General features: G+C 61.8%; 110 protein-coding genes and 1 pseudogene (2 of these 111 cut by a window edge). 51 read left to right on the top strand and 60 right to left on the bottom strand.

Annotated features, from left to right (window positions below; all coding sequences use genetic code 11):
• Positions 1-113, top strand: the final stretch of a protein-coding gene (locus tag BM413_RS09260; RefSeq protein ID WP_091912599.1) for a DUF3299 domain-containing protein. It extends 448 nt beyond the left edge of the window; 113 of the gene's 561 nt are visible here — the last part of the coding sequence; its start codon lies beyond the left edge, outside the window; it ends in the stop codon at positions 111-113.
• 39 nt (positions 114-152) lie between these two features.
• Here BM413_RS09260 and BM413_RS09255 read toward each other — a convergent pair whose 3' ends face one another.
• The 4 genes from BM413_RS09255 to BM413_RS09240 all read right to left on the bottom strand — a co-directional run bounded on the left by BM413_RS09255 (position 153) and on the right by BM413_RS09240 (position 2,636).
• Positions 153-644, bottom strand: a complete 492-nt coding sequence (locus BM413_RS09255) for an Lrp/AsnC family transcriptional regulator (protein ID WP_091912597.1) — start codon at positions 642-644, stop codon at positions 153-155.
• 108 nt (positions 645-752) lie between these two features.
• Entirely contained in the window at positions 753-1,370 is a 618-nt protein-coding gene (locus BM413_RS09250) for a uracil-DNA glycosylase family protein (protein WP_091912595.1), read from the bottom strand.
• Positions 1,371-1,372: 2 nt separating this feature from the next.
• Positions 1,373-1,984, bottom strand: coding sequence for a glutathione S-transferase (locus BM413_RS09245; RefSeq protein ID WP_091912593.1), 612 nt, complete (start codon positions 1,982-1,984; stop codon positions 1,373-1,375).
• Between the two features lie 43 nt (positions 1,985-2,027).
• Positions 2,028-2,636 carry a thermonuclease family protein gene (locus BM413_RS09240; protein ID WP_091912591.1) on the bottom strand — a complete coding sequence of 203 codons (609 nt, stop codon included), beginning with the start codon at positions 2,634-2,636 and terminating at the stop codon, positions 2,028-2,030.
• Positions 2,637-2,722: 86 nt separating this feature from the next.
• Here BM413_RS09240 and BM413_RS09235 point away from each other — a divergent pair, with 86 nt between their 5' ends.
• Complete coding sequence (locus BM413_RS09235) at positions 2,723-4,252, top strand: sensor histidine kinase (protein WP_091912589.1); 1,530 nt, start codon at positions 2,723-2,725, stop codon at positions 4,250-4,252.
• Between the two features lie 12 nt (positions 4,253-4,264).
• On the opposite strand, the gene BM413_RS09230 is transcribed toward BM413_RS09235, so the two are convergent.
• Complete coding sequence (locus BM413_RS09230; protein ID WP_091912862.1) at positions 4,265-5,254, bottom strand: nicotinate-nucleotide--dimethylbenzimidazole phosphoribosyltransferase; 990 nt, start codon at positions 5,252-5,254, stop codon at positions 4,265-4,267.
• A gap of 133 nt (positions 5,255-5,387) precedes the next feature.
• Here BM413_RS09230 and BM413_RS09225 point away from each other — a divergent pair, with 133 nt between their 5' ends.
• Genes BM413_RS09225 through BM413_RS09215 form a run of 3 tightly spaced genes read left to right on the top strand, consistent with a single transcriptional unit; the run spans position 5,388 to position 6,713 of the window.
• Positions 5,388-5,621 carry a DUF1289 domain-containing protein gene (locus BM413_RS09225; protein ID WP_091912587.1) on the top strand — a complete coding sequence of 78 codons (234 nt, stop codon included), beginning with the start codon at positions 5,388-5,390 and terminating at the stop codon, positions 5,619-5,621.
• A 4-nt stretch (positions 5,622-5,625) separates the two neighbouring features.
• Complete coding sequence (locus BM413_RS09220) at positions 5,626-6,330, top strand: TIGR02281 family clan AA aspartic protease (RefSeq protein ID WP_091912585.1); 705 nt, start codon at positions 5,626-5,628, stop codon at positions 6,328-6,330.
• 29 nt (positions 6,331-6,359) lie between these two features.
• Positions 6,360-6,713, top strand: coding sequence for a VOC family protein (locus BM413_RS09215; RefSeq protein WP_091912583.1), 354 nt, complete (start codon positions 6,360-6,362; stop codon positions 6,711-6,713).
• A 249-nt stretch (positions 6,714-6,962) separates the two neighbouring features.
• On the opposite strand, the gene BM413_RS09210 is transcribed toward BM413_RS09215, so the two are convergent.
• From BM413_RS09210 to BM413_RS09190, 5 genes are all read right to left on the bottom strand, one after another.
• Complete coding sequence (locus BM413_RS09210; protein ID WP_091912581.1) at positions 6,963-7,571, bottom strand: ATP-dependent Clp protease proteolytic subunit; 609 nt, start codon at positions 7,569-7,571, stop codon at positions 6,963-6,965.
• A 21-nt stretch (positions 7,572-7,592) separates the two neighbouring features.
• Positions 7,593-8,024 carry an SRPBCC family protein gene (locus tag BM413_RS09205; RefSeq protein WP_091912579.1) on the bottom strand — a complete coding sequence of 144 codons (432 nt, stop codon included), beginning with the start codon at positions 8,022-8,024 and terminating at the stop codon, positions 7,593-7,595.
• On the bottom strand, positions 8,021-8,335 hold the full coding sequence (locus BM413_RS09200) for an ArsR/SmtB family transcription factor (RefSeq protein ID WP_091912860.1): 315 nt from the start codon (positions 8,333-8,335) through the stop codon (positions 8,021-8,023). Before BM413_RS09200 ends, BM413_RS09205 begins: the two co-directional genes overlap by 4 nt.
• 89 nt (positions 8,336-8,424) lie before the next feature.
• Positions 8,425-9,417: a tRNA dihydrouridine(20/20a) synthase DusA gene (dusA, locus tag BM413_RS09195; protein ID WP_091912577.1), complete on the bottom strand. Its 993-nt coding sequence runs from the start codon at positions 9,415-9,417 to the stop codon at positions 8,425-8,427.
• A gap of 201 nt (positions 9,418-9,618) precedes the next feature.
• Complete coding sequence (locus BM413_RS09190; protein WP_175544288.1) at positions 9,619-10,512, bottom strand: LysR substrate-binding domain-containing protein; 894 nt, start codon at positions 10,510-10,512, stop codon at positions 9,619-9,621.
• A gap of 265 nt (positions 10,513-10,777) precedes the next feature.
• On the opposite strand from BM413_RS09190, the gene BM413_RS09185 reads away from it, so the two are divergent.
• From BM413_RS09185 to BM413_RS09150, 8 genes are all read left to right on the top strand, one after another.
• Positions 10,778-12,433, top strand: coding sequence for an ABC transporter substrate-binding protein (locus BM413_RS09185; protein ID WP_175544287.1), 1,656 nt, complete (start codon positions 10,778-10,780; stop codon positions 12,431-12,433).
• A 39-nt stretch (positions 12,434-12,472) separates the two neighbouring features.
• Positions 12,473-13,486 carry an ABC transporter permease gene (locus tag BM413_RS09180; protein ID WP_091912571.1) on the top strand — a complete coding sequence of 338 codons (1,014 nt, stop codon included), beginning with the start codon at positions 12,473-12,475 and terminating at the stop codon, positions 13,484-13,486.
• On the top strand, positions 13,483-14,361 hold the full coding sequence (locus BM413_RS09175; RefSeq protein WP_091912570.1) for an ABC transporter permease: 879 nt from the start codon (positions 13,483-13,485) through the stop codon (positions 14,359-14,361). Before BM413_RS09180 ends, BM413_RS09175 begins: the two co-directional genes overlap by 4 nt.
• Positions 14,362-14,407: 46 nt before the next feature.
• Positions 14,408-15,088 (top strand): aspartate/glutamate racemase family protein, encoded by a 681-nt coding sequence (locus BM413_RS09170; RefSeq protein WP_091912568.1) that lies wholly within the window; start codon positions 14,408-14,410, stop codon positions 15,086-15,088.
• Between the two features lie 9 nt (positions 15,089-15,097).
• Positions 15,098-16,852 (top strand): ATP-binding cassette domain-containing protein, encoded by a 1,755-nt coding sequence (locus BM413_RS09165; RefSeq protein WP_091912566.1) that lies wholly within the window; start codon positions 15,098-15,100, stop codon positions 16,850-16,852.
• A 112-nt stretch (positions 16,853-16,964) separates the two neighbouring features.
• Positions 16,965-18,956 carry a hydantoinase/oxoprolinase family protein gene (locus BM413_RS09160; RefSeq protein ID WP_210188922.1) on the top strand — a complete coding sequence of 664 codons (1,992 nt, stop codon included), beginning with the start codon at positions 16,965-16,967 and terminating at the stop codon, positions 18,954-18,956.
• Positions 18,953-20,647, top strand: coding sequence for a hydantoinase B/oxoprolinase family protein (locus BM413_RS09155; RefSeq protein ID WP_091912563.1), 1,695 nt, complete (start codon positions 18,953-18,955; stop codon positions 20,645-20,647). Before BM413_RS09160 ends, BM413_RS09155 begins: the two co-directional genes overlap by 4 nt.
• Positions 20,648-20,654: 7 nt before the next feature.
• Positions 20,655-21,824, top strand: a complete 1,170-nt coding sequence (locus BM413_RS09150; protein ID WP_175544286.1) for a M20 family metallopeptidase — start codon at positions 20,655-20,657, stop codon at positions 21,822-21,824.
• A 242-nt stretch (positions 21,825-22,066) separates the two neighbouring features.
• Here BM413_RS09150 and BM413_RS09145 read toward each other — a convergent pair whose 3' ends face one another.
• Complete coding sequence (locus BM413_RS09145; protein ID WP_091912560.1) at positions 22,067-23,392, bottom strand: MFS transporter; 1,326 nt, start codon at positions 23,390-23,392, stop codon at positions 22,067-22,069.
• Between the two features lie 14 nt (positions 23,393-23,406).
• Positions 23,407-24,681, bottom strand: a complete 1,275-nt coding sequence (locus tag BM413_RS09140; RefSeq protein WP_091912558.1) for an ArgE/DapE family deacylase — start codon at positions 24,679-24,681, stop codon at positions 23,407-23,409.
• Positions 24,682-24,705: 24 nt separating this feature from the next.
• Between BM413_RS09140 and BM413_RS09135 the strand changes: the two genes are divergently transcribed.
• Positions 24,706-25,005: a hypothetical protein gene (locus tag BM413_RS09135; RefSeq protein ID WP_139238568.1), complete on the top strand. Its 300-nt coding sequence runs from the start codon at positions 24,706-24,708 to the stop codon at positions 25,003-25,005.
• A 518-nt stretch (positions 25,006-25,523) separates the two neighbouring features.
• Here BM413_RS09135 and BM413_RS09130 read toward each other — a convergent pair.
• Positions 25,524-26,462: a GlxA family transcriptional regulator gene (locus BM413_RS09130; protein ID WP_091912858.1), complete on the bottom strand. Its 939-nt coding sequence runs from the start codon at positions 26,460-26,462 to the stop codon at positions 25,524-25,526.
• 92 nt (positions 26,463-26,554) lie between these two features.
• Between BM413_RS09130 and BM413_RS09125 the strand changes: the two genes are divergently transcribed.
• Positions 26,555-27,241, top strand: coding sequence for a DJ-1/PfpI family protein (locus BM413_RS09125; RefSeq protein ID WP_091912856.1), 687 nt, complete (start codon positions 26,555-26,557; stop codon positions 27,239-27,241).
• A gap of 100 nt (positions 27,242-27,341) precedes the next feature.
• Here the strand turns inward: BM413_RS09125 and BM413_RS33560 are convergent.
• Positions 27,342-27,695: pseudogene (locus BM413_RS33560) on the bottom strand (transketolase); the annotation flags it as partial.
• A 181-nt stretch (positions 27,696-27,876) separates the two neighbouring features.
• On the opposite strand from BM413_RS33560, the gene BM413_RS09115 reads away from it, so the two are divergent.
• Positions 27,877-28,662: an SDR family NAD(P)-dependent oxidoreductase gene (locus BM413_RS09115; RefSeq protein ID WP_091912554.1), complete on the top strand. Its 786-nt coding sequence runs from the start codon at positions 27,877-27,879 to the stop codon at positions 28,660-28,662.
• Between the two features lie 14 nt (positions 28,663-28,676).
• A complete protein-coding gene (locus BM413_RS09110; protein ID WP_091912552.1) occupies positions 28,677-30,068 on the top strand; it encodes an FAD-dependent oxidoreductase in 1,392 nt (463 codons plus the stop codon).
• 7 nt (positions 30,069-30,075) lie between these two features.
• Here BM413_RS09110 and BM413_RS09105 read toward each other — a convergent pair whose 3' ends face one another.
• From BM413_RS09105 to BM413_RS09095, 3 genes are read right to left on the bottom strand one after another with little or no spacing between them, the layout of a single operon-like run.
• A complete protein-coding gene (locus BM413_RS09105) occupies positions 30,076-30,411 on the bottom strand; it encodes a hypothetical protein (RefSeq protein WP_091912550.1) in 336 nt (111 codons plus the stop codon).
• Complete coding sequence (locus BM413_RS09100; RefSeq protein ID WP_091912854.1) at positions 30,411-31,277, bottom strand: DUF6772 family protein; 867 nt, start codon at positions 31,275-31,277, stop codon at positions 30,411-30,413. Before BM413_RS09100 ends, BM413_RS09105 begins: the two co-directional genes overlap by 1 nt.
• 46 nt (positions 31,278-31,323) lie before the next feature.
• Complete coding sequence (locus BM413_RS09095) at positions 31,324-32,469, bottom strand: mandelate racemase/muconate lactonizing enzyme family protein (protein ID WP_091912548.1); 1,146 nt, start codon at positions 32,467-32,469, stop codon at positions 31,324-31,326.
• A 134-nt stretch (positions 32,470-32,603) separates the two neighbouring features.
• On the opposite strand from BM413_RS09095, the gene BM413_RS09090 reads away from it, so the two are divergent.
• From BM413_RS09090 to uxuA, 7 genes are all read left to right on the top strand, one after another.
• Positions 32,604-33,362, top strand: a complete 759-nt coding sequence (locus tag BM413_RS09090) for a FadR/GntR family transcriptional regulator (protein WP_091912546.1) — start codon at positions 32,604-32,606, stop codon at positions 33,360-33,362.
• A complete protein-coding gene (locus BM413_RS09085) occupies positions 33,359-34,150 on the top strand; it encodes an SDR family NAD(P)-dependent oxidoreductase (protein ID WP_091912544.1) in 792 nt (263 codons plus the stop codon). Before BM413_RS09090 ends, BM413_RS09085 begins: the two co-directional genes overlap by 4 nt.
• 77 nt (positions 34,151-34,227) lie before the next feature.
• Positions 34,228-35,475, top strand: a complete 1,248-nt coding sequence (locus BM413_RS09080) for an ABC transporter substrate-binding protein (protein ID WP_091912543.1) — start codon at positions 34,228-34,230, stop codon at positions 35,473-35,475.
• A 13-nt stretch (positions 35,476-35,488) separates the two neighbouring features.
• Positions 35,489-36,415, top strand: coding sequence for a carbohydrate ABC transporter permease (locus BM413_RS09075; protein WP_091912541.1), 927 nt, complete (start codon positions 35,489-35,491; stop codon positions 36,413-36,415).
• Positions 36,412-37,254 (top strand): carbohydrate ABC transporter permease, encoded by an 843-nt coding sequence (locus tag BM413_RS09070; protein ID WP_091912539.1) that lies wholly within the window; start codon positions 36,412-36,414, stop codon positions 37,252-37,254. Before BM413_RS09075 ends, BM413_RS09070 begins: the two co-directional genes overlap by 4 nt.
• Positions 37,255-37,266: 12 nt before the next feature.
• A complete protein-coding gene (ugpC, locus tag BM413_RS09065; protein ID WP_091912537.1) occupies positions 37,267-38,295 on the top strand; it encodes an ABC transporter ATP-binding protein in 1,029 nt (342 codons plus the stop codon).
• Between the two features lie 57 nt (positions 38,296-38,352).
• A complete protein-coding gene (uxuA, locus tag BM413_RS09060; protein ID WP_091912534.1) occupies positions 38,353-39,543 on the top strand; it encodes a mannonate dehydratase in 1,191 nt (396 codons plus the stop codon).
• Between the two features lie 102 nt (positions 39,544-39,645).
• Here the strand turns inward: uxuA and BM413_RS09055 are convergent, their stop codons facing one another.
• From BM413_RS09055 to msuE, 4 genes are all read right to left on the bottom strand, one after another.
• Positions 39,646-40,923, bottom strand: a complete 1,278-nt coding sequence (locus BM413_RS09055; RefSeq protein ID WP_091912852.1) for an MFS transporter — start codon at positions 40,921-40,923, stop codon at positions 39,646-39,648.
• Positions 40,924-41,049: 126 nt separating this feature from the next.
• On the bottom strand, positions 41,050-41,493 hold the full coding sequence (locus BM413_RS09050; RefSeq protein ID WP_091912532.1) for a cupin domain-containing protein: 444 nt from the start codon (positions 41,491-41,493) through the stop codon (positions 41,050-41,052).
• Between the two features lie 38 nt (positions 41,494-41,531).
• Positions 41,532-42,341 (bottom strand): alpha/beta fold hydrolase, encoded by an 810-nt coding sequence (locus BM413_RS09045; RefSeq protein WP_091912530.1) that lies wholly within the window; start codon positions 42,339-42,341, stop codon positions 41,532-41,534.
• A gap of 16 nt (positions 42,342-42,357) precedes the next feature.
• Positions 42,358-42,909 carry an FMN reductase gene (gene msuE / locus BM413_RS09040; protein WP_091912528.1) on the bottom strand — a complete coding sequence of 184 codons (552 nt, stop codon included), beginning with the start codon at positions 42,907-42,909 and terminating at the stop codon, positions 42,358-42,360.
• 219 nt (positions 42,910-43,128) lie between these two features.
• On the opposite strand from msuE, the gene BM413_RS09035 reads away from it, so the two are divergent.
• Positions 43,129-44,352 carry an acyl-CoA dehydrogenase family protein gene (locus tag BM413_RS09035; RefSeq protein WP_091912850.1) on the top strand — a complete coding sequence of 408 codons (1,224 nt, stop codon included), beginning with the start codon at positions 43,129-43,131 and terminating at the stop codon, positions 44,350-44,352.
• 146 nt (positions 44,353-44,498) lie between these two features.
• Complete coding sequence (locus BM413_RS09030; protein ID WP_091912526.1) at positions 44,499-45,302, top strand: LuxR C-terminal-related transcriptional regulator; 804 nt, start codon at positions 44,499-44,501, stop codon at positions 45,300-45,302.
• Positions 45,303-45,356: 54 nt separating this feature from the next.
• Here BM413_RS09030 and BM413_RS09025 read toward each other — a convergent pair whose 3' ends face one another.
• Both BM413_RS09025 and BM413_RS09020 read right to left on the bottom strand, forming a co-directional pair.
• Entirely contained in the window at positions 45,357-45,956 is a 600-nt protein-coding gene (locus BM413_RS09025; RefSeq protein WP_091912524.1) for an NADPH-dependent F420 reductase, read from the bottom strand.
• Between the two features lie 113 nt (positions 45,957-46,069).
• Positions 46,070-46,735, bottom strand: a complete 666-nt coding sequence (locus BM413_RS09020) for a hydrolase (RefSeq protein ID WP_091912522.1) — start codon at positions 46,733-46,735, stop codon at positions 46,070-46,072.
• Between the two features lie 117 nt (positions 46,736-46,852).
• On the opposite strand from BM413_RS09020, the gene BM413_RS09015 reads away from it, so the two are divergent.
• Entirely contained in the window at positions 46,853-47,782 is a 930-nt protein-coding gene (locus BM413_RS09015) for a LysR family transcriptional regulator (protein WP_091912520.1), read from the top strand.
• Between the two features lie 41 nt (positions 47,783-47,823).
• On the opposite strand, the gene BM413_RS09010 is transcribed toward BM413_RS09015, so the two are convergent.
• The 5 genes from BM413_RS09010 to BM413_RS08990 all read right to left on the bottom strand — a co-directional run bounded on the left by BM413_RS09010 (position 47,824) and on the right by BM413_RS08990 (position 52,334).
• A complete protein-coding gene (locus BM413_RS09010; RefSeq protein WP_091912518.1) occupies positions 47,824-48,525 on the bottom strand; it encodes an ABC transporter ATP-binding protein in 702 nt (233 codons plus the stop codon).
• Positions 48,512-49,300 (bottom strand): ABC transporter ATP-binding protein, encoded by a 789-nt coding sequence (locus BM413_RS09005; RefSeq protein WP_091912516.1) that lies wholly within the window; start codon positions 49,298-49,300, stop codon positions 48,512-48,514. The genes BM413_RS09010 and BM413_RS09005 overlap by 14 nt, the downstream gene beginning before the upstream one ends.
• The gene (locus BM413_RS09000) at positions 49,300-50,253 is read right to left on the bottom strand and encodes a branched-chain amino acid ABC transporter permease (RefSeq protein ID WP_091912514.1); all 954 of its coding nucleotides are present in this window, start codon (positions 50,251-50,253) and stop codon (positions 49,300-49,302) included. Before BM413_RS09000 ends, BM413_RS09005 begins: the two co-directional genes overlap by 1 nt.
• Before the next feature lie 2 nt (positions 50,254-50,255).
• On the bottom strand, positions 50,256-51,128 hold the full coding sequence (locus BM413_RS08995) for a branched-chain amino acid ABC transporter permease (protein ID WP_091912511.1): 873 nt from the start codon (positions 51,126-51,128) through the stop codon (positions 50,256-50,258).
• 69 nt (positions 51,129-51,197) lie between these two features.
• Complete coding sequence (locus BM413_RS08990) at positions 51,198-52,334, bottom strand: ABC transporter substrate-binding protein (protein WP_091912509.1); 1,137 nt, start codon at positions 52,332-52,334, stop codon at positions 51,198-51,200.
• 231 nt (positions 52,335-52,565) lie between these two features.
• Between BM413_RS08990 and paaG the strand changes: the two genes are divergently transcribed.
• The 4 genes from paaG to BM413_RS08970 are packed head-to-tail and all read left to right on the top strand — an operon-like array spanning position 52,566 to position 55,746.
• A complete protein-coding gene (gene paaG, locus BM413_RS08985) occupies positions 52,566-53,357 on the top strand; it encodes a 2-(1,2-epoxy-1,2-dihydrophenyl)acetyl-CoA isomerase PaaG (protein ID WP_091912507.1) in 792 nt (263 codons plus the stop codon).
• The gene (gene paaI / locus BM413_RS08980) at positions 53,354-53,800 is read left to right on the top strand and encodes a hydroxyphenylacetyl-CoA thioesterase PaaI (protein WP_091912505.1); all 447 of its coding nucleotides are present in this window, start codon (positions 53,354-53,356) and stop codon (positions 53,798-53,800) included. The genes paaG and paaI overlap by 4 nt, the downstream gene beginning before the upstream one ends.
• A 29-nt stretch (positions 53,801-53,829) precedes the next feature.
• Positions 53,830-55,140: a phenylacetate--CoA ligase PaaK gene (paaK, locus tag BM413_RS08975; protein ID WP_091912503.1), complete on the top strand. Its 1,311-nt coding sequence runs from the start codon at positions 53,830-53,832 to the stop codon at positions 55,138-55,140.
• A gap of 6 nt (positions 55,141-55,146) precedes the next feature.
• Complete coding sequence (locus BM413_RS08970) at positions 55,147-55,746, top strand: TetR/AcrR family transcriptional regulator (RefSeq protein ID WP_091912501.1); 600 nt, start codon at positions 55,147-55,149, stop codon at positions 55,744-55,746.
• Positions 55,747-55,797: 51 nt separating this feature from the next.
• On the opposite strand, the gene paaZ is transcribed toward BM413_RS08970, so the two are convergent.
• The 9 genes from paaZ to BM413_RS08925 form a co-directional block, all read right to left on the bottom strand.
• Positions 55,798-57,846, bottom strand: coding sequence for a phenylacetic acid degradation bifunctional protein PaaZ (paaZ, locus tag BM413_RS08965; RefSeq protein WP_091912499.1), 2,049 nt, complete (start codon positions 57,844-57,846; stop codon positions 55,798-55,800).
• Positions 57,847-57,909: 63 nt separating this feature from the next.
• Positions 57,910-58,671: a Phenylacetic acid catabolic protein gene (locus BM413_RS08960; protein ID WP_091912497.1), complete on the bottom strand. Its 762-nt coding sequence runs from the start codon at positions 58,669-58,671 to the stop codon at positions 57,910-57,912.
• Positions 58,661-59,734: a 1,2-phenylacetyl-CoA epoxidase subunit PaaE gene (gene paaE / locus BM413_RS08955; RefSeq protein WP_091912495.1), complete on the bottom strand. Its 1,074-nt coding sequence runs from the start codon at positions 59,732-59,734 to the stop codon at positions 58,661-58,663. Before paaE ends, BM413_RS08960 begins: the two co-directional genes overlap by 11 nt.
• A gap of 6 nt (positions 59,735-59,740) precedes the next feature.
• Positions 59,741-60,241 carry a 1,2-phenylacetyl-CoA epoxidase subunit PaaD gene (gene paaD, locus BM413_RS08950; RefSeq protein ID WP_091912493.1) on the bottom strand — a complete coding sequence of 167 codons (501 nt, stop codon included), beginning with the start codon at positions 60,239-60,241 and terminating at the stop codon, positions 59,741-59,743.
• Positions 60,242-60,248: 7 nt separating this feature from the next.
• A complete protein-coding gene (paaC, locus tag BM413_RS08945) occupies positions 60,249-61,019 on the bottom strand; it encodes a 1,2-phenylacetyl-CoA epoxidase subunit PaaC (RefSeq protein ID WP_091912492.1) in 771 nt (256 codons plus the stop codon).
• Entirely contained in the window at positions 61,019-61,303 is a 285-nt protein-coding gene (paaB, locus tag BM413_RS08940; protein ID WP_091912491.1) for a 1,2-phenylacetyl-CoA epoxidase subunit PaaB, read from the bottom strand. Before paaB ends, paaC begins: the two co-directional genes overlap by 1 nt.
• 45 nt (positions 61,304-61,348) lie before the next feature.
• Positions 61,349-62,353 (bottom strand): 1,2-phenylacetyl-CoA epoxidase subunit PaaA, encoded by a 1,005-nt coding sequence (gene paaA / locus BM413_RS08935; protein ID WP_091912489.1) that lies wholly within the window; start codon positions 62,351-62,353, stop codon positions 61,349-61,351.
• 26 nt (positions 62,354-62,379) lie between these two features.
• Positions 62,380-63,585 carry a 3-oxoadipyl-CoA thiolase gene (gene pcaF, locus BM413_RS08930; RefSeq protein WP_091912848.1) on the bottom strand — a complete coding sequence of 402 codons (1,206 nt, stop codon included), beginning with the start codon at positions 63,583-63,585 and terminating at the stop codon, positions 62,380-62,382.
• A 164-nt stretch (positions 63,586-63,749) separates the two neighbouring features.
• Positions 63,750-64,766 (bottom strand): helix-turn-helix transcriptional regulator, encoded by a 1,017-nt coding sequence (locus BM413_RS08925; RefSeq protein ID WP_091912486.1) that lies wholly within the window; start codon positions 64,764-64,766, stop codon positions 63,750-63,752.
• Between the two features lie 334 nt (positions 64,767-65,100).
• Here BM413_RS08925 and BM413_RS08920 point away from each other — a divergent pair, with 334 nt between their 5' ends.
• The 5 genes from BM413_RS08920 to BM413_RS08900 are packed head-to-tail and all read left to right on the top strand — an operon-like array spanning position 65,101 to position 71,437.
• Positions 65,101-67,257, top strand: coding sequence for a TonB-dependent siderophore receptor (locus tag BM413_RS08920; protein WP_244537813.1), 2,157 nt, complete (start codon positions 65,101-65,103; stop codon positions 67,255-67,257).
• The gene (locus BM413_RS08915) at positions 67,251-68,438 is read left to right on the top strand and encodes an ABC transporter substrate-binding protein (RefSeq protein WP_091912482.1); all 1,188 of its coding nucleotides are present in this window, start codon (positions 67,251-67,253) and stop codon (positions 68,436-68,438) included. Before BM413_RS08920 ends, BM413_RS08915 begins: the two co-directional genes overlap by 7 nt.
• Positions 68,435-69,490 carry a FecCD family ABC transporter permease gene (locus BM413_RS08910; RefSeq protein WP_091912480.1) on the top strand — a complete coding sequence of 352 codons (1,056 nt, stop codon included), beginning with the start codon at positions 68,435-68,437 and terminating at the stop codon, positions 69,488-69,490. Before BM413_RS08915 ends, BM413_RS08910 begins: the two co-directional genes overlap by 4 nt.
• The gene (locus BM413_RS08905; protein ID WP_091912478.1) at positions 69,487-70,311 is read left to right on the top strand and encodes an ABC transporter ATP-binding protein; all 825 of its coding nucleotides are present in this window, start codon (positions 69,487-69,489) and stop codon (positions 70,309-70,311) included. The genes BM413_RS08910 and BM413_RS08905 overlap by 4 nt, the downstream gene beginning before the upstream one ends.
• 22 nt (positions 70,312-70,333) lie before the next feature.
• Positions 70,334-71,437 (top strand): siderophore-interacting protein, encoded by a 1,104-nt coding sequence (locus BM413_RS08900; RefSeq protein WP_091912476.1) that lies wholly within the window; start codon positions 70,334-70,336, stop codon positions 71,435-71,437.
• Positions 71,438-71,447: 10 nt separating this feature from the next.
• Here the strand turns inward: BM413_RS08900 and BM413_RS08895 are convergent, their stop codons facing one another.
• The 6 genes from BM413_RS08895 to BM413_RS08870 all read right to left on the bottom strand — a co-directional run bounded on the left by BM413_RS08895 (position 71,448) and on the right by BM413_RS08870 (position 80,981).
• Entirely contained in the window at positions 71,448-71,831 is a 384-nt protein-coding gene (locus BM413_RS08895) for a YciI family protein (protein WP_091912474.1), read from the bottom strand.
• A gap of 98 nt (positions 71,832-71,929) precedes the next feature.
• Positions 71,930-75,106 carry an efflux RND transporter permease subunit gene (locus BM413_RS08890; RefSeq protein ID WP_091912472.1) on the bottom strand — a complete coding sequence of 1,059 codons (3,177 nt, stop codon included), beginning with the start codon at positions 75,104-75,106 and terminating at the stop codon, positions 71,930-71,932.
• Positions 75,103-76,299, bottom strand: a complete 1,197-nt coding sequence (locus tag BM413_RS08885; protein WP_091912470.1) for an efflux RND transporter periplasmic adaptor subunit — start codon at positions 76,297-76,299, stop codon at positions 75,103-75,105. Before BM413_RS08885 ends, BM413_RS08890 begins: the two co-directional genes overlap by 4 nt.
• 233 nt (positions 76,300-76,532) lie before the next feature.
• A complete protein-coding gene (locus BM413_RS08880; protein ID WP_091912468.1) occupies positions 76,533-79,361 on the bottom strand; it encodes an autotransporter domain-containing protein in 2,829 nt (942 codons plus the stop codon).
• Positions 79,362-79,538: 177 nt separating this feature from the next.
• Complete coding sequence (locus tag BM413_RS08875) at positions 79,539-80,156, bottom strand: LysE family translocator (RefSeq protein ID WP_091912466.1); 618 nt, start codon at positions 80,154-80,156, stop codon at positions 79,539-79,541.
• A 165-nt stretch (positions 80,157-80,321) separates the two neighbouring features.
• On the bottom strand, positions 80,322-80,981 hold the full coding sequence (locus BM413_RS08870) for a response regulator (protein ID WP_091912464.1): 660 nt from the start codon (positions 80,979-80,981) through the stop codon (positions 80,322-80,324).
• Between the two features lie 115 nt (positions 80,982-81,096).
• On the opposite strand from BM413_RS08870, the gene BM413_RS08865 reads away from it, so the two are divergent.
• The 6 genes from BM413_RS08865 (at position 81,097) to BM413_RS08840 (ending at position 88,806) form a co-directional block, all read left to right on the top strand.
• On the top strand, positions 81,097-82,869 hold the full coding sequence (locus tag BM413_RS08865) for an ATP-binding response regulator (protein ID WP_091912462.1): 1,773 nt from the start codon (positions 81,097-81,099) through the stop codon (positions 82,867-82,869).
• Positions 82,870-82,936: 67 nt separating this feature from the next.
• Positions 82,937-85,405, top strand: coding sequence for a DNA ligase D (gene ligD / locus BM413_RS08860; RefSeq protein ID WP_091912460.1), 2,469 nt, complete (start codon positions 82,937-82,939; stop codon positions 85,403-85,405).
• A 19-nt stretch (positions 85,406-85,424) separates the two neighbouring features.
• Positions 85,425-86,300: a non-homologous end joining protein Ku gene (locus BM413_RS08855; protein ID WP_091912458.1), complete on the top strand. Its 876-nt coding sequence runs from the start codon at positions 85,425-85,427 to the stop codon at positions 86,298-86,300.
• Positions 86,300-87,385: a tetratricopeptide repeat protein gene (locus BM413_RS08850; protein ID WP_091912456.1), complete on the top strand. Its 1,086-nt coding sequence runs from the start codon at positions 86,300-86,302 to the stop codon at positions 87,383-87,385. Before BM413_RS08855 ends, BM413_RS08850 begins: the two co-directional genes overlap by 1 nt.
• 1 nt (position 87,386) lies before the next feature.
• Complete coding sequence (locus BM413_RS08845) at positions 87,387-88,019, top strand: alpha/beta hydrolase family protein (RefSeq protein ID WP_091912455.1); 633 nt, start codon at positions 87,387-87,389, stop codon at positions 88,017-88,019.
• Between the two features lie 13 nt (positions 88,020-88,032).
• The gene (locus BM413_RS08840; RefSeq protein WP_091912846.1) at positions 88,033-88,806 is read left to right on the top strand and encodes an exodeoxyribonuclease III; all 774 of its coding nucleotides are present in this window, start codon (positions 88,033-88,035) and stop codon (positions 88,804-88,806) included.
• Positions 88,807-88,820: 14 nt separating this feature from the next.
• Here BM413_RS08840 and BM413_RS08835 read toward each other — a convergent pair whose 3' ends face one another.
• The 6 genes from BM413_RS08835 to BM413_RS08810 form a co-directional block, all read right to left on the bottom strand.
• The gene (locus tag BM413_RS08835) at positions 88,821-89,063 is read right to left on the bottom strand and encodes a hypothetical protein (protein WP_091912844.1); all 243 of its coding nucleotides are present in this window, start codon (positions 89,061-89,063) and stop codon (positions 88,821-88,823) included.
• A gap of 118 nt (positions 89,064-89,181) precedes the next feature.
• A complete protein-coding gene (locus tag BM413_RS08830; protein WP_175544285.1) occupies positions 89,182-90,054 on the bottom strand; it encodes a DUF930 domain-containing protein in 873 nt (290 codons plus the stop codon).
• A gap of 160 nt (positions 90,055-90,214) precedes the next feature.
• Complete coding sequence (locus BM413_RS08825) at positions 90,215-90,544, bottom strand: hypothetical protein (RefSeq protein ID WP_091912451.1); 330 nt, start codon at positions 90,542-90,544, stop codon at positions 90,215-90,217.
• Between the two features lie 151 nt (positions 90,545-90,695).
• Positions 90,696-91,493, bottom strand: coding sequence for an FAD binding domain-containing protein (locus BM413_RS08820; protein ID WP_091912449.1), 798 nt, complete (start codon positions 91,491-91,493; stop codon positions 90,696-90,698).
• Positions 91,494-91,505: 12 nt separating this feature from the next.
• Positions 91,506-93,860, bottom strand: a complete 2,355-nt coding sequence (locus tag BM413_RS08815; RefSeq protein ID WP_091912447.1) for a xanthine dehydrogenase family protein molybdopterin-binding subunit — start codon at positions 93,858-93,860, stop codon at positions 91,506-91,508.
• A gap of 123 nt (positions 93,861-93,983) precedes the next feature.
• A complete protein-coding gene (locus BM413_RS08810) occupies positions 93,984-94,496 on the bottom strand; it encodes a (2Fe-2S)-binding protein (protein ID WP_091912842.1) in 513 nt (170 codons plus the stop codon).
• A 318-nt stretch (positions 94,497-94,814) separates the two neighbouring features.
• Here BM413_RS08810 and BM413_RS08805 point away from each other — a divergent pair, with 318 nt between their 5' ends.
• Together BM413_RS08805 and BM413_RS08800 are read left to right on the top strand one after the other, a co-directional pair.
• On the top strand, positions 94,815-95,930 hold the full coding sequence (locus BM413_RS08805; RefSeq protein ID WP_091912445.1) for an FIST N-terminal domain-containing protein: 1,116 nt from the start codon (positions 94,815-94,817) through the stop codon (positions 95,928-95,930).
• Positions 95,931-95,941: 11 nt separating this feature from the next.
• Positions 95,942-97,282 carry an ATP-binding response regulator gene (locus tag BM413_RS08800; RefSeq protein WP_091912443.1) on the top strand — a complete coding sequence of 447 codons (1,341 nt, stop codon included), beginning with the start codon at positions 95,942-95,944 and terminating at the stop codon, positions 97,280-97,282.
• 134 nt (positions 97,283-97,416) lie between these two features.
• Here BM413_RS08800 and BM413_RS08795 read toward each other — a convergent pair whose 3' ends face one another.
• Positions 97,417-98,100, bottom strand: coding sequence for a response regulator (locus BM413_RS08795; protein WP_091912441.1), 684 nt, complete (start codon positions 98,098-98,100; stop codon positions 97,417-97,419).
• Between the two features lie 224 nt (positions 98,101-98,324).
• On the opposite strand from BM413_RS08795, the gene maiA reads away from it, so the two are divergent.
• Positions 98,325-98,975, top strand: a complete 651-nt coding sequence (gene maiA / locus BM413_RS08790; RefSeq protein ID WP_091912439.1) for a maleylacetoacetate isomerase — start codon at positions 98,325-98,327, stop codon at positions 98,973-98,975.
• A 4-nt stretch (positions 98,976-98,979) separates the two neighbouring features.
• Here the strand turns inward: maiA and BM413_RS08785 are convergent, their stop codons facing one another.
• From BM413_RS08785 to BM413_RS08770, 4 genes are all read right to left on the bottom strand, one after another.
• On the bottom strand, positions 98,980-99,468 hold the full coding sequence (locus BM413_RS08785; protein WP_091912437.1) for a MaoC family dehydratase: 489 nt from the start codon (positions 99,466-99,468) through the stop codon (positions 98,980-98,982).
• Positions 99,469-99,683: 215 nt separating this feature from the next.
• Positions 99,684-100,115: a phasin family protein gene (phaP, locus tag BM413_RS08780; protein ID WP_091912435.1), complete on the bottom strand. Its 432-nt coding sequence runs from the start codon at positions 100,113-100,115 to the stop codon at positions 99,684-99,686.
• Positions 100,116-100,183: 68 nt separating this feature from the next.
• Complete coding sequence (locus BM413_RS08775; RefSeq protein ID WP_091912433.1) at positions 100,184-101,461, bottom strand: DUF445 domain-containing protein; 1,278 nt, start codon at positions 101,459-101,461, stop codon at positions 100,184-100,186.
• Between the two features lie 165 nt (positions 101,462-101,626).
• The gene (locus BM413_RS08770; protein ID WP_091912431.1) at positions 101,627-102,202 is read right to left on the bottom strand and encodes a GNAT family N-acetyltransferase; all 576 of its coding nucleotides are present in this window, start codon (positions 102,200-102,202) and stop codon (positions 101,627-101,629) included.
• Positions 102,203-102,515: 313 nt separating this feature from the next.
• Between BM413_RS08770 and rirA the strand changes: the two genes are divergently transcribed.
• A complete protein-coding gene (rirA, locus tag BM413_RS08765) occupies positions 102,516-102,980 on the top strand; it encodes an iron-responsive transcriptional regulator RirA (protein WP_091912429.1) in 465 nt (154 codons plus the stop codon).
• A gap of 55 nt (positions 102,981-103,035) precedes the next feature.
• On the top strand, positions 103,036-103,497 hold the full coding sequence (locus BM413_RS08760; protein ID WP_139238567.1) for a hypothetical protein: 462 nt from the start codon (positions 103,036-103,038) through the stop codon (positions 103,495-103,497).
• Here BM413_RS08760 and BM413_RS08755 read toward each other — a convergent pair.
• Genes BM413_RS08755 through hemP form a run of 5 tightly spaced genes read right to left on the bottom strand, consistent with a single transcriptional unit; the run spans position 103,494 to position 107,612 of the window.
• On the bottom strand, positions 103,494-104,285 hold the full coding sequence (locus BM413_RS08755) for a heme ABC transporter ATP-binding protein (RefSeq protein WP_091912414.1): 792 nt from the start codon (positions 104,283-104,285) through the stop codon (positions 103,494-103,496). The genes BM413_RS08760 and BM413_RS08755 overlap by 4 nt on opposite strands.
• Positions 104,286-104,296: 11 nt before the next feature.
• Positions 104,297-105,400 (bottom strand): FecCD family ABC transporter permease, encoded by a 1,104-nt coding sequence (locus tag BM413_RS08750; protein WP_091912412.1) that lies wholly within the window; start codon positions 105,398-105,400, stop codon positions 104,297-104,299.
• Positions 105,401-105,411: 11 nt separating this feature from the next.
• Positions 105,412-106,311 (bottom strand): heme/hemin ABC transporter substrate-binding protein, encoded by a 900-nt coding sequence (locus BM413_RS08745; RefSeq protein ID WP_091912410.1) that lies wholly within the window; start codon positions 106,309-106,311, stop codon positions 105,412-105,414.
• 11 nt (positions 106,312-106,322) lie between these two features.
• Entirely contained in the window at positions 106,323-107,387 is a 1,065-nt protein-coding gene (locus BM413_RS08740; RefSeq protein ID WP_091912408.1) for a hemin-degrading factor, read from the bottom strand.
• Positions 107,388-107,402: 15 nt separating this feature from the next.
• Entirely contained in the window at positions 107,403-107,612 is a 210-nt protein-coding gene (gene hemP / locus BM413_RS08735; protein WP_091912406.1) for a hemin uptake protein HemP, read from the bottom strand.
• Positions 107,613-107,848: 236 nt separating this feature from the next.
• On the opposite strand from hemP, the gene BM413_RS08730 reads away from it, so the two are divergent.
• From BM413_RS08730 to BM413_RS08710, 4 genes are all read left to right on the top strand, one after another.
• Entirely contained in the window at positions 107,849-109,900 is a 2,052-nt protein-coding gene (locus BM413_RS08730; RefSeq protein ID WP_244537811.1) for a TonB-dependent receptor domain-containing protein, read from the top strand.
• Between the two features lie 92 nt (positions 109,901-109,992).
• On the top strand, positions 109,993-110,439 hold the full coding sequence (locus tag BM413_RS08725) for a hypothetical protein (protein WP_091912402.1): 447 nt from the start codon (positions 109,993-109,995) through the stop codon (positions 110,437-110,439).
• Positions 110,440-110,790: 351 nt separating this feature from the next.
• Entirely contained in the window at positions 110,791-111,105 is a 315-nt protein-coding gene (locus BM413_RS08715; RefSeq protein ID WP_091912399.1) for a heme-degrading protein HmuQ, read from the top strand.
• A 1-nt stretch (position 111,106) separates the two neighbouring features.
• Positions 111,107-111,478, top strand: coding sequence for a bleomycin resistance protein (locus BM413_RS08710; protein ID WP_091912397.1), 372 nt, complete (start codon positions 111,107-111,109; stop codon positions 111,476-111,478).
• Here the strand turns inward: BM413_RS08710 and putA are convergent, their stop codons facing one another.
• Positions 111,479-112,999 carry the 3' end of a bifunctional proline dehydrogenase/L-glutamate gamma-semialdehyde dehydrogenase PutA gene (gene putA, locus BM413_RS08705; RefSeq protein ID WP_175544284.1) on the bottom strand. 2,103 nt of this gene lie beyond the right edge of the window, so only the last 1,521 of its 3,624 coding nucleotides appear in the window; its start codon lies off the right edge, out of view; its stop codon occupies positions 111,479-111,481.

Here is a 112,999-nt window from a genome sequence, read left to right as displayed (position 1 = left end):
CGGTCGTCCAGTCCGGCTACAGTTTCAGCAAGGTGGAAGTGGCATCGGCCGAGTCCGTGCCGGACGCGGTGGTGGTGCCTCAGGCCAACCCGTGGAGCTTCATGAAGAAGTGAACCACGCCCGGGAGGCGCGAACCTCCCGGCAGGCTGTCATCAAGCCGCGTTCGAACCGGATTCCTTGTCCAGCACCATGTAATCGAGCGGCAGTTCGGTCGTGTATTTGATCTGCTCCATGGCAAAGGCAGACGACACGTCGCGAATCTCGATCTTGGCGATGAGCCGCTTGTAGAAGGCGTCATAGGCCGAAATGTCCGGCACAACCACGCGCAGCAGATAGTCGACATCGCCGCTCATGCGATAGAATTCAATGACTTCCGGAAACTCCTGAATAACTTCCGAGAAGCGCCGCAGCCACTCATGGCTGTGCGAATTGGTGCGGATCGACACGAAGACGGTGACGCGCGTGTTGATCTTTTCAGGATCGAGGATGGCCACGCGCCGCTTGATGACGCCCTCTTCCTCGAGCTTCTGAATGCGCCGCCAGCAAGGCGTCGTCGACAGGCCCACCTTTTTGGCGACATCGGCGACGGCAAGTGTCGCGTCTTCCTGAAGAAGGCGAAGAATTTTTCGATCAAGGCGGTCCATGACGGCTCCGTTAGAAAATTATTCCGCCATAATCTCCCTAACGAAAGCGTTTCACAAGAAAGGAATTCTCCGGGGACCGGGAATTTTCGCAAAGACATTGCCGGAATATCAGGAAATGCGATGCCCGATTTCCGATTTGAGGACAGGCAGCAATTCCATTTCAAACCATGGATTCTGTTTCAGCCACCCCGTATTGCGCCAGGACGGGTGCGGCAGCGGGATGACACGCGGCATCGTCGGAGCGTCATGGATGGCGCGCCAGTCACGCACCGTTTCGTTCAGCGACGCCTTGCGCGCCGCGCCCAGATGCCAACTCTGCGCATAAAGCCCGATCGCAAGAACAAGATCGACCTGCGGCATGAGATCGATAAGCCGCTGCCGCCATGCGGGCGCGCATTCGCGGCGCGGCGGCAGGTCGCCGCCCTTGGCATCCTGCCCCGGAAAGCAAAAACCCATCGGCACGATGGCGAAGTTGCGCGCGTTGTAGAACTGCTCGCGCGTCACCCCGAGCCAGTCGCGCAGACGGTCGCCCGAGCGGTCGTCGAACGGCATGCCGCTGGCATGGACCTTGGTGCCCGGCGCCTGCCCCGCAATCAGGACGCGGGCGGACGTGGACGCCACCACGACCGGCCGCGGCTCATGCGGCAGGGGCCGGGCAAGCGGCTGCTCGACGCAGATGCGGCAGGCGCGGATTTCGGCCACGAGCCGGTCGAGCTCGGCAGGCATGATCAGGCTTTGGCGCTTGGCCGGGCAGAAATCGCCTGATACCAGCGGACGACGTTGGTCAGCTCTTCAGGGACGGTGATGCGCGCCGGCTTCATGAAGTCGACGGCGATCAAGCCGGTGATATCGGCAATGGAGAATTCCTCGCCGGCGGCGAATTCGCGGTCAGCCAGTTCGCCGTCGAGAATGCTGAGGAATTCCAGGACCTTCGGCTTGTTTGCTTCACCCCATTCCGGAATTTGCGGGACTTCCCACTCCTTCATCGCCGGGTGGATGTGGCGGAACGCCTGCGCCACGCAACTGAGCAGATTGAGCTCCATGCGCCGCTGCCACATCTCGACCTGGGCTCTGCCGAGCGCGCCGCGCCCGAACAGCGCCGGCTCGGGGTGAAGCTCCTCGAAATAGCGGCAGATAGCGACGGATTCAGTGAGGATCGTCCCATCGTCAAGTTCGAGAACAGGCAGGCGCTGCAGCGGATTGCGCCGCGCGACCTCGTCGCCCTTGTGTCCCAAAGCGCCCATATCGACCGGCACCAGCGGCACCTCGATGCCTTTTTCGGCCAGGAACACGCGGACCCGCCGCGCATTGGGCGCGCGCCCGCCATCATAGAGTTTCAATCCAACCTCCCTTTCCGTTTCGGCTTTCGACTATAGCGCCGCGTCACGACAATCGAAGCATTTCCCGCAGCCAGTTGAGCATCGAACCGGCGCTGCCGTGATGCGGCTCGACCGGCATGCGATGCGTGTCGCGCCACTCACGCGGACGCTCGAATGTGCCGGCCCAGATGCCCAGGCCCTTCTGGCGCGCTGCCTGTTCAAGATCGTCATAGTCGCCATAGGCGACCGCCCAGCCCTGCTCCACCTGCGCGCGATTCAAATCGACACCGCCGGCCGTGCAGACGCCAAGCAGCCGGTTGTAGCGGTCGCGCTCCCAGCCCGAACAGGAAACGGATTTGCCCGCCACAAGCCGCGCGAGCGCTTCGCGGGCGCGCCGGCCGCAGGGATAGTCGGCGCCGTCCTTCTGGCAGGTTTGAGTGTATTCTGGCGCGTCGATGCCGCGCAGGCGGATGCGCTCGGCGCCGAGCGTGATCGAATCGCCGTCGTTGACGATTGCCGCGCCGGTCGTCTGGCGGGTCTCGACCCGGTCGAGACGCGCGACAATGAGGACAATCAGCCCGAGAATCGCAAAGGCGACGCAATAGTCGAGAAACTTCCGGAATGGGCTGCGCGGCGGGGTGTAACGCCTTCTGCGCGACCAGTTCCGCGACATTCGAGTCATATGGCAAACAAACTCTTAATCATTCCAGCCTAGTCTGCGGGCTTGTAATCGTTTGCTCGCGTAAGTTGAAGACATTCATGCCGTTGCTGCGCTCTAACACAGCGGACAAATTCATTGTGGACCGCAGGAAACCGCACCGCAACAGCGATGTCGCGCGCGCGGTTCGCAAAACGCGTGATCGGCTTTCGCACCGGCCCGGCGCGCTTGCCTTCGACCGCGAACTGCTGAAACTTCACGCCAATGCGATGGTGGGTAGCGCAACCGCCATTCCGCTGCTGGTTCTGGCTATCACCGCCACCGGAATTTTCATCGGCATGCGCGGCGAAATCATGGTCTGGGCGCTGCTGACCATGATCTGCTACGCGGCGCTGGCGCTCTATGCGCACCGCGTCGAAAAGACCGACACGACCAAGCTCGAAACCGCGCAGACCAAACGAAACTTCCTGATCGGGCATTTCATCACCGGCCTCGGCTGGGCCTATTTCGCGGCGATCAACTGCAACGAATGCCAGGTCGACCAGTTTCCCATCGTCAAGGCCGTCGTGCTGCTGCTGGCGATGGCGGCCACCGCGCTGATCGCCTCGTCTCTGCGCGGCGCGCTGCTCACCACTTTTGCAGTGCCGGTTGCGGTCTATGCCACGTTCGGCGTTACCGAGCCGGACCCGGCCGATCTTGTCATGTTGGCGCTGCTGGCGCTTTCGCTGCCCTTCTTCGTCTATGTCGCCAGCCGCCTGAACCGCTCATCGGTGATGCTGCTTTCCTTCCGCTCCGAAAAGGACGGGCTGATCGCCGAGCTGGAAACCGCCAAGTCCATGTCGGACGAGGCGCGCCGCCGCGCCGAGGAAGCCAATCTCGCCAAGTCGCGCTTCCTCGCCTCGATGAGCCACGAATTGCGCACGCCTCTGAACGCCATTCTCGGTTTTTCCGAAGTAATGTCGAACGAGGTTCTGGGGCCCATGCAAAACCAGACCTACCGCGATTATGCCCGCGACGTGCACGATTCCGGCCAGCACCTGCTCGACCTCATCAACGAAATCCTCGACCTGTCGCGCATCGAAGCGGGCCGCTATCAGCTCAACGAGGAGCCGGTGCGCCTGCTCTACATCGTCGAGGAATGCTGCCACCTGATGGAGCTGAAGGCCTATAACAAGAATTTGAAGGTGATCCAGGAGTTCGAACCGGAACTGCCGCGCCTGTTCGCCGACGAGCGCGCCGTGCGCCAGATCACGCTGAACCTTCTGTCCAATGCGATCAAGTTCACCTCGTCCGGCGGCGAAATCCGCGTGCGCGTCGGCTGGACGGCGGGTGGCGGGCAATACATTTCGGTGAAGGACAACGGCCCCGGCATTCCGGCAGAAGAAATCCCGGTCGTGCTTTCGGCCTTCGGCCAGGGTTCGATCGCCATCAAGAGCGCCGAACAGGGAACCGGGCTCGGCCTGCCCATCGTCCAGGGCTTGCTGGAGATGCATGGCGGCGAGTTCCAGCTTCACTCCAAGCTGCGCGTCGGCACGGAAGCCATCGCCATCTTCCCCGCCTCCCGCGTCATGGAGGTCCTGCCGGCACTGCCGACCAAGGCGGCCGTGGCAGTTGGCGGCCGCAGGCGATAGGCTCGCTTCAGATTACCTTAGAGCCGCGGCCATGCCGGTGCTGCACAGCGCCGCCGCCTTGACCATTCCGGCGGCGAGCGCGCCGCCCGCCCCTTCGGCATGGCTGATGCCGAGATCGAGCAAGGGCCGCATCCCGAGCTTTTCGACAGCCTTCGCGTGGCCCGGTTCCGGCGAAAGCTGCGCGATCACGCAATGATCCAAGGCGCCCGGCTGAATTGCGTGGAGCACCGAGGCTGCGGCGGTTGCGGCAAAGCCGTCGAGGATCACGGGAATGCGCTCCATGCGCGCAGCGATGATGGCGCCGGCGATGGCGGCGAATTCGCGCCCGCCGACGCGGCGCAGCACCTCGAACGGATCCTTCAGGTGGCCGGCATGCACGGCAAGTGCAGCGTCAACCACCGCCGCCTTGCGGGCAACCATGGCTGCATCGGCACCCGAACCCGGACCGACCCAGTCCGCACCAGTACCACCATGGAGAGCCGCAAGAATCGCCGCGGCAACGGTCGAGTTGCCGACGCCGAGATCGCCGATGGTGAGAAGGTCCGTGCCGGCGATCGCTTCCATGCCGAAGGCCATCGTGGCCGCGCATCCGCGTTCATCCAGCGCTGCTTCCCGAGACATATCGGCGGTCGGCAAATGCAGCGCGAGGTCGAAGACCTTCAGGCCGATATCGTATGCCAGGCAGATCTGGTTGATCGCAGCACCGCCGGCGGCGGTGAGTTCGACCGCCCGCGCCGTCGCTTCCATCGTGCACGGCGAGATGTCCTGGCTGACGACGCCGTGGTTGCCGGCAAAGATCGCGACCAGCGGACGGTTCACGGCGGGCGGGCGTCCGGTCCATGTCGCCAGCCACACCGCAAGTTCTTCCAATCGCCCGAGCGACTCCCTCGGCTTGTCGGCGCGATCGAATTGTTCGCGCACGCGTTCGCCAGCTGCCGCGTTGCCGGCCGGCAGTTTCGTCAGCAATGTACGGAAATCGTCAAAGGGAAGCGCGCTGGTCATGTCGTAAATGTCCGCTAAAATCGTCGTCGGCTGCGGCATAGCCGCGATGGCCGCGTGGCACAATGGGCCAAGGGCCTGGGGCTTGCATTGGCGGCCTCTCTGGCCCATCTGGAAAGGACAACGGGAATCCGAAATGGCGGCGATCGAATCACCGTGCATCCTTGTCTGCTCGATGGACATGAAGACCGGCTATTGCTTCGGTTGTGGGCGCACGCGCGACGAAATCTCCGCCTGGCTCGACATGACGCCGATGCAGCGCCGCGAAGTGATGTCGCTTCTGCCGGCACGACTGGAAACGGTCGAGCGGCGGCCCCGGCGCGAAACGCGGCGCACGCGCATGGCCCGCGAACGCGGCCAGGTGATTTGACTGCATGAGCCGTTCGATCTGGATCATTCTTGGGGTTATGGCGGTCGGGCTGGTCCTGCTCGTGCTGAACGACATGAGCGGCGACGTGTCCGGCATTTCCAGCGACACATTCGGCCGCGTGCTCTATCTCGGCATTTTTGGCGCGGTGGTGGGTGCCGGCATTATCGGCTCTCGGAATCGCTTGGGCGACGTGGCCCGCAATCTGGCGCTATGGCTGCTGGTGATTCTCGTGTTCATCGCCGGCTACCAATATCGCTACGAATTGCAGGATATCGCCAGCCGCGTCACCGCCGGCCTGGTGCCGGGCAGCCCGCTTTCGATCACTGATTCCGACGGGCGCACGACCGTGACCCTGGAAAAGATGCCGAACGGCCATTTTGAAGCCCGGATCGGGGTCGACGGCGCGGCCATGCAGGTTCTGGTCGATACGGGCGCGACAAGCACCGTGCTGACGGCCAATGACGCCCGCCGCGCCGGCTTCGATCCTGAGACGCTCGCCTATACGATCCCGGTTGCCACCGCCAACGGCAACGCCACGGCGGCAAGGGTGACGGCCAAGGAATTGACGCTTGGCGCAATCACGCGGCGCAATGTGACGCTGCTGGTCGCCGCCCCCGGCATGCTCGACCAGAGCCTGCTCGGCATGAATTTCATCGGCACCCTGTCGGGCTTCGACATGCGCGGCGACCGCATGATCCTGCGGGATTGACGCCAAAAATTTCAATCGGGAGGATTGGAATGAAGGTCAAACGCATCGTCGCCAATATCGGCACGCCGGATGTCGCCGCAGCCAAACGCTTCTATCACGACATTCTCGGCCTCGACCTGCTGATGGGTATCGGCTGGATCGCAACCTACGGCTCACAGGAAGAAATGCGTGTCCAGATCAGCTTTGCCACTGAGGGTGGCTCGGGAACGCCGGTGCCGGACCTTTCGATCGAGGTGGACGATTTGGATGAGGCGCTTGAGCGGGTGCGGAAAGCCGGCATTGCGGTGGAATATGGCCCGGCCGACGAGCCCTGGGGCGTGAGGCGCTTTTACGTGCGCGATCCGTTTGGGAAACTGGTGAATATATTGGCGCATGCGGCTTGATTCACGAGCGCTTACACGAATTCCCCCCTCTCCGTCGCGCTTCGCGCGCCACCTCTCCCCCGCTTGCGGGGGCGAGGAACCCAAGTCTTGAAGCGTTGCAGCCTTGCAGAACCTAGGTTCCTCGCCCCATGAAATGGGGGTCCGAAGGACGGGCGAGACCCGTGGCTCGCCCCGGAATGGTGGCGCGCGAAGCGCGACGGAGAGGGGTAATCGGGAATCACGAAAACTGCCGGTCCTGACTTGAGGCTATCAGGCCGCCGTCAGTTCCCGCCGCTCATAAATATGATCGACAATGCCCCAGTCGCGGGCTTCCTCGGCGGTCATGAAGTAGTCGCGGTCCAGCGTGCGCTCGACCTCTTCCATCGTACGCCCGCAATGCTTGGCATAAAGCGCGTACATGCGCTTCTTGACCTTGATAATATCCTCGGCGTGGCGCTGGATGTCTGATGCCTGGCCCTGAAACCCGCCGGACGGCTGGTGCAGGATGATGCTGGCATTGGGCAGCGCAATGCGCATTCCCGGCGCGCCGGCCATCAGGAGAAAAGACCCCATCGAGCCTGCCGTGCCCATGCAGACGGTGGAAACCGGGCTATTGATGTATTGCATCGTGTCGTAGATGGCGAAGCCGCTGGAAACCACGCCGCCCGGCGAATTGATGTAGAGCGCGATCTCCTTCTTGGGATTGTCGGATTCCAGCGACAGAAGCTGCGCGCAGACCAGCGCCGAGACATTGTCATCGATCGGCCCGTTGATGAAGATGATGCGCTCGCGCAGCAGCCGCGAAAAGATGTCGAAGGCGCGCTCGCCCCGGCTCGATTGCTCGATGACCATCGGCACGAGATTGGAAATTCCGCTCATGGTCGTTCTCCTGTGAGGATATCAGGCCGCCAGCAGCATGCTGATGGGCCGGTTCGAATTGGCTGCAGCGATGGTCTGTGGTCGCACTGCAGGGAGCGCCACGACGCGCGCCTCATGGGCAATGCGCAGATGCGTGCCGCCGGCCTCGGTTCGCGTGAGATCGAAGCTGACCGTGCTCGCCACCCCCTCGCGCTCGGCCTCGCCGTCGCGCCAGGAATAGCGGATATGCCGGTGCGGCTCGATGTCGAGCACTTCGCACGACACCTTGCCGCCCTCGCCCGGACCGCCTTCGAAGGAAAAGCGCGCGCCTTCCTCCGGGCGGATGTCGTTGGGCAGCAGCCATGCGGAAAGCAGTTCCGGCACGGTCAGCGCGCGCCAGACCTTTTCCGGTGCTTCGGCCAAGGTGCATTCCACGACGATTTCTTCACGGTCCTGCGCACGGTCTTTGCTCATTGATCCATTCCCTTCAGCACGTCCTTCAGCCGTTCCACGCGATCCGGCCAGAAATTGCGGTAGCGCTCGACCCAGCCGGCAAGCGGCGACAGGCCCTCGGGCTCGACGCGATAGAACACGTTGCGCCCTTCCCGCCGCTCGGTCACCAGCCCGGCCTTGCGCAGCGCCGCCAGATGCTGGGAAACCGCCGGCTGCGAAATTTCAAAGCCCGCCTTGAGGTCGCCAACGCTCATCTCGCCGCCCGCCAGCCGTTCAAAGACGGCGCGGCGGGTGGGATCGGCAAGGGCGCGAAAGATTTCCGACTCGATCATGCCAAACATATAAGTAGATACTTATTGGATTGGCAAGCAGAATTCCTGTCGGTGTTGGCCGATAAAAATACGGACGAGTTGGGACCGGATCAGGCTGCCTGGCTGGCGCGCTCGAAATCGATCTCGGCAAAGGCCTGGCGCAGCACATCCGGCCCGGCACCCGGACGCGTGGCGTCGGTGGAAAGGATCTGGCGGAAGCGCCGCGCGCCGGGCATGCCGTGGAACAGCCCGACCATATGGCGCGTGACATGGCCGAGGCGACCACCCTCAGCGATGTGACGGCCGGCATAGTCGGCCATCGTCTCGATCAGCGTAGAGAAATCGAAATCGCGCGCGGCGTCGCCATAGAGAGCCGCATCGGCATCGATGAGGACGCCCGGCGTATGATAGGCGGCGCGGCCGAGCATGACGCCGTCGACATGCTCGAGATGCCTTCGGCTTTCATCCAGTGTCTGAATGCCACCGTTGATGCCGATGAATCGATTCGGATTTTTGGCCTTGAGCCGATAGACGCGATCATAATCGAGCGGCGGGATATCGCGGTTTTCCTTGGGGCTGAGCCCTTCCAGCCACGCCTTGCGCGCATGCACCCACAGCGCGTCTGCACCGGCCGCAAAAACGCCATCGGCCAGCGCATCCAGCGCCGGTTCGGGGTCCTGCTCATCGACGCCGATGCGGCATTTGACCGTGACCGGTATCTTGACCGCCGCCTTCATCGCCGCCGTGCACTCGGCGACAAGCGCCGGCGTCTTCATCAGGCAGGCGCCGAAGGTGCCGGACTGCACGCGGTCTGACGGGCAGCCGACATTGAGGTTGATCTCATCATAGCCGAACCCCTCGCCGATGCGCGCAGCCTCAGCCAGCTTCGCCGGGTCGGAACCGCCAAGCTGCAGCGCTATGGGGTGTTCTGGCGACGAAAAACCAAGCAGCCGCTCGCGCGCACCATGAATGACGGCGTCGGCCACGACCATTTCCGTATAGAGCAGCGCACGGCTGGTGAGCTGGCGATGGAAGAACCGGCAGTGCCTGTCCGTCCAGTCCATCATAGGTGCAATAGACAGTCTAACGTCTTGGTATTTCATCGTTTTCTTTAACATCAAATCGTCAGGTCGGGCCAAGCATACACGAGTATATGCTCCCATATCCCGCTTTTCGCCACGCTTAGATGGCCGCCTTGTCGGCGAAGGGCAAGAGCGAGATCGGCGGCCGACGCGGGATAAACTCGACAGGCTGATAACACGCTCGCCGATAATAACTAGCTCTGAGCCCAGTTCTGGGCATTTCTAAAGAGCGATATTTTTGATCCACTTACGCAATTGCAGTGCCGAATTGCGTCCATAAATGCTTTTCGGCGTGTTCAAATAATAACCGGCCAAGCGCACCTCTGTCTCAAAAAGCACAACAAGCTCTCCATCGCGGATCAAGTCCGCCGCTATTGTTTCATTAACGAGCGCGACGCCCTGGCCGCGGCGAGCCGCTTCCAAGGCGAGAAGCGTATTGGGAAGGTTGGGCCCCCTCAGCGCGGGAAGTTCCCTGACCCCTAATGCGGCAAACCATCGTATCCAGTAGCCGTTCGATGCCTGCTGGATGAGTGGAACCTGGAAAAGGTCCGACGCACTTTTGATCGATGGCCATGTCGCGGACGCTTTTGCACTTGCAAGAGGAAGTATTCGCGGGTGAGCAATCCTCTCGCTGTGAATTGATGTCGATATGGTCGCGGCACTTTGAAAGGTAATGCTGACCGTGTTGGGACCTTCCACCTCGCCTCGGCCTTCTTCTTCCCCAGTCGTAAGCTTAACGTCCCAGTCGGGCAAGAGCAGCTCTAATTCGGGGATGCGGGGCAACAGAACGCGATGCGCGAGAGCTGGCGGGGCCGAAATGGTGAGCGATTTGGACTGCGACCCGAATATGTCGGCCGTCGCGTCTCCCAATATCTCGAACCCCTTGGAAACTCTTTCAAAATACAGCTTTCCGTCAGGCGTAAGCGTGATCCCTCGTCCTTCAGGGGCAAGCAGCGACACTCCAAGCTGTGCTTCCAGGCAATTGATGTGACGCGATACGGCGGAATGATCGACATTCAGCATCGCACCCGCCTTGCGGATGCTGCCGGTGGCGCCGACGGCAACGAAGGCACGCAGAGAAGATAAGGGAGGGAGTCTAAGCCACGCACTATTCATATGGAAAGTTCTGCTCCGTTTCGGGAATAGAAACATATCCGACTTGTTTGGGGCAAGACCGAAATCCACGGGAGGATGGAGGCTGACCCCCGATCTACGCAAGTTGATTGGGGGTTAGAAGGATTGCCTTTGGTGTGTGCAATTGGTGTTTTTTTGTCACCGGACAATGTCAAATCGGCACTTGTCGCTGATGGCCCGCGCTTGCAATATCCGGCCAACCGACATGCCGGCCCTGACCCGCCGGCTGCAAAAAAAGGGGACAATCATGGTCATGCGCACGATGTTGCGCGGTCTCGCCGGGACCGCCGCTTTAGCTTTTTTGACGACGGCCGCCATATCGGCCGGAACGGCACCGGCTCAGGCCGCCGGTTCCGGTGCAGCACTGCGATGGGGCACCGTCATGGAGGTCAGCACGCTCGATCCGGTCTATGGCACCAATTACTGGGAATTGGTCGCCATGTACAATTCCTACGACACGCTTCTGTGGCCTGATGCCGAAAAGGGCGTAAAGCCGTGGCTTGCCGAGTCCTGGACAATTTCCCCGGACGGGCGCGAATACGCCTTCAAGATCCGCGCCGGCCAGAAATTCCACGACGGCAGCGAGATCACCGCCGAGGACGTTGCGTTCTCGATGGTGCGGATGCTGACCGTCAACGGCCCGTCCGCATCGAGCTTCCGCATGATCAACGCCAGCGGCGTCTCCTACGAGGGCGACACCGTCACCTTCAAGCTGGACTCGCCCAACTCGAGCTTCCTCAAGGCGTTGCTTCTGTTTCGCATCGTCAACAAGGACCTGATACTCGCCAACCTGAAGCCCGGCGCCTTCGGCGAGATGCAGGATTACGGCAATGCCTTCCTGCGCACCAACGATGCGGGCTCCGGCCCCTATGAGCTGGAAACCTACCGGCCCGGCGAGATCCTGCGGCTGAAGAAGTTCGACGGCTATACGCTAGCGCCGCAGAAAGGCGAAGCCCCCGCGACCGTGGAGTTTCAGGTGACCCCGGAGATCGCAACGATCGTCACCAAGCTTCGGGCCGGCGAGCTCGACATCGGCGACCCGACCCTTCCCAGCACCGTGCAGCGTCAGCTCGGCGAGTTGCAGAGCATGCAGCGGCGCGAGGACACCATGCCGTCGCCGTGGTTCGTGATCATGGACAATGCCCGTGCGCCGCTCGACGACGTCTGGGTCCGCAGGGCGGTGGCCAGCGCTTATGACCGCGACACCGTGACCAAGCACATCCTCGGCGCCGGCGGTCCACTGGCAGGTCCGGTTCCCGCCGAGATGCTGCCGGGCTGCGAGGGTGTCACCACCTATCCCTTCGATCTCGCCAAGGCGCGCGAATACCTGTCCAAGTCGAAATATCCGGCCGGCGAGCTGTCCAAGCGCAAGCTGCAGATTGCTGCCGTTGCCGGAAGTGATCGCTTCAACAACGTCGCGATGCTTTTGGCTACCAACCTCACCAAGATCGGTATCCCGACCGAAGTGCGGCCGGTCCGGTGGGCCGACATCGTCCAGGCTCAGACCAAGCCCGAGACTGCCTACGATTTCGTTCTCTACTACGATCCGGCCAAGGTCTCCGACCCCACCCTGTTCCTGAACTACTACACCAAGTCCGGCTGGGGCGATCCCTATCCCCCGGGCGGCATGTATTACGAAAACCCCAAGGTCACCGAACTCGTCCAGGCCGGCATCCACTCCACCGACCCCAAGGTCCAGACCGACAGCTACTGCCAGGCCAACAAGCTCATCGCCGAAGACAGCCCCGCCGTCTTCTCCCATACCGAAGTACGGCAGGTCACGTCATGGGATTACGTCAAGGGCTTCCCGCCAAGCGCAGGCGCTATCTTCTACGACATGCGCTTCGAAAACTGGGCCATCGACCAGAATAGCAAAGACTTCCAAAACAACCAGAAACGGTAGAATGGGCTGCTGCCCGACAGGCTGGAAATCGGAGTGGTCATGAGTTTGAAGAGCCTTCTGCAGCGCATGGCGCAGATGATTGTCGTTCTCTTCGGGGTGTCCGTTCTGGTGTTCCTGCTGACGCGGGTACTGCCGGGCGATCCGGTGGCGGCGGCGCTCGGTGACCGGGCGAGTGGCGAGCAGGTTGCGCAATTGCGCAGCCAGCTCGGCCTCGACCAGCCTCTGGTCATGCAGTACGTCAACTTCGTGACCGGCGCGCTCAAGGGTGAGTTCGGCCTGTCTCTGGTCGAACGACGCGATGTCGGCGAGGTCATCGCCTCCCGGCTTCCCGCCACTCTGGAGCTGATATTCGCCTCCCTTCTGATCGCCATTTTCGTCGGCGTTCCGCTTGGCGTGATTGCAGCTGTTCGCCGTGATCGCTTCATCGACGGCCTGTCCCGCTTCATCGCCCTGGCCGGAGTTTCCTTTCCGCAATTCTGGATCGGCATCGTCCTGCAGCTCGTCTTCGGGTTGGCCCTGGCGATGCTGCCTATCACCGGGCGCATCAGCGGCCCCCCGCCCCTGACGGTGACCGGCTTCATGACCATCGACTCCCTGCTGGCCGGCAACTTCAGCGCTTTCACCGACAGTCTGCGGCATCTGGTGGCGCCTGCGATCGTGCTCTCCACAGGGCCTTTGGCAACGATCATGCGCATGACCCGAGCCAACATGATCGACGAGTTGGAAAAGCCCTATCCTGAACTTGCCAGGGCGTTGGGCGTTCATCCGCTGATCATCAACTACAAATTCGTGCTGCGAAACGCCTTCACTCCGACCCTGACGATCATAGGCTTCCTTGTGCCGATCATGATCGGTTCCAGCTTCGTGGTCGAGAAAGTGTTCGGATGGCCAGGCATCGCCCGTTTCGGCGCAGACGCGATCATTGCCAACGACTTCAACGGGGTCGTCGGCGTCACCATGGTCGTATGCCTGTTCGTGGTGGTCATCAACTTTCTGGTGGAGACCATCTATCCGATCCTCGACCCGCGTATCCGTTCGGGAGAAACAGCATGAGCGCCGCAGCAGGACTGGAACAGGAAGCGTACGTGCCGGAAGTCCGTTTCAGGACCGTAAAGCGCTTCTTCCACAACAGGACGGCGGCCATCGGCTTCGTCTGCCTGGCGATACTGGTCTTCGTGGCGATCTTCGCGCCCTGGATCGCGCCCTACCCTGAAGACGCGCTGGACGCGCTGCATTTCGATCGGATGCTCCAGCCGCCTTCCATCGATTACCTGTTCGGCACCGACGAGGCTGGGCGCGACGTCCTGACCCGCGTCATGAACGGTGCAGCGCTCTCTCTCGGAATGGCGTTCGTCGTCATGGTCGCTGCGGTTGTGGTCGGCGTTCCGATCGGGCTCGTGGCGGGCTACTATGGCGGCCGCACGGAAATCGTGCTCATGCGCGTCGTCGATGTCTTTTCGTCCATCCCGGCACTTGTTCTGGCGCTCGGCATCAGCGTCCTGCTTGGACCGAGCCTCGTTAATGCGATGGTCGCGTTGTCTTTGGTGTGGTGGCGCGTATTCGCCCGCATCGCCCACGGACAGACACTGTCGCTCAAGCACGAGAAATACGTACTGGCGGCGCGCCAGATGGGCGCTTCCGACCGCCACATCCTGTTTCGCGAAATCCTTCCAAACATGGCGTCGTCGCTTCTCGTTGCAGCGTCGCTCGACGCCGGCGCCGTGATCCTTATCGGCACCTCGATCAGCTTCCTCGGCGCTGGCGCTAACCCGCCGACCCCGGAATGGGGGCTCATGGTCGCGACGGGCCGCAATTACATGCCGGAGTCGTGGTGGGTATCGCTTTTCCCCGGCCTTGCGATCTTCATGGTCGTGGTCAGCCTCAACATGATCGGCGACGGATTGAGAGACGTTCTGGCCGACGAATAGGCGGCTGGCAGGATGTCCCAACCATCGATCTGGAGTATTTGAATCAATGAAGATTGCAGTGGTCGTACCCAATTCGACAATGCCCGCAGACGTGCTGGACCTGCGCCGGCAGTTCCTCGAGGCAAACGCATCGGCCGGAACCGAACTGGCCATGTGGCGCAACGATCTCGGCCCTGAAAGCATTGAGACGGAAGCGCAGCGCGACGAAGCCGCTGTCGAGATCGTCAGGAATGTAAGGGCGCGCGATCTCACGGGCATCCATGGCATCATTCCGTGGTGCGCAGCCGATCCGGCGCTGGACAGCCTTCGCCAAGAGGTTTCCGTGCCGGTGGTCGGCCCGCTGATGGCATCGTGCGGGATTGCCACGAACATCGGAAGGCGCTTCACCATCGTCATTCCCCGCGGCGACGTTCCCATGACGCGTCAACGTGTGCAGGGCTACGGTTATGGGTCTGCGCTCGTGAAGGTCAGGCAGGTGGACCGCCCGGTGCTCGAACTACGCACCGACATGAACAACACGATCGAACTGCTGACGCGCGAAGTGGAACTGGCGGCACGCGAGGACCAGGCGGACTGCGTCGTTCTGGGATGCATGGCGCTGTTCGGCGTTGCCAGCCAGCTCAAAGCCAGCATTCCGGTCATCGACCCGGCGCTGGCCGCCCTGACGACCTGCGAGAGCTGGATCCGGATGGGTATCTCCAATTCCGTGCACCCGCGCGCGGCCTGACGAAATCCCATGGAAAAGCTTGTGAAGCTGCACGGCCGTGAAAGCGAGAACAACGTACTGTCGCGGGGTCGAAACCCGCATGGAGAGATTTCGGCATCGGCGGCTCCACTCGTCGAACTGAAGTCCTTTTGCCTTGGATTTCAGACAAGCGAAGGCTTTCGCCAGGTTCTCAACGACATCGATATCAGCGTCAGAGAAGGCGAAATCGTCGGCCTGGTGGGTGAATCAGGCTCGGGCAAGACCGTCACGGCCAAATATCTACTCGGCGTGGTCGCCGACAACGCCCGGGTGATATCGGGCGAGGCCCGGTTGTTCGGGCAGGATCTCCTGACGATTTCCGGTCGTGAGCGGACGGCTCTCAAGCAATACATCGCCTACGTGCCGCAGGATCCGATGGCGGCCCTGAACCCGTCCTTCACCATTGGCGGCCAGATGGTCGATTTCATCGTATGGGGACGCTCGGAGCAGAGTCTCAGCCGTTATCTGCGGCTGAAATGCAGTCGATCCGCAGTGGCCTCCGCGCGGGAACATGCAATGCATCTGCTCGATATCGTCCATATCCGCGACGTGAAGCGAGTCATGGGTTCCTATCCCCATCAGCTTTCGGGCGGCATGCGGCAGCGTGTGCTTCTCGCCATCGCAATGAGCGGCCGTCCGCGGCTGCTGGTTGCCGACGAACCGACCACGGCGCTCGACGCCACGGTTCAGAAGCGAACGGTCGATCTTATTCAGGAACTCGTCGAACGCGAGAAACTGGCTGGTCTCTACATCACACACGACCTCGGCGTAGCGCGCTGGCTCTGCTCCCGAAGCTATGTGATGCTGAATGGCAGCGTCGTGGAAGCGCGGCCGACCCGCGAGCTTCTCGACGCTCCCGAGCATGCCTACACAAGGAAGCTGGTTGCAGCAATTCCACGCCTGCATGACAACGCCCTGATCGAACACAAGGCGATTGCGCCCGAGGCCACTCCGGTCATAACGGTCCGAGATCTCGTTCGAAACTTCGGATCGGCGCAAGCTGTCCGGGGCGTCGATTTCAAGGTCGCGCGTGGCGAGACATTCGCGCTGGTCGGCGAATCCGGTTCGGGAAAAACGACCGTCGCCCAGATCATCGCCGGCAATCTCGCCCCGACGTCGGGCAGCGTCGATATCGATCTCGGCACGACGGCGGCATCAGGACGGGGAGGATCGGCACGCCGGGATGATCGTGTCCAGATGGTTTTCCAGGATCCAGGTTCCTCTCTCAATCCACGGCAGACGATCGAAGACATCGTCGGACTGCCACTGAAGCTGCGTGGAATGCGCGACAGGAAGGAACGCCGGTCAAAGGTCGAGCAACTGCTTGCCAAAGTATCGGTGCCAACGCACTTCCTCAAACGCAAGCCCCGCTCCTTGAGCGGCGGCCAGAAGCAGCGCATCGCCATTGCGCGTGCGCTGGCGCTGGAGCCGGAGATCTTGATCCTCGATGAGCCGACGTCGGCGCTGGACGTTTCCGTTCAGGCCGTCGTCCTGGAATTCCTGAAAGACCTGAGGGAAAGGGAAGGTCTCACTTACATCGTCATCACCCACAATCTCGGCGTCGTGCGCGCCATAGCAGACCGCACGGCGGTGATGTTCAACGGCAAGATAGTCGAAATGGGGCCGACCGACGACGTCCTGTCCCGCCCCCAGAGCGAATGGACGCGGACGCTCATCGAGGCGGTTCCGTCCGTTGATGCCGAAGAGGAAGAAAATCGCAAAAATCGCCCTGCCTGGAAGGCCTGAAGCCTCGAATGGACAGGGTTTGAACCGTCATAGCGCGTAACGCGCCAGAAGGAGCTAACAGTTTATGGAAGTGACAACTCATCCTCAGTCCACGGGGGGGAGCAGGATCGGCGTGGAAATCGGCGGCACCTTTACCGACATGGTGTGGCTCCGGGAAGACGGAGTCCTGCAGACCGGCAAGACCCCATCCACCCCACAGGCGATCCACGAAGCTGTCTTCAACGTCATCGGCGAATCCGGGGCAAACGTATCCGCGCTTTCGCAGATCACACACGGTTCGACCGTCGCTACCAATGCCCTGATCACGCGCCGCGGTGCGAAGGTTGCGCTGCTCACGACGCGTGGCTTTCGCGACGTGCTGGTGATCGGACGTGGCGAGCGTGATCATGACATCTACAGCATGCAATACCGGCGGTCTCCTCCACTGATCCGCCGCAGCATGATCCGCGAAATCGACGAGCGCGTCGGACCCGATGGAGAGATTGTCAAGGCGATCGACCTCACCGCCGCCTGGGCGGTCATTCAGGGCCTGCTGGACGAAGGTGTCGATGGCATCGCCGTCAGCCTTCTGCATGCTTACCGCAATCCGGAACATGAACGCGCGATTGCCGAAATGATCCGCGAGCGCGCGCCGGGTGTTGCGGTCTCGGCCAGCTACGAGGTTTCGCCGGAATTTCGCGAATACGAGCGGAGTGTCACGACCGTCGTCAACTCCTTCGTGGGGCCTGTGGTCGAAAACTATATCGGCAAGCTCGACAAAGGACTGCGTCAGAAAGGCTATGACGGCGTCCTGCACATCATGCAATCGAACGGTGGCGTCATGCCGGCCTCGGCGGCAGGCAGCAACGCGGTTCGCATGCTGTTGTCAGGTCCGGCCGCGGGCGTGCGCGCCGCGATCTGGTTTGCAAGAAGAAACGGTATCGAAAACATCATCACGCTCGACATGGGCGGTACCAGTACCGATGTCGCGCTTGCTCCGAGCCTCGTTCCCGGAACGGTTGCCGAACTCACCATCGACGGCCTTCCGGTACGGACCGCTTCGGTGGACATGGAAACCATCGGGGCCGGTGGCGGAAGCATTGCCTCAGTTGACCGTGGCGGCTTCCTGACCGTCGGCCCGGAAAGCGCTGGTGCGCGTCCCGGTCCGGCTTGCTACGGCCACGGCGGCAACCGGCCGACCGTCACCGACGCGCAGCTGGTTACAGGCCTGTTGCGCGCGGATCGGTTCTTCGGCGGCAAGATGACGCTCGACATGGATGCGGCCATGGCCGCGCTGGCGACGATCGACCTTCCGGTCAGCCCCGAGCAGAAGGCGGATTCGATCCTTCGTCTCATCAACAGCAACATGGCAAGCGCCGTGCGTCTTGTATCGACCGGACGCGGGATCGACCCGCGAACCTTCACAATGGTGGCCTTTGGCGGCGGTGGCCCGCTGCACGGGGCAATGGTCGCGGAGGAGATCGGCATTCGCGAGGTTCTCGTGCCGTGGTCGCCCGGTCTTGCCAGCGCTTTCGGCCTGCTGATCGCAGACACGATCATTGATGCCTCCAGCAGCGATCTGCATACGCTATGCGACACGACACTGGATTTCGCGCGGATCGAAAGATTGCGGGAGACAGCAGGAGATGTTGCGGCATCGAGCGGTCTTGCGGGCGAAGAGTTCCAGATCATCGTCGGCCTGGATATGCGGTATGCAAGCCAGGCATTTGAACTGACGATCTGGACAACAGGCGAACCACTGGATGCAACGAAGCTGCGCCAGCTTTTCGAGGACGAACACCGCCTTCGCTACGGCTATGCGCGTGGATCGCTCGACGTGGAAGTCGTGGCCTACCGTCTGCGTCTCTACAAGGCAGGCGCAGACGGCGTGACCACGCCGTTGCCGGAGGCTGTGCCATCGTCCGCAGGCAGCGACATGATCGATGTGCAGCTCGGCGGCAAGCGGCATCAGGCGCAGTTTGCACTGCGCAGAAACATAGCCGTTGGCGGCAAGGTCAGCGGACCTGCCATTCTGGCCGAACCGACATCGACCGTCGTCGTGCCGGCAGGCTGGGAAGCCGAGTGTCTGCCGAGCGGCGATCTACTACTGAGGGACAAGCGATGAGCACGGACAAGACGATCCTGACGATCATAGCGCGCGGCTTCCAGGCCGCCGCGGACGAGATGGCGAGAAACCTGATCCGTTCTGCCTTTTCTGCGGTGGTTCGCGAGGCGCGCGACTGCTCCACGGCGCTTCTCGATGCCGAGGGACGGGTCATCGGACAGGCTGACATGATCCCGATGCAGACGGCTGCGCTGAACGGGTCGTTCCGGGCGGCGGCCGATACCGTCGATATGACGGACATTGGGCCGGACGACTTCATCCTGCTGAATGATCCCTATAGCGGCGGCCAGCATCTCAACGACATCATTCTTTTCACACCGATCTTCTTCGACAAAAAGCTGATCGCATGGTCCGGCAGCACCGCCCACCATCTCGATATCGGCGGCGGGACGGTCGGCGTCAACGTAGCGGCGATCGAACTGATCCAGGAAGGCATCGTCATCCCGCCGGTACGCGGAAATATCCACCGCGACTGGAATGGCGGCACGATCGAGCGGATGATCTTCGCCAACATCCGCACGCCCGATATCGGCCGCGGCGACATGGACGCCCAGTTTGCCGCAAACCGCATCGGCGCCGAGCGCGTGCTCGATCTCGTCCGCCGTTACGGCATTGACCATGTGACCGAAGCCATGTCGGAAGTGCTCGATTACAGCGAGCGGCGGATGCGCGCGGCGATCGCCGAAATTCCGGATGGCAGCTGGTACGGTGAGGCTTGGATCGACAGCAACGGCCGCGACTTCGACGCCGGGGCGGTGAAGATCTGCGTCAACGTCACAATCAAGGGCGATGAGGCGGTACTGGACTTCACTGGCTCTGCGGAACAACTGCCCAGCATGTTCAATTCACCGATCGCCAGCAGCATCGCGGCGGCGGTCACAGCAATCAGAAGCATCCTGGCGGATACTGAAATGCCCGCCAACGACGGCTGCAACCGGCCTTTGACGCTGATATTCCCGGAGGGATCGGTGCTTAATCCGCGGCCGGGCGCCGCGGTGCGGGCGCGCGGGACCTCTGGCTGCCGGGCGCTCGATGCAGTCCACAATGCGCTCGGCCAGGCGCTTCCGGAAAGAACTCCGGCCCAGGGCAACAACGCGACGACCGCCTTCTTCCTCTCGCATACTCAACCCGGCAAGACGGCAGCGATCCATCTCGACGTACTCGGCGGCGGCTGGGGCGCGGCGAAGGGCTACGATGCCATCCACGCCACGGACCACGTCTTGTCGTCATGCCGGATCACGCCGGCGGAGTCGATCGAACAGTTGCACCCGCATGTGCGCATGGAAAGCTTCGGCCTCGTTCAGAATTCGATGGGCGCGGGGCAGTTCAACGGTGGCATGGGCATCTTCCGCCGATATCGAATACAGTCCGACGACGTCATCCTCAGCCTTTACTCCGACCGTTTCCGCCTGCCGCCCAAGGGCAGCGAGAAGGGACACGACGCGAGCCGTGCATCGCTTTTCGTCGTTCGCGGCGACGATGTCATCCAGCTTGATGCGACCAGTTCCATGTCGCTGGTTGCCGGCGACATCGTCGAAATCCGCCTTCCGGGCGGTGGCGGCTGGGGCGATCCGGCGCTGCGCGACCGGGCTCAGGTCGAAGCGGATCTGGTGGACGGCTACATCACCGAAGAGTTCGCCCTGGAACATTACGGTTTCCGCCTCGGTGGCAGTGAGACAACGGCAGCGTGAGGAATCAATGCAGTACGACAACATCATTCAGCCCAAGGATATCGACGCGGAAGCCTTTCTCGAAGGGATCATCCGCTGGGTAAAGTTCGAAACCCCGTCCGAACGGCACGACTTGATCGACATCTTCTACGACCATGTGGAAGCAAGTTTCGAGGGGCTCCCGGTCGAGCGGCGGCGAATTCCCGCCTGCGAGAGAGGCGCCGGCCAGCTCGTGCTCACCTATGCGCCTGAGGGATCGAGCGGCAAACCGGTCGCGCTCCTGGGTCATATCGACACTGTCTGGGCTGCCGGCACGCTGGAAAACATGCCGGTAAAACGCGAGGGCGACAAGGTCTATGGACCGGGCATCTTCGATATGAAGGCCGGCTCTTTCCTTGCAACCGAAACACTGCGCCGTATTGCAAGCCAAGGGCTGGTGCCGCCGCGCCCGATCGTCGTCTACCTGAATGGCGACGAGGAAACCGGTAGCGGGGCTTCCCGCGCCACAATCGAGGAGATCGGCTCCGAGGCGTTTTTCAACCTGATCCCGGAACCGGCCTTTGGCGATCCCGGTACGCTGATCACCGCCCGCAAGGGCGTCGCGTTCTTTACCTTCACAGCGCATGGCCGTTCGTCCCATGCAGGCGGCAACCTGTCTGACGGGCGCAGCGCTATCCACGAACTCGCTCACCAGATCGTTGCGATCGAAGCGATGAACAACAATAACGAAGGTTCCTCGTTCAACGTGGGGACATTCCAGGGTGGAACCCGCCTCAACGTGGTTCCCGCTTTCGCGACGTTCGGTGTCGATATGCGCGCGACCTGCCCGGAAAGCGCCGACCGCTTGCTGCGCGAGCTTACGGCCCGCAAGGCGGTAACGCCGGACGTCGAACTCGAAATCACCGGCGAACTCAACCGGCCGGTTTTCGCGAAGACCAAGCAAGTTGCCCGCCTCTACGATGCCACAAAGGCACTCGGCGCAGCGCTCGGCCTCGATCTTGGCGAAACCTCGCGCGGCGGTGGCTCCGACGGCAACTTCCTGGCGGCGCTCGGCGTTCCTGTGCTCGACGGATTTGGCTTGAATGGCGCCGGCGCCCACGCGGTTCATGAGCACATCCTCGTCTCGACCATCGCGCCGCGCGCGGCACTCATACACTCGATGCTGATGTCCAAGGCGTTCCAAGATCAGGCGGTTTGATCAATCAAAGCATCGTGTTCGCCTGGAGATTTCAATCCTTAGCACGTCGCTGAAAAAAGTGTTGGCGGATAGCAAACTTCCTAATGGTGGCAACGAAGATGTCGTTGCCACCATCGTGCTTCCGGCTTTCGCTGCGGGGTGAAGGTCGTGCCTCGATGCCCTGCTTGCACGTTAAGGCCAGACGGCGTTTGGTCGATCAGCAAACAATGGATGGTTTCTGCAGGTCGGTTTCCTAACGGAAATCACGCCTCGACTTCCTCGTTCCCACTTTTCTGCCCGCTCCATCTCTGTCCCAATTCCCCTCGTCGATATCTATCAAGCAGCGAGACGCAGACGAACGAGACACCGGCAAGGGCGCTGGCGAAGACGGCAAGCGGCCACCACTCCCCCTTGAACTCTTGCGCCAGCACCGTACCCAGCACGGGAGTTAGGCCGCCGGCAAGCGCCGCGCAGAACTGATAGGCGATAGAGATCGCGCTGTAGCGCACCCTTGCAGGGAATATCTGCGAGATATAGCCGGCGATGACGGCATAGGAGAAGGCGCCGAAGATGATATTGACGATCAGACCGATCTGAATCAGCGCGTAATTGCCGGTTTCGACGACCATGAACAGAGGATAGGGCGTCAGCATCGCACCGGCTAAGCAAATTTTCAAGAATAGCCCCTCATTGCCCATTTTCTCGGAAATGCGGGCGCCGAGCGGCTGGAAGAGGAATTGCGCGATCGCCGTCCAGAACAATGCTTCGAGAATGGTCGAGCGATCAATGCCGGCATATTGCGTAGCGTAGGTGACGAGGAAGGTGTTGTAGAAGTAGACTGCCGCAATGCCGAAGGTGTTGGCACCCATCGCGAGGAAGATAGCGCTGCGCCAGTCGCGGAAAACTTCCGCCGCTGGCATGGCGGAGGTCTGGGCACTTTTCTTCATCGCTTCGAATTCCGGCGTTTCCTCGATGTTGAGGCGGATAACGAGGCCAACGACGAGCAGCGCGATACTGACCAGGAAGGGCACGCGCCAACCCCAGCTCAGGAATACCTCCGAGTCGACGAGCCCGGCAACGCGGAAGGCAAGCAACGCCAGCACCAGGCCGGCGGGGCTGCCGAGTTGGGCGAACGAGGCGAAGAAGGTCTGTCGCCCCTTCGGGGCATGTTCGGCCGCCAAAAGCACTGCCCCGCCCCACTCACCTCCGACCGCGATCCCCTGCAAGACGCGCAGCGCGACCAACAGCACCGGCGCCCAGAAGCCGATTTCGGCATAAGTCGGCAGCAGGCCGATCAGAGCCGTAGCGCAGCCCATCATGACAAGCGTGATGACCAGTATGTTCTTACGGCCCATTCGGTCGCCGAGATGGCCGAAGATCAGTCCGCCAAGCGGCCGGGCGAAGAAGCCAACCGCAAAGGTGCCAAAAGCCGACAGCGTCGCGATATACGGCGAGGCCCCGGTAAAGAACAGCGGCCCGAAGACCAAGGCTGCAGCGAAGCCGTAAATGTAGAAGTCATACCATTCAATGGTGGTGCCGACGAACGAGCCGATGGCGGCGCGGGTCGACTGCGATTTCCGGTCTATCATGATGCCCTTCCCTCTCAGATCGCCCGAAGGCCACACCAGCGTTGGATGAAATCGGCGATGACGCGAGTGGTCTGCCTGACGCTCTCCAGCTCGACATATTCGTCAAAGCCATGGGCGCGCAGGCCTCTGGCGCCGTAGCAGAGGCTCGGAATGTCGTAATAGCGGCCGTAGAAACGGCTGTCGGTGACGCCGGTGATCAGCCAGTCTTCAGCGTCTTGGCCGGTCGTCGCCAGATGAGCGGCGCGCACCGCCGTCTCGAATTCGCCGCCAGGCTCCAGAATGTAGTCATCGGCCTGGAAACCGTTCCAGATGACCTCGGGCGGATTGGCTGCCAGGAAGGGGTCTGCGGCGGCCGCCTTCATCACTACATCGATGATCTCCTGGCGGAAAACGTCCAGCGGCGTGCCGGGTAGCACGGCGATGCGGCAATCCAATTCACACCAGGCGGGTGTCGAGCTTGCCCAGTCGCCCCCTCGGATTTTGCCAGGATTGAAATTAATCGGCGAACTGAGCTTCGAATACCAGGGATGGGATTTGACCCGATCGTTGAGTTCCAGGGTGAAGGCCTGCAGCGCCTCGATCAGGCGATAGGTGGAGAGGATGGCATTGGTGCCCTGATCGCTGTCGACGACGTGGGCCGGAATGCCCTTCACCGACAGGCGGAACCACATGACACCGATCTGGCCGCGGCCGATACGCAAGCCGGTTGGCTCGGGGATGAGGCAAGCATTGGCACGATAACCTCGCGCCAATGTCGACAGAGCGCCGTTGCCGGTGGATTCCTCCTCCGTCACCGTCTGCACATAGACGTCGCTTCCCGGCAGGTAACCAGCGGTGCGCAAGGCATCGAGTGCGAAGACCATGGCGGCTACGCCGGATTTCATGTCGCAGGTGCCGCGCCCATAGAGCTTGCCATCGACGATCTCCCCGCCGTAGGGCGCATGCGACCACATCTCCAGCGGTCCAGTCGGCACCACATCGACATGGCCCTGGAGGATAAGGCTGCGGCCAACCGGTTTCGGAGCGCGAATGGCCGCGACCACCTGCACCGCCTTTTCGTAATCCGTATCGGTGACCGGCGAATAACCTGGCAGCGTGCTCATCGCTACATCCGACAGCATGTAGCGGTCGACGTTCCATCCGCGTTCGCGGAACGAGCCGGCGATCCAGTCCTGGCAGGGCCCTTCAAGGCCGCGTTCGCTGGGAAACTGCGTCAGGGTCCGCAGCCATTCGATCTGGCGTTCCCAGTTCTGGGAAATGGCGGCGTCGATTTGCGATGGGGTCAGCATGACCTCTCCTTTTCTGGCAGGTGATTGCGTGATCTGTCGTTCGCCGCGTGTCTGGTCGAACGGGCGTGTGGCGGAAAATTTCCCGCGCAGAATGGTCTGAAAAATATGTTGGGGCGCAGAGTAACGAGCTTGCTCTTTCGCCCGACAGCGCCTGAACTGCCAGCCCACAGCGGAGGTGCCGATGCCTACGACGACGTCCAGGCCTTCCGCCTCACACCAGCTGCGGGCGATCTGGCTGCCGACATCGGCCTTGTTCTGATGGTCGGCCGCAATAATCCCGTCGTTGAGCGACTTGCCCAGCGCCTAGAAATCCACAGAGGTTAGTTTTGCGGCAACGACCGAACTCGGGCTGGCAAGGTCTGTGAGCGGGCCTAATTGGTCGCTGAGCGCACCGCCGCAGATACGTCCCTTACGGAAAGAGAGGTGGCGGGAGCGGTGAGCGAGTCACTGCCGTTCGCACTGCAAGAAAGGCAAGTGAATTCCTTCGGCATCTTCATTCTTGTTCCCATTATAGAGCCCGCTTTTGCGGTCCTCGGCACGCACGGCCATCGTGCGCCAGCCTGGACTTGCTCGGCAATTTTTTGCCTATGGTTGGAAGGTTAAATCCGACGTCAGATATCCGCAATGCCGGATTTCCATCAATTCCTGCCATGCCAGGGCGGAAGTGCATCTCATCTCCAGAAAGGCTTAAAGGTGTTCGGCATAGGCCGAGTTTGGCCCAGGGTGCCTACCAAATTAGCCCCGCGATATCTGCCCGGCGGCTGCAAGCGTGAGATCCGGCGTCAGGCCAAGCCCGGCTCTCACATTTGGCGATACGAAGACACCCTCTTAGGCTCTGCAACCTAGCCAGTGCGGGATTCCCGGCGCACGGATTGCGGGGGATGGCCGAATGCGCGGACAAAAGCACGCCGCATCCTCTCGGCATCCCCGAAGCCGGTGGTCTCCGCGACGCGCTCAATCAGTTCGCCCGACGACTGCACCCGCTCGCGGGCCACTTCGAGCCGCAATCTCTCGATCGCCTTCGATGGTGTGCACCCCGTTTCGGCGGTGAACACCCGCGCGAAATGGCGGGGGCTGATGCCCGCGCGCTCGGCAAGCGTTTCCACGTTGAGTGGCTTGTCGAGGTTCTCACGCACCCACGACAACAACGGCCCGAAGCGCCCGTTCGGCGTCTTCAGTTCCAGCAATGACGAGAATTGCGACTGCCCACCACTGCGGCGATGGTATAGCACAAGCTGTCGGGCGACGCTCTTTGCGACCTTCTCGCCGAAATCTTCGGAAACCATCGCCAGTGCAAGATCGATACCGGCGGTGATTCCGGCAGAGGTCCAGATATTACCTTCGTTCAGGAATATCCGGTCGGGGTCCAATCGCACTTCGGGATACCGCGAGACGAAGTCCTGCGTCCGTGACCAGTGTGTCGTCGCCTTTCGGCCATTCAGGAGGCCCGCGGCTGCCAGGACGTAGGCACCCGAACAGACGCTAGCTATGCGCGCACCCCGTTCGGAAAGGCGCTGCACGAAAGACAGCGTCTTGCTGCAATCCGCAGCCTCTTCCACGCCCAACCCGCCTGCAACGATGAGCGTTGAGATAGAGCCGTCATCTTTTAACCCCGACGCCACCAGCTCGATACCGGCTGAACTCCTCACCGGACCCGGACGCGCCGCCACCATGCACACGTTTGGTCCGGTTTGGGCGAAACGTTGCGCCAACTCGAAGACGGATGCGGGGCCGGATGCATCGAGCAGCTGGAAGCCCGGAAAGATCAGAATGGCGATCAAGTTCAATGTCCGTAATTAAGGGAACTATGGCATTTTGGATAAAGGCAAATCATGGCAAATTCCCCATGTCAAGTTTCAATCAGAGGTTACCAATGTCCAATTCCCTACAGATCGGCTTGCTGGTCTTCCCCCTTGTTACCCAGTTGGACATGACCGGGCCGCTTCAGGTCTTTTCGAGTCTGCCTGGTGCGAAAGTCCATCTCGTGTGGAAGACACTAGAGCCTGTGCAGAGCGATACGCCGTTGCGTATTCCGCCGACGTCCACCTTCGCCGACTGCCCGCAGCTCGACGTGATCTGCGTGCCCGGCGGCTACGGCACGGACGATCTGTTGGGTGACGATGAGGTTCTGGATTTCCTGCGCAGGCAGGCCGAAGGCGCAAGATTCGTCACATCGGTCTGTACTGGATCCCTCGTGCTTGCCGCCGCGGGTTTGTTGAAGGGATACCGGGCAGCCACGCACTGGAGCGCTCGCGAAGCCCTGCCTCTGCTGGGCGTTGAGCTTTCCCGCGAGAGGGTTTGCGTCGACCGCAACCGGCTGACCGGAGGCGGCGTGACTGCTGGTATCGATCTCGCACTCACCGTTATTGCGCATCTGGTGGATCCGACGGCGGCGGAGACGATCCAGTTACGGCTCGAATACAATCCGCAACCGCCGTTCAATGCGGGCTCCCCCGACACCGCCTCGCCGGCAGTCCTGGCTATCTCACAAGACCGGATCAAGGTCGCCAAACAGCGTCGGATGGAACTTGTTCGGCAAGCGGCCGCCCGCATGCAATAGAGGCTGACACCGCGGTCGATCGTCGATGACCGCAACAGCCTGCAGAAGCACGTTTGGCGCGCCCGGATCGTGAGGTTTTGAAACACACGGACGGGCGCAGTCACGTATGATTAGTTGGACTCAGAATACCTAACCCATGACGAATGGGCCTGCCCGGAATAAGCACCTCGGCAGCTTTCAGGATGCCTGCGGCATCTATCTCATGACGCCTTTAGAGATCGGCGATCGTTCCGGTTTGGCCGAAAATGCCCGACACTCAGTGACCGCGTGCGATGCCCACGCACCGACCCAAGCCATGCCAGGGTTGCCGGATGCCCGTCGAGTACGGCTATCAGGCCGCAGGGTGGCGGAACCTCTGCAAGCGCTTTTCGACATGACTTTCGGCGGTGTTCAGGCCGCGCTCCCTCGCCCGTTGCGCTGCTGTCCACCCGGCATTCAGTCGATCCGCCGAGGACGACACAGACCTACTTTACAACTACTCAACTTAGCAGCTAAGTTGTCTGTCGTATGAAAACGTCGCCTCGGTTCTTCGCCTTCGACCAATGACAGCTACATCAACGCCACCCACTCTCAACGTGAATGGCAGCCTCTACTTGGCCTGAGCGGCCGCAATTCCCGACATCAATGGAGTGGATATGACTGATAACTACGCCACATTCGCAAACGACGCCTTCGCCGGTCGGTCCGTATTGATTACCGGCGCGGCCAGCGGCATGGGGCTCGAAACCGCACGCGCATTCGCGTCCAAAGGCGCCGAAGTCATCATGTGCGACCGCGACACCAAGGGGCTGGAGCAGCATGCCGGAGCGCTGCGCGAAAGTGGCGCGAAAATCCATGCCGTGACCGTCGATGTCAGCAATCCCGACAGCATCTCGAAGGCCTTCGCCTATTGCGACGAGAAGCTTGAGCGTCTCGACAATGTGGTGACATGCGCCGCCGTCATCACCGCCAAGCGGATATTCGAACAGGACTGGGCGCACTGGGAGCGCGTGCTTGGCGTTAACCTGCTTGGCACGTTCTTCACCGTACAGGCCGGCGTGAAGCGCTTCCTCGAAAATCCGCAGGGCGGCAACATCGTCTGTGTTGCGTCCGACGCGGGCGTCTGTGGCGGTGGTGGGCTCATCGCCGATACCGCATACGCAGCCTCAAAAGCCGGAACCCTGTCGCTGGTGAAATCGATGGCGCGCGAACTGGCGGGCAAGAAAGTGCGGATCAACGCGCTGAATCCCGGCCCGACCGATTCGCCCATGCATTCGCATATCGACCAGGCGCTGAAGGACCGCATTGCCGCAAACCTCCCGATGCGGCGCATGGGAAGACCGACTGACATGGCGGCCGCCATCATGTTCCTTTGCTCCGACGCCGCGAGCTTCACCTATGGCTCCGCCCTCGACGTCGATGGCGGGTCGATGTTCCGCTGATCCTGGAGACGACGATGCTGCAGACCGAACGCACATACGCCTATTCGTCGCATATCCCGGAACTCGACGAGGTCGATGTCCTCGTCATCGGCGGCGGACCCTCGGGAATTTCCGCAGCCATCGCTGCGGCGCGTCTCGGCGTGCGGGTGCGACTGGTCGAACGCTACGGCTTTCTCGGCGGCAATCTCACCGCCGGACTTGTTGGCCCATGCATGACGTCCTACTCGCTCGACGGGTCGGAGCAGCTCATCCGCGGCGTCTTCGAAGAATTCGTGCAGAACATGATAGAAGTCGGCGGCGCCATGCATCCCAGCAAGGTGCCAGCCGGTTCGCCGTATAGCGGCTTCATCGTCTATGGCCACGACAAGGTAACGCCTTTCGAGCCCGAGGCCGCGAAGATCGTCGCGCAGCGCATGTGCGTCGAGGCCGGCGTCGATCTGCTGCTCCACACGATGGTGGTGGATGCGATCGTCGATGATCCTGATATCGCCAATCCGCGCGTGCTGGGCGTCGTCTGCGCCGGAAAAGGCGGCCTCCGCGCGGCGCGGGCGCGCATCGTCGTCGATTGTTCGGCCGACGGCGACGTTGCTCACTACGCCGGCGTCCACACCCGTCACGGCCGCGACAGCGACGGCCTCGCACAGCCGCAGACGCTGTTCTTCCGGGTCCAGAATGTCGACGATGCCGCCGTGGAGGCCTATGTCGCAGCGCATCCCGAAGACTTCCGCCCCTATGCCTCGATAGTCGCTGCGGCGACTGCCGCGGGCCGATTTCCCGCGCCACGGCGCGGCATCGGGCTCTACAAGACGATGGAGCCTGGTGTCTGGCGCATCAATACGGGTCGCGTGCTCAAGCTCAATGGCGCCGACGCCGGTGACCTGACGAAAGCCGAGATGCAGGGGCGCGAGCAGACGATGGCGCTGCTGCGCTTCTTCCGTGAGGAACTGCCGGGCTTCGAGAACGCGGAACTGCGCGATACTGCCACGCAGATCGGCGTTCGTGAGACACGCCGCATCGAGGGCGACTACGAGTTGACGCTGGATGACCTGCGCAGCGGACGCGCCTTCGATGATGTGGTGGCACTCTGCGGCTATCCGCTCGACATTCACGATCCTGCTGGCTCAGGCGGCGGCACCGCCGAGGCGTTGCCGACCGCCAATGTCTATCAGATCCCCTACCGGGTCATGGTGCCGAAGCGCCATGATGGGCTGCTGGTCTCGGGCCGGGCCGTATCGGCAACGCACGAAGCGCTCAGCGCAATCCGCGTCATGCCTCCATGCTTTGCACTTGGCCAGGCGGCAGGCGTCGCGGCAGCGCTATCGATCGGAAATCGCGGCACGCCTCGCCATGTCGACTATGCGGACATACGCCGCGAACTGCTCGCGCAAGGCGCTTATCTCGGGTGAAAAGGTATCAGGCCTTGAGGTGAAGCGTGACAAGGACGGTGCATTCCGCGCCGTCCTCGAATTTCGTCGCGACGCGCAGCCAGTTGCCGAAATGCGCAATGCGAGCGCATGCGATACCGTCGCGCTCGGAAGGCATGCGGAACTCCGCGCCTTCGCGAATCCAGCGCATGCCGTCGGGCGAAATCTCCACCCAGGCCATGGGGGCCGGGCCTATGGGCGGGTTGATCGCGCGCACGAAGAAGACGGCCTCGCGCGCCCACCCGGCCTCGTAGGGCTCGCATGCCGCCTCGCCGGTCCACCGCTCGTTGCGGGCAATGACCGCAGTTATGTTTTCGGGCAGCATCAGAAGTCTCCAGAGATGCAAATGGAGTCGACATAGAGGAAGGCCCGCTTGGCTACGTCGGTCTCCACGAACAGGCAGAAGTTGAGCATGCACCAGAGGTTCTTCATCGCGGGAATGCGGATCGAATCGAAGCCGGAAAGGTCGAAATTTCGGTCATTGCACTGGAAGCCGGTGGCTTTCATCGTCTCAAGATCGAAATCAAACCGCAGGTAGCTCCAGTTCACCTTGGTCGGAATCTCGTTGTAGCAAAGCCGCTGTTCGGCATTGGGCAGGTCGAGCCATCCATCCGGCGAGAGATGGTAGTGGCTCAACGTCTTATCCTCCGGGCCGACCGCCTTGAACTTCGTCGTCTCGCGCTTGTACTGCCACTTCTGCCAGTGCTTGCCGTCGGCAGCGTTGAGAAAGCGCAGATGCGGCATCACACGCTGCGCATCCGCATCCTGGTCTCCCCCCTGCAGGTCGAAGAGGAAGCCTACGGACCGGACGTCAGTCTCCGACAGCTTGAGCTCGTTGGCCTCGGGCTTGAAGGTGAAATAGGCCTCGAACCGGATCGGACCGCGCTTGCGGAACGTGTGACGCTTGATCGCCACGTTCTGCGCGCCGGGCTTTGGCCGGGTTGCGATCTTCAGAGCATAGGACGAATCCATGCCGCCATGCGACCCAGCCTCCCAATGGCCGAGTGTCGAAAGCATTGCGCTCGAATGCTGGGCATAACCCGGCAGCATCGTGTCGAGATGGTCCTCGTAATTGCCGACCAGCTGCGACCAACCACAATGGCCGCGCGAGAAGTCATCCAGCGAAATTATGCGCGGAAGCGGATCGAACCGGCTGAGCGCAGGGTCGACACGCAGGAGCGCTAGGCGCATTGCTTCGGCGGTTTCCGAAATGCTCTTGGACGTCACGATGAGTGCCTCATGCGGTGCGGAGCCTGGCGACGGCTTGCCAATCGATTTCGATGCCGAGTCCCGGTTTGTCCGGCACGTCGAGAGTGCCGTCGTTCTGGCGCAGGCAGCCGGGCTTCAGATCTGCAAGTTCGGTCTTGAACGGGCTGCCGTCGCATTCGCATTCCAGCAGCCTGAAGTTCGGCATCGCCGCCGCCAGATGCACGCTTGCGGTTTCGCAGACGATCCCGGACATGCCGATATGCGGGGCATAGCCGATATTGTGGACGTTGGCGTATTGAGCAATCCGCATTGTTTCGGAGATGCCGCCAGAGCGCGCGACGTCAGGCTGCACGTAGGAAAGCGTGCGGTTTGCTATCAGCCGCTGCGCCTGGTCCACGGTGAAGTTGCTTTCGCCTGCCGCGATCGGGACTTCGGAGCGCGCACGAAGCGCCTCATAGCCGTCCTCGTCTTCAGGCGCGAGCGGTTCCTCGAACCAGAAATAGCCGTTTGCAGCCAGCGCCTTGCTGACCTCGACAGCCTCTTCGAGATTGTAGGCCCAGTTGGCATCGACGCAGAGTTCGACCCGGTCCCCTGCCCGCTTGCGCAGCCGCTCGACGCGCCTGCAGGCATCGCGAACCGGCTTGGCCACCTTGACCTTGATGCGTGGAAATCCATCCGCGATGAAACGTTCGAGTTCGCGGTCAGCCGCGTCGTCTTCGATCCAGTTCACAGCGGCGGCATAGACGTCGACCCTGTCACGTCCCATGCCGCCGAGCAGTTTTGCGATCGGCATATTCGCCGCCTTGCCCAGTATGTCCCACAGCGCAATATCGACGCCGGCAATCGCTTCGATCAGCATCCCGCCTGCCCGGCCGGAAAGCGCGCGGCGCATCTGCTGCCACAGGCCACGGATGTCGCGTGCATCCTGGCCAACGAGCCGGGGCTTGAGCAAGGTCTCGATCAGTTCGGCATAGGCCTTGGGTGCAAATCTCGCGAGCGTTTCGCCAACGCCGACCAGCCCCTGGTCCGTCCTGACCTCGACCAGCACGATCGAAACCTGGCTATAGGTACCCCACGACGTCACGGTGGGATTGGGCAGGTTCTGTGTAAGAGGATGAGCGATAACGTCGGTAATACGTATCTTGTCTGAGACTATGGGGCTCGCGACGTCCATGATTTTTCGTCTGTTCCGTATTATCGGCAGGTGCGATGGATCGGTTCTAGCGATCGCCAAGCAGCTTGGCAACTGATAAACTTAGTTGCTAAGTTTTATGATGTCGTGCTAACAAACCTGAATTGGGAAAACAAATGACCGCGACAACAACAAAGAAGCCGTTCTTTTCAGCGAAGCAGGCAAGCCCCTTGCGCCTGGCTGACAGCGTGTCAGACGCAATTGCGGCAGCGCTCTTCGACGGACGCATCCAGCCCGGCGAGCCTTTGCCGCCCGAAGGCGAAATCGCGCGTGAGTTCGGCGTGTCCAAGCCGATCGCCCGCGAGGCGCTGCGCCAGCTGACCGCCGCCGGATTGATCTTCACCCAGCAAGGCAAGGTGGCGCGAGCCAAGGCAATCAGCGGCGAGCCTATGGAGAGGATCTACGGCTATGCGGTCCGCTCCAGCCTGAAGAGCCTGCAGGAAGCCAACGAAATGCGCCGCGTCATCGAGACCGGCATCGCTCGCCTTGCAGCCGAACGCCGCGATCCCGAAGGGTTGAAGACCATGACCCAGGCGATCGAGGACATGAAGACGTCCCTGCTCGATCCCGCGGGTTTCACGGAGGCCGACATCCTGTTCCATCTCGGACTGGCGATGGCGACCGGAAACACGATGATACGTGTTCAGATGGAAGGGCTTCGCTCGGTGCAGCGCGAGGTCTCCGAACTGTTCTCCCGGCGGTCGAACCGGACCGATGCCGACTGGCGACAGACGATCAGGCGCCACGAAGAGATTCTCGACGCAATCTCCGCCGGCGATGCCGACCTTGCTGAAGCGAAGATCAAATCGCATTTCAAGGCCGCCGACATCGCCTCTCTGGAAGTCGCCGACAAGCTCGAAGGCAGACGCCAATGAGCGCAGGCCGCTTCTCACTCGAGGGGCGTCGTGCGCTCGTCACCGGCGCCAGTTCGGGCATCGGCCGCGCCGTCGCACTTGGCCTGGCAGCACAGGGCGCCGAGATCGTCATCCACCATTTCGGCGACGCCAGCGGCGCCGAGGCCACTGCCCGCGAGGTGGGAGGCAGCACGCCCGTCTTCGAGGCCGATTTCACCAAGCCGGCCGTTGTCGACAGCTTCGCCGATGACGTTCTCTCGGCCGCAGGTCCAATAGACATCCTCATTTCCAATGCCGCCATCGAGCGCCGCCTCCCCTGGCACGACGCCGATCCGGCGCATATCGAGGCGCATGTCGCCTCCAATCTCACGGCGCCGATTACTCTCGCGCGCAAATTCGTGCCGCCGATGGCCGAGCGCGGCTGGGGCCGCGTCGTTGCCACAGGCAGCATCATGGCGAGCCGTCCGCGCGCCGAAACAATCGTCTACGCCTCGCTCAAATCTGCCCAGCTGACAGCCATACAGGCGCTGGCGCGTGACGTTGCCCCGCGCGGCGTGACCATGAACGTCGTATCGCCGGGCGCGATCGAGACTGAAGCGACAGCTCCCCGCTACAGCGACGCCGCATTCCGCCGCGCAGTCGCCGTCAAAATTCCGGTCGGACGCCACGGCATACCCGAGGATCTCGTCGGCGCTTACATCTTTCTCTGCAGCGATGCAGCCGCCTACGTCACCGGCGTGAACATCCCCGTCGATGGCGGCTGGTCGATCGGCGACGCTCCGGGAACATTGCCGGGAGAAGCCGCATGACGGGGCTTTCTGCCCGTCCGCAAACGTTACGCATGCACACATAAACAATAACGATTAACCACCAAGGGGAGGAACCCATGAAAGGTGCACGAACAGGAATAATTGCTTCCACACTGGCACTTTGCCTGATGTCCGGGGCAGCGCTCGCGCAGGAATTGCGCGTGACCGTCTGGACCGGCAGCGAAGCCCATCTCAAGATGCTGAACGGCATCGCTGAAAAGTTCATCGCCAAGCATCCCGGCGTTTCCGTGAAGTTCGAGACGGTGCCCGTCGCCGACTATACGCAGAAGCTGACCTTCCAGGTTGCCGGCGGCAATCCGCCGGATGCTGCCTGGATGATGGAAGACGCAGCCCCCGCCTTCGAAAACGCCGGCCTGCTGATGGATATCGGGCCGACCGTCAAGGCCGCCGAAGGCTATGATTTCGCCGACTTCTCGCAGCCTGCGATGGCACTCTGGCAGAATGGTGAAACCGTCTACGGCATCCCGTTCTCAACCTCGCCGTTCATGATCTACTACAACAAGGACATGTTCGACAAAGCAGGTCTCGAAGACCCGGGCGCGCTCGCCGCGAAGGGCGAGTGGGACATGAAGAAGTTCCAGGAAGTGTCGAAGAAGCTCGTCGAGGCAAACCCAGGCAAGTGGGCGTTCGAGTTCAAGGATGGCGAAGGCTATGCATCACGCATGACGCATGCGGTGCTGCCTCCGATCCGCGCCTATGGCGGCGAGATGTGGGCCGATGGCCAATGCGGCTTCGACAAGCCGGAGGCAGTCGCTGCCGTGCAGCAGCTTCACGACATGGTCTTCAAGGACAAGACGATCGTGCCGCCTGGCGAACAGGGAGACTATTTCTCCGGAAATTCCGCCATGACGGTCAACCAGATATCGCGGGCCTCCAAGATGCCTGAGGCCGGCTTCAAGTGGGGCATCGCGCCTCTCCCGACCGGTCCCGGAGGCGAGGCTCCGGTCATTGGACAGGCCGCGCTGGTCGTCTTTGAACAGGGCAAGAACAAGCAGCTCGCTGCCGACCTTGTGGCGGAGATGACGACGAAGGAGAACGTAGCCATCATGGCGCAGTTCTTCCCGCCGGCACGCAAGTCGGTTCTTGAGAGCGACGCCTTCATCAACAGCAACAAGCTGGTGCCTGCCGACCAGATGAAGAGTATCGCAGCCGCGATCGTGAAGGGCCGTGTACACCCGGCACATGAGAAGGTCCCGCAGATATTCGCGGCGATGGCGCCGAAGATGGACGCACTCTGGAAGCCGGACGCAAATGTCGAAGAGGCGCTGAAGGGCGTCTGCGCAGCCATCCAGCCGCTGCTTTGACCTGCGGAAGATGATGGATATTTCCCGCCCAGAAACCACGACGCGCGACGATCGCGCGCCGTGGCTGACCTTGAAGACCCGGGAGATGCTCGAGGCCTGGCTTTTCGTCAGCCCGACCGTCATCGGCTTCCTTATCTTCTTCCTCGGCCCACTTGTCGCGGTCGTCTATTTCTCGATGACCGAGTGGAACCTCCTGTCACAGAAGGCCACGTTCGTCGGGCTGGACAATTTCAACGACGCGCTGTTCAAGAACCCTGACTTCTGGCACGTCGTCCGTAACTCCGTCGTGTTTGCTATCGGTCTCGTGCCTCTCAATATGGCCCTGGCCCTGACCCTCGCGCTGGCGCTGTCGCGGCCATTCTTCGGCGTCGTCTTCTTCCGTACCGTGTTTTTTGCCCCTGTCATCACGTCGGCCATCGCCTGGGCCATCGTATGGAAGTTCCTGCTGCAGGGCGAAGGCGGCGTTATCAACCAGATGCTGGCACTCGTCGGCATAACCGGCCCGAACTGGCTGCGTGAACCGAACTGGGCGATGGCTGCGGTCATCGTCACGCGTGTCATCAAGATGGTCGGCCTGAACATGATCCTCTACATCGCAGCACTTCAGGCAGTGCCGCGTGACTACGAGGAGGCCGCGCGCCTCGAAGGCGCGTCCCGCTGGCAGGTTTTCACCATGGTCATCTGGCCGCTTCTGGCTCCGACCACGCTGGTGATTCTGGTCATCACGACGATCGGATCGTTCAAGGTGTTCGACCACATCTACCAGATGACGGGTGGCGGGCCGGAGAACGGCACGCTGGTGCTGGCCTTCTACATCTACCAGCAGGGTTTCAAATTCTTCAACGTCGGCTATGCCGCCGCACTGGCGATGATCATGTTCGTGATTGTCATGGCGCTTACCCTCATCCAGGTTCGGATACGTCGCAGGGGCATGCAATGACCCGGCGCCAGATCGACATTGTCTACCGCACATGCTGGACGCTGGCGCTGCTGATCGTGGCGATCCCCTTCGTCTTTCCGTTTCTCTGGATGGTCTCGGCCGGCTTCAAGAGCACGACCGAGATATTCGGCACGCCGTCGTTGCTGCCGCGCGTCTGGCGCTATGAGAACTTCATCGAGGTGTTCACCTACCAGCCCTTCGCCCGGCAGTATTTCAACTCGCTCTACATCGCGATCGCCGTGACGGTGCTGACGCTGATCATCTCCTCGCTCGCCGGCTATGCGCTGGCCCGGATGCGCTTCGCTGGCGCGGGCTTGCTGATGCTGTTCCTCGTTTCGGCGCTGATGGTGCCCGAGGAGGTGACCATCATTCCCAACTTCTTCCTCATCCGCTCGCTCGGCCTGATCGACACGCACTGGCCGTTGATCCTGCTGCCGACATTCGGACCGCACGGCGTCATGGCGACCTTCCTCATGCGCCAGTATTTCCTGGCGCTTCCGCGGGAGCTGGAGGATGCCGGACGGATGGACGGGCTTTCGCGCATCGGCATCTGGTGGCGCATCGCCCTGCCGATGTCGCGCCCGGCGCTGGCGGCCGTCGCCATCATCACCTTCCTGTTCTCGTGGAACCTGTTCCTCGAGCCGCTGATCTTCCTGAGTTCGCTGCAGATGTTCACGCTGCCGCTGGCGCTCTCCAACTTCAACGACAGCTACGGACTGCCGCTGTGGAATCTGCAACTGGCGGCGACCACGCTCGCAGTCCTGCCGATCCTGATCGTTTACCTGATTGCCCAACGCCAGATCACGGAAAGCTTTGCGCTTTCCGGCGTCAAAGGCTGACGAGGAATATGAATGGCTGATGTAGTCCTGAAAGATATTCGCAAGCATTTCGGCGCGACGGAGATCATCAAGGGCGTCGACCTGACGGTCAACGAAGGTGAGTTCGCCGTGTTCGTAGGGCCATCCGGTTGCGGCAAGTCGACCCTGCTGCGCATGATATCCGGGCTTGAGGATGTCACCGCCGGAGAACTCCATATCGGCGGGCGGCGGATGAACGACGTTCAGGCGGCAAAGCGCGGCGTCGGCATGGTGTTCCAGTCCTATGCGCTCTACCCGCATCTCAATGTGCGCGACAATATGGGCTTCGGCCTGAAGGTTCGCAAAGTTCCAGCCGACGAGCGCGACCGGCGCGTGAGAGAAGCTGCCGCAACACTGAAGCTCGAAGCCTTGCTCGACCGCTATCCTCGCCAGCTGTCGGGCGGCCAGCGACAGCGCGTCGCCATCGGACGTGCCATCGTCGGCAGCCCGGATGTCTTCCTGTTCGATGAGCCGTTGTCGAACCTCGACGCGGAGCTGCGCGTCCATATGCGTTCCGAGATCGCGGCGCTGCACCACCGCCTGAAGACCACGATGATCTACGTGACACATGACCAGATCGAAGCAATGACGCTGGCCGACAAGATCGTGGTGCTGCGTGACGGCAAGGTCGAGCAGATCGGCTCGCCGCGTGACCTCTACGAGAAGCCGAACAATGTCTTCGTCGCGCAGTTCATCGGCAGCCCGAGGATGAACCTGCTGCCGGCCGCGGAAGCGAAGCTCGTAGCCCCGACGCATGCCCTGCCCGCCAATGCGGTTTCGGTCGGCGTGCGCCCCGAGCATCTTCGCGTCGTCGAGCCAACGACCGACGCGCTGTCCGCCACCGTGACGCTCAACGAATACACAGGCGCCGTGACGCTGATGCATGTCGAGCTGCCCGGTGGGCAGACCTGCCTTATCGTCGATGACAAGCGGGACATGCCGCCGATCGGCACCAGCATTGGATTGATTGCAGATAAGGACAATCTGCACTTCTTCGATGCCGACGGGCGCGCTGTTTCGTAATCGCCCGGTGGGTGGCCACGCCAAAAACTGACAACATGCCCAATCGGAGCTGATGAAATGGAAGAAACCTGGCGCTGGTTCGGCCCAGATGACGCCTGCGAACTCAAGCATGTGCGCCAGGCCGGCGCGCGCGGCATCGTCACCGCGCTGCATCATATTCCTTACGGACATGTCTGGACTGTCGAGGAAATCCGCAAACGGCAGGCAATCATCGAGGCCGAAGCCTCGCTAGGCCTGAAATGGCGCGTGGTGGAAAGCCTGCCGGTGCATGAGAGCATCAAGCTTGGCGGCGACGGGTTGGAGCCGATCTTCGATGCTTATCGCCAGTCGTTGCGCAATCTTGCCGCCTGCGGCATCGAGGTGGTCTGCTATAACTTCATGCCGATCCTCGACTGGACCCGCACGCAACTGGATGCCCCCCTTCCCGGCGGCGGCACCGCGCTGCGTTTCAATATCCACGAATATGCGGCCTTCGACTGCTACATGCTGAAGCGGCCGGGCGCGGAGGACGAGCACGACGAGACCACTCTCAACCAAGCGCGCAGCTGGTTCCAGAGGTCTTCGGAAAGCGACAGGGAAAAGCTGCTGGCCAACATCATGGCTGGTCTGCCGGGCGCCTATGATCGCTACGACGTGCCGGGCCTGCGCGCCATGCTGGAGCGCTACAGCGACGTGTCGCGGACCGACCTTCAAGCCAATTACGTCCGTTTTCTGCGCGAGGTGATCCCAACCGCGGAAGAGGTGGGCGTGCGACTTTGCGTGCATCCGGACGATCCGCCGCGACCGCTGTTCGGCCTCGACCGCATCGTCTCCAACGCCGATGACATCGACTTCATCCTGTCGGCGGTGCCATCTCCATCGAACGGGCTGACATTGTGCTCCGGCTCGCTCGGTGCGAACCCGGCTAACGACGTGCCGGCGATCGCCAGGCGCTTCGCCGACAAAATCCATTTCGCCCACCTGCGCAACGTCGCCAAGGAAGCCGACGGCTCCTTCATGGAGGCCGATCATCTCGGCGGCGACACCGACATGGTAGCGCTGGTGCGCGTGCTCATGGCCGAGTGCAGACGCCGCAGGGCCGAAGGACGCAGGGACTGGAATATTCCGATGCGCCCTGACCACGGTCATGAATTGATCGACGATGCATCGCGAAAAACCCATCCCGGCTATCCGGTAATCGGGCGTCTTCGTGGCTTGGCCGAGCTTCGCGGTGTGATGGCCGCTATCGAGAAGATCGATGCGGCATGACGGTCGCTGCTCGACCGCCGGGCGCTGCTGTCAGCGATTTGCTGCTTTAGCGGGCGCCCGGACTCTCGAAAGCAAGGGGAGATAAAAGCGATCCTGCTGACTTCAGTTGGTCGCCACCGGAGCAACGACCCCTGCCCTCCCGACGTTCTCCCGCGCCAGGATAACGAGGACGACAAGGAAGATCGCCTCAACGACCGCGAACGCCACGAACGCCTCCGTGAAGGAACCGCCTGAGGCGCGGATCACCAGGCCCATCATCCATGGCGACAGGAAGCTCGACACGACGCCGAAGACCTCGGCATAACCGACGGCGGCGGTTGCCAGTTCGTCCGGATATTTCTCGCTGAGCAGCGAGAAGATCGCGCCGCCGCCGAAGACGGCAATGCCACTAAGACCGGCGAAGAGCAGGAGCCAGCCGAAATCCATCGGATAGATGGTGGCTACCGTGAAGGCGATTGCAGTCAGCAGCGCCAGCACCGTGCCGAACTTGATCATGAAGGCCTTGCCGATGCGATCGGCGACATAGCCGCCGATGACAAGGAACACCACCTGCGACAGGCCCATCAGCGTGCCGACGAGAGCGGCATCCTCCACCGGCATGTTCTGGACCGCTATATAGGCCGGCACCACCCAGGTCGCCGTGCCGGCAATGGCGAGTGTACAGGCGGCGATGCCGAGACCCCCGACCAAAATCCACCGCGAGCGGAAGATGGCGCTGAGCGGGATCGACGCACCACGCGGCAGCGGCTCTTCCCAGGCAAAACCACGCACGCCGATTTCGGCCGGCCCATTGCGACCGAACAACACGATTGCAAGCGCGACAAGCAGTGTTCCGCCGGCGAGCAGCGCAAAGAAAGTACGCCAGCCATAGGCGATGGTAAGCGGAATGCCGAGCGCGAAATCGAGCGTTATGGCAAGGCTGTAGGCAGCCAGGATCATACCGACGATGCTGCCTCGCCGCGCCTGCGGGAACCAGCCGATGACCAGCTTCATGTTGCCGAGGAAGATCGCCGCATCGAAGAAGCCGATGAAAAGCCGGAGCGCGATCAACTGGCCATAGCTCTGGACATAGACTTGCAGCACCATGCCGAGGCCGGTGCCGGCAAGGCCGATCAGGAGCATGTTGCGGGCGCTCATGCTGCGGCTGACCTGCGACCACGCGATCATGCCGAGGCCGTATGTCAACGCGAAGATGCCCTGCGCCAGGCCGGCTTGAGCCGGATCGAGTTGCAGTGTCTCGGAGATGAAGGGAATGACCGCCGCAAAGGCGTACCAGTCCGCGGCGAGAAAGATCTCGCATATCAGTGCCAGCGCCAGCATGCCGAATTGCCAGCGTTTTATGCGTGATCTGTCCGTTTCAGAAATCGTGTCCCAATTCATCGTCCGTTCCCCTGTTCGGAAATTCATTTTCGCGAATTGATGCGCCTTTGCGGCGTTCATGATTGCCGGGCCATACCCGGTTCCCGCGCACCGCAATCGCAGCGAACGGGAAAGGCATGGATGTCTTCAGGCCGGAGGCGGCAGGAAGTCGACCTCGTGCTCGGCGGCGATGCGCACCACTTCGGCCGGATCGCCGACATTATGAATGCGTTCGAAAAGGCCGCGCAGCGCCCGCGTCGGCGAAACCCAGAACAGGCTGCTGACCGTACCGGAGGATTTGTTGAAGATGCCGTGCGGCTCGCCCATCGGCAGGCGGATGAGATCGCCGGCGTTGGCGATGACTTCCTTGCCGTTGAGCCAGAGGTCGAGACGACCTTCGAAGACCGAGATGAACTCGTCCTGCGTCGGATGAGTGTGCGGCGGCACGAAGGTGCCGGGCGGCAGGATCGCATGCCAGGCCATCGAAGCATCCGACTGTTGTTTCAGCGTGTAGGTCTGGCCAAGAATATTCCATTTGGCGCCGTCATAGGCTTCCTCGCTTTTGGTCACGCCGGCCTGCATCACAATCATTGATCTGTCCTTTTCGAGATATGTCGGTTCGGTGGTCTTCACGCAGCGAGGAAGTCGCGCAGGATTGCGACGGCGGCCGCCGGCTTTTCCTCGAACAGGAGATGGCCTGCATCTGCCACCAGTTCGAGCCGCGCGTTTGGAAGTCGCTTCAGCCAGGCGGACGCCTGGGCTGCCGGGCGCATGCGGTCCTCGCTGCCCCAAAGCAAAAGGGTCGGAACGCTGATGCGATGCAGCCAGCGGTCAAGCTTAGGATTGCCCTGCGGTTCGTCGCCGAGAAGCTTGCCGAACGCCATCATTTCGCGGCCGAGCGACTGGTCGAAGGCCGGATCGGGCACCTTCGGGAAATAGCCGATCGCCACTTGCGGATCATGCGTCAGGTAGCCCGGCAAATCCTGCGGCCCGACAGTCGAAAGGTCCGGCGCAGGATGCGCGCGCACCACCAGGCCGGCAGGCGCCACCAGTGCCAGCCGGCGCAGGCCGCTGCTCGTGCGCGCGGCATATTCGGCGGCGATCCAGCCGCCGAACGAGAAGCCGGCAAGGTCGAAGTCTGCGAGGCCGAGGCGATCGAACAAGTCGGCATAATGCAGCACATGGTCGTCGATCGATGCGATGTGCTCGCCGTCGGCGGATTCGCCGAAACCGGGATGGTAGGGAATGATCACGCGCGCATCGGCGGCAAGCAGGCGCGCGAATTCGAAGCCGGGAAAAGTGCCCGCACCATGGAGAAACACCAAGGGCTTGCCCTTGCCGATGCTGTGCACGACGGTGCGCACGCCGCCGATATCATACTCGGTGCGCTCGAAGCCGCTCATTGCTGGCGCAGATCTGGAGACGATTGCCTGGTTCATCCTGGGAAACTCCTTGCTATTCAGCCGCGACGCAGTCGGGACGCCCGACCAGGCTCGCAAGTTGATCGACGGCGGCAGCGATCCGCTGAAGCACCAGGGGACTTGCGGGCACACCGTCAGAAAAGTCCGCTTCGCTGGCATAGATCGCGGTCGGGATGGTGCAGGCCTCGAAGAAACCGAACAGCGGCCGGAGCTGATGCTCAACGACGAGGCAATGACGTGCGCCGCCGCCGGTGGCGGTGAGCAGCACCGGGCGATTGATCAGTGCGGTCGGCTGAACCAGATCGAAGACGTGCTTGAACAGGCCGGTATAGGAGCCCTTGTAGACCGGGCTGCCGACGATGAGGGCATCGGCGCTCTCGATCGCATCGACGATCGCCTTGGCGCGACCGCTCAGTCCGGCCGGCGAATACGCGCCCAGCCCGTCGCCGGCATCGACGAGATCGAAGATATCGACGTCGATGCCATGGCGTTTGTGCAGATTGGTGGAAACGGCTTCGACAAGCGCGCGCGTTTTCGACGGCCTCTGCGTGTTGCCGCAGAAGCCGATGACCCTGATGCCAGCCATCGATACGATACTCCCAGATCAGCGCAGCCGGCTCTTGGTTCTTGTGCGGGCCGCGCTTCAATTCCCGTCGACCGGCATCTTTCAAGTGTAGGGCGAGGCGCACAATCCCCCCAGTTGGGGGGGTTGCTGGCCCCCCGCCCCGTTGGAACACTGCACGAGGAAGAACCTGGCCGCTGAGCCTGGCCCGACAACCGAAAGACAAGGGTGGAGCCCGTGAACATGCCTGTTGCCAATCTCAAACAAGCCGCCAAACCGTCGCTTGCCGAAATGACGGCGCGTGTCGAAAGCATCCTGCCGGCAATCGAGGCGGCGGCGGAAGAAAGCGAGCAACTGAACCGGCTTGCCGACGGCACGTTCAAGCTTCTGCAGGACGCCGGGCTCTACAGCATGATGATGCCGAAGGAAGTCGGCGGCGCGGAGCTTTCCCATGTCGACGCCATGCGTCTCGGCGAGCGTGTCGCCTGGGCGCATGGTTCGGCGGGATGGTGCGTCATCGTCAACAACGCCGTCGGCGGGGTGATGTCATTGTTCGTTTCCGACAAGGGCGCCAGCGATATCTTTGCGCATGGACCCGACGTCATGGTCGCCGGTAACGGCGTGCCGCGCGGTTATGCGCGGCCGGTCGAGGGCGGCTACATGATCCGCGGCCATTGGGCCTATGGCAGCGGCATCCAGCATGCCGAGTGGATCCATTCCGGCTGTTTCGTCACCGACGCGACCGGCAAGACCATGGTGATGCAGCCGAACGGCCAGCCGGAGGTCGTCGTCACCCATCACCCGCGCGCCACGATCGAGCTGAAAGGCAATTGGGACGTGCTTGGCCTGCGCGCCACCGGCAGCTTCGATTACACTTTGAAAGACGCCGACGAGCTCTTCGTGCCGCATCACCTCTGCTACGGTCTCAACGAGGGCAATGCCAAGCGCGGCGGTCCGCAGGGCAGCCTCGGACTGGTCGGCTATACGGCATGGGGCCATACGACGTGGGCGCTGGGCGTCGGCCGGCGCATGCTGGACGAACTGGCCAAGCTTGCCGCCAAGCGCGTCGATGCCTTCGGCAAGATGAACGAAAGCGCGACATTCAAATATGAATTCGCCCGCGCCGAGGCGCGCTTTCGCTCGGCCCGCGCCTTCGCCTATCAGGCATGGACGAGCATGGCCGAAACATTCGCCGAAGGCGGCGAAGCTTCGCTAGAACAAATCGCCGACGTGAAGCTGGCGATGCGCCATGTGCATGATGTGATATCGGATGTCGGCACCTTCGCCCACCGCGCGGCACGGGGCGCTTCCCTGCACAACGGCATCATGCAGCGCTTCTACCGCGACATCCATTCGGGAACGCAGCACATTTTGATGGCCGACGAGATCGTACAGGAATGCGGGCGCGTCTATCTCGGCGCTGTCGGGGCGGACGCAAAATGGGGCGTGTTCGGCGTCGACGGCTGACCGTCGCGGGATCGCACGCACCCGCTTGCTTTTTCCTGCTTTTGCTGGAAACTCCTTGTCCGGCAAACAGGATGCTCGCTGAGGGTGGCGAGCCTTGCCGTGTCCGACAAGCCCAGAATGGGCGCGGACAAAAGGAGGAATGACGGATGCGCCGGTCCCCGGCCACGATAGCGGACTACTCGGCGGGCGCGGTCAGCGATGCCGCGCTCAACGTTGCCGCCAGCCGTTCGCTGGAAGCGCTCGGCGACGCCTGCCACCGCGAGATCGGCCGGCTGATCGGGTCGCCGACGGTAGGCCTCTATCTGCTCGACCGGGACAAGCCCTATCTGTTCTACAGCAAGCATGCGCCGGATGGGTTCATCCAGGAGTACAGCGCCGAATTCGACAAATACGATCCGCTGCTGGCCTATATCTGCGAAAAGGGACAGCCGGTGGACGGCTCGACGCTCGTCGGCGCCGCCGGCTGGCAAAGCTGCAACAATTTCGAGCTGCTGCGGCGCTGGGGGTTCATGCATTGCATGGCAGGGCCGCTTCGTGTCGATAACCGCGTGGTCGGTGTCGTCTACACGGCCAACCAGGGCGAGATCGGAGCCTATGAGTCACCGGCCGTAGACAGCATGCAGATCCTTTGCCGGGCCGGGTCGCTCGCGCTTACCACGATGGTCGAGACAGGCCGACTCAACGGCGCTCCGCCCTCCTGGATCTCGCAATCCGGCACGGCCTCACACGGCGAATACGCATCGCTCACCCGCGCCTCGGCCCTGAATCAGCTGCCGACGCGCTCGCGCGAAGTGGCGCTGCTTCTGTGCCACGGCCAGTCCAACAAGGAGATCGCAAGAGCGCTCGGAATATCGGCCTATACGGTCAAGGACCATATCGGCAGCCTCTGCCAGAAGCTGCATGCGCATAATCGCACCGAGCTTGTTCAAAGGCTGCTTACTACACATTGAGACAAGCTCGCTCCGCCTTGGGAGTTAGACCATCCGCGACAACGGCGGAGAGACTCAACCGATCTTGACGAGATTCAGGTTCGGCAGCGGGCCGCCGGGAAATTGAGCGAGCTTGCCGCCGACGGCCAGCGAGCCAAGATCGATCCCAACGAAACCGATCTGTTCGATCAGGGAAGCCACCTCTGCCTTGGCCGTGATGTCATCGCCGGAATAGAAAAGCACGCGCCGTCCGCCATCCGAACGTGGATCGGTGGCAAGCAACTCTGCGCGGAGATGATTGAATGCCTTTACGACGCGGGCTCCGGGCACCAGATCAGCAAATACCTCGCTTGATACACGGCCTCCGAGGTCTGCTGGCTTGAACAGCGGTGCCTCGATTGGATTGTTGGCATCGATCACAATGCGCCCTTTCCAATCTGGAAGGCCTGCCACCGCTGCCGGGAGCTTCGTCCAGTTCACCGCCACGAAGACAATGTCGGCGCGTGCCGCTTCCTCGCGGCTGCCAGCCTTGATGGACGGCCCAATTTCGCGGACCAGACCTTCAAGCGAATCCGCACCGCGGCTGTTTGAGATCGTGGCTTCGAGCCCTGCCCGAGCGAGCGTCCGGGCGAACGCGGTGCCAATCGCACCCGAGCCGATAATGCCAATGGTCATTTGATATTCCTTTCAGAGTTAGCGGTGGCGACCGAACGTACAAACGATCGACGTCAGACGATTGGTGCGGCACCGAGTTGTTGCATCCGTGAGAAGAGATTGGCGACAGCCGCTTATGCTCCGCCGCCGGCATTCTGACCGAGCAGTTGCAGTTCCCAGGCGAGCGCGATGCCGGTGCCGCCGCCATGCTCAAGAAACATCTCCCCGCCCCTCCTGGCGGTCTCTTCGCGGGCCCAGTCGCGCTGCAGTTCACCGGCCACCGCCATCCACGTGATTGGAACGACACCCGCCATATCCATGCGGCGCACGGCCATGTCGTGCGCTTCCACGCTCACGCCGCCTGACGCATCGGTGACCGCATAGACCTCGTAGCCCTCGCCCGCTGCCTGGATGGCCGGCATGGCAAGGCATATCTCCGACCAGAGCGCGGCCATGATGATCTTCTTGCGGCCCGTCTTCTTCACGGCATCGACGACACGCGCGTCTTCCCAGGTATTGATGAAGGTGCGATCGATTGGCTTCTGATCGGGAAAGACGTCTTGCAGGCCCTTGATGAGCTTGCCGCCACGGTCCTCAAGGACCGTCGTCAGAATCGTCGGCACGCCGAAGATCTTTGCCGTCTTTGCCAGCGCGATGACATTGTTCACGATCATCGTGGGTTCATGGCTGTGCAGATTGGCGAACTGGAACGGCTGATGGTCTATCAGAACCAGCACCGACTCTTCCGGCGTCAGCAAGGCCTTGAGGCCGTTCTTGGGGGCATTGGACTGGCTGGCCATGAGCGTTGTCTCCGGTTTGGCGCTGCGTTGTCTGCCCCTAGCTGTCGGTCTTTTATTGACCTATGAATAGACGGTAATCAGTTTCAATTCTTACAAGTATCACTTGAAAGAACGCTCATGGAGACACTTGCCAACCTCGAATCCTTCGTCCGAAGCGCGGAGGCCAGCAGCTTCTCGGTTGCCGCGCGCAGGCTTTCCCTGACGCCGGCTGCGGTCAGCCGCAACGTGGCGATGCTGGAGCGTAATCTCGGTGTCCGGCTGTTTCAGCGAACGACGCGCAAGTTGACCCTGACCGAGGCCGGAGAGCGCTTCCTGCTCACAGTGCAGGATCATCTGGAGGGGCTGCAGGCAGCGATCGCCGACGCTGCGACAGATCGTGGCGAGCCCGCCGGTGTCCTCAAGGTCAGCATGGGGTTGACGTTTGGCGCAGATTATATCCTGCCGACGCTGCCCACCTTCCTCGCGCGCTATCCCAATATTCGCCCAGACTGGCGGTTCGAGGCCAGACAAGTCGATCTGGTCGCCGAGGGATATGACGCCGCGATCGGCGGCGGCATTGACTTGACGCCAGGCTTGGTGACACGCACGCTCGCGCCCTTGCACATCGTCGCAGTCGCGTCGCCAGCATATATGAGAGGCAGGAAACAGCCTGCCGACCCCTCGGATCTGGCCGTCTTCGACGGCATTGTCATGCGCTCCACACGGACAGGACGAACCCGTGACCGCATCATGCGCAACGCCGCAGGTACGGAAATCCAGGCGACCCTGAAGGAAACGATCATATTCGATGATCCCGAGGCGATGTGCCGGGCGGCACTGCTCGGTCTCGGCGTGACATTGATCGCAGTCCCCCACGCGCTGCCGCATCTCGAGCACGGTGCGCTCGTCCGCCTGCTGCCGCAATGGTACGCCGACAGCGGACCAATATCGATCTACTACGCAAGCCGCAGGCAGCTGCCGGCCAAGACACGGGTCTTCGTCGATTTCATTGCCGAGGCGTTTCGCAATGATCGGCTGGCGGAACGCTTCGCGGGAAGCCTCGGCTGATATCGAACCGGCTGCGCCACGAACGACGGCGATGGCGGATGCTACACGCCCAGATAAGCGGCGCGGATGCGCTCATCGGCGATCAGTTCCTCGGCCGATCCCGACATGATGATGCGGCCGGTTTCCATGACATAGCCGCGGTCGGCGACCTGCAGCGCCGCATAGGCGTTCTGCTCGACCAGCAGTACCGTTATGCCCAGTTCCTTGAGATTCTTCACCACGTCCAGAATCTGAGCGACCAGGATGGGAGCGAGACCCATGCTGGGTTCGTCGAGCAACAGGCAGGCAGGCCGCGCCATCAGCGCGCGGGCGATCGCCAGCATCTGTTGCTGGCCACCCGAAAGTCCACCAGCGGCGAGGTTGCGCTTCTCCTTCAGGATCGGGAACAGAGCGAAGGCCTCCGTCATGTCCTTCTCAACCCGGTCGTCGGAAAACAGATAGGCGCCAAGGCGCAGGTTCTCCTCGACGCTGAGATTGGTAAATATCTGCCGTCCTTCCGGCGATTGCGACAGGCCAAGCGCCACGCGGCGATGTGCCGGAACCGCCTGCAGCGGTTCGCCTCGGAAAACCATTCCACCGCTGGTGATCGGCTGCACGCCGGAGATGCAGCGCAGGAGCGTAGTCTTGCCCGCGCCGTTGGCGCCTACCACCGTGACGATTTCACCCGAACGCACATCGAGATCGACGCCGTGCAGCACTTCGATGCGCCCGTAGCGCGAGCGCAGATTTTCAACCGAGAGCATGGCCGGCATCCTCCTTGGCCTGCACGCCGAGATAGGCTTCGATCACCTTTGGATCACGCGCGACCTGCTCGGGTTTGCCTGCCGCGATCTTCTCCCCGCGGTCGAGCACGACGATGTGGTTGGAGATGCGCATCACCAGTTTCATGTCGTGTTCGACGAGCAGGATGGCGACCCCGGACTTGGCGACATCGGCGATGAGATGGTCGATCTCCTGCGTTTCCACGGCGTTGCAGCCGGCTGCTGGCTCGTCGAGCAAAAGGATGCGCGGCTCCAGCGCCAGCGCCCGGGCGATCTCCAGCCGCTTCAGAGCACCGTAAGAAAGCGAGGATGCATCCTTGTCCGCCGCGCGGGCGAGACCCACCCGTTCCAGGAGTTGCATGGCAGCGGCGCGGGTCTCGGCCGTGCGCCGGCGCGAGCCTGGCATGGCGAACAGGTCGGCCAGCAAATTGCCGCGCTCCTTCAGGTGGCAACCGGACATGGCGTTTTCCAGCACCGTCATGTTCTGGAATATCTGCAGGTTCTGGAAGGTGCGCGACATGCCGCGCCGGGCGAGCAGATGCGGTGCCATGCCCGTCACTGCTTCGCCATCGAGCGTGACCGTGCCGCGCGCCGGCCGATAGGCTCCGCTGATCATATTGAACAGCGTCGTCTTGCCGGCGCCATTGGGGCCGATGACGGCAACGATCTCGCCCGGCTCGACCTGGAAGCCGACGTCATTGACGGCGCGCAGGCCGCCGAAATCGATGCCGAGACCTTCGACGGTAAGCAGCGGCATCACGCCCTCCCCCGCAACAGCCGCGACATGCTCGGCACCAACCCTGCCGGCATGAAGATCATCACCAGCATCATGATGAGGCCGAGGATCATGTGTTCATAATCCTGCAGCACCGTGAGAACCTGCGGCAGCATGGTAAGCAGCGCCGCACCCGCCACTGCGCCGGGCACGGAACCAGCACCACCCAACACAGTCATGGTGACGAGTTCGACCGAATGCAGGAAACCGGCAGCGTCGGGCGTGATGAACTTGTTCATCAGCGCGAGCAGCGAGCCGGACAGCGACGCATAGACGGCAGACAGCACGAAGGCGAAGAGCTTGTAGCGCGCGACATCGACACCGACCGTGCGCGCCGCGATCTCGGAATCGTGCAGTGCCCGCAATGCACGCCCGGACGGGCTGTCGTAGAGGTTCAGCGCAAGCCAGGTCCCGGCGAGCAGAAACAATCCGCTGAACGCGTACCAGAACTGGGCATTGGAAAGGTGGATGCCGATCGTTTCGATCAGCTTCCTCAGGCCAAGCTCAGGCACTTCGTGGCCATCCGGCCCGCCGGTGATCGACGCTTCGTTGGCGAGCACCATGGAGACGAGGATGCCGAAACCCAGCGTCGCGACGGCGAGGTAGTAGCCTTGCAGGCGCAGGATGGGGCGGCCAATCAGCCAGGCGAGCGCAGCACTCAGCGCGGTTCCGAGCAGCATGGCAAATGCCGGATGCAGACCGAGATATTGCGGGCCGAGCGCACAGGCATAAGCACCTATACCGGCAAAGCCGGCATGGCCGAGGCTGATCTGGCCGGCAAAGCCGATCAGGATGACGAGACCCGTTACAGCCAGGCCGTTGACGAAGATCAACGAGCCGATGCGGTAGTAGAAGTTGGACGGGAAGCCGAGAGGCGCAAGCAGAATGATGGCCAGCAGGACAAGCAGGGTGAGATGTTTGGAGGAGAGCCGCATCGTCACACCCGGTCGGTCGATTTGCCGCCGAACAGTCCTTGCGGCATGGCGAACAGCACCGCGAGGATGACAATGAAGGCGACGGCGTCCTTGTAGACCGAGCTGACATAGCCTGCCGTCATCGCCTCGATCAGCCCAAGCAGCAAGCCGCCGACAAGCGCGCCCGCCGGCACGCCCATTCCACCCAGCATGGCGGCCGCAAACCCCTTCAATGCATAGGCAACGCCGAGGTCGTAGCTGGTCAGCGTAATCGGGGTCATCAACACGCCGGCCAGCGCGCCGATGGCAGCCGACAGCGCGAAGGAGAGCGTCATCATGTAGTCGGTGTTGATGCCGACCAGCCGGGCGGCAACGCGGTTGTTTGCCGTAGCGAGGATCGCCTTGCCGGTCAGCGTGCGGGTAAAGAAGACGTAGAGCGAGGCAAAGACCATCGCCGCGCCGGCGATTACCCACAGGCCCTGCGGCAGGATCGTGGCGCCGCCGACGGTGATGGGTTCATCGCCGCTGAAAGACGGAAAGCGGTGCAGCTGTTTGTCGAAGACGAGCTGAGCGCCGCCGCGCAGGAAGATGGAGGCCCCGATGGTGATGATGATCAGGCTGACCACCGGCGCACCACGGGCTCGCTCCACCGCGAACTTGTTGAGCGCCACGCCGACGGCGGCCGCGGCGACAACGGCCAGCGCCGCCGCGAACGGCAGCGGCAAGCCTGCCTGCCAGGCAAAGAAGGTGACCATGCCGCCCAGCATGACGAACTCGCCCTGGGCGAAGTTCACCACATGCGAGGCGTTGTAGATGATGGTGAAGCCGAGCGCGACGAGCGCGTAGACCGCGCCTACCGTCACGCCTGACAGCACGTATTGCAGCAACTCCGTCACCGCGACTCCTTCCACTGTCGTGAGGCAGGAGGCGCGACTGCTATGCCGCGCCGATTATCTTGGCCAGGATTACTGGGCCAGCGCCCAGCCGCCATCCTTGATCTCCAGCATGCGGAAGGCGGTGAGATCGAGGCCGAGGTGATCGGTCGGCGACATGTTGACCACGCCGGTGACGCCGACATAACCCTTGGTCTGCTCGATGGCGTCGCGGATCGCCTGCGGTTCGGCCTTGCCGGCTCGGCCGATGGCATCGACCAGCAGCCGCAACGCATCATGGGCATAGCCGCCGAAGGTCGACGGCGCTGAGCCTGCCTTTTCCTCGTAAGCCTTCTTGTAGGCGGTTACGACGCCATACTGCGGATCGTCCTGCTTGAGCAGATTGGCGATGAGAATGGCCGTTCCCGGCAGCTTCACGCCGTTCGAGGCGGGACCGGCGAGCTCGATGAAGGCCTTGGAGGCCACGCCATGCGACTGGTAAAGCGGCGTCTTGATGCCGAGCTGGCCATAGTTGCGCGTGACAATCGCAGGCCCCTGCCCAAAACCGGCATTGAGGATCGCCTGCACGCCTTCCTTGCCGCGAATGTTGGTGAGCTGGGGTGTCATGTCGGCGTCGGTCGGGCCATAGGTCTCGTCGATCAGAACTTCGATGCCATAGTCGCCGATGACCTGCAGGCACTGCTTGTGCATCGACGCGCCGAAACCGTCGGAGCCGGAGATCATGCCGATCTTGGTGATGCCGCCGGCCTTCATGTTCTCGAAGATCTTGGCGCAGGCCATGCGGTCGGTGTGCGGCGTCTTGAAAGTCCAGGGCTGCACCGGATCGACGATCTCGACGGCGCCGGCGAGCGAGATGAAGGGAATCTCGGCGTCGGCCACCACCTGCATGATCGACATCGTCGTGCCGGTCGTCGATCCACCGATGATAGCGACGACCTCGTCGTCTTCGATCAGCCGCGTGGCGAAGGTGCGCGCCTTATTGGGGTCGCCTGCATCATCATAGGCGATCAAGTCGATCTTTTCGCCCAACACGCCGCCGGCAGCGTTGATCTCCTCCACCAGCATGCGCAGGGTTTTGGCTTCCGGATCACCCAGTGACGAGGCAGGCCCCGTCTCCGAGACGGTCGCGCCGATCTTGATGTCGGCAAGTGCTGGCGATGCCACGCCAAGCACGAGAGCAACGGCAGCAGTGCTCAAAGCAGATTTCATAGATTCCTCCCAGGTTGAAATATGCGCGCTCCGGCGCCGCCAAGGCACCAAAGGCAAAGTGTTCCCAAATGTCAGACAGCCCCGGCACCACACCCCTCCGGCGGGTAAGAAGCACGTCCACCTTCTCCCTTTCGAATTATTATTGACCGACCGGTCGGATTATGCAAGAGCTTTCTTACCGAGATTTCCTGATGGATTTTCTCAGCGGAGGAATTGGGAGGAATTCACGCAATGCAATCCGAAACGCTGCTGGCGTCGGTGGCGGACGGTGTCATGACGCTGACGCTCAACCGTCCCGACAAGCTGAATTCCTTCAACGAAGAGATGCATCGCGCGCTGCGCGCCGCGATAGAAAGCGCACGTGACGAAGCGACGGTGCGGGCGGTTCTTCTGACCGGTGCCGGCCGTGCTTTCTGTGCCGGCCAGGATCTCGGCGACCGCGATCCGCGCAATTCCACCGAGGCGCCGGACCTCGGCTATACGATCGAGACTTTCTACAATCCGCTGCTGCGCCTCATCCGCGCCCTGGACAAACCGATCGTCTGTGCGGTGAACGGCGTCGCCGCCGGCGCGGGCGCCAACATCGCGCTCGCCTGCGACATCGTGCTTGCGGCGAAGTCCGCCAAGTTCATCCAGGCTTTTTCCAAGATCGGACTGGTGCCCGACTCCGGCGGCACATGGAGCCTGCCTCGCCTGCTAGGTGAAGCCCGCGCCAAGGGACTGGCACTGACCGCCGAGCCGCTGCCGGCAGAAACCGCGGCGGCTTGGGGCATGATCTGGAAGGCCGTTGACGACGACCAACTCATGCCGGAAGCGGCAGCCCTGGCGAAGCGGCTGGCCGCCGGGCCGACCTTTGGGCTCGGCCTCATCAAACAGGCCATACAGGCCGCGGCCGCCAACACGCTTGACCAACAGCTTGACCTCGAACGCGACCTGCAGCGAAGGGCCGGCCGCAGCGCCGACTACGCCGAAGGTGTGGCGGCGTTCCTCGACAAGCGTCCGGCGGAGTTCAAGGGCAAATGACTGTCGACTTTGACGATCCGGCAGCATTGGCGACGGCTTCAGCCGCAGCGATGTGGCGCGACGACAGCGCCTCGCAGCATCTCGGTATGGTGCTGGAACATGTTGCAGCGGGCAAAGCGACGGTTTCGTTCATCGTGACCGGCATCATGACCAACGGCCACAAGACCTGCCATGGCGGCTATCTGTTCACGCTGGCGGATTCGGCCTTTGCTTTCGCCTGCAACAGCTACAACCAGCGCGCCGTGGCGCGGCATTGCGATATCACCTTCATCGCGCCCGCATATCTCGGTGACCGCCTGACTGCCACTGCGAAGGAGGTTTCGCGCGGCGGCCGCGACGGCATCTACGATGTTCGGATCATCAATCAGAAAGGCGAGCATGTCGCGGAATTCCGCGGTCAATCGCGAACCGTCAAAGGTACGCATCTGCCGACACCGGCGTAAAGCCGAACACGAGTTCTGGGAGGAACTAAATGGAAGACCTGTCTCCCCACCCGGGTGACCTTGAGCCGATCGAGATGGCCTCGCGCGACGAAATTTCCGCGCTGCAATTGAAGCGGCTGAAGACGACATTAGCGCACGCTTACCAGAACTCGCCGCACTACCGCGCAAGGTTCGATGAGGCAGGCGTTCACCCGGACGACCTGAAGACCCTTTCCGATCTGTCGAAGTTTCCCTTCACGGTGAAGAAGGACCTGCGCGACACCTACCCGTTCGGCATGTTCGCCGTGCCGCGCGAAAAGCTGGCGCGCATCCACGCATCGTCAGGGACCACCGGCAAGCCGACCGTCGTCGGCTACACCAGGAACGATATCGACACCTGGGCAACGGTGGTGGCGCGCTCGATCCGCGCGGCCGGCGGACGACCGGGTGACATCTGCCATATCGCCTATGGCTATGGCCTGTTCACCGGCGGCCTTGGCGCGCATTACGGCGCCGAGAAACTGGGCTGCACGGTGGTACCCATTTCGGGTGGCATGACCGAGCGCCAGGTGACGCTGATCCAGGACTTCAAGCCGCGCATTATCATGGTGACGCCGTCCTACATGCTGTCGATCCTGGACGAATACCGCAAGTTGGGCATCGACCCGCGCAGCACGTCGCTGGCAGTGGGCATCTTCGGTGCCGAACCCTGGACCAACGCGATGCGGCTGGAGATCGAACGCGATTTCGACATGCACGCTGTCGACATTTATGGCCTGTCGGAAGTGATCGGCCCCGGTGTCGCCAACGAATGCGTGGAAACCAAGGACGGCCTGCATGTTTGGGAAGATCATTTCTATCCCGAAGTCGTCGACCCGGAGACTGGCGAAGTGTTGCCCGACGGCGAGATGGGCGAACTGGTGTTCACCTCGCTGACCAAGGAAGCATTGCCGATCATCCGCTATCGCACGCGCGACCTGACCCGCTTGCTGCCCGGCACCGCGCGCGCCATGCGACGCATCGAAAAGATCACCGGCCGCTCTGACGACATGATGATCCTGCGCGGTGTGAATGTCTTCCCGACCCAGATCGAGGAGCAGATCCTGAAATGCAGCGGGCTTGCACCGCATTTCCAGATCGAGCTGACGCGCAACGGCCGCATGGACGACATGATTGTGCATGTCGAGGCAATGCCGAACGCAACCAACTCCGATGTCCGCGCGCACTCGGCCAAAGAACTTGCACACCACATCAAAAGCGTGGTCGGTGTCAGCATGAAGGTAAAGGTCGGCGATCCCGATTCGGTCGAGCGGTCAGCAGGCAAGGCAAAGCGTGTCGTCGACAACAGGCTTAAGGGATAGCAGGAAATGGCGAGAACGAGAGCCGCCGATTTCGACGACAAACGGCGCAGCATTCTCGACAGCGCTGCGGCAGTGTTCGCCAAGCTTGGCATGGAACACGCATCGATGGCGCAGATCGCCAAGGAAAACAACGTTTCCAAGGCCCTGCTCTATCACTATTACCCCAGCAAGGAACTGCTTCTCTTCGACATCGGACGCACGCATCTGATCGAGCTTGAAGCTGCCATCCAGAAAGCCGATCGTCCTGATCTGGATCCGCCGCAAAGGCTCCGCCATCTGATTGGCGGCGTTCTCGAGAACTACCGCACGGCTTCGAACTTCCATCAGGTTCTGCTCAACGGAACCGGATCTCTCTCCGAGGCCCAGCGCGTCGAGTTGCAGCAGATGGAGCGCCGCATCGTAAAGGCTTTTTCGGATGTGCTGATCAAGATCAATCCTGAACTGGGCAAGAAGCGCGCTGGCGTGACCCCGGTGACCATGTCGCTCTTCGGCATCCTCAACTGGACCTACATCTGGTTCAAGCCGAGCGGTGCCCTGAGCCGTGACGGCTATGCCGACATGGTGACGACGCTTTTCCTCAACGGCGTAACCTCACTAAACCGGTGAACATCGCAGCGACCGGCCGGTACCGGGTCTGGCCGCTGAAATGCGACGGCATCAGGTCTTCGCCACCATGGTGAGAACGTCGTACTGCGCGACCACCCTGGCGTCCTGGTTTGTCACCACGCAATCCCAGCGCACCTCGCCATAATCCTCGGTCTCGCGCGGGTTGATCTGCTTGGCCGTGAGCGTGACCTGAAGCGAGTCACCCGGGTTGACGGGGGTGAGGAACCGCAGCGAGTCCACGCCGTAATTGGCAAGCACCGGACCCGGCGCCGGATCGACGAATAGGCCGGCCGCGAAGGAGACGATGAGATAGCCGTGAGCCACGCGCCCCTCGAAGAATGGGTTGGCCTTGGCCGCAGCCTCGTCCATATGGGCGTAGAACGTATCGCCGGTGAAGGCGGCAAAATGCTCGATGTCCTCAAGCGTCACGGTGCGGCTGGCAGTAACGAGCTGATCGCCAATCTCCAGTTCCGTCAGCGACTTGCGGAAGGGGTGCACATCCTGGCGAACCTTCGCACCGGGCACCCAGCGTCCGGTGACTTCCGACATTAGCCACGGAGCGGCCTGGATGGCGGAGCGTTGCATGTAATGCTTGACGGAGCGCATGCCGCCGAGTTCCTCGCCACCGCCGGCACGCCCGGGTCCGCCATGCACCAGCATCGGCAGCGGCGAGCCATGCCCGGTAGACGACTTTGCGCTGGCGCGGTTGCCGATCATGATACGGCCGTGCCAGGGGGCGAGCGCCGCGACTGTATCGCGCGCGAAAACGGCATCATTGGTAAAGACGGAGGCGACGAGACTGCCTTTGCCGCGCCGCGCCAGTTCGGCCGCCTCTTCCGCCGTATCGTAAGGAATGATGGTGCTGACCGGACCGAAGGCCTCGACGTCGTGCACTGCCTGGGCTACATCCGGCCTGTCGCAATAAAGGAGCACGGGGTTGAGGAAGGCGCCCTCCTCCGCATTGCCCGAAACGATGCTGGGCCGGTCGGGATCGCCGGCGACGATCTCGGCATCGGCTTGCAAATCCTTGATACGCGCGCGCACTTCCTCGCGCTGTGCAAGGCTGGCGAGCGGTCCCATCTTGACCGTCTCGTCGGAAGGGTTGCCGAGTGCAGTCCTGGCCAATCTGTCGCCCAGCGCCTTGACCAGCGCCTCGACGCTGCCACGTGGTGCAATGACGCGACGGATCGCCGTGCACTTCTGGCCGGCCTTGACCGTCATTTCCCGCGCCACCTCCTTCACGAAGAGATCGAACTCCTCCGTGCCGGCCAGCGCATCGGGGCCAAGGATCGCGGCATTGAGGCTGTCGGCCTCCATGGTGAAGCGCACCGAGTTCTCGACGATCGACGGATGCGTGCGCAGTCGGCGGCCGGTGCCGGCCGAACCGGTGAAGGTGACCACGTCCTGGCAGTCGACATGGTCGAGCAGGTCGCCGACCGACCCGCTGATCAATTGCAGGGCTCCCTTCGGCAAGATGCCGGTATCGATGATGCGACGCACCATCAGCTCGGTCAGATAAGCAGTCTGGCTGGCCGGCTTGACGATTGCCGGCATGCCTGCCAGCAGCGTCGGCGCAAGTTTTTCGAGCATGCCCCAGCAGGGGAAATTGAAGGCGTTGATATGGACCGCGACACCTTCCAGCGGCGTCAAAATATGCTGGCCGTAGAAGCTGTTGTCGCGCGAAAGCGATTCCGCGTCCCCGTCGACCAGAACGCGTGTGTTGGGCAATTCGCGCCGCCCCTTTGAGGCGTAGGAAAGCAGCGTGCCGATGCCGCCCTCGATGTCGATCCAGCTGTCGGTGCGCGTCGCGCCGGTAGCCGTGGAGAGCGCATAGAATTCCTCCTTGGCCTCCATCAGCGCCTGCCCGAGCGCCTTCAGCATCAGCGCCCGTTCGTGAAAGCTCATCTTTCGCAATACCGGCGAACCGTTTTCCCGGCCAAAGCGCAGAGCGGCTTTCATGTCGAGGCCACTGGCGTCGATCTGGGCGACGGCTTCACCCGTGGACGCATCGAGCAGCGGGACGGCCTTGCCGGCGCCGCGCACCCATTCGCCGGCAACGTAGGATTCGAGCTGGCGGATTTTGGTCAAAGGAGCGTTCATCGGTTGGTTCCTCAATCGGCTTGGATCGTCTCAGTGGCGCGCAGAAAGGGAGCAGTTTCCATTTTATGCGAGGCCGATTTCGGCGAGCAGCGCATCCACCTGGCGCTCCCATTCCGAAGCGAGATCGGCATTGCTGGTGTGGCGCAGGCCAAACTTCTTCTGGGTTTCGAAATGCCCCGACGTGCCGCTGCCGAAAGAGGCGGCGACGCGCGGCCGCCAGTACGCGATAGACCCGCTCACCTCGGCACGGTTGGCCGCATCGACGAGAATTTTGCGCAGGCCTTCAACGCCGAGCTCCATGTGCCGACGCTCGCGCGGGAGGATGGCGAAGAAAATTTCGCCGAGCGGCTGGTAGGAGACGCGAGCGAATTCGCCGAGCTGCAGGACCACCGCATGGCCCATCAGCGCGTTCATCGCCACTGCATCGACCCAGCCCTGCAGCGGATAGTGCAGCACGGCGAGCCGCATGTCGGAACCATGCCGCGCCGCGCCGAGATCGCTGTCGCGCGCCACACGCTCGGTCCAGGGATGGTGATTGGCGTAACGTGAAATGTCGGCGCCGAACTCGCCCATGATGGCCAGCACGCGCTCGGCGTGGTCAAGCTTCTCCAGCACGATGCGCGAGGCGGCGATGCGCTCCTTGATGCCGGGCCCATCGTTGATGATGTCGGCAAAACCGGCCGCACCCGCCAGCTCGCTGTCGACGAAGGTCGCCATCAGGCGAAGCAGCTCGCCACGATAGCGCGGCGGTGCATTCTCTGGCGTCGTCAGCTTGCCGCCCAGAGCGAGATAGTCCGCAATCGGCATGGTCTCGTCACTGGTCATAGGTCACCACCACATGGTCGGACAGCGGGTAGCACTGGCAGGTCAGCACGTAGCCGCGCCGGACCTCGTAATCCTCCAGCGCGTGGTTGGCTTCCATCTCGACCTCGCCCTCCAGCACCATGGCGCGGCAGGTGGAGCAGACGCCGGCCTTGCAGGCAAAGGGCGCGTCGAGGTTGGCGCCAAGCGCAGCTTCGAGGATGGTCTCGCCCTTCTTGGCCATCTCGATCACGCGGGTAGAGCCGTCGAGCGTAATTCTCGCGGTGCACATTGCAGCCTTCTGGCCATCGGAGGCGACCTTGGCCACCTGTTTGGCGCGGCGCGGCGCAGAGGCGAACAATTCGAACTTGATCTGATCGTCGCGCAGCCCGTGCTCACGCAGCGAAGCCGCGATTGCCAGCATCATCGGCTCAGGCCCGCATATGAAGGCCATGTCGACGGCCGCGATATTGATCCAGCCCTTGAACAGCCTTGCGCATTTGTCGGCGTCGATGCGGCCGGAAAAGAGGTCGATGTCGTGAGTCTCGCTCTCCAGAACATGAATGACGCTGAAACGGCCAAGATTGGAGTTCTTGATGTCCTCCAGCTCCTCGCGGAACATGATCGTATTGTTCGAACGGTTGCCGTAGATCAGCGTGAAATGCGATTTCGGCTCGCGAGCGAGTGTCGTCTTGATCAGCGAAAGCACCGGCGTGATGCCGCTGCCGCCGGCAAAGCCGAGATAGTGCCGGGCACGCGCCGGCTCCAGCGGCACATGGAATGCGCCCATCGGCGCCATCGCTTCCAGCACGTCGCCGGGACGCAAGTCTTCATTGGCCCAGGTGGAGAAGGCACCACCATCGACGCGCTTGATGCCAACCTTGAGCACACCCTCGTCCTTGCCGGCGCAGATCGAATAGGAACGGCGCAGCTCCTCGCCATCGAAGGCACGGCGAAAGGTGAGATACTGGCCCTGCGTGAAGTCGAAGGTGCCGCAATCTTCGGCGCGTGGGGCGAGCGTCACCACCACGGCATCGCGGGTTTCGCGGCGAACATCTGCAACTTCGAGCGGAAAGAAGCGGGCCATGGGTCCTCAGAGGCTCTTGAAGTAATCGAAGGGTTCAAGGCACTCCGTGCAGCGGAAATGCGCCTTGCAGGGCGTCGAGCCGAACTGGCTGATCCGCTCCGTCTGTTTGGAGCCGCAGCGCGGACAGGCAACGTCGAACGGTATCAACGCGCCGGCGCAGGCCGTGGTGCCTTCGACGGGTGGCGCGATGCCATAGGCGCGCAGCTTCTCGCGGCCATCGGCGCTGATCCAGGCTGTCGTCCAGGCAGGCGACAGCTGGCGCTTGAGCCGCAGTTTTTCGACGCCGTGTTCGCGCAGGTGCCGTTCGATCTCGAAGTTGATGACGCCGGTCGCCGGGCAGCCGGAATAGGTCGGCGTTACCGTCACTTCCAGCGTTTCGTCCGCCCAGCTTACGTGTCGGATGATGCCGAGGTCAGTCAGCGATATGACCGGGATCTCGGGATCAGGAATGGCAGCGAGCCAAGACCAGACCTGGTCGACTGCTGGAAGCGTCAGGGTGGCGTCCATGGTGATCCTACCAGTTCGCGCCGGGATAGGCGCGCTGCAGGAACTGCATTTCGGCCAGGATGAAGCCCAGATGTTCCGAATGGACGCCTCGCTTGCCGCCCTTCTGCATGTAAGCCTTTTCCGGCAGCTTCAGCGTGGCGTCGGCCAAGGTGCGCGCGACATGCTGTTCCCAGGCCGTGCGCAGTTCCTCCGGCGAAGGCGCTATTCCTGCGGCGGCAAGTTCGTCGTCCACCACGTCACCCGTGAACATTTCACCCGTATAGGGCCAGAGGAACTCCAGCGCCGCCTGCATGCGCTCGCGGCTCTCCTTGGTGCCATCGCCCAGACGCACCACAAGATCGGCGCTGCGCTGCAGGTGATAAGCCACCTCCTTCGCCGCCTTCTCGGCGATCTCGGCGACGCGTTTGTCGCTCGATCCGGTCAATGCCTTCAGCAGAGGCAGGTGCCAGGCGTCGAACAGATACTGCCGCATGACGGTGCGGCCGAAATCGCCGCTCGGCTGCTCGACCAGCAAAAGGTTGCGATAGCCGGCAGCGTCGCGCAGGAAGGCGAGGTTGTCAGGTGAACGCCCACCACCTTCGGCTTCGCTGGCAAGGCCGAGCCAGAGTTGGGTCTGGCCGATCAGGTCGAGCGCGGTGTTGGCCAGCGCTATGTCTTCCTCCAGAGCCGGCGAATGACCGCACCATTCCGAGTTGCGGTGGCCGAGGATGAGACAGGTGTCGCCCATCCTGAGCGCAAATTCGGCGACGGCCGATGATGTAGCGGGTGCGGTCGACATCACATATGCCCCACTTCGTCCGGCACGTCGAAGAAGGTGGGATGCCGGTAGACTTTGGAATTGGCCGGATCGAACAGCGGGCCTTTTTCCGACGGTGCACTGGCGACGACATCCGACGAGCGCACCACCCAGATACTCACGCCCTCGTTGCGGCGTGTGTAGACATCGCGCGCATTGTTGATCGCCATCTCGGCATCGGGTGCATGAAGGCTGCCGACATGCCGGTGGTTAAGGCCATGCTGGCCGCGGATGAAAACTTCCCACAGGGGCCATTCGCTGGACATTGGTTTACTCCCAACTCGATCTCGCTTGAGGCTTTCGCTAGCGTCCTATTCGGCCGCGATCCTGACTTCTTTTCGCCGAGCCGCCTGCTTGTCGGCGTAGGCGGTCAGGCCGTCGCGGAACCAGGCACCCTCGTCCCAGGCGCTATTGCGAGCGGCCAGTCGCTCGCGATTGCAGGGACCGTTGCCGGCGACCACCTCGAAGAATTCGGTCCAGTCCGGCTCACCGAAATCGTGACCACCCTTCTCCTCGTTCCATTTGAGTTCCGGATCGGGAATGGCGAGACCGAGGAACTTCGCCTGCGGCGCGGTCTGGTCGACGAATTTCTGGCGCAGCTCGTCGTTGGAATCCTGCTTGATGTTCCAGGCCATGGATTGCGCCGAATGGACCGAGTCGCTGTCGGACGGCCCGAACATCATCAGTGACGGCCACCACCAGCGGTTCAGTGCGTCCTGCGCCATCGCCTTCTGCGCTTCCGTGCCCTTGCAAAGCACGGTCATGATGTCGAAGCCCTGACGCTGGTGGAAGCTCTCCTCCTTGCAGATGCGCACCATAGCGCGGGCATACGGGCCATAGGAGCAGCGCTGCAGCGGCACCTGGTTCATGATCGCCGCGCCATCCACCAGCCAGCCGATCGCGCCGATGTCGGCCCAAGTCAGCGTCGGATAGTTGAAGATCGAGGAATATTTGGCTTTGCCCGAATGGAGCTGCTCGTACATCTCGTCGCGGCTTATGCCGAGCGTTTCCGCGGCACAGTACAAATAGAGCCCGTGACCGGCCTCGTCTTGTACCTTGGCGAGCAGGATGGCCTTGCGCTCCAGCGTCGGCGCCCGCGTGATCCAGTTTCCCTCCGGCAACTGGCCGACGATCTCTGAATGGGCGTGCTGGCTGATCTGGCGGATCAACGTCTTGCGATAGGCCTCCGGCATCCATTCCTTCGGCTCGATCTTCTGGCCGTCATTGATGCGCTCCTGAAAGGCGCGCTCCTGCGGCTCCATCTCGTCGAGGCTGCGCACCCGGGCGGCATCCGTCTTGACCATCTGTGCATACATCGCGTCGTCTCCTTCCGGTTCGCGCGTCAGACGCGCTCGAGGATCAATGCAATTCCCTGCCCGACACCCACGCACATCGTGCAGAGCGCGTAACGCCCCCCGCTGCGCTGGAGCTGCCATGTCGCGGTGGTGACCAGCCGCGCGCCGCTCATGCCGAGCGGATGGCCAAGCGCGATGGCGCCGCCATTGGGGTTCACATGCGCAGCGTCGTCCGGCAGGCTGAGTTCGCGCAGAACCGCAAGCGCCTGGGCAGCGAAAGCCTCATTGAGCTCGATCACATCCATCTGGCCGAGCTCCAGGCCGGCGCGGGCCAAGACCTTGCGCACGGCAGGCACCGGGCCGATGCCCATGATGCGGGGTTCAACGCCTGCGGCGGCCATTGCGACGACACGGGCACGTGGCGTCAGGCCGTTGGCTGTGGCTGCGCGTTCGCTGGCTACGACAAGCGCTGCCGCACCGTCATTCACGCCGGAGGCGTTGGCGGCGGTGACGCTGAGGTCCGGTCCATTGACGCCCTTCAACCTGGCGAGTTGTTCCAGTGAGGCATCCGGCCTCGGATGTTCGTCGCGGTCGACAAGCACCGGGTCGCCCTTCTTCTGCGGCACCGGCAAGGGCACGATCTCGTCGGCGAAACTGTTTGCAGCTTGCGCGGCCGCCCAGCGCTGCTGACTGCGCAGCGCGAAGGCATCCTGGTCTGCGCGTGAAACGCCGAAGTCGGCTGCGACATTGTCAGCGGTCTCCGGCATGGAATCGATACCGAACGCCTTCTTCATCCTCGGATTGACGAAACGCCAGCCGATGGTCGTGTCGTAGACTGCATTCGAGCGCGAAAAGGCCGCGTCTGCCTTCGGCATGACGAAGGGCGCACGCGACATGCTCTCGACCCCGCCAGCGATCATGAAATCGCAGTCGCCGGCCCGGATCGACCGAGCGGCCAGCCCAACCGCATCAAGCCCGGAGCCGCAGAGACGGTTCACCGTCGTGCCGGGAACTTCGACGGGCAGGCCCGAGAGTAGTGCTGCCATGCGCGCAACATTGCGGTTGTCCTCACCGGCCTGGTTGGCGCAGCCATAGATGACGTCGTCCACCTGAGACCAATCCGCCGCGCCATTGCGCTGTATCAACGCTGCGATCGGCAGTGCCGCCAGATCGTCCGTGCGAACACCCGACAATGCACCGCCATAGCGGCCAATAGGCGTGCGCACGGCATCGCAGACGAAAGCCTCAGGCATCAGGTCTCTCTCCCAAACCGGATCGAACAACATTATTTACCGACCGGTCGGTCACTTATTGGCATATTTCCGTCGTGAGATCAACCCTCTTCCGAGGCCACAAGGATTGATGGACATGCCGCTTCGCCAGGACCGCCCCTACTAGCGGTCTCCCGCGCCTGGCCCTATCTGGCAGTCAAGACCTCTCGAGGTGTAACGCCGAACTGCCGCTTGAAAGCAGTTGCGAAATTCGCCGGGCTTGAATAGCCGGCAATGGCACTTGCATCCTGGATGCTCGTCTCGCCGTCCTGCAAAGCCGTAAATGCAAGTTCCAGGCGCAGGCGGCGCACATATTCGAAGACGCTGTGGCCTTCGGATCGGCGGAACAGACGCTGCAAGCCGCTGGCGCTAATCCCTGATTCACGCGCGATCATTTCGACATTCAGCGGCTCGGTCAGGTTGGCTGCGATCAAATCCTTGGCGCGTCGAAGGCGGGTCATCTCGTGACGCTGAAGAATGTTACTGCCGGTGGCGCGGCGGTCGGTATGCATGACCGCCATGATGGTTTCCGCAACAAGCTCCACCGCCCGCCCCTCCAGATAGAGGTTGCGAAGTTCAGGCAGGAAAACCGACGGCGTGACGATTTGCCGAACCAACTCCACGACGCGGGGGGTCAATGTCCAGCGATGGTCGGCGAGATTGTCCTTGAGCAGGCTGGCGGCAAGCCGATTGTCGCGTACTTCCTCCAGCCCTTCGAAATTGAGCCAGTCCGGAGTGGCAGACACGACGAGATGGCGAACACGCTGGCCGCCCATCGAAGCCCGCTCGAAGCTTTCGGAACCGGTGCTCATGATCGCTGCGCCTTTTATCGCGCTGCGCTGGTCGCCTTTGAACTGGAAGCGGCGGTCACCGATCTTGAGATCGACCTCGCCGTCGAGAAAGAAAATGCAGGACAGTTCCTGCCGCTGGCGCGATGTGATGGTGAAAGGGCGTTCTTCGATGGCATCGCTGATATGCAGGACCAGGCCGCGGCGCAGTTCCTGATGCAGGAACTCGCCCTCGATCAGCGTGTCCTCCATCGAAAGCCGGTCGTCCGTGCTGTCTACAACGACGCCATCACGTCGCATGAAATCGCGAACGAGAACGCGCTTGTTGCCACCGGGGTCGAAGCTGTCGTCCCGCACGCCAGAGAACGAGCTCATCGGCAATGCCTTTCCAGTTTTCTCGGCGATCGTACTTGCTCACGGATTACGGAGTGAGCGCGGCGATGGCGCCGAGACGAATTTTGTTGGCCTGCAAATGTTTTTGATCGCCGCACAAAGGTTCGGACGTTGTCAGCAATGCCATGTTGCCATACTCACTAGGTTAACTTGATTATTATTGTCAAGTTAATGGGGTATTATCATGGCTTGGTTTGGGACAGGGACGATCGTGGGCGATACGGATATCTTGCAAGTGCAATCATCGATGGGAGCCAAACGCCGCTCTCTGTTGCTGGCATCCACTGTGATTTGCGGTGTTTGTGGCGCGTTCGTGTTGCCTGCCAATGCCCAGCAGAGCGGGGACGCAGCGTCCGCCAGCACGCCCGATACCAGCGTGACGACGCTCGACACGGTTGTCGTTGAGGGTGGCGGGTCCGGCACGGGAATAGTCGCCAAACGCGCCAAGAGCGCTTCCAAGACGGACACATCCATTCTCGAAACGCCGCAGGCGGTGAGCGTGATTACCCGTGATCAGATGGATGCGCAGGGCGCCAACACGGTTGCAGAGGCTCTGCGCTACACCCCCGGTGTCTTTGCCGACCCGAATGGCTATGACGTGCGCTATGACTGGCTCTACATAAGAGGTTTCAACTCATATGGCACGATGTGGCTCGATGCGCTGGCCGTCGCCGGCGATCCGAACAACTACGCCACGCCGAGCATAAACTCCTACGCGCTTGAACGCGTCGAAGTGCTGAAAGGACCGGCCTCCGTGCTCTACGGACGCACCGTCCCCGGGGGCCTTGTCAATCAGGTCAGCAAGCGGCCTCAGTCGACACCTTATCGCGAGGCCTCCCTACAAACGAGTGGCTTCGGCGGCATCCAGGGCGCGGTCGACATGACCGGCCCGCTGACGGAAGACGGTGATTGGTCGTACCGATTGACCGGGCTTGCGAAGAACATGAACACCCAGATCGACCACGAGCGCGATCGGCAGCTGATGCTGGCGCCAAGCCTGACCTGGAGCCCCACGGCACAAACGTCGCTGACGCTGTATGGCTACTACCAGCATGACCGGCCGGTTTTCAGCCCGCGCTTCTATCCTGCGATCGGAACACTGCTTCCCAACCCGGCCGGGCAAATCCCGCGTGATGTATTTCTCGGCGACCCGGACTGGGGCGGCTTCGAACGCGACTATTTCCATCTCGGCTATGAATTCGAGCACGCCTTCAACGAGACCTGGACCGTTCGTCAAAACCTGCGTTACGGTCGTTCGGATCAGCATATGGATCTGGTGCTGGTCAATCCGGCATTCGCCTATTCGGGTGCGCCGTCGAGCCACCTGGACAGGGTTTCCGCCATCTCCGACGACTGGACCTCGACCTTTGCGGTGGACACGCAGGCCGAGGCAAAGTTCCAGACCGGCGCGCTCGACCATACGGTGCTGTTCGGCCTGGATTACGTGCGCGGCATATCCGACACCAACTTCGGCAACACCGGATGGGGTGTCTCGGTGCCGGGGATTGATTATCTCGATCCCATATACGGCCAGCCCATCCCCATAGCCCCTGTGACAGCGTCAGCATTGCAGAAGCAGGACCAGGTCGGTCTCTATGTGCAGGACCAGGTGCGCTACGGCGGCTGGGTCGGCACCTTCGGCCTGCGCTACGACATGTCGGATATCGACACCACCAATCGGATAACCGGTGCACCGACCGTCACGACCAGCGACAATGCGCTGACCGGACGCGCAGGCTTGACCTATCTGTTCGACAACGGTCTCGCCCCCTATGCGAGCTATTCGACCTCATTCCTGCCTCTTCTGGGAACCGACCCGTCTGGAAATCCCTTCGAGGCCCAGACCGCCGACCAGTTCGAGATCGGCGTCAAATATGAGCCCGCTGGCGGTCGCGGCTTGGTGACGTTGTCGCTGTTCCAGTTGACGCATGAGAACGCGCTGACGCCTGCCCCGACCGATCCCAATCCGACGCGGCCGAGCCAGTATGTGCAGGGTGGAAAGCAGCGCGTCCGCGGCATCGAGATCGAGGGCAAGTACGAACTGACCCCGGAAATCAGCTTGATGGCCGCCTACGCCTACTCTGACTCCGAGGTTCTGCAATCCAACAACCCGGTTTCGGTCGGACGCGAAATGCTGCGCTTGCCCGAGCATCAGGCAAGCCTGTGGGCGATCTACAGCCCCGACAGCGTGCCGGGCCTGTCGCTGAGCGCCGGCGTGCGGGCGACATCGTCCTATCAGACCGACGTTACCTATCTGGAGCAGTTGCGCATCCCGGCACGCGCACTGGTCGATATCGGCGCGGAGTATGATTTCGGGGGCATTCGCAAGGACCTCGAAGGCACCAAACTCAGGATCAACGTTACCAATCTATTCGATGAGGAATACGTTTCGCACTGCCTCAACATCACCGGCGGCAGCTGTAATTACGGGGCGGGACGCGCGATTACGGCCAACCTGAAATACACATGGTGAGGCATCCATACCGCCTGAGCGTGAAAGGGGCCGCCTGGTTTTCAGCGGCCCTCGCCCGTTACTGCCTTGTCCTTCTCGCTGCACTCTTCGCGATAGTATGGGGTGGCCTTCACGACGCGCGCGCCGAGATCGTACTGACCGATGCTACGGGCCGTGAGGTGCGTCTTGCCGCACCCGCGACGCGTATCGTGACCAATGAAAGTCTGTTGCTGCTCTCTCTCGCACTGATCGACCCCGACCCAGTGGCCAGACTTGCTGGCTGGGCCACGCCACGGCGCGTCGATCGCGGAATGTATGAGGCGTTCCGCAAGCGGTTTCCGGCGATAGACGATATTCCAGTCGTTGGTGGCGTCGTTCCCGCCAACGTTTCCGTCGAGACGATATTGAGTGCTCGCCCGGATCTCTTCGTCGTCAGCCTCTGGCAGCCTGGTTGGGAAAGCGTGACCGGAAGGTTGAACGCAGCCGGTGTCCCCGTCATCTTCCTGGACGGGCCCGAGAACGCCGCACGAGACCCTGCCGAAGCTACATCCTTTTCGATCAGGCTTCTGGGCAAAGCGATCGGACGGGAGGTGCAGGCCGGCGAATTTGCCGATTTCGTTATGAAGCACTACCAGGCCGTGGCCGAGCGGCTCAAAGGTGTCGAGCAGCGCCCGAACGTGATCATCGATGCCCATGCAGGCGCGCTTTGCTGCGCGACACCCGGCGCGGAAAACCGCCTGACGCAATTTATGCAGCTCGCAGGCGGCCATAGCATCGGCGCCGACACGGTGCCCGGATATGATGGCCAGCTGAGCGCCGAATACGTATTGGGCGTGGATCCGCAAGTCTATATCGGCACGGGAGGGCCGCATCTGGCGGCACAGGGCGGCCTTGTGGTCGGCGGCGGGATCGATGCTCAAGCGGCGCGCGCCTCGCTGCGCTCAGTGGTCGGCCGCCACCTTCTGGGCGAACTCACCGCCGTGCGCGAGGGACGCGCCTTCGCCGTCTCGCATCAGCTTTCGATCTCGGCACTGAACGTGCTTGTGCTCGAGTGCTTTGCAAAATGGACGCATCCGGATTTGTTCGCCGAACTCGATCCTGCAGAGACGCTGGCCGAAATAAACCGCCGGTTCATGGCGGTTCCGATCGAAGGCACGTTCTGGATCGGCCTCGAAGACGAGACGGTCCGCCAACAGCCATGAGCCCGACAGTTGATCAAAGCGCGATCCTGCATTACCGCCGGACGAGACGCCGCCGCATCCTGCTCACCCTGCTGCTCGTCTCGATCTGCATGGTCGCATTCTTTGCCGACCTCGTGGTCGGGCCTTCCGGACTTGGGGTCCGGGAGACGCTCAATGCGCTGTTTGGCATTGGCGATGTCGCCCGCCGCATCGACGTGATCGTATGGCAGGTTCGTGTACCGACGAGCGCGATGGCGCTTCTGGTGGGCGCGGCCCTTGCGCTGGCAGGCGCGGAGATGCAGACCATACTGGGCAATCCGCTGGCAGAACCGTTCACGCTGGGCGTTTCCTCCTGCGCGGCGCTCGGAGCCGCGGTTGCCATCGTGCTTGGATTGTCGTTCCCCTTCGTGCCCGTGGGCTGGACTATCTCGGCCAATGCCTTCCTGTTCGCGCTCGCCTCGCTCGGTTTGATCCACGTGCTGGCGAGGATACGCGGAGCAGGCCCGCAAACGCTGATCCTTTTCGGCATAGCGCTTGGCTTTTCTGCCGGTGCGCTGCTTTCGCTCCTGCAATTCGTGGCATCTGCGGACGCGCTGCAGCAACTCGTTTTCTGGAGCATGGGCAGCCTCGCACGCGCCGATAGCCACAGCGCACTGATCGTATTCATCGTGCTGGCGGCAACGGCTCCCTTTTCATTCGCGGCTTCCTGGCGCCTCACGGTCCTGCGGTTCGGCGAAGAACGTGCCCGAAGCCTCGGCGTCGATATTGGCCGGCTGCGGTTGACCTCTCTTTTGCGTATCAGCCTGCTTTCGGCGACTGCCGTAGCCTTTGTGGGGATTATCGGCTTCGTCGGGCTCGTGGGGCCGCATATTGCGCGCATGCTGGTTGGCGAGGACCACCGCTTCCTGCTGCCGGCGAGTATGGCTGTCGGCGCGCTGGTCATGCTGCTGGCCTCCCTTGCCTCAAAGATGATCGTGTCCGGCGTGCTGATACCCATCGGGATCGTGACGGCGCTGGTGGGCCTGCCCGTATTCTTCGTGCTTGTGCTGCGCCAGTATGGGGCAAGCCGATGAAGGCGAAGGAAAACGCTTTTCTGAGCGTGCGGGATCTTCATGCAGGCTACGGCGCACGGAACGTCATCGCAGGACTCAGCCTGCCACCGCTGAAACCCGGACGGCTCGTCGCCCTCGTCGGACCGAATGCCGCGGGCAAGTCCACGCTCCTGCGCGCCATGGCGCATTTGATCAGCGCGCGCGGCGAAATAAGGCTGGGCGAGATCGACCTCATGCACATGCGGCCGGCCGCGCGCGCGACAATGATCGGCTTCATGCCCCAAAGCCTGCCCGACGATGTTTCGCTGAGCGTCCTCGAAACGATAATCGCCGCACTGAGGGTGACGGGTGCCTGCGATGGCGGTCAACCCATCGAGGAGCGCGCGCTGGGCGTCCTGGAAAGGCTCGGCGTTTCCTATCTTGCCTCCCGGAGGCTCGACATGCTTTCGGGCGGGCAAAAACAGGTGGCGAGCCTCGCACAGGCGATCGCCTGCGAACCGGCCGTCCTGCTCCTGGATGAGCCCACAAGTGCGCTCGATCTGGCCCGGCAATTCTTCGTCATGCGCATGGTCAAGGATTATGCCGCCGCCGGCCGGATCGTGGTGGCGGTTCTGCACGATCTGGCGCTCGCAGCTCAATGGGCGGACGAGATGGTCGTGCTGGCGCATGGCGCGCTGCATAGCGCCGGCCCGCCAGCCGAAATCGTCACGCCGAAGATGCTGGCCGAGGTCTATGAGATCGAGGCGCGCGTGGAGCGCTGCTCCGAAGCTCGGCTTCAAATCATGGTCGACGGCGTCGTGCCGCATGCATCACGCCGCGCCTCGATTTCAAAGAATAACTGACAGATCAAAGGGAGTTTCGGTGATGAAGGAATTTGTCGCGCAGGCCCGCATCGCTCTTGCCGACCCTGAAACGGTAATCGCCCCCTTTTGCGAACATATGGTCGAGCACGGAGCATCTGTGGAGGCGTGCAATGGCGAACACGTCGTGCGTTTCGCCAATTCGCGCGCCCGTTTTTCGCATGAGGCCGACGTTATGCGTATCGATGCCACCGCCGCGAGCCTTGAAGAGCTTTATTTCATCCGCTTGACGGTTGCCTCGCATATCGTCGAGTTCGCCGGAGGTCAGACCCCGGAGATCTCATGGACAGGCGATGGCGGCGATTTCGTACGCCCACCCAACTTCCAGATCCTTCGGATCGTCGGTGTCCGCAGCGTGACGCCACATATGCGCCGGATCACGTTTTCGGGCGCGAATATCGACCGGCTCACCGATATGAGCGCGTTGCATCTCAACATACTGGTCCAGCACCCTGACCTGACCGAGCCGCAGTGGCCAAGCGTCGGCGCTAATGGTCTCGTCAGATGGCAGGATCCGGAACGCCGGCCCTCATTCCGCAAATACACTGTGCGCTCGTTCGACCTTCCGGCGGGCACAATCGATATCGATTTCGTGATCCATGCCGATGCAGGACCGGGATCGACATTCGCCGAACACGCAAAGGCCGGCGATCAGGTCGGCATCGTCGGACCGGGTGGTGGCGGCCTCGTCGAGGCCGAATGGTACCTTTTTGCGGGAGACGAGACTGCATTGCCGGCAATCGGGCGCATGCTGGAAAACCTGCCGGAAAATGCTCGCGGCAAGGCGCTCATCGAAGTCGCGGACGAAAGTGAAATCCAGCCGCTTTCCTTCAAGGCCGGAATCGAGGTCGAATGGCTCTGCCGCAATGGGGCAACAGCAGGCACCACACAATTGCTAGCCGATGCCGTGCGACGCACAGCGTTTCCAGCCGATGGCACTTCCGTCTACGCTTGGGCGGGATGCGAGTTCGAAGCCTTTCGCGCGATCCGCGCCTATCTCCGCAAGGAACGCGGCCTGAGCAAGCAAGAAAATCTCATTGTCTCCTATTGGCGCCGCGGCAAAAACGAAGACGATGCAGGAAAAGGAGCGGATAGCGAGGACGCGTGAGAGAAGCTTGCTAGCTCTCCTCCCGGGCCGTCAGCGGCGCACCGGGGACATAGAGTGAAATCGGCCGGATTTCATACACCGCCGTCGGATTGGCGCGACGCAGGTCGCGCGCCGCTGCGACGGCTGCCTCGAGCGTCGGGAAATCCACCACGTAAAAGCCGAGCAACTGCTCCTTGGTCTCGGCAAAGGGGCCGTCCGTGACCAAACCGGCACCCTCCCCGCGCAAGGTCACGGCACCCTGGGTCGGGCCGAGCCGTGCGGCCGGGCCCAGACGCTTTTCCCCGACGAGACGATCGTTGACCTGAAGCAGATCAGCCATCAGCGCCGCATCCTCCTCTTCGGTCCAGGATTCGACCACTCCTTCCTCGTGATAAGCCAGGATGGCGTAGAACATCGATCGTCTCTCCCTGTTTCAGTCGATTTTCGCCAAACAAGCCGGATCGCGGATAATTCTGGAAGAGCAGGCATATCCGACGATCGCTGCCGCTGGCTTTAGATATCGGCCCCCCGAACCACCGCCGCCTCTTCCTCCAGCTTCCGGTATGGGAAAAGCCGCCGAAGCGTCACGTAGAACACCGGCGTCAGGAACAGGCCGACGATCGTCACGCCAAGCATGCCTGAGAACACCGCCGTACCCAGTGATTGCCGCATTTCAGCGCCCGGCCCGGTGGCGATCATCAGCGGGACGACGCCCAGGATGAAGGCGAAAGCGGTCATCAGGATCGGCCGCAATCGCAGCCGGGCAGCTTCCACTGCCGCTTCGACGGCAGACGCGCCGCGCTCCTGGCCCTGCCGGGCAAACTCGACGATCAGGATGGCGTTCTTGGCGGCGAGGCCGACAAGCACGACAAGGCCGATCTGCACCAGCACATTGTTGTCCAGTCCGCGGAAGGCCACGCCGATGAGTGCCGCGAGCACGCCGAGCGGCACGATGAGCACGATCGCGAACGGCATGATCCAGCTCTCATACTGCGCCGACAGCGCAAGAAAGACGAACAGCACCGACAGCCCGAAAATCAGGATCGCCGTGTTGCCGGTCTGGCTTTCCTGCAAGGCAAGTTCCGTCCACTCGAACGACGTTCCCTGCGGCAGCGTCTGCGTTGCAACCGTCTCCATCGCCTTCAGCGCATCACCGGTGGAGACGCCCGGCGCGGCGTTGCCCTGCACCGGCACGGAGACATACATGTTGTAGCGCTGCACCAGCGACGGCCCGGTCACGTCGCGGATCTCCACCAGAGTGCCCAGCGGCACCAACGCGCCTGTAGCCGATCGGACCTTCAGTTTCAGAATGTCGTCGCGCTCCAGGCGAAACGCCTGATCCGCCTGCGCCCGGACCTGATAAACGCGTCCGAACGCATTGAAATCATTGACATAGGCAGTACCGAGATTGATCGACAGCGTCTCGAATATGTTGGGGATCGGCACATTGAGGATGCGCGCCTTGTCGCGGTCGATCTCCAGGAAGAACTGCGGGCTCGAGGCCGAGAAAGTGGTGAACACACCCGTCAGACCCGGCGTTTGGTTGGCCTTGCCGGCAATCTCATAGGCGAGCGCCAGTATCGGCCGCATGTCGGCGCTGTTGCGTTCCTGCAGCATCATCTTGAAGCCACCCGAATTGCCGATGCCGGGCACAGGCGGCGGCGGCAGAGCTATGATGAACGCCTCCTGGATCGATTGCAGGCTGCCATACAGGTTGCCGATGATCTGGCCGGACGACTGACCTTCTTTCAGTCTTTCCTCGAAGCTGTTGAAGGCTGCAAAGATCACGCCCGAATTGCTGGCATTGGTGAAGGTCGCACCGGAGAAGCCGGCAAATGCAACGGCATTGGCGACGCCGGGCGTCTTCCTGATGATCTCCGATGCCTTCTGGACGACGGCGTCGGTTCTGCCCAGCGACGAGCCTTCCGGCAATTGCACGACGACGATGGCATAGCCCTGATCCATCTGCGGGATGAAGCCGCGCGGCACCGTCTGCAGCATAAAGACCGTGGCGTAGATCAAGGCGGCAAAGACCAGCAGCATTGTAAGCAACGCTGCCCACGAACCGACGAGCAGATGCACCAGCTTGGCATAGCCATGCGAAAGCTTGTCGAAGCCGTTGTTGAAGCCGTCCGCAAGCGCGCGGCCCCACCGGGCCAGGAAGAAGTTTGAGTGCTCGCCATTGTGGTGAGGCTTGAACAAGGTGGCGGCCAGCGCCGGTGAAAGCGTCAGCGAATTAAAAGCGGAGATCGCCGTCGAGACCGCGATGGTGATGGCGAACTGGAGATAAAACTGGCCTGAAATGCCGGGGATGAATGCCGTCGGCACGAAGACGGAAATCAGCACCAGCGAGATCGCAAGCACCGCGGTGCCGACTTCGTCCATCGTTCGGTGGGCAGCGCGCCGCGGCGTCTGCCCCAAGGCGATATTTCGCTCGACATTCTCCACGACGACGATTGCGTCGTCGACGACGATGCCGACCGCCAGCACGAGCCCGAAGAGCGTGAGCATGTTGAGCGAGAACCCGAAGGCATAAAGGAATGCCAATGTGCCGATCAAGGACACCGGGATCGCCACAATGGGCACAATCGCCATGCGCCATGATTGCAGGAAGACGATGATGACGATGACGACCAGCAGGATCGCTTCGGCGATCGTCTTGTAGACCTCGTTGATCGACTCGGCGATGAACTCGGTTGGGTTGTAGACAATCTCGTAGGCGAGGCCTTTCGGGAAATCCGCCGCCAGATCGGCAACAGTTTTCTGGATCTCGTCGGCCGCCGCCAGCGCATTCGTTCCGGGCCGTTGGAAAATGCCCAGCGCCACCGCCTGCTTGCCGTTGAGATAGGAATTGGTGACATAGTCCTTGGCGCCGAGTTCGATGCGCGCCACATCCTCCAGAGAGATCAGGCGCCCTTCCGTCGACTTGACGATGACATAACGAAAGTCACGGGCATCATTGAAGCGCCCTTGCGTCGTCACCGTATATTGAAAGGCCGATCCGCCGGTGACCGGTGGCGCGCCGATCGAACCGCCGGAAACCTGCACGTTCTGCTCGCGCAATGCTTCGACCACATCGCCGGCCGTCATGCCATATGCCGACAGTTTCTCAGGGTCGAGCCAGATGCGCAGCGCATATTCGCGTTCGCCGAAGATGATGACGTCGCCGACGCCGTCCAGTCTCAACAGCACATCGCGAATGCGCGTGCGCGCATAGTTCGAGACATAGAGCTGGTCGTAGGTGTCGTCCGGCGACAGCATGTGCACGACCATCATGAGATCGGGCGAACTCTTGGCGGTCGTCACACCGAGCCGCCGCACCTCTTCCGGCAGGCGCGGCTCGGCCACCGAGACGCGGTTCTGCACCAGCACCTGAGCCTGATCGAGGTCGGTGCCGATCTCGAAGGTAATGGTCAATGCCATCGCGCCGGTTTCCGACGAGTAGGACGACATATAGAGCATGTTCTCGACGCCGTTGATTTCCTGCTCGATCGGCGTCGCGACGGTAGCTGCAACTGTTTCGGCGTCCGCGCCGGGATAGGCGGCGCGCACCACGATCGTTGGCGGGGCGATCTCGGGATACTGGGCGACCGGAAGCTGCGTGTAGGCGATGCCGCCGACAATCAGAAGCACGATCGAAAGGACCGCTGCGAAGATCGGGCGGTCGACGAAGAAATGAGAGAACCTCATTGCGGTTGCCCTTCGGCCTTGGGCGGCAAGGTGATCGCTTCGGGCTTGACGGTGACGCCCGGACGCACACGCACGAGCCCATTGACCACGACGGTTTCATCGCCCGTCAGGCCTTCGCGAATAACACGATAGCCGTCGATGCGCGGGCCGGTGCGGACCGGCTTTGTGGAAACCAGCCCCGCCTGGTCGACAACAAAGACGATGCGGCGGTTCTGGTCGGCGCCGATCGCCTCGTCCGGCAGCAGTACGCCGGGATGCGGCAACGAACCCGGCACATTGATGCGGCCGAACATGCCCGGCTGCAGCATCCCCTCCTTGTTGTCGAAGCGGGCGCGGGCGCGCATCGTGCCGGTCGCCTCGTCCAGCCGGTTCTCAGCAAAGTCCAGCTTGCCTTTGACCGCCGCCTCGTTCTGGTCGGCCACGCGAACCGAAACGTCGATGCCGCCTCCTCCTTCCTGAATGGAGCCGCCGCGCTGACGCGCATCGCGGGCATAGGAGAAGTAGGCCCGCTCATCGATGTCGAAATAGAAGTCGATGGGGTCAAGCGCGACGATGGTGGTGAGCAGGGTCGAGTCCGGCTGGACGAGATTGCCTTGCGAAACCAGCCTCCGGCCAATGCGGCCCGATAGCGGCGATTTGATCTCGGTGAATTCCATGTTGAGGCTGGCGGTGCGCAATGCGGCCTCGGCGCCCTGATGCTGGGCTTGCGCGGAGAGGAACTCGCGCCGGCGGTCATCGAGCGTGGAGGCGGAAAGATTGCCGGACTTAGCCAGCTGCTCGGCCCGGTCGAGCTGCATCTTGGAGAATTCGAGCAGGCTCGTCGCCACATCCACCTGCGACTTCGCCGCGTCAAAGGCGGCCTGGTAAGGGCGCTGGTCTATGGTGAAAAGTGGGTCGCCTTTCGCCACCATCTGGCCGTCGCGGAAATGTATGTCCGCCAGGTAGCCGGCGACGCGCGAGCGGATCGCGACATCGTCGATCGCATCGAAACGCCCGACGAATTCATCGTCTTCGACGATATCGCGCACCACAGGCTTGGCGACCGTTACGGTTGGCGGCGGCGGCTGTTGGGCGAAGGCACTGCCGGACAGGCTGAAGGTCAGGCCCAGCAAACCACCAAGCGCAATGCGCCATAACGGTCTTCTTCGGCACTTGATGGAAAGGTAGGACAATCTGCCTGCTATGCTTTCCATCGGACACTCCTCATGTGACCTTTGCAAGTTATATCGATTTAAATAGCAAGACAGCCGCAAAGCAAGTGCCTGCCCGCGAGACAAGCACAGTTGCCGGCAATGGGCTGCGCCGCAATCGCGGATTGCGGGTCAACTCCTCGATCAAAGAAATGATGCAGCGGCGACCCACTGACAATTACTTCTGAAATCGCCGTCCTGACCTGAAAAACTGAAGCTCTTCAGGTCGATAGGGATCAGAACCTCACGGCTAGGTCGAGCTTGAAGCTTTGGTCCTGTGCCTTGCTGGCAAGCTGGCCGGCATAGGCGAAGCCGAGCGTTGCGGCCTTTGCTATCTGAAGATCCAGTCCTGCTTCGATCGCGAGCGCGTCCGTGGCGATCGGCAGACCCTCGATCGCGAAAGGCGTGCCGCCGGCAAAGGCGAAGGTGGAGGTCGGCACGGTGTCGCCGAAGGCGTGCCGCCAGCCCAGCATGCCGCGGGCGGTTGCGCCGAGGCTTCCGATGGCAAAGTCGGTAGCGGCGTGTGCGCCGAGCGTCGTGAAGGTGACATCCGTGGTGGACGCTGCGGAAACGAGGCCCATCCCGCTGCCTGTTTCGGCAAAGCCGTCCGACCTGACGCTTGCATGCGCCAGTCCGGCGAAAGGTTCCAGGCGGAGATTGCCGGCGGACAGGCGATAGCCGAGTTCACCGAAGACCTGCGCGGTGCCCGCGTCGTAGCTGGCGGTGGGCCTGCCGTCGAAATCATAGAAATAGCTGCTGAAACGAGGCGCGCGCCGGGTTTCGATGTCGTGCCATGTGTAGGCAGCGCCCGTCCGTAGGGCAACAGCGCCCCATTCGGCGCCGGCATAAAGGCCGAGGTGGATATTCTTCGAAGAGCCTGACGAGGAGGTCTGCCGGCTCTCGAATGTGGTCTGGCTGTAGCCGCCGAGCACGCCGAGCCGCCAGGCGTCGCCCACAGCCGCGTCGCCGCCGAACAGCACGCCGCCGATGGAGTGCTCCAGCCCTACCGCATTGTCCGTTCCATCGCGTTCGCCCCAGGCGCCGAGCACCTGGCTCCAGACCGCGAAACGATCGGTCGTGGCAGGCGCGAGTTCCGGCCCGTCCGGGCCAAAAGCCATGACCGGCAGTGCCGGCGCACCCGCATCGGCAAAGGCGGCGCGAAGGCGCGACGAAGCCGCATCACTGATGAGGTTGCTTTGTGTGACGAGCGTGCCGGCAAGCGAGGCATGAACCTCGCCGGTAAGCTGGTTGAAGGCGACGGCTGCTTCCTCTTCGTTCAGGGTCGTGATGATCCCGTAGAAAAGGTTGTTCACGCCGAGACTTTCGATGCCGCCGGCCACCGCCGCGCCATTGCGGGTGGTGGCGACATCGGCGAAGGCGACACTGTTACGCGCTACGTCGAGATAAACATTCGTCGGATCATAGGTGAGATCGAAATCGAGGAATGCGTAGCAGCTGCAGATGTATTCGAACTGCCCGGTGACGCTGCCGGCCGTGATGATCGTGTGGCGTTCATCGCCTTTGTAGCCGCCGGGGCCGAACCTGATATCGAGCGACCCGCCTTCGATGGTGGCGGTACCGCTGACGTCGAGACGGCTTGTGCCATCGGGCGCGCCAAGCTCGACCAACAGCCAGGAATCCTGACGCTGCCGATAGTTCCCGTCTATCGTCAGCGTGCCGCCGTCGCGGCTCCAGCCACCCAAAACCCCGCCGTGATTGTCGACGTTGCCGAAAATCGTGCCGTCGCCAGAGAGTAGGGCGTTCGCCTCGACGAAGGTGTCGGAGGCGATACTGCCGCCGATGACGAGAATGCCGCTATCGACACGGGTGTCGCCGAGATAGGTGCTGTCACCGGAGAGAATGAGCACGCCATTGCCGGACTTGATCAGTCCGCCATCGCCGGTGATGTCGTTTTCCCACCAGCTCTCCCCTTCGTCGATCACGGCATGGAAATCGCCCCAATCGAACTTGCCAGGCCCGAGCACCGCCTTGCCGGCATCGAGCAGGCCGTAGCCGAAGATCTCATCGACACCGGGCGCGCCGACATCCCAGGCCGTGCCGAGCAGAACCTGGCGCACTTGCTCCATGGTCATGTAAGGAAACATTTGCGCAACCAGTGCGGCAGTACCGGCTACATGCGGCGCGGCGAATGATGTGCCGAGGGTCTTTTGGTAACCGCCATCCGGTTTGGCGACATAAATCCCGTCAGCCACTCCGTGCCAAACATAATCGCCAATACTCGGATTCCATTTCCACCCGGGGCCTCCACCTGGGGCTGCGAGGCACCAGTTTTTTGCCACACCGCACCGGTTTGCCCAGTCTGGCACGTAATCAGGTCCAACGGCGGTCACCGCCAGCCAGCCGCGCTCGAGTTCAGGAAATAGATATGGCAGGCCAGCTTCCAGGCTCGGTTGATCCCGGCCGTCGTTCATTGTTGCCCAGATCAGAAGAGTATCAGCCGCAACAGCTCGCCGATAAACGGCGAGGCTCCTCGCAAGATACTCTTCGTCTTCTTTAGTCATTGTATCGGTGATGGACGGAAATGACCCATAGCTGTTGTTAATGATACGGACGCCGCGATCAACGAGCAGCGAGATGCCATATTGCGCTCCCAAGTCATTAAGAAAACCGTCATCGCCGTCAACGTTTACCATCGCAATTGTCGCGCCCGGAGCCACCCCGTGCATGCCGATGCTATCGCGATTGGCGGCGATGACAGAGGCAACCCCCGTTCCGTGGCCGTCAGTGTCGATATTCCACGGCTTTGAAGGATCATAGGTAATACCGTCGACATAGCGGCCAACAAACTCAGGGTGGTTGGTGTCAAAGCCACTGTCGACGACCCCCACCGTCACGCCGCTGCCGTCGACGCCTTTCGCATAGGCGTCGGCCGCATTGATCGTCTCCAGCCCCCATTGCGCGAGATATTCCGGCGTTCTCCACGTCTCCGGATTGGCCGGGTCGCCTGCGGTCTGAGCGCTGGCGATGCCGGAAAAACTGCCGCAAAGCGCAGTCGACAAGAGAAGCGCGGCAATATGGCTCGCGCTGCGATTTCGGCTGTTCATGGGGTCACTCCGAAAGAGCTTGCGGGAATATCGGCACCGCACGAGAAAGATGAAACGACGAGGAAAAGACAGAACGGAACTTCCGCGACGGCGCGCGCTCGAACAATACGGCAGATGCCGTATTTCGGATCGGAAAGCCCGGCATTTGGGAGCCGGCTGTTCGCGTTCTCTGCAGGATCAGACATGATGGCTGACAAGCGCCACGCCCAGTCCGATGAGGATCGTGCCGCAGGTTTTGGGGACCATCCACCCTGCCCCGCCGGCTGCGACCCGGCCAAGCGCGAGTGAGGCGATGCCGACCGCGGCGAGATCGGCGATCGAGAAGGTGAGATTGACGATGATGCCGAGAATGAGGAATTGCAGTCCGACGGGAATGGTGGCCGACGGGTCTACGAATTGCGGCAGGAAGGTCAGGAAGAACAGCGCGGTCTTGGGATTGAGGATTTCAACGACCATGCTGTCACGAAATGTATTCGGCGCCGGCCGGGCACCATCCCCGCCCGTGCGGTTCCAACCGAGGAACATGGCAAGGCCGAGCGTGATGAGGTAAGCCGCGCCCGCAAACCGGATAATCGAAAAAACGACCGGCGCATGCTCCATCAGCGCGGCGAGCCCCACTGCCGCGGCTATGATATGCACGTAACAGCCGAGATGAACGCCAAGTGCCGCCATCAGGCCTGCCTGGCGGCCATGTGCGAGAGTCTGCGCGGTCATATAGAGAATTGCAGGCCCCGGCACGCAAGCGAAGGCAAGCGTTGCGATGGCAAACGGAATCCACAGATCCAGCGACGGCATGATGGCTCCTCCCACATGTTTCAGCCGCGGGAGGAATAGGCTCGGCTCCGGGAGGAAGACATACGGCAGATGCCGTATTTGAACGGCCGTCGCTGTCCGATAATCAGTTGATGGTTAAGAGAATGCTACCCGGAATTGCGAGCCCTGAAGCCCTGCACGGTCCTGTCAGCCAGCGGGTAGTCCCAGGCGAACCGCGTAGGCGGTCAGTTCGGCGGCACTATGGAGATTGAGCTTGCGCATCAGGTTTTCCCGATGCTTGCGGGCGGTCAAGGGACTGATGCCCAGCCGCTCCGCAATTTCCCGCGCGGTCATGCCTTGCGCCACCAGCGTCAGGATTTGATGCTCGCGCCGCGTCAGCGGGATTGGCGACAGCATTTCCTGCGCCGGCTGCGGCCTGCTGTTTCGAGCCGGCTCGCTGATTGCGAAGCGAACGGTCTGCGCCAGATAGGTTCCGCCGTTCTTCACCGCCTCGATGGCTGCGCCAAGTTCTTCCGGGTCGCCGTCCTTGGTCAGATAGGCGCTGGCGCCGGCATCGAGGGCAGCACGCACCGTTCTCGGCTCGATATTGGCCGTCAGAACCAGAATCTTCATTCGGGGCGCAAGAGCCCTTATGTCGGAGATGAACTGGATTCCGGCAACGCCCGGCATGCCGAGATCGAGGATCAGCAAGTCGGCGCGCGTGCCGCGCACATGGCCCAGCAGAGACTCGCCGTCCGCCGCCTCGGCAACGACAGACACATTTTCCATCACCGAGATGAGCAGCTTCAGTCCTTCACGGACAATGGCATGGTCGTCGGCAAGAATGGCGGTGAGCGGGCGAATCATTTGGTCAGCGGAAATTCCCTGGGCGCCAACTTATGGGAAACAAGTTGCCTATAGATCAATCGTTTTTGGGTAAGGACCGTTCGGACGATGTTCGCGCGGCGCTTGGAGGGGCCTGATGCAGGAAGACAAGATTCGCCAGGCTCTCATCGAGCTTCTGTATCGCAACTCCTACGGCGTGGTCATCTCCAACATCGTCATTTCTCTCGCGGCCGTATACGTGCTGAGGAATGCCGTTTCCGCGAATTGGCTGGCTGGGTGGCTTGGCGCACTCTATCTGCTCACCGCCATACGCGTTCTTGCCTCCCGCCGTTTTTTCAGCAGCAAAAGATATGCCGGCTCGATCATGCGATGGGCGTGGCTGGCAGCAAGCTTTTCATGGGTATCGGGCCTGTTGTGGGGCGCTCTCGGCTGGGCGGGGTTCCTTCCCGAGGCACCCATCGTGCTTTCCTTCACGGTTATCGTGCTGACCGGCCTCGTCTGCGGCACGGTGCCGTCGCTTTCGGCTTTTCCGCCGGCGCTCATCGGCTCGATTCTCGCGACCGTTGTGCCGATTGCCGCCCGTTGCATCATGACCGAAAGCGATATTTCCGGCGCCTTCCTGTTCCTGCTCGCATCCCTTGTGGCGATCAATTTCTACTATTGCCGCATCACTTACCGGATGCTGCGCGAAACCGTCAGTTTGCGACTGGAAAATGAGAATCTGGTCGACCACCTGCAGGAAGAACGCGACCGGGCACAGACGGCAGACCGCGCCAAGACGCGTTTTCTGGCGGCGGCCAGTCACGATCTGCGCCAGCCGATCCATGCCTTGAGCCTGCTGGTTTCCACGCTCGCCATTTTGGGCCAGCGCGGCAATGTACCCTCCGGTGAGGCTCGCGACCTGGCAAGCAGGGCGAAATCCGTCGTCGGCAATCTCAGCGGGCTCCTGAACGCGCTGCTCGATATCTCCCGGCTCGACGCAGGGATCGTCACGGTTGCCAACGAAGCGGTGGAACTGCGTGAGCTTTTCCGCGATCTTGGCAACGAGTTTGCCGCAGAAGCAAAACAGCGCGGCCTTGAATGGCGTGTCGTCGACAGCGAGCTGCGGGTCGACAGCGACCCCATGATGCTCAAGCGGGTCCTCAACAACCTGGTGTCGAACGCCTTTCGCTACACCAAGGAAGGCGGCGTTCTGCTCGGCTGCCGCAGGCGCGGCGATCTGGTGGAAATACAGGTCCTGGACACAGGCCCCGGCATCCCCGCCGATCAGCAAGCAATGGTTTTCGAGGAATTCGTGCAGTTGCAGAACCCGGCAAGGGACCGCACGCAAGGTCTGGGGTTGGGCCTCGCCATCGTTCGCCGCACGACGGAACTGCTCGGACATCCGTTGAAGCTGGTTTCCAGGCCCGGGCGCGGCTCGATGTTCTCCGTGACGGTTCCGAAAGCCGGCGCGGTAGAGGCCACTTTGCAGGGCAGCGAGACACTACCCGCCGGCATCACCGCACCCGTCGGCATCATGGTCGTGGAGGACGAAAAAGATGTTCTCGACGCCATGGTCCGGCTGCTCACGCTGGAAGGGCACCGTGTCTATGCCGGCCGATCTGCTGCAGAAGTGCGAAAGACCCATGCGGGAGCTTTGAGAACCGGAGACGCGCCGGTCGATCTTATCATCGCCGACTACCGCCTGGGTCGGGGCGCCACGGGCCTGGAAGCGATCCAGACGCTTTGCAGCCACATCGGCCGCCGTGTCCCGGCCATCATCATTACCGGCGACACCTCGCCATCGCGCCTCAAGGAAGTCAGCGCGAGCGGAGTTCGTATCCTGCACAAGCCGATCGCCGGCGAGGAACTGCGTGAAGCGATTCTCGGTGCCTGCGCTCAAGGCAAGGAGAACAATCCTCGTCGCTGAGATTGTGACGTATCGCTTGATCGAACTGGAACATTGCGGCTTGACCGGACTGCCCATACGCTAGGGCATGGCGACATCGAAGCTGCAGCCCTATCGCAAAAAGCGGGACTTCTCGAAAACGCTTGAGCCCGCCGGCAATCTTTCAGGCGATACGGGCAGCCGTTTCGTCGTTCACAAGCATCATGCGACTGCGGATCACTATGATCTGAGGCTGCAGGTCGGCGACGTGCTGAAAAGCTGGGCCGTACCGAGGGGGCCTTCGCTCAATCCGGCAGACAAGCGGCTTGCGGTCGAAACCGAAGACCATCCTCTGGAATATATCGACTTCGAGGGCGTCATACCCGAAGGCGAATATGGCGGCGGCCCGATGATCGTCTGGGACACAGGCGTCTGGGCGCCGATGGACGATATCGAGAAAAGCCTGAAGACCGGTGCGTTCAAGTTTCGTCTGGCCGGCGAAAAACTCAATGGCGGCTGGATGCTGGCGCGGCTGAAGCCAAAGCCGGGCGAAGACGACCAGCGCAACTGGCTCCTGTTCAAGGAGCGCGATCTCGCCGCCGACACGAAGATCGACATCCTCGCCAAGCGCCCGGAAAGCGTGAAGTCCGGCCGGCGGATCGAAGAACTGGTGCAGAAGCCGAAACCGGTGCGCAAGCAGGCTAGGCTCGATCCCGGCTCCCTTCCGGGCGTCACGAAGGGAGACGCCCCGACGCGCATCGAGCCCCAACTCGCGACCCAGATAGCCGCTCCGCCCGGCGGTGATACCGGAGAGGTCTGGCTGCATGAGATCAAGTTCGACGGCTACCGGACGATGGCGCATGTATCCGGCGACACCGTGCGGCTGATCACGCGAGGCGGACTGGACTGGACGAAGCGCTACGGCGACCTGCCGGATCAATTTCGGCGGCTGCCGAGCCGCGACGTCGTCATCGACGGCGAAATCGTCGTGCTGGACGACAAGGGCATCAGCCGGTTCTCGCTGCTGCAGGATGCGTTGTCGGAAGGACCCGGCAAGAAGCTGGTATTCTATGCCTTTGACCTTCTCCATCTCGATGGCTGGAACCTTGCCAAGGTTGCACTGGAAAGGCGCAAGGATCTGCTTTCCGAATTCCTGGCCGGGCACATAACCACAAATTCGGCGATCCAGTTAAGTGACCATGTCGATGGCGACGGACACGCATTCTACGAAAAGGTCTCGGAATTGGGGCTCGAAGGGGTCGTCTCGAAACGCGCATCAGCGCCATATCAAAGCGGCCGCTCAAAAACCTGGACCAAGACCAAGGCGTTGATGGCAGGCGATTTCGTCATTGCCGGATACACGGTTTCCGAAGCGGCCGAAGGCCTCGCCGCCCTTGCCGCAGCCGAATGGGTGGACGGCGAACTGCAGTATCGCGGCAAGATCGGCACGGGCTTCGATGCCGATATGCAGGAAGAACTTCTTGCCCGGCTGGAGCCCCTGCATGACGGCGCAACCAAGCTCGAGGGTGCGCCGAAGGAGATCATCTGGGTCCGCCCGGTGCTGTCGGCGCATGTCCACTATGCAAACCGCACGGCCGACAACGCGCTTCGCCACGCAGTGTTCAAGAGCCTTCGCGACGTGGAGCTTACCACGCCTGTCTCGACGAAGCGCAAACGGCTGATTTCGGACGCCGATCTCGCAAGCATCTCGGTCACCAATGCAACGCGCCGGCTGTTCGGCAAGTCCGGTCCGACCAAGCTCGATATTGCGCTTTACTACGCCATGGTCGGAGACTTCATGCTGCCGCATATTCTCGGCCGGCCGGTTTCGCTGTTCCGCTGCCCGACGGGAAAGCTCGCGGATTGCTTCTTCCAGCGCCATGCCTTCACCGGCATGCCATCCTCGATGGCAACCTTCGACTCCACCAATTCGGAAGGCGAGACGAAGTCCTATATCTCGGTAGAAGACGCGAGGGGCTATCTCGCGCTGGCACAATTCGGCGTCATCGAATTCCACACATGGGGATCATATCGCAAACGGCTCGACAAGCCCGATCGCATAGTCTTCGATCTCGATCCGGGCGAAGGCATCGCCTGGCGGGAGGTGGTCGAGGCGGCTGTTCACATCCGTGCAGGGCTTGAAGGGCTCGGTCTCGTCCCCTTAGTCAAGACATCGGGCGGCAAGGGCATCCATGTGGTCGTCCCCATCACGCCGAAGCTCATCTGGAAAAAGGTCCATCAGGCAACCAGCGCCATAGCCAGCCAGCTTGCCGCCAGCGCGCCCCAGACCTTCACCACGACGATGGGCAAGGACAATCGCATAAAGCGGATTTTCATCGACTTTCACCGCAACGCGCGCGGGCACACTTCGGCTGCCCCCTACTCTCTTCGGGCACGCACAAACCTGCCTGCATCGACCCCCGTAAGCTGGACCGATCTCGAAACCATCGACGCTCCAGAGGATTTGAACTATTCTTCGCTGCCTGGCCTCTTGGCCACGTCGGGCGACCCCTGGGCGGATATTGAAGATTTCGCTAGGGATTTGCCGTTATTGTCTGAAAGCAGGAAGTCATCGTAGTACCGCGTAGGAGACGATCATGGCGCCCAGGGCAAGCTGGAAAGGTTACCTTAAACTCAGTCTCGTGAGCTGTCCGGTCAGGCTCTATCCCGCCACGAGCACGAGCGAACGCATCAGCTTCAATCAGCTTCACAAGAAGACCCACAACCGGATTAATATTAAGCCTGTCGATCCTGAACTGGGCCTGGTCGAACGATCCGATCTGGTGAAGGGATACGAATACGAAGACAAGAAATACATCATCATCGAGGATAGCGATCTTGAAAGCATCAAGATCGAATCCACGCACACGATGAACATCGAAGCCTTCGTGGACGAAGGCTCGGTCGACGTCATCTATCAGGACGCCCCCTATTATCTGGCGCCAGACGGCGCTATGGCTGAAGAGACATTCGTCGTGCTTCGAGAGGCGTTGCGGAAGACCGGCAAGCTGGCGATCGCACGCCTCGTCCTGTCCAGCCGTGAGCGGGTGATCACCATCGGCGCTCGCGAAACCGGCATGTTCGTCTGTACGCTGCGAAATCCGAGCGAAGTGCGCGGTACGGCCGAGTATTTCGGCAACATCCCGGTCGGAAAGCCGGATGCCGAGATGCTGCAACTCGCCGAGGCGCTTATCCAGCAGAAGCAGACGACTTTCGATCCCAAGAACTACGAGGATCGCTACGAGGTCGCCTTGATGCAGATGATCCGGGAGAAGCTCAAGGGTCACAAGCCGATCGTCGCGGCGGCTCCCGAACGCGGCAATGTCATCAACCTCATGGATGCTCTCAAGGCGAGCCTGTCGCAATCGAAGCCGGCAGCCAAGAGCAAGACCAAGGCCGAACCGGCAGCCAAGTCCAAGGAAAAGGCCGTCCCTGCCGCAGCGGCGAAACCGGCTGCCAAGAAAAAAGCCTGATGGCGGTTGCCGGCCAGATATTCGGCATCGTGGGCGCGCTCTCTGCCTTTCCAAGGCGAATGGCCGCGCGCGAGGTCGAACGGCAAAAGGGTCATCTCCGGCGGGGCTTGACCCGCCGGATGTCGCATCTGGTCTTTGGCCGCGGCTTGCTCATGCGGGCAAGCGAGATCGAGATCGAAGCGTTGTTCGATACCGGAACGAGCCAGGGCACACGGCTCCTGAGCGAGAACGGGTTTCTTCGGCTGCTGGGGCTGATGCCCTCGCCGGAGGCATCAGCACTCACGGAACAGTCTTTAGTCGACCAGTCCGGGCTGTCCCCGCGGACGCTCAAGCTTCTTTCCCTGTTCGACGCTTTCGAGCATGACGCCGAGCCTTACTCCTTCCGGGATTTGATCCTGGCCCGGAAATATGCGGGGCTGGTTTCAAGCGGCGCTTCCTGGAGCGCGATCGCAAGATCGGTGCATCGATCCGGGCCGGTGAAGTCGCTTACGGCATTGTCGCTCCACCACGAGGGAGCGGACGCGATCTATGCGCGCCGAGCCGAGGGTCTGAGTGAACTCGACGGCCAAATGCTGTTCGAACTTGGAATTCCCGGCGAAGCCGAACTGGAGGATATCTTCCTGCAGGCCGAAACGGCCGAGCAGGAAGGCCAATATGCGGAGGCTGCAGCCTTCTACCAGCGCTATCTCGCAATCGATCCGAACGACCCCGTCGCCGCCTTCAACCGAGCGAACTGCCTGAAGGCGGCCGGCCTGCCGTCCGATGCCGCGCAGGACTATACCCGCGCCATCAAACTCGATCCCAGCTTCGTTGAGGCGTGGTTCAACCTCGCCGGGCTGATGAGCGAGGACGGCCGGATCGCTTCCGCGCGCCGCCACCTTCTCAAGGCGATCGAACTCGACAGCACATACGAAGACGCAATCTTCAACCTCGCGAAGCTTGAATTCGACGCTGGCAATCTCAGCGAAGCCCGGCGCTGGTGGGAGCGCTATCTCAAGCTCGACGGCGATTCCGAATGGGCCCGAACCGCTGCCCGCGGCATTCAGTTTGTCGACCTTCAGCTTGCCCAGCGAACGGCAGGCTGAGATGTTCCTGTTCGATGGACCGGATGATGCTCGCGTCACCATCCTCCTCGCGCACGGCGCCGGCGCACCGATGGATTCCGCATCGATGACAGCCACGGCCAAGGCTTTAGCTGAGGCCGGGTTTCGCGTCGCACGCTTCGAGTTCGGCTACATGGCCGCGCGCCGGACCTCCGACAGCCGCAAGCCCCCTCCCCGTGCCGAGACGCTCAATCCGGAATACAAGGCGGCCGTGGCCGAACTCGGCGCGAAAGGGCCGCTCATCATCGGCGGAAAATCCATGGGCGGACGGGTCGCCAGCATGGTCGCGGATGATCTTCATGCCGACGGTAAGATCGCCGGGCTTCTGTGCCTCGGCTACCCCTTTCACCCGCCAGGCAAGCCCGAACAGTTGCGCACCAAGCATCTTGCCGGATTGAGAACGCCGACCTTGATCTGCCAGGGAACACGCGACGAATTCGGCACCCGCGAGGAACTTCCAGCCTATCAGCTCTCCGACAGCATTGATATTCTGTGGCTGGAGGATGGAGATCACGACCTCAAACCTCGCAAGAGCGTATCGGGTTTTTCTGCCGCCGATCACCTGAAGACGCTTGCCGATGCGGTCGCGGCATGGGTCGCCAGGCTGCCTCGCTGACCATGCGACCGGCATGAAGATCGCCACCTTCAACGTCAATGGCGTAAACCGGCGGCTTGAAAACCTGCTGGCGTGGCTGGCATCGGCCAAACCCGATATCGTCTGCCTGCAGGAATTGAAGGCGCCCGACACGCAGTTTCCAAAAACTGCGATCGAGGCGGCGGGCTATGGCGTGGTCTGGCGCGGGCAGTCGGCCTGGAATGGCGTCGCCATCCTGGCGCTCGGCAGCGAACCCGTGCTGACCCGCACCGAACTGCCGGGCGATCCATCCGATGCACAGAGCCGCTACATCGAGGCGGCCGTGAACGGCATCCTGGTCGCGTCGCTCTATGCACCCAACGGCAACCCCCAGCCCGGCCCGAAATTCGACTACAAACTTGCCTGGCACGATCGCCTGATCAGCCACGCCACGGAGCTATTGTCGACGGGGCTGCCTGTCGTGCTTGCCGGCGACTACAACGTCGTCCCGGAGCCACGCGACATCTATCCGACACGATCCTACGACGACAACGCGCTGGTCCAGCCCGAGAGCCGCGCAGCGTTCCACAGTCTTCTCGACCAGGGTTGGCTCGACGCAATCCGCAAGGTTCATCCCAAGGATCTCATCTACACATTCTGGGATTACCGGCGAAACCGCTGGCCGCGCGATGCCGGCCTGCGCCTCGACCATATTCTTCTAAGCAAAAAGCTCGCACGACGGCTCAACGGAGCCGGGATCGACAGGGACGTTCGAGGAATGGACGGCGCAAGCGATCATGCACCGGTATGGATCACACTTCGGAAATAAGGCGCCGGCCTAGATCAGGCATCGCGAACCGGTTCGAGAGCCAGATCCCTCTCCGGACGCGCACCGGCCTCCAGCCGTGAAAGTTCCCGCTCGTTGACATCGTAGTACTCGCCGTCGATCAGGACGCGAGCAGACATGCCGGAATCGGAAAAACGTCGGCTGACGACGTAGACCTTGTGCCGTTCAAGGACGCGCCGAACCGCCGCGCGCGACTTTCGCTGGTTTTCGACCGCAGTCGATTTGCGTTTTTCCGCCATGGACATAGCACCACATCAGTCGAATGCAGTTTTCCGATCTCACTCAAAGGATGATATCGCACGCGACTTTCTTGGCAAGGGTTAGCTCAGATTCCATCCCGGACGCGCTACCGCAGCCTTATTGCGAGGGCAGCCCGCGGCGCTTCCATTCGCTTCGGGGAACCGGATCCCCGACATTGAAGGCGAATGACACGACTTTCATTGCCTGTGCGTCGACCTCGCAACGATAGCTCAGATTGAACCACTGCCCATTCGCGCGGAAGGCTTCCCGGGGAATTTCGATGACGGTGCCGTCCTTCAGTCGCTCGGAAGGCAGGAGGTCCGGAAAATACGGCGGTGAAGCGTTGAGCAACTGCTCACGCAGCTCCGTGACGCAGAGCCGGCCCGCACGTACGTCGCGCGGAACGTTGCGCATCGCAGTTGTCGCTGCCGGACTGGCGGTTGCGGTCTGCGAAAACAATTTCTTGGCCTCCTGAAGCTTCACGGCGCTTTGCACTTTGGCGGCTTCAGCCGGCTTGGGCGTCGGTTTCTTTGGCGTCTCGGGCTGCGGAGCCGGGTTTATCGCATCGAGCGCTTTCGCCGGCGGTGGCTCTGCGAGATCCTTTTTGTCGGGTTCGAGCCGCGCCAAGGGTGACGCCGAACCGTCTTCCGCACTGTTGCCATCCAGAGCCTCCCGAGGACCGGCGTCCTTCTCGCCGAATTGGAAGACGGGCCTCAGAGCGGGTATCGGCCGTTGTCCGGCGGTATCATTGCCTGTCGGTGACGATGTCTCGGCTTTCGCTTCCTGCGGCTTCTCGGGCTTGGCCGCTTTCGCAGGTGGCGGAGGTTCAACTTTGGCTTTCTCCGGTGGCTTCGGCGGGGGCACGAGTTCAACCGCTATCGCCTGCTCCTCCTGCGATGGCGAGAGCGATACCGGCAGTCCGAAGATCAGAAGTACGGCAATGAGCAAATGCGTGACGACGGAGGCAGGCAAGGCCCACCACCTGAACATCCAACGCTGATCCCATATGTCATCCCGCATCGGGACTGATGTGGAATGAAATGTTGGCGGCATCAAGCATTCATGCCGCCAATGCCGAAATAGTCATCCAGCTTCGCGAAGCGATGGAGGTGCCGGAGACAAGCAGGACCGTCAAACGGCCCATCCGCATCTACTCTGTGATCGGGTCGCCGCATGGTTCATAAAGCAGGTTGATCCACCAGGAGCGGTTGACCAAACCCTTGGCGCCGTCGCGTTCAGACAGCGTGTCGACGCCGACACACCATTGAACCAGGCTGGGCGAAAGGCCGTACTGCTCGGCGAGATAGGATGCCGCCTCGTCGATGCCTTCGCTGCACCCCACGGTCTTGCAAAGCTGCGCCTGAGTGGCGATGTCGCGCAACGCCTCATGGCCGATCGAGCTGGTGCGATACCAGACCATGAACGCAAACACGGCAAGCAGAAGCAGAAATCCGGCTGCAATCTTCAGGTAGAACTTCACGCGTCAATGCCCACCTTACGGGCGTCTCGCCCTCTTCAACTTTGACATCTAGCGATGCGGCAGGAGCAAGTCAAAAAATGGGCGCTGTTTTCCTACCTGCATGAAAAAGGGCCGCAAGCGGCCCTTCCGTGGATCTGGCGAGTACCCTCAATCAGGCGTTGGCATCCGCAACCGCGCGCTTGGCCATGACCACAATCAGATTGGCGCGGTACTCTGCCGAGGCGTGCATATCGGTCATCAGGTTCTTCGACGGCACGGTGACGCCTTCCAGTGCGGAGGCGTCGAATTTTTTCGTCAGTGCCGCCTCGATCTCCTTGGAGCGGAAGACGCCGTCGTCGCCCGAGCCGGTAACCGCCACCCGCACGCCGTCGCTGCCCTTGGCCACGAATACGCCGGTGATGGCATAGCGCGAAGCCGGGTTGCGGAACTTCTGGTAGGCAGCCTTTGCAGGCGCGGTGAAGGTGACCGCGGTGACGATCTCGTCTTCCTTCAGCGGCGTTTCGAACTGGCCCTTGAAGAACTTGTCAGCCGCGATCTGGCGCTTGTTGGTGACGATGGTGGCCCCGAGCGCCAGAAGGGCGGCGGGGTAGTCGGCGGCCGGATCGTTGTTGGCGATCGACCCGCCGATCGTGCCGCGATGGCGCACGGCGGGATCGCCGATGAGGCTGGCGAGATGCGCGACCGCGGGCGCGACCTTCTTCAGCTTCTCGTCGTTGGCGACCTCGTAATGCGTCGTGCCGGCGCCGATAGTGACGGTCTTGCCCGAAACCTTGATGCCTTTCATTTCCTTGATGTGGCCGAGATCGACCAGATCGGAGGGTGCCGCAAGCCGGGTCTTCATCGCCGGAATGAGCGTCATGCCGCCGGAGAGGAATTTGGCATCGCCTTTTTTGATCTGCTTGGCGGCGTCAGCGACCGAGGAAGCGCGGTGGTAATTGACTGAGTACATGATCGTTCCTCCTCAGTGCTTCGTTGCCAACCGCAGCGCTGCCCAGACCTTCTGGGGCGTTGCCGGCATGGTCAGTTCATTGGTGCCGATGGCGTCGGTAATGGCGTTGATGACCGCCGGCGGCGAACCGATGGCGCCGGCCTCGCCGCAGCCCTTGATGCCGAGCGGATTGGACGGGCATGGCGTGTTCGAGGTCGAAACCTGGAACGACGGCAGGTCGCCGGCGCGCGGCATGGTGTAATCCATGTAGCTCGCCGTCAGAAGCTGGCCGTTGCCGGGATCGTAATGCGCGCCTTCCAGCAGCGCTTGCCCGACGCCCTGCGCAATGCCGCCATGCACCTGGCCCTCGACGATCATCGGATTGATGATGTTGCCGAAATCGTCGGCTGCGACGAACTGGATGATCTCGGTCGTGCCGGTATCCGGATCGACCTCGACTTCGCAGATGTAGCAGCCGGCCGGGAAGGTGAAGTTGGCCGGGTCGTAGAAGGCGGTTTCCTTAAGGCCGGGCTCCATGCCGCCGGGCAGATTGTGCGCGGTGTAGGCGGCAAGGGCCACCTGGAACCACGGCACGTTCTTGTCGGTGCCGGCGACTTTCAGCGCGCCGTTCTCGATGACGATGTCGCCCTCGTCCGCTTCCATCAGATGGGCGGCGATCTTCTTGGCCTTGGCCTCGACCTTGTCGAGCGCCTTGACGACGGCGCTCATGCCGACAGCGCCGGAGCGCGAGCCATAGGTGCCCATGCCCATCTGCACCTTGTCGGTGTCGCCATGCACGATCGACACCGAGTCGATCGGCACGCCGAAGCGCTGGGTGACGAGCTGGGCAAACGTCGTCTCATGCCCCTGCCCGTGGCTGTGCGAACCGGTGAGCACTTCGATCGTGCCGACGGCGTTGACGCGCACCTCAGCCGATTCCCAAAGGCCGACGCCAGCACCGAGCGAACCGACCGCAGCCGACGGCGCGATACCGCAGGCTTCGATGTAGCAGCTCATGCCGATGCCGCGCAGCTTCCCGGCCTTCTTGGCCTTGGCGCGGCGCTTCTCGAAGCCGGCATAGTCTGAGGCCTTGAGGGCGGCATCGAGCGAGGCACCGAAATCACCGGCGTCGTAGCACATGATGACGGGCGTCTGATGCGGGAAGGAGGTGATGAAATTCTTGCGGCGAAGCTCTGCCGGCGAGAGGCCGAACTCGCGCGCCGCCGTCTCCATCATCCGTTCCATGACATAGGTGGCTTCCGGCCGCCCCGCCCCGCGATAGGCATCGACGGGCGCGGTGTTGGTGTAGATCGCCTTCACATTGGCGTGGATCGCCGGGATGTTGTACTGGCCCGACAGCAGTGTGGCGTAGAGATAGGTCGGCGTCGCCGAAGAAAACAGCGACATATAGGCACCGAGATTGGCCTTGGTCTCGACCTTAAGGCCAAGAATCTTGTGATCCTTGTCGAAAGCCATTTCGGCGTGGGTGGCGTGGTCGCGGCCATGCGCGTCGGTGAGGAAGGCTTCCGTGCGGTCGCCGACCCATTTCACCGGCACGCCGGTCTTCTTCGATGCCCACAGGCAGACGATCTCTTCCGGATAGATGTAGATTTTGGAGCCGAAGCCGCCGCCGACATCGGGAGCGATGACGCGCAGCTTGTTTTCCGGCGCGACATTGTAGAACGCACTCATGACGAGGCGCGCGACATGCGGGTTCTGCGATGTCGTCCAGCAGGTGTAGTGGTCTTCCGCCTTGTCGTAGTGGCCGAGTGCAGCGCGCGGTTCCATGGCGTTGGGAACGAGGCGGTTATTGATGATGTCGAGCTTCACGACATGCGCAGCCTTGCCAAAGGCGGCATTGGTGGCTTCGGCATCGCCCAGATCCCAATCGAAGATCAGGTTGTCGTCGGCTTCCGGATGGATCTGCGGAGCGCCTTTCTTCACGGCGTCCACGGCGCTGGTTACGGCCTTGCGTTCCTTGAATGTGATCTCGACGGCCTCGGCCGCGTCGCGCGCCTGGCCTTTCGTGTCGGCCACGACAATGACGATCGCATCGCCGACATAGCGGACGCGGTCGACCGCCAGCGGAGACCATGCGCCCATCTTCATCGGCGAGCCGTCCTTGGAATGGATCATCCAGCCGCAGATGAGATTGCCGATACCGTCGGCCTTGAGTTCCTTGCCGGTCAGCACGCCGACGACGCCCGGCATGGCTTGCGCTGCCTTCACGTCGATCTTCTTGATGTCGGCATGTGCGTAAGGACTGCGCACGAACGCGGCATGCTTCATTCCCGGAACCACCATGTCATCGACATAGCGCCCCGCGCCTGTGATGAACCGTCTGTCTTCCTTGCGCGCAACCCGTGCGCCGACGCCTTCAATGCCCATTGCAGAAACTCCTCCGCGAATTTCTAGAAGCGAATAGTCTGTGGCGAGTAGTGGAAACCAATCAGCGCAGCAGCGAATGCGAAACCCTATTCGCTATTCACTACTCCCTATTCTCTCAATATCTCACGCCGCCTTCTTCGCCTTGCTCGCAACCTTACCCTTGCTCGCCTTCGACATCGTCTTGGACGCTGCCAATATGGCTTTCACGATGTTGTGATAGCCGGTGCAGCGGCAGATATTGCCTTCGAGCTCTGCGCGCACCGTCGCTTCGTCCAGGCCTTCTGGGTGGCGATTGATCATATCTGTCGCCGACATGATCATGCCCGGCGTGCAGAAGCCGCATTGCAGCCCGTGATGCTCTTTGAAAGCCGCCTGCACCGGATGCAAATCGGCGCCGTTGGCCAGGCCTTCGATGGTGACCACCGTCGAGCCGGATGCCTGAGCGGCCAGCATTGTGCAGGATTTGACTGCCTTGCCGTCGACATGGACGACGCAGGCGCCGCATTGCGACGTGTCGCAACCGACATGCGTGCCGGTGAGCCCGACATGCTCGCGCAGGAAATGGACCAGCAGCGTGCGGTCCTCGACCACGCCGCCTACGCGCCGGCCGTTCACAACCAACGATACTTCCGACATGAAACCTCCCTCGGTGCCGTTCCCGTCACAGCCGAAGGCCGGACGGTCTGAATTCTGTCGCCGCGAAACGCGCAGCAAAAATACATTTATTATTCCCGACGATGCGAGAATGCAGGCGGCCCAGATGCCCGTATATTGTACTTTCGGACACGAGTTCTGCATGCAGGCATTGCCAAACTAACGCCTGGGGGCAAGAATGCACAAGACGCGTGTGCCTTCGACATTAGATGAGGACGTCGAAGGTGGGTTTTGGGAGGAACTGCGCTGGTCTGCTCACGGACAAGCTACGCCTGCGGCCTGTCGGCTTTGACATCCGACATGGCCGACGCCGATGAATTTGCCCGCGCAGTCGCCGAGGAAGCGGCTGCGATAAATGCCGGCTTTGCGCTCTTTTTCTTTTCCCAGCAGTTGATGGATGCCGAATCGCTGTCGGCTGCGCTGAAGCTCCATGCACCGGGCCTCGCCCATGCCGGCTGTTCGACTGCCGGCGAGATAACGCCTGCCGGGCTCGAAGAAGGCCATGTTTTGGCAATGCTGTTCCCGCAGCGCTCCTTCACCGCAGTCAGCGCGATGATCAGGAACCTTTCCTCCTCCGGCATGGACGACATCGCCGGCGAGGTCGAGGAATTGAGACGCACGCTGTACGCGCGCACGGGCTCGACTCACTCCGGCAATGTCTTCGCCCTCTGTCTCATCGATGGCCTCTCCTATGCTGAGGAGGCCGTAACCTCGGCGATCCACTGGGGGCTGGACGACATTCCGCTGATCGGAGGCTCGGCCGGCGACGACCTGAAATTCCAGACGACCGCGCTGATCTCGAACGGCCATGTCGACAGCGACTGCGCCATCATCATCTTGATGGCGACCGAAATCCCGTTCCATGTCTTCAAGACGGAAAACTTCGTGCCGACCGAAGACAAGCTCGTCGTCACATCCTCAGATCCCGAGCGGCGCATCGTCCATGAATTCAACGCCGGCGTGGCGGCCGAGGAATTCGCCGCAGCGGTCGGCATCGTACATGGAGCCATGACGCCGCTCAGCTTCGCCTCGCATCCGGTCGTCGTGCGCGTCGGCGGCGAATATTACTGCCGCTCGATCCAGAAGATGAACGCTGACGGCTCGCTCTCCTTCTTCTGCGCCATCGACGACGGCATCGTGCTGTCCATCGCCAAGCCGACCGGCATGGTGGAATCGACCCGCACCGCATTGAAGAACGTCAGCGAGCGGCTGGGCGGCATCGACATGATTCTCGGCTTCGACTGCGTCTTGAGACGGCTCGACGCCCGCAACCGCCAGGTGTTCCGCGATATTTCCGAACTCTACCGCGCCAACAATGTTATCGGCTTTGGCACCTATGGCGAGCAGTATCGCTCCATGCATCTCAACCAGACCTTCATCGGCATCGCCTTCGGCCAGCGACAGGCGGCGGAATAAGAGCCAGGGAAATGTCCGTGCGCCAGATCGATGACATCGAGAAGCTGAAGAAGATCAATCAGGCGCTGATCTCCCGCGTCGAGCGCTCGATGGACCAGCAGGGTAATGCCTTTTCGCTGTTCCAGACCGCGATAAACCTGGAGAACCGGGTACGCAGCCGCACCGAGGAGTTGCGCGCCACGATGCGCCGGCTCGAAGTGTCCAACATCGACCTCGTCGCCGCCAAGGAGAATGCCGAGCGCGCCAACCTTTCCAAGACACGCTTTCTCGCAGCCGCCAGCCACGACATTCTTCAACCGCTCAATGCCGCACATCTGTCGGTGTCGGCGCTGGCCGAGGTGCAGGCCGGCGAGGAAGGACGCAAGCTGGTTCGGCAGGTCGAGCGCTCGCTGGAGACGATGGAGGACCTGCTCCACACCCTGCTCGACATTTCCAAGCTGGACGCCGGCGTCGTCGAGCCCGAGATTACCGATGTTTCGCTTGAGCAATTGTTCTCGTCGCTGAAATCCGATTTCCAGCCACTGGCCGCGCAAAAGGGGCTGAAACTCAAGTTCCATGCCGGAAATGCGGTGGTGCGTTCCGATCGCACGCTGCTGCGCCGTATCCTCCAGAACATTGTCTCCAACGCAATACGCTACACCCGCAAAGGTGGCGTTCTGGTCGGTATCCGCCACCGCGGCGACAGGATAAGGATCGCAATCGTCGACACCGGCTGCGGCATTCCTGAAGACCAGCACGAAGCGGTGTTCGAGGAGTTCCACCGCGGCACGGGTTCGGCCGACGCCGATCTTTCCGGCGGCGGGCTTGGCCTCGGCCTGTCGATCGTGCGCCGCATGACCAGCGCGCTCGGCCATCCCATCGCCTTTTCCTCGATCGTCGGGCGAGGAACGATTTTTCATCTCGACGTGCCGGTAGTCGTCGGCAGCTTTGCCGATCCCATGGCACTGCTTGGCGAGCCCGAACGGCCGCGCGGTTACGGCCTGTTCGGAACCAAAGTGCTGCTGATCGAGAATGACATCGAGGTTCTGGAGGCCATGACCGTGCTGCTTGAGCGTTGGCAGTGCACGGTCAAGACTGCGACCTCCACCGCGCTGGCAATGCAGGCGCTGGGCGATACGGACTGGATTCCCGATATCATCATTGCCGATCAGCATCTCGACGGCGGCGATCTCGGCAGCGCAACCATCGCCGAAATTCGCGACTATCTCGGACGCGGGGTGCCCGCGTTGATCGTCACCGGAGACAGCTCTGACGCCGTAGTACGCCTGGCGCGCGAAGCCGGCGTGGAACTGATGCGCAAACCGCTGAAACCAGCGCAGTTGCGGGCGCTGCTGGCGCATTTGTTGGCTTAGGGGAGTAGGAAATTAGGGGAGTAGGGGAATAGGGCAGTAAGGCAGTAGGGACTGAGGTTCCAGAGCTGCTGTGGCTGTTTCGGCCAATCTCACTCTGCCGCTCTGATCCCCTACTGCCCTACTGCCTTATTCCCCTAGAATCCCGATTGCTCCCGAAACAACTCCGCATTGTCGAGCTTCGAGACTTCGATCACGGCTTGGGTGCGGCTATAGACGTTGAGCTTGCGCAATATCTCTGAGACATGCGCTTTCACGGTGGTCTCGCCGACCTGCAGTTCAAAGGCGATCTGCTTGTTGAGAAGACCCTGTCGCAGCATTTGCAGCACACGCAACTGCTGCGGCGTCAGCTTGGCGAGCCTGCGCACCATTTCGGCCCGGTCGGCACTTTCGGCGTCAGGTGCCTGGCCCTCATAGTTTTCCGGCACATGGATCGCCCCTTCCATGACGGAACGGATGGCGTTGGCGAGGTCGGTCTTGCGCACGGATTTCGGGATGAAGCCGGCAGCGCCGTAAGAAAGCGCCTCGGATATGATCTTCGGTTCCTCGTGACCGGAAACCACGACCACCGGCAAGCGCGGGTAGCGCGTGCGCAGTTGCAGCAGGCCGTCGAAGCCGTGGACGTCGGGCATCGAGAGGTCCAGCAGCGCCAGATCGAAAGGCTTGGGCCCGGCCAGATGTTCCAGCGCTTCGGTGATGGAGCGGGCTTCCACCGTATCGACATCCGGATAGGCCATGCGCACCGCGCTATGCAGCGCCTCGCGAAACAACGGGTGGTCGTCGATTATCAGGAACCGGGCAGTTTCGTTGGCAGAGCTCATGGCCAACTCTCCGTCATGCAAGCGCGGAGGTCGAGGGATGCCGTGGTCCGGCCACGCCGGCCAAAGAAGACATTTTTTCTAATTCCCTGATTCATTCCGCATCATTCAAGAGTAGCCGAGCGCAGCGCAAGCGATTATTGCCAAATAGTACATCGGCCGCTTTTCGACACGCGACGCATTCGCCGCACGAAAGCGACCCGCAAGACGCACCGGGAGGAACCTTGATGGGCGAAATCATCCTGCACAACTATTTCCGTTCCTCTACGTCCTACCGGGTGCGCATCGCGCTGGAGATGAAGGGGCTGGATTACACCTATGTGCCCCATCACTTGCGCTTCGGCGAACATCTCGAACCGTCCTATCTCGCCGTAAATCCGCAAGGGTTTGTCCCTGCCCTGATCTGGAACGACGGCACGCTTCTGGTGCAATCGCTGGCGATCATCGAATTCCTGGATGAAACAGTGCCGCAGCCGCCCCTGTTGCCGGCCGATGCGCTCGGCCGCGCCCGCGTTCGCATGCTCTCCCAGATGATCGCCTGCGACATCCACCCGATAAACAATCTGCGGGTGCTGACCTCATTGCGCACGCTTTATGGCGCCGGCGACGACGACGTCGCCAACTGGTTCCGGCACTGGGTCAACGAAACCTTCCAACCGCTTGAAAAGATTCTTGCTGACAGCAAGGATACCGGCATGTTCTGTCATGGCGACCGGCCCGGCCTCGCCGACATCTGCCTTGTCGCGCAAGTCGTCAACAACGCCCGCTACAATGTCGATATGGAGCCCTACCCGGTGATTTCGCGCATCGCGGCAGCCTGCATGGAACTGCCCGCCTTCATCAAGGCCGCACCGAAAAACCAGCCGGACGCCGAATAGGAGGTTAGCTGGCCACCTTCTTCTGCCGCCGCTCGTAAAGCATGATCAGCGTCTCGGCGATCAGCGCGGGCCGCTCATCGCCCTCGATCTCGATGACGTTGCTTGCCTTCATCAGATATTGGCCCGGACCGCGGTCCTCGAGCGATATCAGGGTCGAGCGCAGCCGCACGCGCGTGCCTGCCCGGACAGGGGCAACGAACCGGACCCGGTCGAGGCCGTAGTTGAATGCGGCTTGCGTATTTTCAGGGATCGCACCGATCTCCTGGCCGAGCGAGCCGATGATCGACAGCGTCAGGAAGCCATGCGCGATCGTCGCGCGGAAAGGACTTTCGCGCCTCGCCCGCTCCGCATCGACATGAATCCACTGATGGTCGCCGGTGCAATCGGCAAACTGGTCGATCCGGGTCTGGTCGACGGTAGTCCATTGCGAAACGCCAAGTTCCTGCCCGACGGCGTCCTTGAGCGTGGCGAATGTCAAAGCCGGTTTCGACATCGGTCTCTCCGTTTTCCGACGCTTACGCGCGCAGGTTTTCGGCACAAACAGGCACGCTCACTGGATCAGACGTCCCCCGCGAACGGACTGCTTCTGCCCGGAACTAGCAGCTTATGATGCTCTGCAAAAGACCTTCGTGACAGACTTTTGCCTTCAATCATCCAGGTCAAGGTCGTTCGAACGAACCGGTCCCAGGCAGCGTTACGCCCGGACGACTACTTCCGCTGGTCGTATCCCTCCCGGATCTCCGCCATGGCCTCGCGAATGCGATTGCGCAGGATATCCAGCGATTCCGTACCGGATTTGCGCATGATTTCAGCTGATTCGCTGGCGTTCTTGACTGTGGTTTCGAAGGAACGGCGGACAAAATCGGCCTGTTTCGACATCATCTCCTGCGGGTTGCCGGGCGCGCGGAAACCCTGCGCCATCTCGGTGATCTCGCGCACCGTGTCCTGCATGATCTCGCGCTGTCGCGACATGAGACTGGATGCCCCCGATGCGCCGGCCGAGGCAGATTTCTGCAACGCTTCCAGATTCTTGCGATGATGGGCGAGAATGGAGTCAACGTCGAAACGCGGCAGCTTCAGCTCCTCGCCAAGCCGTTTGAACATGTCCATGAAGGTATCGGTCTCGGGTGCCTTGGCCATCATTTCCTCCCTTTCGCGCGCCGGTGTCGAACGCGGTCAAGGAGAAGATAGGCCGATGATCGCGCGGGTCAATTCACCAGGAAGACGAGCTCGATCACGTAAAGCGCCAGCCCGGCCATGCCGCCGATGAGCATGCCGTTGAAGCGGATATATTGCAGGTCGCGCCCGATGTTCATTTCGATGAGGCGCGTAAGCTGGCCGAGATCCCAGCGCTTCACCTGCTCGGCGATGAAGCTCGAGACGCCGCTTTTCTGGCTTTCGACGAAGGAGACCAACGCCACGACAAACCCCTGGTTCATGTCGGCGCGGATTTTTTCGTCGCTGGCAAGCTGGCGGCCAACCTCGACGAACATACCGGCGAGATGGGTGCGGATCATGGAGTTTTCGGCGCGCGCATCCTGTTCGATCAAATTGCGCAGGCTTTCCCACATGTCGCCGGCCAGCGCCTTCAGTTCGGGGCGGGCGAGAAAATCGCGCTTCAGTTTTTCGGCACGTTTCGCATAGGTCTTGGAATTGCGCAGATCGGCGATGAATTTTTCGACGAAACGGTCGAACTCCTGCCGCATCGGATGATGCTGATCGGCCCGCACCTCTTCCAGCAGCGAACCGGCGGAAGCAACGATCTTCTTGAGCAGATAGGCGTCGGCGCGGAACAGGTTGAACAGCGACGGCAGTTCCTCGCGGATCTTTTCGCGCATCGTGGCAAGCGCTTCCTCGTCGGAAAGGAACTTGCCGACGACCTTGGTGAACTGGTCGAACAATTTCTGGTGACGGCGATCGTCGGTGAATGCTGAGAGAAGCTCGGCGGCCAACGGTGCAAGCGGCACCTTTTCCACCTGCTCCAGCATGCGCTCGGAAACAAAGCCGCGCAGGCCGGACTGGTCGATGGCGGCCAGCGTCTGCGGCACCAGCCGCGCGACAAAGCGCGACAGGCCTTCCGCCCTCTGCCGATCCGACAGCCAGTCCGCGACGAGAGCGGAGAAGTCCACCTCGCCGAGCTTTTCGCGCACCGGACCCGGCGCCAGGAAATTGACCTCGATGAAGCGGCCAAGATTATCCGCGATACGCTCCTGGTTGGACGGAATGATCGCCGTATGCGGGATCGGCAGGCCGAGCGGCCGCTTGAACAGCGCGACGACCGCATACCAGTCGGCCAGCCCGCCGATGGTGGCTGCCTCGGCAAAAGCCGCGACGAAACCAAGCCACGGAAAGCGCGGCTGCAACAGCTTCGCCGTGATGAAGACGGCAACGCACAGGCACAAGGCACCAGTGGCGATGAACTTGGTACGGCGCAAGGCCGCAAGCTTTTCCGCGTTTTCCGGGCTGATTGTCGATGCCTGGTTCATATGCTCATCCGGTTCTCGAAAGGGCCGCACACTATCATCCGTGAGAGACCCCGCCATTCGTTCGCGAGACATATGGGGCTTCAGCAGGTGGAAGACATAAAAAAGGCCCGCTTTCGCGGGCCTTTGATGCAATCCGGACGGAGGGCTAACGCGAGACAGGCGCCCTCACCTGCCGGCAAGCATTTTGGGAACGTCACGAACCGGCGACAGGCCGAACGGTTTGGGAGCGACGAGATCAAGACCATCAAAGGAGCGCTGGCCGAGGTCGATAACGCCCACGGTCTCGCCGTCCTCGAAGGAAAGCGCTGCGTTGAACTTGCGCGCCAAGGCCTTCATCGCGACATTCTGCGGATGGGTCGTCACCAGAAGCTTCGTGTAGCCCAGCCCGCGTGCATTGGCGATCAGGCGCTCGAACAGGCGCCCGCCGATATGCCGATGCTGAAGATGGCGCTCGACGCTGAAGGCGATCTCGCCGGTCGGCTCGTCAATTTCAGGCCGTTCGTGAAGTTCGGCAGCACCGAACACCTTGTCGTCTTCGACATAGCCGATAACGGTGGTGCCTTGCGCGAAGCTGCGATCGGCATAGCTGGCGATGAAATCGTCATCCGTCGCGCCATTGAAGCGATCGCGCCGGCTCACGGCATCGAGCCTGAGAAGATGATCGCGGAAGCGTGGCAGGTCGGAAGGCCGGAGCTGCCTGATGATGCCGGTCAGCGGGAAATGATTTAGCGTATTCTGCATGTGCCGTACTTCTCGTGGGTTCCTCCCCGAGTCTACGACTCTCGACAGCGATTATATTGTGCGCCGCAGCATGAAATGCAATCCCTTTACGTAAAGGTCAGCATTGCAAAAATGGAATACCGGACGCCGTCGCTCCACCAATGCCAAAAATATGACCAAAAAGAGAAGGTATTTTTCGCTTCTTGTCTGGAATTATTCTAGACTGTAGGCCATATTCAGGAATGAAAGCGATCCAACGACTCGAGAGATCGCACCTGTCTTGGCTTGAGCCGTTCGAAAATCGGTTCCAGCCGGTGCTGCGAAGGAAACGACCATGCGGCTCACCCGCCAGACGAACTACGCCATGCGCATCCTCATGTATTGCGCTGCCAATGACGACCGGCTGAGCCGGATCCCCGAAATCGCCGCCGCTTATACAGTGTCGGAGCTGTTCCTTTTCAAGATCCTGCAGCCGCTGGTCGAAAACGGCCTGGTGGAAACCGTACGCGGCCGCAATGGCGGCGTCCGGCTCGGTCGCGCCGCCGACAAGATCACCTTGTTCGACGTGGTGCGCGTGACGGAAGAGAATTTCGCCATGGCCGAATGCTTCGAGAACGACGCGGCAGAATGCCCGCTGGTCGACAGCTGCGCGTTGAATTCGGCACTGCGTGAGGCGCTGAACGCTTTCTTCGAAGTGCTGGCAGGCTACACGATCGCTGACCTGGTCAAGGCACGGCCCAATGTGCGCAACCTGCTGGGTATCGATCTTCTGGTAGAGCGCCGCGCGCCTGCTGCCTGAGTATTTTCATCGCAAGCACGGTATGGCAACTTCGTGAAATACGAAGGGACTGCCTATGAGTTGGGATATTCTGGTTCACGCTGCCAGTTCTCCACCACCGCCTGTCGATGAAATGCCCAGTGACTGGAAGCCTCTTCCACTTGGTTCCAGAAGCGATGTGCAGGCAAAGATTTCCGCCGTCTTACAAGACATCAGGTGGGAGGATGATGGCTGGGGTGACTATGACAAAAACGGTCTCTCGCTCGAATTCAGCCTCGCAGGATCAGAACCACTTGACGGTATCATGATCCATGTTCGTGGCGGCGGTGATTTACTCCCGCTTCTGAAGGCATTTTCCGCTCGATATGGCTGGTACGTTTTGATGCCCAGCGAATGGATGCATCATGCGGCGAACCCAGAGGCTGAATGGATGGATTTCCAGGATTATCGCGACCAAGTCACGGCGCCCGCTGACGAAAAACCCGCCAAGAGCCTTCTCGCAAGCTTAAAAAGAAGGCTTTTGGGGCCTAGCGCCTAAAGTCCCGCCGATTGCGGGAGAACGAATGGCACGTTGCCGGAAGGCAGCGCGCCGACCTTCAGCTTGCATTCAAACACCTTCGAGATCAGCTCGTCGCTTAGCACATCCTGCGGCGAGCCGGCGGCCGCCAGCTTACCGCGATGCATGACAAAGATGCGGTCGGCATACATTGCTGTCAGATTGAGGTCGTGCAGGATCGCCACGACCCCGCCGCCGCGCCGGGCGAAATCGCGGGCGATGTTCATGATGATGAGCTGGTGCTTGATATCGAGGCTGGAAACCGGCTCGTCGAGGAACAGGTAGCGCGGCTTTCCATCCAGCACCGGCGCCCAGACCTGGCAGAGCACGCGGGCAAGCTGCACCCGCTGCTGCTCGCCGCCGGAAAGCTCCTGATAGAAACGGCCAGCGAAGCCGTCGAGATCGACACGCGACAGCGCCCGCTCCGGCAGGCGATCGTCCTCGCCCGGCAATGCGCCGGAGCGGCCACCTAACAGGCCGAGCTTGACGATTTCACGCACCGTGAAGGGAAAGGAAAGTGCCGTCGCCTGCGGCAGCACCGCGCGCATGGCGGCAGCCTCCCAGGCTTTCAGCGCCGTTAGATCGCGATCGTTGACGGCGATGCTGCCGGTATAGGGCAACTCTCCGGTAAGCGCCCTGAGGAAGGTCGTCTTGCCCGACCCGTTTGGCCCGACAATTGCCGCCACCTCGCCCGGCCTCATGTCGAAATCGACATTCGAGATGATGCGCTTGGCGCCAATGGAGACGGAAACATCGCGAGCTTCGATCATGGCCGTTTCCTCTAGAGATCCAGGAGGCCGCGCTTGCGCAGCAATATCCACAGGAAGAACGGCCCGCCGACGGACGCCGTGATGATGCCGATCGGCAGTTCTGCCGGCGCGACGATGGTGCGGCTGATCGCGTCGGCGACAAGCAGCATGGATGCGCCGAGCAGCGCGGATGCGGGCAGCAGATAGCGGTTGTCCGGCCCGATCAGCAGGCGCAGCAAATGCGGTACGACGATGCCGACGAAGCCGATGCCGCCGCTGACGGCAACCGAAGCGCCGGTGGCTGCCGCAACCGCCACGATCGCTACATTCTTGAAGCGCTGGACGGGTATGCCGAGATGGTTGGCGGTCGCCTCACCCAGCGCCAGCGCGTTGAGCGCACGCGCCAGGAACGGCGAGACGATCAGTACCAGCACGATGATCGGCCCGGCCGCTGCAATCTTGGTCCAGGTCGCGCCCGCCAGCGAGCCGAGCCCCCAGAAGGTCAGATCACGAAGCTGCCGGTCGTCGGCGAGATAGACGAGGATGCCGGACAGCGCGCCCGTCAACGCACCAAGCGCGATGCCTGCAAGCAGCATGGTGGCGATGGATGTCTGGCCGCGCCGTGTCGCCACGCGATAGAGCAGCAAGGTAGTCGCCAGACCACCGAAGAAGGCGGCAAGCGGCAGCGTGTAGATGCCGAAGATCGCCAATACCGGCCCGAGAACGGTGCTGCCAAGCACGATGACAACGATGGCGCCAAGGCCGGCACCCGATGAGACACCGACGAGGCCGGGATCGGCCAGCGGATTGCGGAACAGGCCCTGCATGACCGCCCCAGACACGGCAAGGGCAGCCCCGATCAGCACGCCGAGAATAACGCGCGGCAGGCGGATGTCATAGACGATGATGCGGTCGCGCGCAGACAAGGCAGAACCGTCCGACAGCGACGGAAACAGCCAGTCGCGCACCACGGTGACAGCCGAAGCATCCGACGCACCGGAGGCAAGGCTGAACAATACGGTCAGCGCAAGCAAGAGGCACAGAAGACCGATCGCAAACTTTGCGCGCGCCGAGCGGTCGCCCGCTGCGGCTCGTTTTTCAATATCGCCGAACCTGTCGGCCAATGTATCCGCCACGGTCTTTCCGTTCAGTCCTTGATCGCGTCGCCATAAAGGGCGACGGCAAGATCACGAATGGCGCCGGCCGTGCGCGGGCCGAAGCCGAGCAGGTAGCTGCCATCCATCCGCACCAGTTTCTTGTTCTCGGCTGCCGGCGTAGACGCGATGCCTGGATGGGCAAAGAGATCGTCGGCAGCGGCCGCATGATCACCACCGCGATTCATCATCAAAATGACGTCCGGCTTGGCGGTGACCACCGCTTCCTCGGAAAGCTGCTTGTAACCCGGCACGCCTTCGACGGCGTTGACGCCGCCCGCGAGCTTGATGATGCCGTCTGCCGCGTTGCCGCTGCCGGCAGCCAGTATCTTGCCGCCCTGCATGCTGAGGATGAACAGCACGCGTTTGCGCTCTTTCACATCGGCGGTGAGTTTTTCGGCCTCCTTGAGATCGGCATCGACAGAGGCTTCGAGAGCGTCGGCCTTGGCGTCGGCACCCAGCGCCTTGCCGACGACCCGAATTTTTTCCAGGATTCCGGTATGATCGAAAGTTTCAGGCACTTCGATGAAGGTGACGCTGGCTTTCCTCAGGACATCGACGGCTTCCTTCGGACCGCTGCCGGCAAGCGCCAGAATGCCTGATGGATTGACCGACAGCACGCCTTCTGGAGACAGCGCCCGCATATAGCCGACATCTGGCAGCGCCTTCGCCGCCTCGGGGTAGGTCCCGGTCGAATCGCGGGCGATCAGCTTGCCCTCCTCGCCCAGCGCATAGACGATCTCGGTTATCGATCCACCGATGGAAACGAGCCGCGACGTGTCGGGAAATACGGCCTTGCCTTCTTCCGCGGATGCCGCGGCAGCCGCGCCGAAGACGGATGCAGCCACGAAAGCAGCACATGCGCCGCGGGCAATACGATTGAAGATGCTCATGGAACTGCCCCTCACGCCGCCGTCGAAGTCGGAATGCGCGGCAGGTTCTCGGCAATGAAGCGCCAGTCCTCGCGCTCGCTTTGCCCTTCATGCCGCTTTCCGAAGAATTGGATGATCATCTTGCCGTCGGCGCCATAGGCCTCGAGCGAGGTGACGTGACCGTCCTTGGTCGGCTTGCGCACCGCCCAGATCTCGCTGACGTGATCCATCCGCAGATGCATGTGGAAGGTCTCGTCGAGAATGTTGATCCACGGCCCCATCGGCTTGATGTTCTTCACCACGCCCGAATGGATCTGGATGCAGCCGCGGTTGCCGACAAAGCACATGATCGGCGTTTCACTCTCGGCGGCGTGATGCAGCATGGCAGCAAGCGCATCATTGTCGACCAGCCACGCATAGTCCGGCCCGACCATGCGAACCGCCTGCTGGCGCGACAGTTTCAATGTGCGCAACATGCCGAAGAACTGATGCGTGTCGGTAAGCTTGCTCCAGCGATCGCGCAAATCGTCGACGCTGGTTGAAACCTCCGCCGAGGCAGCCTCGGTTTCGGTGTTGTCTTCATAACTAAGGTCCACCGTCTGGCTCTGATCGACGGAGGCTAGATCAGCAACGAGCTTCTGGTAGGCGTAGAGATTGGAGGTGCTGCGCAGATGCACCTTGTGCACCGCCTCGCCTTCCCTGTCGAAGAATTGCAGGCTGCGGCGGATTTCGCCGCCATCGCGCTTTTCGACGGCAAAGCCATGCGCCCAGACTTTCGGGAAGATGCGCAGGTCGATGTTTTCGCCGAGCACCATGGCATTGTGGTTGCCAGTGACGACCTTGTCATAGACGCCGATCTTCTCATGAACGGCGCTTTCGTTGCGGGTCAGCGCCATCACCTCGCCTACGGCCTCCAGGCCGGTCAGCAGATCGTTGACGCGCGGCTCCACACGATAGACGCCCTCGCCGCAATGCGCGGCCACCAGCTCGGCCTCGGAGATGCCGAGCTGGCTTGCGAGGTCGCGCTCGCGCATTTTGGGATTAGCCGCCCTAGCCGTACGAATTGCATCTGGCGCGGGTTTGACGCGAGCATCCATGGAAACGTCCTGCACTTACTTGTTGAGAATGAGCTTGCCCTGGCGGGTGATCTTCAGGCGATAGAGCGACCCGCCGTGGTCGATCCCGATCTCGTGGTCGCCGTTGAACAGCGATGAACTCAAGACCGTACGAGTCGGGAAATGCTGCGGCTCGGGACGCCGGGGCGCGTCGTTGAAAGGCCGCCGGTTGCGATAGTGAAAATCGTCATGGTTGTGGCTGTTCATGGTCGTCGGACCCTTTCGTTTTGGAGTTCGGCCTCACCTGTCGGACGACCTCTTCTCCAGCCTTGAAATCAATCTTGACTCAAAACATCATGTTCAATAGTCAGTGCAATACCAGAGTAAATGAGTCAAGATTTAAATCACTCTGGCGTCAATGAAAAATGCCAGCAAGCGTCGAAAGCCAGCCCGCATGAAAGACATTATGGAGAGCTTGGGACATGGGGCTGGTGGCACGAAATATGGCTGTTCTGCTTGGCGGAACGGCGGTGACCGTATTGGTCGCGACTATCGGGGCAAGAGCCCAGGAAACGAACGAGACCGAAAAGCAAGATCGCGTGACACAGCTTGAGCGCGTCGTCATCACCACAGGAAAGGCCGGTGCCGGAAACGGTACTGGCGATCCGGTGGATGTGCCGGCCAGCGTTGGCAAGGTCGACAAGACGACACTCGAGAAGCTGGGGCGCGAAAATCTCGACGACGTGCTGCGCTCGGTGCCCGGCACCTTTACCCGCGAAAACCCGCAACAGCCGGGCATTGCCGTCAACATTCGCGGCTTCGAAGGTTCTGGCCGCGTCAATTCGATGATCGACGGCGTGCGCCAGAGCTTCCGCTTCACCGGCCATGAGGCTGGCGGCTTCACCTATGTCGATCCGAACTTCCTGACCGAGATCGATGTCGAACGTGGTGCCGTCTCAACGGCTGGCGGCGGTGGCTTGGCCGGCTCGGTCAATTTCCGCACCATCGGCGTCGAGGACATCGTGCGTGACGGCCAGGAATATGGCCTGCTCGGCCGCGCCTCCTGGGGCAGCAACGGCGTCGGCTTCTCCGAAATGCTGGCGGGCGGTGTAAAGCGGGATGCCGTCGGACTCGCGGCGGCAATCAGCAAGCGCGATTCCAACGACTTCAGGAATGGCGACGGCGATACCGTGCCATATACCGGGCAGGATCTGGTCTCAGGTCTGTTGAAGGCCGATTTCGGCTTCGGCGAGGATCACCGCCTGTCGCTCGGCGGCATCTTCTACCAGAATGATTTCACCGCCAATTCCTACGAGCAGCAGGTCAAGAATCGCACGGCGACTGCCAATTATCGCTACGACCCGACAGGAAACGACCTGATCCATCTCAAGGTGAACGGCTACTTCAACGACATCCAGATGGAATATCTAAAGGGGCTTTCGCCGTTTGCGAGCGCCGCAGGACGCAAGATCAACGACCGCGGCGTCGGTTTCGACGTGTCCAACACGTCACTGATGGATTTCGGTGAGATCGCGGTGAAGTCCGAAAACGGCGTCGAGTACTTCACCGACAAGGTCACCTCGATCAATGGCGGCGTGAACCCCGCCAACGCCCACAGCCGCACTGGCGCAGTGTTTTCGCAAAACACTTTCACCTACGGTATGTTCGAACTGGTCGGCGCGCTGCGTTACGACTTCTACAATCTGAACGGTACAGCCGATGCAGGGCCTCGTGCCGGCGGCGCCTATACGGTCGACCAGTCGAAGGGTGCGCTCAATCCGAAGGTGACGCTGGCGGTCAAGCCGGTCGACTGGTTTCAGCCTTACGTCACCTATTCGCAGTCGATGCGCGCGCCAACCGTGCAGGAGACCATGGTCGGCGGCGATCATCCCGGTGGCACTTCGGCAAGCTTCCTGCCCAATCCGGACCTAAAGCCCGAATCGCAAAAAGGATGGGAAGTCGGCGTCAATGTGAAGCGCGACGGCCTGCTCACCGCCGACGACAGCCTGCGGGTCAAGGCCAGCTACTACAACATGAAGGTCGAGGATTTCATCGCGGCGCGTTTCAATCCGCAATTCTTCATGTTCGAGTATGTGAATGTTCCGGGTGAGTCACGCCAGAGCGGCATCGAGCTTGCCGCCACCTACGACCTCGGCATGGCCTTCGGCGGCATCGCCTACACGCACACCGACACCAAGCTGCCGAGCCAGCAGCCAGGCCTCGGCGCGCTGAGCTACCTGCCCGACGACATCGTCGCTCTAACCCTTGGGGGCCGTTTCCTTGAGCAGAAGCTGGAGATCGGCACACGGGTCAACTACGTCTCCAACGGGGTAACCAATGTCGGCAATGCAAACGATGCGACCTTCACGCCGATCAATGTGAAGACGCCAAGCTACACCACCGTCGACCTGTTCACGAACTACAAGGTCAACGAGAATGTGGACGTGGCCTTCAAGGTCACCAATCTGTTCGACAAGCAATACACACCGGCACTGAGCACCATCGGCTCCGGCCAGGGCCGCACATTCTACCTGTCGACGCAGTTCCAGTTCTGACCTCCGGGAACGAGTTGACATCCAGCGCTCACCGGCGAAGCCATTCGCCGGTGAGTTTTTGAAACGACCAGACCAGCCAATTGGGGATATCCATGAACACCACCCTGACTTCAGCCCGTCTCATCATCGCAGCCGCGACGATTTCATGCCTGCCGATTGCCTCAGCGCATTCTCAGGAAGCCACGCCGGCGCCTGCCCTCACCCTTGAGCTGAACGGCGCACAACCTTCGGACAAGGGCTGCCGGCTGACCTTCGTGGTCAACAATGCACTCGGCTCCGAACTCTCGAAGGCAGCCTTCGAGATCGCGCTGTTCAACGAAAGCGGCGTGGTCGATCGCCTGACCGTTCTCGACTTCAAGGAATTGCCGGTAGGCAAGACCAAGGTGACCCGCTTCGACCTCGCCGGCGCCGACTGCGCCAAGATCAGCCGGGTGCTGATCAACCATGCGACCGAATGCGCCGGTGAAGGTGTCGAGCCAGCCGCCTGCATGCGCCAGCTCAAGACGGAAACGAAAACCGGAATAGCCTTCGGCGTGTGACGGCTCTTTCGGTAGTCGGGCTCCGTGGCCGCAGGCAGAACTCCAATGAGGAAAGACTTACATGCTGCCTTTGACCGGACTTCACAGCCTCGCCTCAGCGCGAGGCGATGGGCTCAGACCTGAATTGCTCGCGCTTTTGCGCGGGCGCGAAAATATGACCGCACAGAACCCGAATGTCGTGGATCTTGAACACCACCGGGACAAGGGACCGGCTCAGGCAGGCCCGAACCCGGTCACGAAACTTGGCTCCGAGATGCCGGATAGGGTAATCAGGTTTCCGACCACTGACGAAACGCGCAATGCGCCAAGAGAACATGCGCCTTCCCGGCGCAACATCTGAAGGAGACGAAAATGTACATCGCAATGAACCGCTTCAAGGTGCAGGCAGGCTCGGAAGAGGCTTTCGAGAATGTCTGGAAGGGCCGGGATTCGAAGCTTTCGGAAATGACCGGCTTCAAGGAGTTTCATCTCCTGCGCGGATCGTTGAACGAGGCTGAAGGCTATACCCTGTTTGCCTCGCATACGGTCTGGGCAAGCTACGAGGATTTCGTCGCCTGGACCAAGTCGGAAAACTTCCGCGCCGCCCACAAGAACGCCGGTGCGACCAAACCCGCCTATATCGGCCATCCCCAGTTCGAGGGGTTCTCCGTCGTCGAAGGCGCCTGAAATGACGGCGGAAGCCATCGATTTCGCACGCACAATCCCCGTCCTGCCCTCGCCCGACATCAAGGCGAGTCGAGATTTCTATCGTGACCGGCTTGGTTTCGAGGTCATCCAGCCGGAAATGGACGACTATCTGATCGTCCGGCGCGGCGAGATGGAAATCCATTTCTGGTATACGGCCGACCGCGCCCTGCCCGAGGTTTCGTCCTGCTACATTCGCGGCGGCGAAGTGCCGGCGTTGCATGCCGAGTTTTCGCAGCGCGGCGTGGAGAAACTGAGCCCATTCACCGTGAGGCCGTGGAACATGAAGGAATTCTACGTCCACGACCCGCACGGCAATTTGCTGCGGTTCGGCTGCGCGCCGGAAGAAGTGTAGTCACGCTCCCGCCAGCAGGCTCGCATTGCCGCCGGCGGCAGTCGTGTCGACGCAGACGGCGCGCTCATGGGCGTATGCGGCGGGATAAAGCACTTCGCTGATCAAGGGCACGATCGGCCCTTTCCGCGCCGCCAGCGCCTGCCGGATTTCGCGCGCCCGCTCGGGCGAACCGGAAAATGCCACGACATCGACGCCGAGCGATTTCAAGGAAGCCGCAGACACCACACCATCGATTGCCACGATCGGCAATCCCTTGCCGGTCAGCGCATTGACGGCCACTGAGGCGCCGGGCGCGACCGCCAGCACGGCATTGCCTGCTGCAAGCGCCTGAATGGCCTGCGCAAGCAACGTCTCGCTGTCCGGACCAAGGCAAAGCACACGGCCGCGCGGGTTCAGCGCCAGCGTGTTGGCCTCGCCGGTCGGACCCGGCAGATCGATCTGGCCATAGTCAATCGCAGCGGCCGCCGCGATGCCGGCCGACCCCTTGCCACGCAGGTGCTTGCGCAGAACCATGATGCGGTCGGCGGCGACATTCCAGCCACTGAGGGTCGCATCGGGAAACTGCTCGGCAAGCTCTACGGCCGGAAGCGGCTGGCCTTCGACCTCGACAGCGGGCACGCTTTCAGCCTTGCGGAAACGACGCAGATAATGCGGACCGCCGGCCTTGGGCCCGGTGCCCGAAAGCCCCTCGCCGCCGAAAGGCTGCGAGCCGACGACGGCGCCTATCTGGTTTCGGTTGACATAGATGTTGCCGGCATGGATGCGATCGACCAGGTGCTGAACGCGCCCTTCAATGCGTGTGTGCAGGCCGAAGGTTAGCCCATAACCCTTTGCATTGATGGCGGAAATGACCTTGTCGAGATCGTCGGCGTCGAAAGTCGCGACATGCAGGACGGGGCCGAAAATCTCGCGTTCCATCTCCTCGATGCCCTTCACGCGGAAGACATGCGGGGCGACGAAACGGCCACTCGCTGGCGCCTCGAGCTTGGCGATCAGGCGGCCCTTGCCTTCCATCTTGCTGCAATAATCGCGGATGGAATTCTGCGCCTCTTCATCGATGACCGGCCCGACATCGGTCGAGATCGACCACGGATCGCCGACGCTCAGCGCCTTCATCGCGCCTTCCAGCATTTCCAGCATCTTCTTCTCGACGTCCTTCTGGACATAGAGAATGCGCAGCGCCGAGCAGCGCTGGCCCGCACTCTGGAAGGCGGAAGCGACGATGTCGCGCACTGCCTGCTCGGGCAGCGCGGTGGAATCGACGATCATCGCATTCATGCCGCCGGTTTCGGCAAGCAGCATGGCGTCGGGTGCCGCCGTCTCGGCCAACTGCTTTTCGATCAGCTTGGCCACTTCTGTCGAGCCGGTGAAGCAGACACCGGCGATGCGCGGATCGGCTGTCAGCGGCGCACCGACCGACGGGCCATCACCCGGCAGAAGCTGGATGACGTCCTCGGGAATACCGGCCTTGCGCAGCAGTTCGACTGCGCGCGCAGCGATCAGCGGCGTCTGCTCGGCCGG

The sequence above is a fragment of the Mesorhizobium sp. YR577 genome, assembly GCF_900116595.1.
Classification (GTDB): domain Bacteria; phylum Pseudomonadota; class Alphaproteobacteria; order Rhizobiales; family Rhizobiaceae; genus Mesorhizobium_M.
The sequence above is the reverse complement of the archived record's forward strand: the minus strand, read 5'-3'. Positions and strand labels throughout refer to the sequence as shown.

Excerpts from the sequence above, each read along its gene's own strand:
- BM413_RS09255 (WP_091912597.1), bottom strand. The coding sequence starts at position 644 with ATGGACCGCCTTGATCGAAAAATTCTTCGCCTTCTTCAGGAAGACGCG.
- BM413_RS09250 (WP_091912595.1), bottom strand. The coding sequence starts at position 1,370 with ATGCCTGCCGAGCTCGACCGGCTCGTGGCCGAAATCCGCGCCTGCCGC.
- BM413_RS09240 (WP_091912591.1), bottom strand. The coding sequence starts at position 2,636 with ATGTCGCGGAACTGGTCGCGCAGAAGGCGTTACACCCCGCCGCGCAGC.
- BM413_RS09235 (WP_091912589.1), top strand. The coding sequence starts at position 2,723 with ATGCCGTTGCTGCGCTCTAACACAGCGGACAAATTCATTGTGGACCGC.
- BM413_RS09230 (WP_091912862.1), bottom strand. The coding sequence starts at position 5,254 with ATGACCAGCGCGCTTCCCTTTGACGATTTCCGTACATTGCTGACGAAA.
- BM413_RS09225 (WP_091912587.1), top strand. The coding sequence starts at position 5,388 with ATGGCGGCGATCGAATCACCGTGCATCCTTGTCTGCTCGATGGACATG.
- BM413_RS09220 (WP_091912585.1), top strand. The coding sequence starts at position 5,626 with ATGAGCCGTTCGATCTGGATCATTCTTGGGGTTATGGCGGTCGGGCTG.
- BM413_RS09215 (WP_091912583.1), top strand. The coding sequence starts at position 6,360 with ATGAAGGTCAAACGCATCGTCGCCAATATCGGCACGCCGGATGTCGCC.
- BM413_RS09210 (WP_091912581.1), bottom strand. The coding sequence starts at position 7,571 with ATGAGCGGAATTTCCAATCTCGTGCCGATGGTCATCGAGCAATCGAGC.
- BM413_RS09205 (WP_091912579.1), bottom strand. The coding sequence starts at position 8,024 with ATGAGCAAAGACCGTGCGCAGGACCGTGAAGAAATCGTCGTGGAATGC.
- BM413_RS09200 (WP_091912860.1), bottom strand. The coding sequence starts at position 8,335 with ATGATCGAGTCGGAAATCTTTCGCGCCCTTGCCGATCCCACCCGCCGC.
- dusA (WP_091912577.1), bottom strand. The coding sequence starts at position 9,417 with ATGAAATACCAAGACGTTAGACTGTCTATTGCACCTATGATGGACTGG.
- BM413_RS09190 (WP_175544288.1), bottom strand. The coding sequence starts at position 10,512 with ATGAATAGTGCGTGGCTTAGACTCCCTCCCTTATCTTCTCTGCGTGCC.
- BM413_RS09185 (WP_175544287.1), top strand. The coding sequence starts at position 10,778 with ATGGTCATGCGCACGATGTTGCGCGGTCTCGCCGGGACCGCCGCTTTA.
- BM413_RS09180 (WP_091912571.1), top strand. The coding sequence starts at position 12,473 with ATGAGTTTGAAGAGCCTTCTGCAGCGCATGGCGCAGATGATTGTCGTT.
- BM413_RS09175 (WP_091912570.1), top strand. The coding sequence starts at position 13,483 with ATGAGCGCCGCAGCAGGACTGGAACAGGAAGCGTACGTGCCGGAAGTC.
- BM413_RS09170 (WP_091912568.1), top strand. The coding sequence starts at position 14,408 with ATGAAGATTGCAGTGGTCGTACCCAATTCGACAATGCCCGCAGACGTG.
- BM413_RS09165 (WP_091912566.1), top strand. The coding sequence starts at position 15,098 with ATGGAAAAGCTTGTGAAGCTGCACGGCCGTGAAAGCGAGAACAACGTA.
- BM413_RS09155 (WP_091912563.1), top strand. The coding sequence starts at position 18,953 with ATGAGCACGGACAAGACGATCCTGACGATCATAGCGCGCGGCTTCCAG.
- BM413_RS09150 (WP_175544286.1), top strand. The coding sequence starts at position 20,655 with ATGCAGTACGACAACATCATTCAGCCCAAGGATATCGACGCGGAAGCC.
- BM413_RS09145 (WP_091912560.1), bottom strand. The coding sequence starts at position 23,392 with ATGATAGACCGGAAATCGCAGTCGACCCGCGCCGCCATCGGCTCGTTC.
- BM413_RS09140 (WP_091912558.1), bottom strand. The coding sequence starts at position 24,681 with ATGCTGACCCCATCGCAAATCGACGCCGCCATTTCCCAGAACTGGGAA.
- BM413_RS09125 (WP_091912856.1), top strand. The coding sequence starts at position 26,555 with ATGTCCAATTCCCTACAGATCGGCTTGCTGGTCTTCCCCCTTGTTACC.
- BM413_RS09115 (WP_091912554.1), top strand. The coding sequence starts at position 27,877 with ATGACTGATAACTACGCCACATTCGCAAACGACGCCTTCGCCGGTCGG.
- BM413_RS09110 (WP_091912552.1), top strand. The coding sequence starts at position 28,677 with ATGCTGCAGACCGAACGCACATACGCCTATTCGTCGCATATCCCGGAA.
- BM413_RS09105 (WP_091912550.1), bottom strand. The coding sequence starts at position 30,411 with ATGCTGCCCGAAAACATAACTGCGGTCATTGCCCGCAACGAGCGGTGG.
- BM413_RS09100 (WP_091912854.1), bottom strand. The coding sequence starts at position 31,277 with ATGCGCCTAGCGCTCCTGCGTGTCGACCCTGCGCTCAGCCGGTTCGAT.
- BM413_RS09095 (WP_091912548.1), bottom strand. The coding sequence starts at position 32,469 with ATGGACGTCGCGAGCCCCATAGTCTCAGACAAGATACGTATTACCGAC.
- BM413_RS09090 (WP_091912546.1), top strand. The coding sequence starts at position 32,604 with ATGACCGCGACAACAACAAAGAAGCCGTTCTTTTCAGCGAAGCAGGCA.
- BM413_RS09085 (WP_091912544.1), top strand. The coding sequence starts at position 33,359 with ATGAGCGCAGGCCGCTTCTCACTCGAGGGGCGTCGTGCGCTCGTCACC.
- BM413_RS09080 (WP_091912543.1), top strand. The coding sequence starts at position 34,228 with ATGAAAGGTGCACGAACAGGAATAATTGCTTCCACACTGGCACTTTGC.
- BM413_RS09075 (WP_091912541.1), top strand. The coding sequence starts at position 35,489 with ATGGATATTTCCCGCCCAGAAACCACGACGCGCGACGATCGCGCGCCG.
- BM413_RS09070 (WP_091912539.1), top strand. The coding sequence starts at position 36,412 with ATGACCCGGCGCCAGATCGACATTGTCTACCGCACATGCTGGACGCTG.
- ugpC (WP_091912537.1), top strand. The coding sequence starts at position 37,267 with ATGGCTGATGTAGTCCTGAAAGATATTCGCAAGCATTTCGGCGCGACG.
- uxuA (WP_091912534.1), top strand. The coding sequence starts at position 38,353 with ATGGAAGAAACCTGGCGCTGGTTCGGCCCAGATGACGCCTGCGAACTC.
- BM413_RS09055 (WP_091912852.1), bottom strand. The coding sequence starts at position 40,923 with ATGAATTGGGACACGATTTCTGAAACGGACAGATCACGCATAAAACGC.
- BM413_RS09050 (WP_091912532.1), bottom strand. The coding sequence starts at position 41,493 with ATGATTGTGATGCAGGCCGGCGTGACCAAAAGCGAGGAAGCCTATGAC.
- BM413_RS09045 (WP_091912530.1), bottom strand. The coding sequence starts at position 42,341 with ATGAACCAGGCAATCGTCTCCAGATCTGCGCCAGCAATGAGCGGCTTC.
- msuE (WP_091912528.1), bottom strand. The coding sequence starts at position 42,909 with ATGGCTGGCATCAGGGTCATCGGCTTCTGCGGCAACACGCAGAGGCCG.
- BM413_RS09035 (WP_091912850.1), top strand. The coding sequence starts at position 43,129 with ATGCCTGTTGCCAATCTCAAACAAGCCGCCAAACCGTCGCTTGCCGAA.
- BM413_RS09030 (WP_091912526.1), top strand. The coding sequence starts at position 44,499 with ATGCGCCGGTCCCCGGCCACGATAGCGGACTACTCGGCGGGCGCGGTC.
- BM413_RS09025 (WP_091912524.1), bottom strand. The coding sequence starts at position 45,956 with ATGACCATTGGCATTATCGGCTCGGGTGCGATTGGCACCGCGTTCGCC.
- BM413_RS09020 (WP_091912522.1), bottom strand. The coding sequence starts at position 46,735 with ATGGCCAGCCAGTCCAATGCCCCCAAGAACGGCCTCAAGGCCTTGCTG.
- BM413_RS09015 (WP_091912520.1), top strand. The coding sequence starts at position 46,853 with ATGGAGACACTTGCCAACCTCGAATCCTTCGTCCGAAGCGCGGAGGCC.
- BM413_RS09010 (WP_091912518.1), bottom strand. The coding sequence starts at position 48,525 with ATGCTCTCGGTTGAAAATCTGCGCTCGCGCTACGGGCGCATCGAAGTG.
- BM413_RS09005 (WP_091912516.1), bottom strand. The coding sequence starts at position 49,300 with ATGCCGCTGCTTACCGTCGAAGGTCTCGGCATCGATTTCGGCGGCCTG.
- BM413_RS09000 (WP_091912514.1), bottom strand. The coding sequence starts at position 50,253 with ATGCGGCTCTCCTCCAAACATCTCACCCTGCTTGTCCTGCTGGCCATC.
- BM413_RS08990 (WP_091912509.1), bottom strand. The coding sequence starts at position 52,334 with ATGAAATCTGCTTTGAGCACTGCTGCCGTTGCTCTCGTGCTTGGCGTG.
- paaG (WP_091912507.1), top strand. The coding sequence starts at position 52,566 with ATGCAATCCGAAACGCTGCTGGCGTCGGTGGCGGACGGTGTCATGACG.
- paaI (WP_091912505.1), top strand. The coding sequence starts at position 53,354 with ATGACTGTCGACTTTGACGATCCGGCAGCATTGGCGACGGCTTCAGCC.
- paaK (WP_091912503.1), top strand. The coding sequence starts at position 53,830 with ATGGAAGACCTGTCTCCCCACCCGGGTGACCTTGAGCCGATCGAGATG.
- BM413_RS08970 (WP_091912501.1), top strand. The coding sequence starts at position 55,147 with ATGGCGAGAACGAGAGCCGCCGATTTCGACGACAAACGGCGCAGCATT.
- paaZ (WP_091912499.1), bottom strand. The coding sequence starts at position 57,846 with ATGAACGCTCCTTTGACCAAAATCCGCCAGCTCGAATCCTACGTTGCC.
- BM413_RS08960 (WP_091912497.1), bottom strand. The coding sequence starts at position 58,671 with ATGACCAGTGACGAGACCATGCCGATTGCGGACTATCTCGCTCTGGGC.
- paaE (WP_091912495.1), bottom strand. The coding sequence starts at position 59,734 with ATGGCCCGCTTCTTTCCGCTCGAAGTTGCAGATGTTCGCCGCGAAACC.
- paaD (WP_091912493.1), bottom strand. The coding sequence starts at position 60,241 with ATGGACGCCACCCTGACGCTTCCAGCAGTCGACCAGGTCTGGTCTTGG.
- paaC (WP_091912492.1), bottom strand. The coding sequence starts at position 61,019 with ATGTCGACCGCACCCGCTACATCATCGGCCGTCGCCGAATTTGCGCTC.
- paaB (WP_091912491.1), bottom strand. The coding sequence starts at position 61,303 with ATGTCCAGCGAATGGCCCCTGTGGGAAGTTTTCATCCGCGGCCAGCAT.
- paaA (WP_091912489.1), bottom strand. The coding sequence starts at position 62,353 with ATGTATGCACAGATGGTCAAGACGGATGCCGCCCGGGTGCGCAGCCTC.
- pcaF (WP_091912848.1), bottom strand. The coding sequence starts at position 63,585 with ATGCCTGAGGCTTTCGTCTGCGATGCCGTGCGCACGCCTATTGGCCGC.
- BM413_RS08925 (WP_091912486.1), bottom strand. The coding sequence starts at position 64,766 with ATGAGCTCGTTCTCTGGCGTGCGGGACGACAGCTTCGACCCCGGTGGC.
- BM413_RS08915 (WP_091912482.1), top strand. The coding sequence starts at position 67,251 with ATGGTGAGGCATCCATACCGCCTGAGCGTGAAAGGGGCCGCCTGGTTT.
- BM413_RS08910 (WP_091912480.1), top strand. The coding sequence starts at position 68,435 with ATGAGCCCGACAGTTGATCAAAGCGCGATCCTGCATTACCGCCGGACG.
- BM413_RS08905 (WP_091912478.1), top strand. The coding sequence starts at position 69,487 with ATGAAGGCGAAGGAAAACGCTTTTCTGAGCGTGCGGGATCTTCATGCA.
- BM413_RS08900 (WP_091912476.1), top strand. The coding sequence starts at position 70,334 with ATGAAGGAATTTGTCGCGCAGGCCCGCATCGCTCTTGCCGACCCTGAA.
- BM413_RS08895 (WP_091912474.1), bottom strand. The coding sequence starts at position 71,831 with ATGTTCTACGCCATCCTGGCTTATCACGAGGAAGGAGTGGTCGAATCC.
- BM413_RS08890 (WP_091912472.1), bottom strand. The coding sequence starts at position 75,106 with ATGAGGTTCTCTCATTTCTTCGTCGACCGCCCGATCTTCGCAGCGGTC.
- BM413_RS08885 (WP_091912470.1), bottom strand. The coding sequence starts at position 76,299 with ATGGAAAGCATAGCAGGCAGATTGTCCTACCTTTCCATCAAGTGCCGA.
- BM413_RS08880 (WP_091912468.1), bottom strand. The coding sequence starts at position 79,361 with ATGAACAGCCGAAATCGCAGCGCGAGCCATATTGCCGCGCTTCTCTTG.
- BM413_RS08875 (WP_091912466.1), bottom strand. The coding sequence starts at position 80,156 with ATGCCGTCGCTGGATCTGTGGATTCCGTTTGCCATCGCAACGCTTGCC.
- BM413_RS08870 (WP_091912464.1), bottom strand. The coding sequence starts at position 80,981 with ATGATTCGCCCGCTCACCGCCATTCTTGCCGACGACCATGCCATTGTC.
- BM413_RS08865 (WP_091912462.1), top strand. The coding sequence starts at position 81,097 with ATGCAGGAAGACAAGATTCGCCAGGCTCTCATCGAGCTTCTGTATCGC.
- ligD (WP_091912460.1), top strand. The coding sequence starts at position 82,937 with ATGGCGACATCGAAGCTGCAGCCCTATCGCAAAAAGCGGGACTTCTCG.
- BM413_RS08855 (WP_091912458.1), top strand. The coding sequence starts at position 85,425 with ATGGCGCCCAGGGCAAGCTGGAAAGGTTACCTTAAACTCAGTCTCGTG.
- BM413_RS08850 (WP_091912456.1), top strand. The coding sequence starts at position 86,300 with ATGGCGGTTGCCGGCCAGATATTCGGCATCGTGGGCGCGCTCTCTGCC.
- BM413_RS08845 (WP_091912455.1), top strand. The coding sequence starts at position 87,387 with ATGTTCCTGTTCGATGGACCGGATGATGCTCGCGTCACCATCCTCCTC.
- BM413_RS08840 (WP_091912846.1), top strand. The coding sequence starts at position 88,033 with ATGAAGATCGCCACCTTCAACGTCAATGGCGTAAACCGGCGGCTTGAA.
- BM413_RS08835 (WP_091912844.1), bottom strand. The coding sequence starts at position 89,063 with ATGGCGGAAAAACGCAAATCGACTGCGGTCGAAAACCAGCGAAAGTCG.
- BM413_RS08830 (WP_175544285.1), bottom strand. The coding sequence starts at position 90,054 with ATGTTCAGGTGGTGGGCCTTGCCTGCCTCCGTCGTCACGCATTTGCTC.
- BM413_RS08820 (WP_091912449.1), bottom strand. The coding sequence starts at position 91,493 with ATGTACTCAGTCAATTACCACCGCGCTTCCTCGGTCGCTGACGCCGCC.
- BM413_RS08815 (WP_091912447.1), bottom strand. The coding sequence starts at position 93,860 with ATGGGCATTGAAGGCGTCGGCGCACGGGTTGCGCGCAAGGAAGACAGA.
- BM413_RS08810 (WP_091912842.1), bottom strand. The coding sequence starts at position 94,496 with ATGTCGGAAGTATCGTTGGTTGTGAACGGCCGGCGCGTAGGCGGCGTG.
- BM413_RS08805 (WP_091912445.1), top strand. The coding sequence starts at position 94,815 with ATGGCCGACGCCGATGAATTTGCCCGCGCAGTCGCCGAGGAAGCGGCT.
- BM413_RS08800 (WP_091912443.1), top strand. The coding sequence starts at position 95,942 with ATGTCCGTGCGCCAGATCGATGACATCGAGAAGCTGAAGAAGATCAAT.
- BM413_RS08795 (WP_091912441.1), bottom strand. The coding sequence starts at position 98,100 with ATGAGCTCTGCCAACGAAACTGCCCGGTTCCTGATAATCGACGACCAC.
- maiA (WP_091912439.1), top strand. The coding sequence starts at position 98,325 with ATGGGCGAAATCATCCTGCACAACTATTTCCGTTCCTCTACGTCCTAC.
- BM413_RS08785 (WP_091912437.1), bottom strand. The coding sequence starts at position 99,468 with ATGTCGAAACCGGCTTTGACATTCGCCACGCTCAAGGACGCCGTCGGG.
- phaP (WP_091912435.1), bottom strand. The coding sequence starts at position 100,115 with ATGGCCAAGGCACCCGAGACCGATACCTTCATGGACATGTTCAAACGG.
- BM413_RS08775 (WP_091912433.1), bottom strand. The coding sequence starts at position 101,461 with ATGAACCAGGCATCGACAATCAGCCCGGAAAACGCGGAAAAGCTTGCG.
- BM413_RS08770 (WP_091912431.1), bottom strand. The coding sequence starts at position 102,202 with ATGCAGAATACGCTAAATCATTTCCCGCTGACCGGCATCATCAGGCAG.
- rirA (WP_091912429.1), top strand. The coding sequence starts at position 102,516 with ATGCGGCTCACCCGCCAGACGAACTACGCCATGCGCATCCTCATGTAT.
- BM413_RS08760 (WP_139238567.1), top strand. The coding sequence starts at position 103,036 with ATGAGTTGGGATATTCTGGTTCACGCTGCCAGTTCTCCACCACCGCCT.
- BM413_RS08755 (WP_091912414.1), bottom strand. The coding sequence starts at position 104,285 with ATGATCGAAGCTCGCGATGTTTCCGTCTCCATTGGCGCCAAGCGCATC.
- BM413_RS08745 (WP_091912410.1), bottom strand. The coding sequence starts at position 106,311 with ATGAGCATCTTCAATCGTATTGCCCGCGGCGCATGTGCTGCTTTCGTG.
- BM413_RS08740 (WP_091912408.1), bottom strand. The coding sequence starts at position 107,387 with ATGGATGCTCGCGTCAAACCCGCGCCAGATGCAATTCGTACGGCTAGG.
- hemP (WP_091912406.1), bottom strand. The coding sequence starts at position 107,612 with ATGAACAGCCACAACCATGACGATTTTCACTATCGCAACCGGCGGCCT.
- BM413_RS08730 (WP_244537811.1), top strand. The coding sequence starts at position 107,849 with ATGGCTGTTCTGCTTGGCGGAACGGCGGTGACCGTATTGGTCGCGACT.
- BM413_RS08725 (WP_091912402.1), top strand. The coding sequence starts at position 109,993 with ATGAACACCACCCTGACTTCAGCCCGTCTCATCATCGCAGCCGCGACG.
- BM413_RS08715 (WP_091912399.1), top strand. The coding sequence starts at position 110,791 with ATGTACATCGCAATGAACCGCTTCAAGGTGCAGGCAGGCTCGGAAGAG.
- BM413_RS08710 (WP_091912397.1), top strand. The coding sequence starts at position 111,107 with ATGACGGCGGAAGCCATCGATTTCGCACGCACAATCCCCGTCCTGCCC.